This window comes from Pseudomonas sp. FBF18, assembly GCF_024261405.1.
GTDB classification, from domain to species: domain Bacteria; phylum Pseudomonadota; class Gammaproteobacteria; order Pseudomonadales; family Pseudomonadaceae; genus Aquipseudomonas; species Aquipseudomonas palmensis.
Genome location: NZ_QKRS01000001.1, coordinates 34,734 through 147,451, shown reverse-complemented (window position 1 = coordinate 147,451; position 112,718 = coordinate 34,734). Strand labels below are relative to the sequence as shown.

The 112,718-nt window shown below is 65.0% G+C and carries 111 protein-coding genes and 1 pseudogene (1 of these 112 only partly in view); 53 read left to right on the top strand and 59 right to left on the bottom strand.

Annotated elements, in window-relative coordinates; all coding sequences use genetic code 11:
• Both DN387_RS00755 and DN387_RS00750 read left to right on the top strand, forming a co-directional pair.
• Positions 1-667 carry the 3' portion of an NADP(H)-dependent aldo-keto reductase gene (locus DN387_RS00755; protein ID WP_043862044.1) on the top strand. It extends 374 nt beyond the left edge of the window, so 667 of the gene's 1,041 nt are visible here — the last part of the coding sequence; its start codon lies beyond the left edge, outside the window; the stop codon is at positions 665-667.
• Positions 668-882: 215 nt separating this feature from the next.
• On the top strand, positions 883-1,779 hold the full coding sequence (locus DN387_RS00750) for a GlxA family transcriptional regulator (protein WP_167400212.1): 897 nt from the start codon (positions 883-885) through the stop codon (positions 1,777-1,779).
• An 87-nt stretch (positions 1,780-1,866) separates the two neighbouring features.
• On the opposite strand, the gene zapE is transcribed toward DN387_RS00750, so the two are convergent.
• From zapE to DN387_RS00735, 3 genes are all read right to left on the bottom strand, one after another.
• Complete coding sequence (gene zapE / locus DN387_RS00745; RefSeq protein WP_043862043.1) at positions 1,867-2,961, bottom strand: cell division protein ZapE; 1,095 nt, start codon at positions 2,959-2,961, stop codon at positions 1,867-1,869.
• A gap of 81 nt (positions 2,962-3,042) precedes the next feature.
• Positions 3,043-4,392: a tryptophan--tRNA ligase gene (locus tag DN387_RS00740; protein ID WP_043862042.1), complete on the bottom strand. Its 1,350-nt coding sequence runs from the start codon at positions 4,390-4,392 to the stop codon at positions 3,043-3,045.
• A 24-nt stretch (positions 4,393-4,416) separates the two neighbouring features.
• Entirely contained in the window at positions 4,417-5,052 is a 636-nt protein-coding gene (locus tag DN387_RS00735) for an alpha/beta hydrolase (RefSeq protein WP_054914842.1), read from the bottom strand.
• Positions 5,053-5,189: 137 nt separating this feature from the next.
• On the opposite strand from DN387_RS00735, the gene DN387_RS00730 reads away from it, so the two are divergent.
• Positions 5,190-5,621 (top strand): YhcB family protein, encoded by a 432-nt coding sequence (locus DN387_RS00730; protein ID WP_043862040.1) that lies wholly within the window; start codon positions 5,190-5,192, stop codon positions 5,619-5,621.
• A gap of 129 nt (positions 5,622-5,750) precedes the next feature.
• Here DN387_RS00730 and mdeB read toward each other — a convergent pair whose 3' ends face one another.
• Together mdeB and DN387_RS00720 are read right to left on the bottom strand one after the other, a co-directional pair.
• A complete protein-coding gene (gene mdeB / locus DN387_RS00725; protein ID WP_054914843.1) occupies positions 5,751-8,432 on the bottom strand; it encodes an alpha-ketoglutarate dehydrogenase in 2,682 nt (893 codons plus the stop codon).
• Positions 8,433-8,457: 25 nt separating this feature from the next.
• Positions 8,458-9,654 carry a methionine gamma-lyase gene (locus DN387_RS00720; RefSeq protein WP_043861022.1) on the bottom strand — a complete coding sequence of 399 codons (1,197 nt, stop codon included), beginning with the start codon at positions 9,652-9,654 and terminating at the stop codon, positions 8,458-8,460.
• A gap of 127 nt (positions 9,655-9,781) precedes the next feature.
• On the opposite strand from DN387_RS00720, the gene DN387_RS00715 reads away from it, so the two are divergent.
• The gene (locus tag DN387_RS00715; RefSeq protein WP_043861021.1) at positions 9,782-10,261 is read left to right on the top strand and encodes an Lrp/AsnC family transcriptional regulator; all 480 of its coding nucleotides are present in this window, start codon (positions 9,782-9,784) and stop codon (positions 10,259-10,261) included.
• A gap of 155 nt (positions 10,262-10,416) precedes the next feature.
• Here DN387_RS00715 and cysN read toward each other — a convergent pair whose 3' ends face one another.
• From cysN to DN387_RS00700, 3 genes are all read right to left on the bottom strand, one after another.
• Complete coding sequence (gene cysN / locus DN387_RS00710; protein ID WP_054914844.1) at positions 10,417-12,318, bottom strand: sulfate adenylyltransferase subunit CysN; 1,902 nt, start codon at positions 12,316-12,318, stop codon at positions 10,417-10,419.
• A gap of 14 nt (positions 12,319-12,332) precedes the next feature.
• Positions 12,333-13,250: a sulfate adenylyltransferase subunit CysD gene (gene cysD, locus DN387_RS00705; protein ID WP_054914845.1), complete on the bottom strand. Its 918-nt coding sequence runs from the start codon at positions 13,248-13,250 to the stop codon at positions 12,333-12,335.
• 136 nt (positions 13,251-13,386) lie between these two features.
• A complete protein-coding gene (locus DN387_RS00700) occupies positions 13,387-14,145 on the bottom strand; it encodes a Nif3-like dinuclear metal center hexameric protein (RefSeq protein WP_043861018.1) in 759 nt (252 codons plus the stop codon).
• A 240-nt stretch (positions 14,146-14,385) separates the two neighbouring features.
• Here DN387_RS00700 and algW point away from each other — a divergent pair, with 240 nt between their 5' ends.
• The 5 genes from algW to DN387_RS00675 all read left to right on the top strand — a co-directional run bounded on the left by algW (position 14,386) and on the right by DN387_RS00675 (position 19,762).
• On the top strand, positions 14,386-15,543 hold the full coding sequence (algW, locus tag DN387_RS00695) for a Do family serine endopeptidase AlgW (protein ID WP_043861017.1): 1,158 nt from the start codon (positions 14,386-14,388) through the stop codon (positions 15,541-15,543).
• Positions 15,544-15,692: 149 nt separating this feature from the next.
• A complete protein-coding gene (locus DN387_RS00690) occupies positions 15,693-16,352 on the top strand; it encodes an alpha/beta hydrolase (protein WP_043861016.1) in 660 nt (219 codons plus the stop codon).
• Between the two features lie 123 nt (positions 16,353-16,475).
• Complete coding sequence (rhlB, locus tag DN387_RS00685) at positions 16,476-17,921, top strand: ATP-dependent RNA helicase RhlB (RefSeq protein WP_229590058.1); 1,446 nt, start codon at positions 16,476-16,478, stop codon at positions 17,919-17,921.
• 196 nt (positions 17,922-18,117) lie between these two features.
• The gene (locus tag DN387_RS00680; protein ID WP_043861015.1) at positions 18,118-19,062 is read left to right on the top strand and encodes an ornithine cyclodeaminase family protein; all 945 of its coding nucleotides are present in this window, start codon (positions 18,118-18,120) and stop codon (positions 19,060-19,062) included.
• 73 nt (positions 19,063-19,135) lie between these two features.
• Positions 19,136-19,762, top strand: a complete 627-nt coding sequence (locus DN387_RS00675; RefSeq protein WP_054914846.1) for a transcriptional regulator — start codon at positions 19,136-19,138, stop codon at positions 19,760-19,762.
• Between the two features lie 28 nt (positions 19,763-19,790).
• On the opposite strand, the gene DN387_RS00670 is transcribed toward DN387_RS00675, so the two are convergent.
• The 6 genes from DN387_RS00670 to DN387_RS00645 all read right to left on the bottom strand — a co-directional run bounded on the left by DN387_RS00670 (position 19,791) and on the right by DN387_RS00645 (position 24,859).
• Positions 19,791-20,570, bottom strand: coding sequence for an ABC transporter substrate-binding protein (locus DN387_RS00670; RefSeq protein ID WP_054914847.1), 780 nt, complete (start codon positions 20,568-20,570; stop codon positions 19,791-19,793).
• Between the two features lie 177 nt (positions 20,571-20,747).
• Complete coding sequence (gene moaE, locus DN387_RS00665) at positions 20,748-21,194, bottom strand: molybdopterin synthase catalytic subunit MoaE (protein ID WP_054914848.1); 447 nt, start codon at positions 21,192-21,194, stop codon at positions 20,748-20,750.
• 1 nt (position 21,195) lies between these two features.
• Positions 21,196-21,441 carry a MoaD/ThiS family protein gene (locus DN387_RS00660; protein ID WP_043861011.1) on the bottom strand — a complete coding sequence of 82 codons (246 nt, stop codon included), beginning with the start codon at positions 21,439-21,441 and terminating at the stop codon, positions 21,196-21,198.
• Positions 21,438-21,911 (bottom strand): cyclic pyranopterin monophosphate synthase MoaC, encoded by a 474-nt coding sequence (gene moaC / locus DN387_RS00655; RefSeq protein ID WP_043861010.1) that lies wholly within the window; start codon positions 21,909-21,911, stop codon positions 21,438-21,440. The genes DN387_RS00660 and moaC overlap by 4 nt, the downstream gene beginning before the upstream one ends.
• Before the next feature lie 97 nt (positions 21,912-22,008).
• A complete protein-coding gene (locus DN387_RS00650; protein WP_043861009.1) occupies positions 22,009-23,403 on the bottom strand; it encodes a PhoH family protein in 1,395 nt (464 codons plus the stop codon).
• A gap of 337 nt (positions 23,404-23,740) precedes the next feature.
• Positions 23,741-24,859: a polysaccharide deacetylase family protein gene (locus DN387_RS00645; protein WP_054914928.1), complete on the bottom strand. Its 1,119-nt coding sequence runs from the start codon at positions 24,857-24,859 to the stop codon at positions 23,741-23,743.
• 132 nt (positions 24,860-24,991) lie between these two features.
• Between DN387_RS00645 and yaaA the strand changes: the two genes are divergently transcribed.
• From yaaA to DN387_RS00560, 17 genes are all read left to right on the top strand, one after another.
• Positions 24,992-25,771 (top strand): peroxide stress protein YaaA, encoded by a 780-nt coding sequence (yaaA, locus tag DN387_RS00640; RefSeq protein WP_054914849.1) that lies wholly within the window; start codon positions 24,992-24,994, stop codon positions 25,769-25,771.
• A 796-nt stretch (positions 25,772-26,567) separates the two neighbouring features.
• The gene (locus DN387_RS00635) at positions 26,568-27,884 is read left to right on the top strand and encodes a nucleotide sugar dehydrogenase (protein ID WP_043861007.1); all 1,317 of its coding nucleotides are present in this window, start codon (positions 26,568-26,570) and stop codon (positions 27,882-27,884) included.
• Between the two features lie 71 nt (positions 27,885-27,955).
• Positions 27,956-29,437 (top strand): mannuronan synthase, encoded by a 1,482-nt coding sequence (alg8, locus tag DN387_RS00630; RefSeq protein ID WP_043861006.1) that lies wholly within the window; start codon positions 27,956-27,958, stop codon positions 29,435-29,437.
• Positions 29,438-29,473: 36 nt separating this feature from the next.
• The gene (locus tag DN387_RS00625) at positions 29,474-30,640 is read left to right on the top strand and encodes an alginate biosynthesis protein Alg44 (protein WP_043861005.1); all 1,167 of its coding nucleotides are present in this window, start codon (positions 29,474-29,476) and stop codon (positions 30,638-30,640) included.
• A 103-nt stretch (positions 30,641-30,743) separates the two neighbouring features.
• Positions 30,744-32,132 carry an alginate biosynthesis TPR repeat lipoprotein AlgK gene (algK, locus tag DN387_RS00620; RefSeq protein ID WP_054914850.1) on the top strand — a complete coding sequence of 463 codons (1,389 nt, stop codon included), beginning with the start codon at positions 30,744-30,746 and terminating at the stop codon, positions 32,130-32,132.
• Entirely contained in the window at positions 32,129-33,613 is a 1,485-nt protein-coding gene (locus DN387_RS00615) for an alginate export family protein (RefSeq protein WP_054914851.1), read from the top strand. Before algK ends, DN387_RS00615 begins: the two co-directional genes overlap by 4 nt.
• A gap of 18 nt (positions 33,614-33,631) precedes the next feature.
• On the top strand, positions 33,632-35,191 hold the full coding sequence (gene algG / locus DN387_RS00610) for a mannuronan 5-epimerase AlgG (RefSeq protein ID WP_043861002.1): 1,560 nt from the start codon (positions 33,632-33,634) through the stop codon (positions 35,189-35,191).
• 11 nt (positions 35,192-35,202) lie between these two features.
• Complete coding sequence (locus tag DN387_RS00605; protein WP_043861001.1) at positions 35,203-36,645, top strand: alginate O-acetyltransferase; 1,443 nt, start codon at positions 35,203-35,205, stop codon at positions 36,643-36,645.
• 7 nt (positions 36,646-36,652) lie between these two features.
• A complete protein-coding gene (locus DN387_RS00600) occupies positions 36,653-37,759 on the top strand; it encodes a mannuronate-specific alginate lyase (RefSeq protein WP_054914929.1) in 1,107 nt (368 codons plus the stop codon).
• Positions 37,760-37,886: 127 nt separating this feature from the next.
• Positions 37,887-39,344 carry an MBOAT family protein gene (locus tag DN387_RS00595; RefSeq protein ID WP_054914852.1) on the top strand — a complete coding sequence of 486 codons (1,458 nt, stop codon included), beginning with the start codon at positions 37,887-37,889 and terminating at the stop codon, positions 39,342-39,344.
• Between the two features lie 11 nt (positions 39,345-39,355).
• Positions 39,356-40,519 carry an alginate O-acetyltransferase gene (locus DN387_RS00590; RefSeq protein WP_054914853.1) on the top strand — a complete coding sequence of 388 codons (1,164 nt, stop codon included), beginning with the start codon at positions 39,356-39,358 and terminating at the stop codon, positions 40,517-40,519.
• 12 nt (positions 40,520-40,531) lie between these two features.
• Positions 40,532-41,179, top strand: a complete 648-nt coding sequence (locus DN387_RS00585) for an alginate O-acetyltransferase AlgF (RefSeq protein ID WP_043860998.1) — start codon at positions 40,532-40,534, stop codon at positions 41,177-41,179.
• A 33-nt stretch (positions 41,180-41,212) separates the two neighbouring features.
• Positions 41,213-42,664 carry a mannose-1-phosphate guanylyltransferase/mannose-6-phosphate isomerase gene (locus tag DN387_RS00580; protein WP_043860997.1) on the top strand — a complete coding sequence of 484 codons (1,452 nt, stop codon included), beginning with the start codon at positions 41,213-41,215 and terminating at the stop codon, positions 42,662-42,664.
• Between the two features lie 136 nt (positions 42,665-42,800).
• The gene (locus tag DN387_RS00575) at positions 42,801-43,265 is read left to right on the top strand and encodes a hypothetical protein (RefSeq protein ID WP_043860996.1); all 465 of its coding nucleotides are present in this window, start codon (positions 42,801-42,803) and stop codon (positions 43,263-43,265) included.
• 76 nt (positions 43,266-43,341) lie between these two features.
• Positions 43,342-43,821: a thioredoxin family protein gene (locus DN387_RS00570; protein ID WP_147303843.1), complete on the top strand. Its 480-nt coding sequence runs from the start codon at positions 43,342-43,344 to the stop codon at positions 43,819-43,821.
• The gene (locus DN387_RS00565; RefSeq protein WP_054914855.1) at positions 43,712-44,536 is read left to right on the top strand and encodes an SDR family oxidoreductase; all 825 of its coding nucleotides are present in this window, start codon (positions 43,712-43,714) and stop codon (positions 44,534-44,536) included. The genes DN387_RS00570 and DN387_RS00565 overlap by 110 nt, the downstream gene beginning before the upstream one ends.
• A 241-nt stretch (positions 44,537-44,777) precedes the next feature.
• Positions 44,778-45,446 (top strand): TetR/AcrR family transcriptional regulator, encoded by a 669-nt coding sequence (locus DN387_RS00560; RefSeq protein WP_052504232.1) that lies wholly within the window; start codon positions 44,778-44,780, stop codon positions 45,444-45,446.
• Here DN387_RS00560 and DN387_RS00555 read toward each other — a convergent pair.
• Both DN387_RS00555 and DN387_RS00550 read right to left on the bottom strand, forming a co-directional pair.
• A complete protein-coding gene (locus DN387_RS00555) occupies positions 45,435-46,340 on the bottom strand; it encodes a CoA ester lyase (RefSeq protein ID WP_043860993.1) in 906 nt (301 codons plus the stop codon). The two genes, DN387_RS00560 and DN387_RS00555, sit on opposite strands and share 12 nt — an antisense overlap.
• A gap of 45 nt (positions 46,341-46,385) precedes the next feature.
• Positions 46,386-47,126 (bottom strand): SDR family NAD(P)-dependent oxidoreductase, encoded by a 741-nt coding sequence (locus tag DN387_RS00550; RefSeq protein ID WP_054914857.1) that lies wholly within the window; start codon positions 47,124-47,126, stop codon positions 46,386-46,388.
• A gap of 465 nt (positions 47,127-47,591) precedes the next feature.
• Here DN387_RS00550 and DN387_RS00545 point away from each other — a divergent pair, with 465 nt between their 5' ends.
• From DN387_RS00545 to DN387_RS00530, 4 genes are all read left to right on the top strand, one after another.
• A complete protein-coding gene (locus tag DN387_RS00545; protein ID WP_043860990.1) occupies positions 47,592-48,005 on the top strand; it encodes a thioesterase family protein in 414 nt (137 codons plus the stop codon).
• Positions 48,006-48,076: 71 nt separating this feature from the next.
• Positions 48,077-49,219: an acyl-CoA dehydrogenase family protein gene (locus DN387_RS00540; RefSeq protein WP_054914858.1), complete on the top strand. Its 1,143-nt coding sequence runs from the start codon at positions 48,077-48,079 to the stop codon at positions 49,217-49,219.
• Positions 49,220-49,333: 114 nt separating this feature from the next.
• On the top strand, positions 49,334-50,695 hold the full coding sequence (gene paaK / locus DN387_RS00535; protein ID WP_054914859.1) for a phenylacetate--CoA ligase PaaK: 1,362 nt from the start codon (positions 49,334-49,336) through the stop codon (positions 50,693-50,695).
• Between the two features lie 40 nt (positions 50,696-50,735).
• Positions 50,736-52,427 (top strand): alpha-keto acid decarboxylase family protein, encoded by a 1,692-nt coding sequence (locus DN387_RS00530; protein ID WP_043860987.1) that lies wholly within the window; start codon positions 50,736-50,738, stop codon positions 52,425-52,427.
• Between the two features lie 45 nt (positions 52,428-52,472).
• Here the strand turns inward: DN387_RS00530 and DN387_RS00525 are convergent, their stop codons facing one another.
• The 5 genes from DN387_RS00525 to DN387_RS00505 form a co-directional block, all read right to left on the bottom strand.
• Complete coding sequence (locus tag DN387_RS00525; RefSeq protein ID WP_043860986.1) at positions 52,473-53,267, bottom strand: SDR family NAD(P)-dependent oxidoreductase; 795 nt, start codon at positions 53,265-53,267, stop codon at positions 52,473-52,475.
• A gap of 75 nt (positions 53,268-53,342) precedes the next feature.
• The gene (locus DN387_RS00520; RefSeq protein WP_054914860.1) at positions 53,343-54,833 is read right to left on the bottom strand and encodes an efflux transporter outer membrane subunit; all 1,491 of its coding nucleotides are present in this window, start codon (positions 54,831-54,833) and stop codon (positions 53,343-53,345) included.
• Entirely contained in the window at positions 54,830-55,906 is a 1,077-nt protein-coding gene (locus DN387_RS00515; protein WP_054914861.1) for an HlyD family secretion protein, read from the bottom strand. The genes DN387_RS00520 and DN387_RS00515 overlap by 4 nt, the downstream gene beginning before the upstream one ends.
• Positions 55,907-55,926: 20 nt before the next feature.
• Positions 55,927-57,480 (bottom strand): MFS transporter, encoded by a 1,554-nt coding sequence (locus DN387_RS00510; RefSeq protein WP_043860983.1) that lies wholly within the window; start codon positions 57,478-57,480, stop codon positions 55,927-55,929.
• 191 nt (positions 57,481-57,671) lie between these two features.
• Positions 57,672-58,583: a LysR family transcriptional regulator gene (locus DN387_RS00505; protein ID WP_043860982.1), complete on the bottom strand. Its 912-nt coding sequence runs from the start codon at positions 58,581-58,583 to the stop codon at positions 57,672-57,674.
• A gap of 170 nt (positions 58,584-58,753) precedes the next feature.
• On the opposite strand from DN387_RS00505, the gene DN387_RS00500 reads away from it, so the two are divergent.
• Both DN387_RS00500 and DN387_RS00495 read left to right on the top strand, forming a co-directional pair.
• The gene (locus tag DN387_RS00500; RefSeq protein ID WP_043860981.1) at positions 58,754-59,206 is read left to right on the top strand and encodes a universal stress protein; all 453 of its coding nucleotides are present in this window, start codon (positions 58,754-58,756) and stop codon (positions 59,204-59,206) included.
• Between the two features lie 38 nt (positions 59,207-59,244).
• Complete coding sequence (locus tag DN387_RS00495) at positions 59,245-60,021, top strand: enoyl-CoA hydratase (RefSeq protein ID WP_043860980.1); 777 nt, start codon at positions 59,245-59,247, stop codon at positions 60,019-60,021.
• Between the two features lie 26 nt (positions 60,022-60,047).
• On the opposite strand, the gene DN387_RS00490 is transcribed toward DN387_RS00495, so the two are convergent.
• From DN387_RS00490 to DN387_RS00475, 4 genes are read right to left on the bottom strand one after another with little or no spacing between them, the layout of a single operon-like run.
• On the bottom strand, positions 60,048-60,905 hold the full coding sequence (locus tag DN387_RS00490) for an HlyD family secretion protein (RefSeq protein WP_043860979.1): 858 nt from the start codon (positions 60,903-60,905) through the stop codon (positions 60,048-60,050).
• Between the two features lie 11 nt (positions 60,906-60,916).
• Positions 60,917-61,117: a DUF1656 domain-containing protein gene (locus tag DN387_RS00485; protein ID WP_043860978.1), complete on the bottom strand. Its 201-nt coding sequence runs from the start codon at positions 61,115-61,117 to the stop codon at positions 60,917-60,919.
• Positions 61,107-63,293 carry an FUSC family protein gene (locus tag DN387_RS00480; RefSeq protein ID WP_054914863.1) on the bottom strand — a complete coding sequence of 729 codons (2,187 nt, stop codon included), beginning with the start codon at positions 63,291-63,293 and terminating at the stop codon, positions 61,107-61,109. Before DN387_RS00480 ends, DN387_RS00485 begins: the two co-directional genes overlap by 11 nt.
• Complete coding sequence (locus tag DN387_RS00475; protein ID WP_054914864.1) at positions 63,290-64,801, bottom strand: efflux transporter outer membrane subunit; 1,512 nt, start codon at positions 64,799-64,801, stop codon at positions 63,290-63,292. The genes DN387_RS00480 and DN387_RS00475 overlap by 4 nt, the downstream gene beginning before the upstream one ends.
• A gap of 186 nt (positions 64,802-64,987) precedes the next feature.
• On the opposite strand from DN387_RS00475, the gene DN387_RS00470 reads away from it, so the two are divergent.
• Entirely contained in the window at positions 64,988-65,935 is a 948-nt protein-coding gene (locus DN387_RS00470; RefSeq protein WP_043860975.1) for a LysR family transcriptional regulator, read from the top strand.
• 73 nt (positions 65,936-66,008) lie between these two features.
• Positions 66,009-66,980: a D-glycerate dehydrogenase gene (locus DN387_RS00465; protein ID WP_054914865.1), complete on the top strand. Its 972-nt coding sequence runs from the start codon at positions 66,009-66,011 to the stop codon at positions 66,978-66,980.
• Positions 66,981-67,017: 37 nt separating this feature from the next.
• Here DN387_RS00465 and DN387_RS00460 read toward each other — a convergent pair whose 3' ends face one another.
• Positions 67,018-67,932, bottom strand: a complete 915-nt coding sequence (locus DN387_RS00460; protein ID WP_054914866.1) for a DMT family transporter — start codon at positions 67,930-67,932, stop codon at positions 67,018-67,020.
• Positions 67,933-68,067: 135 nt separating this feature from the next.
• Between DN387_RS00460 and DN387_RS00455 the strand changes: the two genes are divergently transcribed.
• A complete protein-coding gene (locus DN387_RS00455; RefSeq protein WP_043859711.1) occupies positions 68,068-68,943 on the top strand; it encodes an AraC family transcriptional regulator in 876 nt (291 codons plus the stop codon).
• A gap of 65 nt (positions 68,944-69,008) precedes the next feature.
• Here the strand turns inward: DN387_RS00455 and DN387_RS00450 are convergent, their stop codons facing one another.
• From DN387_RS00450 to DN387_RS00425, 6 genes are all read right to left on the bottom strand, one after another.
• Positions 69,009-71,423 (bottom strand): TonB-dependent receptor, encoded by a 2,415-nt coding sequence (locus DN387_RS00450; RefSeq protein WP_054914867.1) that lies wholly within the window; start codon positions 71,421-71,423, stop codon positions 69,009-69,011.
• Between the two features lie 103 nt (positions 71,424-71,526).
• A complete protein-coding gene (locus tag DN387_RS00445; protein ID WP_054914868.1) occupies positions 71,527-72,507 on the bottom strand; it encodes a FecR domain-containing protein in 981 nt (326 codons plus the stop codon).
• Positions 72,504-73,067, bottom strand: coding sequence for an RNA polymerase sigma factor (locus DN387_RS00440; protein WP_054914869.1), 564 nt, complete (start codon positions 73,065-73,067; stop codon positions 72,504-72,506). The genes DN387_RS00445 and DN387_RS00440 overlap by 4 nt, the downstream gene beginning before the upstream one ends.
• Before the next feature lie 4 nt (positions 73,068-73,071).
• The gene (locus DN387_RS00435; protein WP_043859708.1) at positions 73,072-73,398 is read right to left on the bottom strand and encodes a DUF3325 domain-containing protein; all 327 of its coding nucleotides are present in this window, start codon (positions 73,396-73,398) and stop codon (positions 73,072-73,074) included.
• On the bottom strand, positions 73,398-74,975 hold the full coding sequence (locus tag DN387_RS00430; RefSeq protein ID WP_054914871.1) for a PepSY domain-containing protein: 1,578 nt from the start codon (positions 74,973-74,975) through the stop codon (positions 73,398-73,400). The genes DN387_RS00435 and DN387_RS00430 overlap by 1 nt, the downstream gene beginning before the upstream one ends.
• Positions 74,972-75,277, bottom strand: coding sequence for a DUF3649 domain-containing protein (locus tag DN387_RS00425; protein ID WP_054914872.1), 306 nt, complete (start codon positions 75,275-75,277; stop codon positions 74,972-74,974). The genes DN387_RS00430 and DN387_RS00425 overlap by 4 nt, the downstream gene beginning before the upstream one ends.
• A gap of 201 nt (positions 75,278-75,478) precedes the next feature.
• Between DN387_RS00425 and DN387_RS00420 the strand changes: the two genes are divergently transcribed.
• The 5 genes from DN387_RS00420 (at position 75,479) to DN387_RS00400 (ending at position 80,432) form a co-directional block, all read left to right on the top strand.
• Positions 75,479-75,979 carry a sigma-70 family RNA polymerase sigma factor gene (locus tag DN387_RS00420; protein WP_054914873.1) on the top strand — a complete coding sequence of 167 codons (501 nt, stop codon included), beginning with the start codon at positions 75,479-75,481 and terminating at the stop codon, positions 75,977-75,979.
• Positions 75,976-76,905, top strand: a complete 930-nt coding sequence (locus tag DN387_RS00415) for a FecR domain-containing protein (RefSeq protein WP_054914874.1) — start codon at positions 75,976-75,978, stop codon at positions 76,903-76,905. The genes DN387_RS00420 and DN387_RS00415 overlap by 4 nt, the downstream gene beginning before the upstream one ends.
• 89 nt (positions 76,906-76,994) lie before the next feature.
• Positions 76,995-79,325, top strand: a complete 2,331-nt coding sequence (fecA, locus tag DN387_RS00410) for a TonB-dependent Fe(3+) dicitrate receptor FecA (RefSeq protein ID WP_054914875.1) — start codon at positions 76,995-76,997, stop codon at positions 79,323-79,325.
• 248 nt (positions 79,326-79,573) lie between these two features.
• A complete protein-coding gene (locus DN387_RS00405; RefSeq protein WP_043860410.1) occupies positions 79,574-79,987 on the top strand; it encodes an HPF/RaiA family ribosome-associated protein in 414 nt (137 codons plus the stop codon).
• A gap of 136 nt (positions 79,988-80,123) precedes the next feature.
• Complete coding sequence (locus tag DN387_RS00400) at positions 80,124-80,432, top strand: DUF3509 domain-containing protein (RefSeq protein WP_054914876.1); 309 nt, start codon at positions 80,124-80,126, stop codon at positions 80,430-80,432.
• A 7-nt stretch (positions 80,433-80,439) separates the two neighbouring features.
• Here DN387_RS00400 and DN387_RS00395 read toward each other — a convergent pair whose 3' ends face one another.
• Positions 80,440-80,910, bottom strand: coding sequence for a phosphate-starvation-inducible protein PsiE (locus tag DN387_RS00395; protein ID WP_043860412.1), 471 nt, complete (start codon positions 80,908-80,910; stop codon positions 80,440-80,442).
• A 255-nt stretch (positions 80,911-81,165) separates the two neighbouring features.
• Here DN387_RS00395 and DN387_RS00390 point away from each other — a divergent pair, with 255 nt between their 5' ends.
• Complete coding sequence (locus tag DN387_RS00390; protein WP_043860413.1) at positions 81,166-81,429, top strand: YebG family protein; 264 nt, start codon at positions 81,166-81,168, stop codon at positions 81,427-81,429.
• Between the two features lie 3 nt (positions 81,430-81,432).
• Here DN387_RS00390 and DN387_RS00385 read toward each other — a convergent pair whose 3' ends face one another.
• Entirely contained in the window at positions 81,433-82,455 is a 1,023-nt protein-coding gene (locus DN387_RS00385; protein ID WP_054914877.1) for a Glu/Leu/Phe/Val dehydrogenase dimerization domain-containing protein, read from the bottom strand.
• A gap of 116 nt (positions 82,456-82,571) precedes the next feature.
• On the opposite strand from DN387_RS00385, the gene DN387_RS00380 reads away from it, so the two are divergent.
• Positions 82,572-83,378: a SirB1 family protein gene (locus DN387_RS00380; protein WP_043860415.1), complete on the top strand. Its 807-nt coding sequence runs from the start codon at positions 82,572-82,574 to the stop codon at positions 83,376-83,378.
• 77 nt (positions 83,379-83,455) lie between these two features.
• Here DN387_RS00380 and maiA read toward each other — a convergent pair whose 3' ends face one another.
• Genes maiA through hmgA form a run of 3 tightly spaced genes read right to left on the bottom strand, consistent with a single transcriptional unit; the run spans position 83,456 to position 86,691 of the window.
• Entirely contained in the window at positions 83,456-84,082 is a 627-nt protein-coding gene (gene maiA / locus DN387_RS00375; RefSeq protein WP_054914878.1) for a maleylacetoacetate isomerase, read from the bottom strand.
• A 12-nt stretch (positions 84,083-84,094) separates the two neighbouring features.
• On the bottom strand, positions 84,095-85,387 hold the full coding sequence (gene fahA / locus DN387_RS00370; protein ID WP_054914879.1) for a fumarylacetoacetase: 1,293 nt from the start codon (positions 85,385-85,387) through the stop codon (positions 84,095-84,097).
• Positions 85,388-85,389: 2 nt separating this feature from the next.
• The gene (hmgA, locus tag DN387_RS00365) at positions 85,390-86,691 is read right to left on the bottom strand and encodes a homogentisate 1,2-dioxygenase (RefSeq protein WP_043860418.1); all 1,302 of its coding nucleotides are present in this window, start codon (positions 86,689-86,691) and stop codon (positions 85,390-85,392) included.
• A gap of 118 nt (positions 86,692-86,809) precedes the next feature.
• On the opposite strand from hmgA, the gene DN387_RS00360 reads away from it, so the two are divergent.
• Positions 86,810-87,589 carry an IclR family transcriptional regulator gene (locus tag DN387_RS00360; RefSeq protein ID WP_043860419.1) on the top strand — a complete coding sequence of 260 codons (780 nt, stop codon included), beginning with the start codon at positions 86,810-86,812 and terminating at the stop codon, positions 87,587-87,589.
• A 293-nt stretch (positions 87,590-87,882) separates the two neighbouring features.
• Here DN387_RS00360 and DN387_RS00355 read toward each other — a convergent pair whose 3' ends face one another.
• From DN387_RS00355 to DN387_RS00340, 4 genes are all read right to left on the bottom strand, one after another.
• Complete coding sequence (locus tag DN387_RS00355; protein WP_054914880.1) at positions 87,883-88,794, bottom strand: SDR family oxidoreductase; 912 nt, start codon at positions 88,792-88,794, stop codon at positions 87,883-87,885.
• Between the two features lie 111 nt (positions 88,795-88,905).
• The gene (locus DN387_RS00350; RefSeq protein WP_043860421.1) at positions 88,906-89,811 is read right to left on the bottom strand and encodes an alpha/beta fold hydrolase; all 906 of its coding nucleotides are present in this window, start codon (positions 89,809-89,811) and stop codon (positions 88,906-88,908) included.
• A 192-nt stretch (positions 89,812-90,003) separates the two neighbouring features.
• A complete protein-coding gene (locus DN387_RS00345) occupies positions 90,004-90,690 on the bottom strand; it encodes an LrgB family protein (RefSeq protein WP_054914881.1) in 687 nt (228 codons plus the stop codon).
• Positions 90,680-91,066 carry a CidA/LrgA family protein gene (locus DN387_RS00340; protein ID WP_054914882.1) on the bottom strand — a complete coding sequence of 129 codons (387 nt, stop codon included), beginning with the start codon at positions 91,064-91,066 and terminating at the stop codon, positions 90,680-90,682. The genes DN387_RS00345 and DN387_RS00340 overlap by 11 nt, the downstream gene beginning before the upstream one ends.
• 96 nt (positions 91,067-91,162) lie before the next feature.
• Here DN387_RS00340 and DN387_RS00335 point away from each other — a divergent pair, with 96 nt between their 5' ends.
• On the top strand, positions 91,163-92,050 hold the full coding sequence (locus DN387_RS00335; protein WP_043860424.1) for a LysR family transcriptional regulator: 888 nt from the start codon (positions 91,163-91,165) through the stop codon (positions 92,048-92,050).
• Here the strand turns inward: DN387_RS00335 and DN387_RS00330 are convergent, their stop codons facing one another.
• A complete protein-coding gene (locus tag DN387_RS00330) occupies positions 92,051-92,506 on the bottom strand; it encodes a flavodoxin (RefSeq protein ID WP_043860425.1) in 456 nt (151 codons plus the stop codon).
• Positions 92,507-92,656: 150 nt separating this feature from the next.
• Here DN387_RS00330 and DN387_RS00325 point away from each other — a divergent pair, with 150 nt between their 5' ends.
• Together DN387_RS00325 and DN387_RS00320 are read left to right on the top strand one after the other, a co-directional pair.
• Entirely contained in the window at positions 92,657-93,118 is a 462-nt protein-coding gene (locus DN387_RS00325; protein ID WP_054914883.1) for a PAS domain-containing protein, read from the top strand.
• A gap of 69 nt (positions 93,119-93,187) precedes the next feature.
• The gene (locus tag DN387_RS00320; protein ID WP_043860427.1) at positions 93,188-93,796 is read left to right on the top strand and encodes a hypothetical protein; all 609 of its coding nucleotides are present in this window, start codon (positions 93,188-93,190) and stop codon (positions 93,794-93,796) included.
• 85 nt (positions 93,797-93,881) lie between these two features.
• Here DN387_RS00320 and DN387_RS00315 read toward each other — a convergent pair whose 3' ends face one another.
• On the bottom strand, positions 93,882-94,832 hold the full coding sequence (locus tag DN387_RS00315; RefSeq protein WP_054914884.1) for a MerR family transcriptional regulator: 951 nt from the start codon (positions 94,830-94,832) through the stop codon (positions 93,882-93,884).
• A gap of 229 nt (positions 94,833-95,061) precedes the next feature.
• Between DN387_RS00315 and DN387_RS00310 the strand changes: the two genes are divergently transcribed.
• The 4 genes from DN387_RS00310 (at position 95,062) to DN387_RS00295 (ending at position 97,076) form a co-directional block, all read left to right on the top strand.
• The gene (locus tag DN387_RS00310; RefSeq protein WP_043860429.1) at positions 95,062-95,634 is read left to right on the top strand and encodes an antibiotic biosynthesis monooxygenase; all 573 of its coding nucleotides are present in this window, start codon (positions 95,062-95,064) and stop codon (positions 95,632-95,634) included.
• Positions 95,635-95,720: 86 nt separating this feature from the next.
• The gene (folM, locus tag DN387_RS00305) at positions 95,721-96,419 is read left to right on the top strand and encodes a dihydromonapterin reductase (RefSeq protein WP_054914885.1); all 699 of its coding nucleotides are present in this window, start codon (positions 95,721-95,723) and stop codon (positions 96,417-96,419) included.
• Positions 96,420-96,445: 26 nt separating this feature from the next.
• On the top strand, positions 96,446-96,742 hold the full coding sequence (locus tag DN387_RS00300) for a DUF1244 domain-containing protein (RefSeq protein ID WP_043860431.1): 297 nt from the start codon (positions 96,446-96,448) through the stop codon (positions 96,740-96,742).
• Entirely contained in the window at positions 96,735-97,076 is a 342-nt protein-coding gene (locus DN387_RS00295) for a HopJ type III effector protein (protein WP_054914886.1), read from the top strand. The genes DN387_RS00300 and DN387_RS00295 overlap by 8 nt, the downstream gene beginning before the upstream one ends.
• Before the next feature lie 42 nt (positions 97,077-97,118).
• Here the strand turns inward: DN387_RS00295 and DN387_RS00290 are convergent, their stop codons facing one another.
• The 3 genes from DN387_RS00290 to DN387_RS00280 all read right to left on the bottom strand — a co-directional run bounded on the left by DN387_RS00290 (position 97,119) and on the right by DN387_RS00280 (position 99,084).
• The gene (locus DN387_RS00290; RefSeq protein ID WP_054914887.1) at positions 97,119-98,051 is read right to left on the bottom strand and encodes an alpha/beta fold hydrolase; all 933 of its coding nucleotides are present in this window, start codon (positions 98,049-98,051) and stop codon (positions 97,119-97,121) included.
• Positions 98,052-98,065: 14 nt separating this feature from the next.
• The gene (locus tag DN387_RS00285; protein ID WP_156326212.1) at positions 98,066-98,206 is read right to left on the bottom strand and encodes a nucleotidyltransferase family protein; all 141 of its coding nucleotides are present in this window, start codon (positions 98,204-98,206) and stop codon (positions 98,066-98,068) included.
• A gap of 89 nt (positions 98,207-98,295) precedes the next feature.
• Positions 98,296-99,084 carry an SDR family oxidoreductase gene (locus tag DN387_RS00280; RefSeq protein WP_054914888.1) on the bottom strand — a complete coding sequence of 263 codons (789 nt, stop codon included), beginning with the start codon at positions 99,082-99,084 and terminating at the stop codon, positions 98,296-98,298.
• Positions 99,085-99,222: 138 nt separating this feature from the next.
• Here DN387_RS00280 and DN387_RS00275 point away from each other — a divergent pair, with 138 nt between their 5' ends.
• Both DN387_RS00275 and DN387_RS00270 read left to right on the top strand, forming a co-directional pair.
• Positions 99,223-99,792 (top strand): TetR/AcrR family transcriptional regulator, encoded by a 570-nt coding sequence (locus DN387_RS00275; RefSeq protein WP_054914889.1) that lies wholly within the window; start codon positions 99,223-99,225, stop codon positions 99,790-99,792.
• Positions 99,793-99,901: 109 nt separating this feature from the next.
• Complete coding sequence (locus DN387_RS00270; protein ID WP_054914890.1) at positions 99,902-100,675, top strand: ParA family protein; 774 nt, start codon at positions 99,902-99,904, stop codon at positions 100,673-100,675.
• A gap of 27 nt (positions 100,676-100,702) precedes the next feature.
• On the opposite strand, the gene arsH is transcribed toward DN387_RS00270, so the two are convergent.
• The 10 genes from arsH to DN387_RS00220 all read right to left on the bottom strand — a co-directional run bounded on the left by arsH (position 100,703) and on the right by DN387_RS00220 (position 108,810).
• Complete coding sequence (arsH, locus tag DN387_RS00265; protein WP_043860437.1) at positions 100,703-101,404, bottom strand: arsenical resistance protein ArsH; 702 nt, start codon at positions 101,402-101,404, stop codon at positions 100,703-100,705.
• Between the two features lie 12 nt (positions 101,405-101,416).
• Positions 101,417-101,887 carry an arsenate reductase ArsC gene (locus DN387_RS00260; protein ID WP_043860438.1) on the bottom strand — a complete coding sequence of 157 codons (471 nt, stop codon included), beginning with the start codon at positions 101,885-101,887 and terminating at the stop codon, positions 101,417-101,419.
• A 31-nt stretch (positions 101,888-101,918) separates the two neighbouring features.
• A complete protein-coding gene (locus DN387_RS00255; protein WP_054914891.1) occupies positions 101,919-103,202 on the bottom strand; it encodes an arsenic transporter in 1,284 nt (427 codons plus the stop codon).
• Positions 103,203-103,217: 15 nt separating this feature from the next.
• Entirely contained in the window at positions 103,218-103,565 is a 348-nt protein-coding gene (locus DN387_RS00250) for a metalloregulator ArsR/SmtB family transcription factor (RefSeq protein ID WP_043860440.1), read from the bottom strand.
• A 98-nt stretch (positions 103,566-103,663) separates the two neighbouring features.
• Positions 103,664-104,362, bottom strand: a complete 699-nt coding sequence (locus tag DN387_RS00245) for an epimerase (protein WP_054914892.1) — start codon at positions 104,360-104,362, stop codon at positions 103,664-103,666.
• Between the two features lie 41 nt (positions 104,363-104,403).
• The gene (locus DN387_RS00240) at positions 104,404-105,261 is read right to left on the bottom strand and encodes an SDR family NAD(P)-dependent oxidoreductase (RefSeq protein ID WP_054914930.1); all 858 of its coding nucleotides are present in this window, start codon (positions 105,259-105,261) and stop codon (positions 104,404-104,406) included.
• Between the two features lie 60 nt (positions 105,262-105,321).
• Entirely contained in the window at positions 105,322-106,167 is an 846-nt protein-coding gene (locus tag DN387_RS00235; RefSeq protein ID WP_054914893.1) for an SDR family NAD(P)-dependent oxidoreductase, read from the bottom strand.
• A 58-nt stretch (positions 106,168-106,225) separates the two neighbouring features.
• Positions 106,226-106,795, bottom strand: coding sequence for a TetR/AcrR family transcriptional regulator (locus tag DN387_RS00230; RefSeq protein WP_054914894.1), 570 nt, complete (start codon positions 106,793-106,795; stop codon positions 106,226-106,228).
• Between the two features lie 143 nt (positions 106,796-106,938).
• Positions 106,939-108,384 (bottom strand): DUF6765 family protein, encoded by a 1,446-nt coding sequence (locus tag DN387_RS00225; RefSeq protein ID WP_054914895.1) that lies wholly within the window; start codon positions 108,382-108,384, stop codon positions 106,939-106,941.
• 213 nt (positions 108,385-108,597) lie between these two features.
• Positions 108,598-108,810, bottom strand: coding sequence for a hypothetical protein (locus DN387_RS00220; protein ID WP_054914896.1), 213 nt, complete (start codon positions 108,808-108,810; stop codon positions 108,598-108,600).
• Positions 108,811-108,937: 127 nt separating this feature from the next.
• Between DN387_RS00220 and DN387_RS00215 the strand changes: the two genes are divergently transcribed.
• Positions 108,938-109,183 carry a helix-turn-helix domain-containing protein gene (locus DN387_RS00215; protein WP_054914897.1) on the top strand — a complete coding sequence of 82 codons (246 nt, stop codon included), beginning with the start codon at positions 108,938-108,940 and terminating at the stop codon, positions 109,181-109,183.
• Positions 109,184-109,288: 105 nt separating this feature from the next.
• Here the strand turns inward: DN387_RS00215 and DN387_RS00210 are convergent, their stop codons facing one another.
• The 3 genes and pseudogenes from DN387_RS00210 to DN387_RS00200 form a co-directional block, all read right to left on the bottom strand.
• Complete coding sequence (locus tag DN387_RS00210; protein WP_054914898.1) at positions 109,289-109,522, bottom strand: hypothetical protein; 234 nt, start codon at positions 109,520-109,522, stop codon at positions 109,289-109,291.
• 715 nt (positions 109,523-110,237) lie between these two features.
• A pseudogene (locus DN387_RS00205) lies at positions 110,238-111,140 on the bottom strand (IS3 family transposase); the annotation flags it as partial.
• On the bottom strand, positions 111,141-112,490 hold the full coding sequence (locus DN387_RS00200) for an IS110 family transposase (RefSeq protein WP_054914899.1): 1,350 nt from the start codon (positions 112,488-112,490) through the stop codon (positions 111,141-111,143).
• Positions 112,491-112,718: the final 228 nt, after the last annotated feature.

Below are 112,718 nucleotides of genomic sequence, written 5' to 3'. Positions count from 1 at the left end.
GATCGACCTGTACCAGCTGCACTGGCCCGAGCGCAGCACCAACTTCTTCGGCAAGCTGGGCTACCAGCACCTGCCCCAGGACCACTTCACGCCGCTGGAAGAAACCCTCGAAGTGCTCGACGAGCAGGTCAAGGCAGGCAAGATCCGCCACATCGGCCTGTCCAACGAAACCCCGTGGGGCACCATGAAGTTCCTGCAACTGGCCGAAAGCCGCGGCTGGCCCCGTGCGGTCTCGATCCAGAACCCGTACAACCTGCTCAACCGCAGCTTCGAAGTGGGCCTGGCGGAAATCGCCATCCGCGAGCAGTGCGGCCTGCTGGCCTACTCGCCGCTGGCCTTCGGCATGCTGTCGGGCAAGTACGAGAACGGCGCGCGCCCGGAAAACGGCCGCCTGACCCTGTTCAACCGCTTCTCGCGCTATTCCAACCCGCAGACCGTCGCCGCCTGCAGCCGTTATGTGGCCCTGGCCCGCGAGCACGGCCTGGACCCGGCGCAGATGGCCCTGGCCTTCGTGACCCAGCAGCCGTTCGTGACCAGCAACATCATCGGCGCCACCTCGCTGGCGCAACTGGACAGCAACCTGGCAAGCGCCAGCCTGAAGCTCGGTGACGAGCTGCTGGCCGCCATCGATGCGATCCACCAGGATCAGCCCAACCCCGCCCCGTAAAGCGCTGCAACGGTTCCCGCAGCCCGCTGCGGGAACCGAGGGTAGACACAATCGCCAAAAAATAAGACGATCCAGCCGGTGATTGACCACTCTACCCTATAAGAATAACGACAATGATGTTTACCCAACCTACCGCATCGCTGCGGCGCGTCAGCATCCTGGCCATCGACAAGGTATTCGCATCGACCCTGATGCAGGCCAAGGATTTCTTCCACCTGGCCAGCCTGCGCTATGGCAAGCAACTGGGCCTGGGCCTGCAACCGATGTTCGAAACCCGCCTCGTGAGCCCCGACGGGCTGCCCGTGCAGAGCTTCAGCGGCGTGCAGCTACCGGTGGACAGCGGCCTCGAGCAGGCCGACGTAATCATCCTGCCGGCGTTCTGGGACGACTTCGATGCCCTGTGCCAGCGCTACCCCCAGGTACTGCCCTGGCTGCGCGAGCAGCATGCCCGAGGCGCGGTGCTGTGCGGCGAGGCCAGCGGCGTGTTCTGGCTGGCCGAGGCCGGCCTGCTCGATGGCAAGGAGGCCACCACCTACTGGCGCTTCTTCGGCCAGTTCGCCGAACGCTTCCCGAAGGTGTCGCTGAACCAGGACAAACACCTCACCGATGCCGACAACCTCTATTGCGCCGGCGGCGCCACCTCGGCCTGCGACCTGTACATCTACCTGATCGAGCGCTTCTGCGGGGCCAACGTGGCCCAGGCCGTGGCCCGCGACATCCTCTACGAGGTGCAACGCAACTACACCCCGGGGCGCATGGGCTTTGGCGGACAGAAGCTGCACCAGGACCTGATCATCCTGCAGATCCAGCAGTGGCTGGAGGAACACTTCGCCGACAAGTTCCGTTTCGAGGACGTGGCACGCAACCATGGCATGAGCATCCGCAACTTCATGCGCAGGTTCCAGAGTGCGACGGGGGACAAGCCGCTGCATTATCTGCAACGGCTGCGGATCGAGACGGCGAAGGGCTTGCTGTCAGGGACGCGCAAGAGCATCAAGACCATCAGCTACGAGGTGGGCTATGACGACGCCAGCTTTTTTGCGCGATTGTTCAGGCAGCACACGGAGCTGTCGCCTAACCAGTATCGGCAGCAATTCATGCAGGAGGCCTGAGGGCCTATCGCGGGTCACGCCCGCCCCCACAGGTTCGCTGCAAACCTCTGTGGGAGCGGGCGTGAGCCGCGACAGCAGTGACGCGATTTAAGGCTTGTGTGCCCGCGACAGGAACTCGTGGGACTGCATCTCCAGCAAGCGGCTCAGGGTACGCTGGAACTCGAAGCTCAGGCGCCCGCCGGTGTACAGGTCCTTGAGCTCCACTTCAGCCGAGATGATCAGCTTGACGTTGCGGTCGTAGAACTCGTCGACCATGTTGATGAAGCGACGCGCCAGATCGTCGGTGGCCACGCCCATCTGCTCCACGCCACTGAGCAGCACCGCATGGAAGATCTTGCCCAGTTCGATGTAGTCGTTCTGGCTGCGCGGGCCGTCGCACAGTTCGCGGAAGTCGAACCAGGCCACGTCGTCGCAGGTACGCAGCGCACGGATCTCGCGGTTCTCGATCATCAGCACGTCGTTTTCCACCGCCTGGGTGCATTCCGGCGTCAATGCGCGAAAGCTCTTGCGCAGGCTTTCGTGGGCCGCTTCATTCAGCGGGAAGTGGAACAGCTCGGCCTGCTCCAGGTGACGCAGGCGATAGTCCACGCCGCTGTCGACGTTGACGATGTCGGTGTTCTGCTTGATCAGGGCAATTGCCGGCAGGAAGCGCGCACGCTGCAGGCCGTCCTTGTACAGGCCGTCCGGCACGATGTTGGAGGTGGCCACCAGGGTCACGCCGTTCTTGAACAGCTCCTCCATCAGGGTGCCAAGGATCATCGCGTCGGTGATATCGGACACGAAGAACTCGTCGAAGCAGATCACCCGCGCCTCGTCGGAGAACCGCTTGGCAATGATGGTCAGCGGGTTCTTCTCGCCCTTGAGGGTCTTCATTTCCTCGTGCACGCGCTTCATGAAGCGGTGGAAGTGCGTACGCACCTTCTGCGGGAAAGGCAGCGCCTCATAGAACGTATCGACCAGGTAGGTCTTGCCGCGCCCTACCCCACCCCAGAAATACAGGCCCTTGACGGGCGCCTGCTCTTTCCTGCCGAACAGCTTGCCGAACACACCCGGCTTGCTGTTGTGCGCCGCGACCAGGTCGTCGTACAGGCGCTGCAAGTGACGCACCGCTGTTTCCTGCGCCGCGTCATGGAAGAATTCGGGACGTTTCAGATCTGCTTGATATCGTTCTAGGGGCGTCATAATTCGTTAGCAAGGCAACAAAAGCGGGCCGTCACTGTAGCGACGGCCCCGGGTAATGGCAATCAGACTTGCGATTGACGGTCAGTCCTGCTGGGGCTGCAAGGCAGCGCGCAGGCTCTCGATGGCGGCATCGCGCGCCGTGGCATCGGCGAACTGCGGGCCGTCGGCCACGCACTCGCCTTCCAGCCACAGGCTGAAGCCCAGGCCTTCGTCACGTACATCCAGCGGCTGGCCCAGTTGCAACTGCTTGCTCACCGCGCCGGCCGCCTTGCCATCGGCAAAGCTGCGCGACAGCAGCAACTGCTCGCCGTCGGCTGCCAGGAGGCGGAAGCGGAAGCTGCCGTCCTCTTCACGGAAGCTCACGAAGCGTGCCGCCTTGACCGCCTTCTTCCTGGTTTCACCGCTGACCTGAACCGTGCTGCGGAACGAGCGCAGGCCCACTGCTTCGCGCAGTTGCTCAAGAAACGGCGTGGCGATCCTGCGGGCCTTCTGCGCGCCGGCCAGAAGAATGTCCTCCAGGTCCGCCGGGCGGGAAATCAGCTGGTGGTAATGCTCGCGCGGCGCGCTCAACTGGCCGTCGACCAGCTGGAACAGGCGCTGCTTGGCTTCGCCCCAACCCAGCCCCTGCAGCAGCTCGCTGCGGAAGGCTTCGGCTTGCTCGGCGGTGGCAAAGGCCTGGAACAGGGTGAACAGGTGCGAGTTGTCCGGGTCCTTGGCCTCGCCCGGCGCGCGCGAGTCGGTGACGATGCGCGAGATCGCGTCCTTCATCTCCTTGGCACTGGTGAACAGCGGGATGGTGTTGTCGTAGCTCTTGGACATCTTGCGACCGTCCAGGCCCGGCAAGGTGGCCACGCTTTCCTCGATCAGCGCCTCGGGCATGGCGAAGAAGTCCTTGCCCTGGCCGAACAGGTGGTTGAAGCGCTGCCCGATATCACGGGCCATTTCCACGTGCTGGATCTGGTCGCGCCCCACCGGCACCTTGTTGGCATTGAACATCAGGATGTCCGCCGCCATCAGCACCGGATAGCTGTACAGGCCCATGCTCACGCCCGCATCCGGGTCTTCGCCGCTTTCCAGGTTCTTGTCCACCGAGGCCTTGTAGGCATGCGCGCGATTGAGCAGGCCCTTGGCCGCCACGCAGGTCAGCAGCCAGGTCAGCTCGGGGATCTCGGGAATGTCGGACTGGCGGTAGAAGGTCACGCGTTCCGGGTCCAGGCCGCCGGCCAGCCAGGTGGCGGCGATTTCCAGACGCGAGCGCTGGATGCGCTGCGGGTCGTCGCACTTGATCAGCGCATGGTAGTCGGCCAGGAAGTAGAACGAGTCGACGCCCGGCTGCTGGCTGGCGAGGACCGCCGGGCGGATGGCACCGGCATAGTTGCCAAGGTGCGGCGTGCCCGTGGTGGTGATACCGGTAAGGATACGAGTGGTCATGGGTAATCGCTTATCAGGCTTGTATCAGTTCGAAAGGCGTGGCAGCACCAGATCCTTGAGGTCGGTCAGCTTGCCGTGAAAAAAGTGACCGCATTCTGCCACTTTCAGCAGCTCATGGGGGCGCGCCAGTGCATCGGACCAGGCGTAGACGATCTGCGGATCGATCACCTCGTCGGTTTCGGGCTGGATCACGCTCAAGGCACCTGCCTGCGGCAGACCGTCGGTACCGCCAAGGCGCATCACTGCCGGGGCTACCATGAACAGGTGCTTGAGCGTGACGCCCTGGGCTTCGAGCCGGCCGCCGAGGCTGGCCGCGACGAAGCCGCCGAAGGAGAAGCCCATCAGCGTCAAAGGTAATTCGGGATGTTTTTCGCGCAGCCAGGCTGCAGCGGCCTGTGCATCGTCGACTTCGCCGCTGCCCATGTCATGGCTGCCAGCGCTCTGGCCTACACCGCGGTAGTTGAAGCGCAGGGTGATGTAGCCGGCATCGCGTGCGGTGCGCTGCAGCATCGACACCACCTTGTTGGTCATGGTGCCGCCCTGCACGGGGTTGGGGTGGCACAGCAGGACGATGCCGCGCGGGTCTGCCACGTCCAGGTACAGGGCTTCCAGCTGGCCAACCGGGCCATCGATGAATACGGGGGTTTCGCGGATAAGCAAGGGTGAACTCCGTGACCTCTGGAGGGGTCGACTCGTCTAGCTGATGATTCTGTCTGAGATATTTGCGATCGCTCGCGGTATACAGCGCAGGTCCGAGCCGTTAACGTAAAGCAAAGCCGTTTATAGAGGAAGGACTCGTGGAACTCTCGCTCTTAGTTTGGTTGTTGCCGACCCTGGCCCTGGTAGTGGGTGTAGTCGTTGGTTTCCTGGTCGCCCGCCTCTTGCCCAATGCCGCCCCGAGCAGCACCCAGCGGCAGCTGGACGATATCCAGGAACGTTTTGACAGTTATCAGAGTGAAGTGGTGACCCATTTCAACAGCACCGCGGCGCTGGTCAAGAAGCTGACCCAGAGCTACCAGGAAGTGCAGGACCACCTGGCCGAAGGCGCCAACCGTCTGGCCCTGGACGAACAGACCCGTCAGCGCCTGCTGGCCGCACTGCACTCCGAGGCGCAGGGCCCGCGTGACCGTCTGACCCCGCCCAAGGACACCGAAGTGCCACGCGACTACGCGCCCAAGGCACCGAACACCCCGGGCATGCTGGATGAGCATTACGGGCTCAAGCGCTGATCGCAGCGGCCCCGTCACTGGCATGGCGCGCTCCTTCTGGAGCCGGCCTTGCCGGCGAATGCCACACCCAACCATCTGACACAAAGAAAAAAGGGGCCGATCACCGGCCCCTTTTTTCATCCCCTCACATCAACGATACCAGGGGCCCGCCGCATCCAGCGCCGGATACCTGGCCCGTGCCTGCGCCATCACATCGACGTCCAGCAGCCCGTCATCCACCAGCGCCTGCAAGCTGGCCAGCACCACACTGAAGCGGTCCACCTCGAAGAACTGGCGCAACCGCTGGCGCGTATCGCTGCGCCCGAAGCCGTCGGTGCCCAGCGTCACGTACGGCGCCGGCACGTACTCGGCAATCAGTTGTGGCCAGGCACGAACATAATCGGTCGCGGCAATCACCGGCGCATCCCCCACCAGGCATTGCGCCAGATGGCTGCTGCCGCCCAGCCCCAGACGCTGCCCGCGCTGCACATCCCGTGCATCACGCGCCAGTTCGCTGAAGCTGGTCACACTGAACACCTCGCTGGCGATGCCCCAGTCCGCCGCCAGCAGCTCGCTCGCGGCGATCACCTCGCGCAGGATCGCCCCGGAGCCCAGCAGGCGAACCCGCCCCAGTGCATGCTCCACCGGCTGTTCGGCAAACCGGTACATCCCGCGCAACACTGCCGCATGTGCTTCAGGTGGCAGGGAGGGGTGTGGATAACTTTCATTCATCACCGCCACATAGTGAAACTCGTCGCACTGCTCCACCAGCATGCGCCGCGCCGCGTGTTCCAGAAGCACCGCCAGTTCGCCGGCAAAGCACGGCTCCCAGGCGCGGCAGTTGGGCACCATGGCCGCCATCACCAGGCTCGAGCCATCCTGGTGCTGCAAGCCTTCGCCGCCCAGGGTGGTGCGCCCTGCCGTGGCCCCCAGCAGCAGACCACGTGCACGCTGGTCGGCCGCCGCCCATATCAGGTCGCCGACCCGCTGGAAGCCGAACATCGAGTAATAGATGTACACCGGCAACATCGGCTCGCCATGCACCGCATAGGAGGTGGCCGCCGCTACCCAGGACGACAGGGCCCCGGCCTCGGTGATGCCCTCCTCCAGCAACTGACCATCGCGCGACTCCCTGTAGGAAAGCAGCGAACTGGCATCTTCGGGTTCGTAGCGCTGCCCATGGGGCGAGTAGATGCCGATCTGCCGGAACAGGCTGGCCATGCCGAAGGTGCGCGCTTCATCGGCGACAATCGGCACCACCCGCGGCCCCAGTTCCGGGGCCTTGAGCCAGGCACCGAGCATGCGCACCGCAGCCATGGTGGTGGACATCTCCTTGCCCTCGGCGTGCAGCGCAAAACCGCCCATCACCTCCAGCGCCGGTACCGGCAGCGTGCGCGCCTGGGGCCGCCGCGACGGCAGGCTGCCGCCCAGGGCATTGCGCCGCTCGCGCAGGTAGCGCATCTCCCGGCTGTTTTCGTCCGGCCGGTAGAACTGCAACTGCTCCACCTGCGCATCGCTCAAGGGCAGGTGGAAGCGGTCACGGAAGGCCAGCAGCGCCTGCACGTCGAGCTTCTTGGCCTGGTGCGCGGTCATGCGCGACTCGCCGGCCGCACTCATGCCGTAGCCCTTCTTGGTCTTGGCCAGGATCACCGTCGGCCGGCCCTTGCACGCCTTGGCGGCGGCAAAGGCGGCATACAGCTTGCGAAAATCATGGCCACCGCGCTTGAGCGCGTTGATCTCGGCCGAGCTCATGTGCTCGACCAGGCGCTGCAAGGCCGGGTGCTGGTTGAAGAAGTGTTCGAGGTTGTAGGCGCCGTCATTGGCCCCCAGGGTCTGGAACTGGCCGTCGGGGGTTGCCGCCAGCTGGCGCAGCAGCACGTGCTCGCTGTCGCGGGCAAACAGCGCATCCCATTCCGAGCCCCACAACACCTTGATCACGTTCCAGCCGGCGCCGCTGAACAGCGACTCCAGCTCCTGGATGATCTGGCCATTGCCACGCACCGGACCATCCAGGCGCTGCAGGTTGCAGTTGACGATGAAGGTCAGGTTGTCGAGTTGCTCACGGGCCGCCAGCGTCAGCCCGGCGATGGATTCGGGCTCGTCCATCTCGCCATCGCCGAACACGCCCCACACATGGCGCTGGGCGGTATCGGCCAGGCCGCGGTGCTGCAGGTAGCGCATGAAGCGCGCCTGGTACACGGCGTTTAGCGGACCGATGCCCATCGACCCGGTGGGAAACTGCCAGAAGTCGGGCATCAGCCACGGGTGCGGGTAGGAGCACAGGCCATCGCCTGCGACCTCCTGCCGATAGCTGGCCAGCTGAGCCTCGCTCAGGCGCCCTTCAAGAAAGGCCCGGGCATAGATGCCGGGCGCCGAGTGTGGCTGGAAGAACACCAGGTCGGCCGTGCGCTGCTCGCCGCCCTCCTCGCCGCGAAAAAAATGCTGAAACCCCACCTCGAAGATCTCTGCGGCCGAAGCGTAACTGGCGATGTGCCCGCCCAGGTCACCGTAGGCATGGTTGGCACGCACCACCATCGCCAGGGCATTCCAGCGCAGGATGCTGGTGATGCGCTCGTCCAGTTCCAGGTCGCCCGGGTAGGCGCCCTGATGTTCGAGCGACAGGGTGTTGCGGTACGCCGAGTACGGCTGGGCACCACGCTCCAGGCCCAGTTCGCGGGCATGCGCCTCCAACTGTTCGAGCAGAAACCGCGCGCGGGCCGGGCCGCAGTGCGCCAGGGTCGACTCCAGCGCCTCCAACCACTCTGCAGTTTCGCCAGGGTCGCTGTCACCGGGCACGCCGTCGCCAGGCACAAGGTTCATCATTGCCACCATTGCATTGACCTCATCCGTGACGGGTTCAGGCACTCGCCTTGAGTGCCTGTTGCACATCGGCCAGCAGGTCGTCGATGTCTTCCAGCCCCACCGACAACCGCACCAGCCCCTCGGAGATGCCGTAATGCGCACGCTCCTCTGGGGTATAGCTGGAATGAGTCATGCTTGCCGGGTGCTGCGCCAGCGACTCGGCATCGCCCAGGCTCACCGCGCGGCTGAACAGTTGCAGGGCGTTCATGAACCGCCGCCCGGCACCGATGCCGCCCTTGAGTTCGAAGGCGATCATGCCGCCCGGCTGGCTCATCTGCTGGCGGGCCAGGGTGTACTGCGGGAAGCTCGCCAGGCCCGGGTAATGGATCAGCTCCACCTGCGGCTGCCCGGCGAGGAACTCGGCCAGCACCTGAGCGTTGGCGCAGTGGCGGTCCATGCGCAGGTTGAGGGTCTTGATGCCGCGCATCAGCAGTGCGGCGTCATGGGGCGAGAGCACCGCACCGGTCATGTCCTTGAGGCCCTGCAGACGTATACGGTCCACCAGTGCCTGGCTGCCCACCACAATGCCAGCAGTGATGTCGCCATGGCCGCTCAGGTACTTGGTGGCCGAATGCACCACCAGGTCGGCGCCCAGCTCCAGTGGCCGTTGCAGGTACGGCGTGCAGTAGGTGTTGTCGACCACCACGGTCGCGCCGTGCTTGCGTGCAATCTTCGCCACGCCGGCGATATCGGCCATGTGCATGTTGGGGTTGGCCGGCGATTCGAAATAGATCACCCGGGTGGCCGGCGTCATGGCCGCCTCCAATGCCTGCAGGTCGGCCATGTCCACATGACGCAGCTTGACCCCGAACTCGCCGATGCCGTGGTGCAGGAACGCAAAGGTGCAGCCGTACAGGGTGTTGCCCAGCAGCACCTCGTCACCGGGGCGCAGGAGCGTCCATAGCGTGGACGTGATCGCCCCCATGCCCGAGGCCAGCGCCAGCCCGGCCTCGCCGCCTTCCAGCGAGGCCATGCGTGCTTCCAGCAGGTTGAGGGTGGGGTTGGAGATGCGGCTGTAGAAATGCCCGGCCTGCTCACCGGCAAAGCACGCAGCGCCGTATTCCACGGTGGGGAAGGTGAACGTCGCGGTCTGGTAGACCGGTGGCACCAGTGCGCCGCCGTGGTCCTGGGGGTCGTAGCCATGGTGAATGGCGCGGGTGGCAAATCCTGGGAGCTTGTTGGAGCCGTGCATGGCAACCGCCTCTTGTGGTTTGTTATAAGCTTATTCCACAGACCGGCTTAAATTTTTCCAAATACGCCTACGAAAAACGCCGTTCACTGACATAAAAACAACAAGAACAGGCTATGGAGGGCAAGACATGCCTAGCGCCATCGACCGTACCGACCGCGCACTGCTGGCCGCGCTGCAAGACAACGCCCGACTGACCGTGGCCGAGCTCGCCGACAGCGTCGCCCTGACCACCTCGCCGTGCTGGCGGCGGGTCAAGCTGCTGGAGGAGTCGGGCTACATCACCGGCTATCAGGCCATCCTGTCACCCAAGGCACTGGGCTTCGGAGTGACCGCCTTCGTCAGCATCATGATGGATTCGCACAGCAAGGAGATGGCCCGGGCATTCGAGCAGCGGCTGATGGATATCCCCGAAATCGTGGCGTGCCACAACATCTCCGGGCGCTATGACTTCCTGCTGGAGATTCTGGCGCGGGATCTGGAGTCGTTCGGCGAGTTCACCCGCGAGGTACTGCAGCGGCTGCCGGGGGTGAAGGAGATCTATTCGAGCTTCTCGTTCAAGGCGGTGAAGGAGAAGCGGGTGATTCCGGTGGCACAGAAGCATATTTGAAGCGGCGTGTCCGCTGGGCACTTCCCCGGCAAGGCCTGCTCCTGCATGGCCTTGCGCTCACCGTAGGAGCCGGCCTTGCCGGCGAAGCGGCCAGCCGCCACAAAAAAGCCCGCGATGGCCTTCACCATCGCGGGCTTTTCATTCAGCAGCAGCGCTTAGATCGCGCCACGCTTGCGCAGCAGTTCCAGTACCTGCTTGACGCCCTCTTCCACGCCAACGCTCTGGGTGTCGATCACCAGGTCCGCATCCTGCGGCACGTCATACGGGAAGCTCTCGCCCGGGATGTTGTCGCCACCGGCCGAGTACAGCCCCTGCGGATCACGCTCACGGCACGCCAACGGCGAAGCTTGGACGTAAACGGTCAGCAAGCGCTCCTTGCCGATCAGCGCCTTGGCCTGTTCACGGCCTTCGGCATCCGGTGCCACGAACGCGGCCAGGGTCAGCAAGCCCGCTTCGTTGAACTGACGCGCCACATGCGCAGCACGACGCCAGTTCTCGGTACGCCCGGCACGGTCCTGCGGCAGGCCTTTGTTCAGGTCATGGCGCAGGTTCTGCCCGTCGAGCACGTACACCGCACGGCCCATGTCGAACAGCTTGCGCTCAACGGCATACGCCAGGGTGCTCTTGCCCGCGCCCGACAGGCCGCTGAACAGCACGGTGGCCGGCTGCTGGCCGAAGCGCAAGGCACGCTCCTCGGTGGTCACGTGGGCCTGGCTGCCATGCTGGCCGGTGCTGCCGTGAGGCAGTACAGGTGGCGCGATGATCATGCCTGCGCCCACGGTGCCGTTGGTCAGGCGGTCGATGATGATGAACGCGCCGGTGGTGCGGTTGCTGTCGTAGCCGTCCAGCGCGATCGGAGCGTCCAGGCTCACCTTGACCTTGCCGATCTCGTTGAGCTGCAACGCGCTCGCAGCGCCCTGTTCCAGGGTGTTCACATCGACCTTGTGGGCGATGCTGGCAATCGAGCCCGGCACGTAGCTGGTGGCGCGCTTGATGTCGTATTTCTTGCCCGGCAGCATCGGCTCTTCGGCCATCCACACCAGCATGGCGTCGAACTGGTCGGTCACCGGCGGGACGTTGTCGGCATGCACCAGCAGGTCGCCACGGGAGATGTCGATCTCGTCTTCCATGGTCAGGGTCACGGCCTGGCCCGGGCCGGCCTGCTCCAGCTCACCTTCGTAGGTGACGATGGACTTCACGCGGCTGCTCTTGCCCGACGGCAGCACCACGATTTCGTCGCCCTTGTGTACCACGCCGCTGGCCAGGGTGCCGGCAAAGCCACGGAAGTTCAGGTTGGGACGGTTGACGTACTGCACCGGAAAACGCAGGTCGGTGAAGTTGCGGTCGGCCGCCACTTCCACGGTTTCGAGGATTTCCATCAGCGCAGGGCCGGTGTACCACGGCGAACGCTCGCTGCGGTTGACCACGTTGTCGCCCTTGAGCGCCGACATCGGCACGAAGTGCAGGCTGCTGGGGGTCATGTTGATGGCTTCGGCAAACTTCAGGTAGTCGGCCTTGATGCCTTCGAACACGTCCTGGTCGAAGCCCTTGAGGTCCATCTTGTTCACGGCCACGACGATGTGCTTGATGCCCAGCAGCGAAGCGATGTAGCTGTGCCGGCGGGTCTGGGTCTGCACGCCGTAGCGCGCGTCCACCAGGATGATCGCCAGGTCGCAGGTGGACGCACCGGTGGCCATGTTGCGGGTGTACTGCTCGTGGCCCGGGGTGTCGGCGATGATGAACTTGCGCTTGGCCGTGGAGAAATAGCGGTAGGCCACATCGATGGTGATGCCCTGCTCGCGCTCGGCCTGCAGGCCGTCGACCAGCAATGCCAGGTCGATGTCGTCACCGGTGGTGCCGACTTTCTTCGAATCGCGGGTAATGGCTTCCAGATGGTCTTCGTAGATCATCTTGGAATCGTGCAGCAGGCGCCCGATCAGGGTGCTCTTGCCGTCGTCGACGTTACCGCAGGTCAAGAAGCGCAGCAGTTCCTTGCGTTCGTGCTGGGCCAGGTAGGCGAGGATGTCCTCGCTGATCAATTCGGATTGGTGCGACATGGTCTGACCCTAACTTAGAAATAGCCCTGACGTTTCTTGTCTTCCATGGAACCTGCGCCATCGTGGTCGATGACGCGGCCCTGGCGCTCGGAAGTGCGCGTCAGGAGCATTTCCTGAATGATGTCGGTCAGGCTCTGGGCCTGCGACTCCACCGCGCCCGTCAACGGGTAGCAGCCAAGGGTACGGAAACGCACTTTCTTCTTGACGATGCGAGCCTTCTCTTCATCCGAGAGGTGCTCCAGGATGCGCTCGTCATCGATCATGATCAGGGTGCCGTTCTTCTCGATCACTTCGCGCTCGGCTGCAAAGTACAGCGGCACGATCGGGATGCCTTCGAGGTAGATGTACTGCCAGATATCCAGCTCGGTCCAGTTCGACAGCGGGAACACGCGAATCGACTCGCCCTTGTTGACCTTGCCGTTGTACACGTTCCACAGCTCTGGGCGCTGGTTCTTCGGGTCCCAGCGGTGCTTGCTGTCACGGAACGAGTACACGCGCTCCTTGGCCCGCGACTTCTCTTCGTCGCGCCGCGCGCCACCGAAGGCGGCGTCGAAGCCGTGCTTGTCGAGCGCCTGCTTGAGGCCCTCGGTCTTCATGATGTCGGTGTGCTTGGCACTGCCGTGGGTGAACGGATTGATGCCCTGGGCAACGCCATCGGGGTTGACGTGGGTGATCAGCTCCAGGCCCATTTCCTCGACCATCTTGTCGCGGAAGCTGTACATCTCCTGGAATTTCCACTGGGTGTCGACGTGCATCACCGGAAACGGCAGCTTGCCCGGGAAGAAGGCCTTGCGCGCCAGGTGCAGCATCACGGCCGAATCCTTGCCGATCGAGTACAGCATCACCGGGTTGTCGAACTCGGCGGCCACCTCACGAATGATGTGGATGCTCTCCGCCTCCAACTGTTTCAAATGCGTCAGCTTGTCGACCATGGCTACTCACGGAAAATCAATCTTATGGACGGCCAGCGGGCCGTGTTCGAGCGGGCCACTTTATCACAGCACCCGATTCTATTTAGGCAGGCTACTAGAACGAAACAGTATAAGAATATGCCTTGGCGTTTTAGCCTCAGATCGGGTTCGGGCAGTCGATGAACAGGTGTTCCAGAGCGAATCGACGTGCCAGGTAATCGCCCAGCGCCTGCACCCCGTAACGCTCGGTGGCGTGGTGGCCGGCGGCGATGAAGCTGATGCCGTTCTCGCGAGCACTGTGGAAAGTCTGCTCCGACGCCTCGCCGCTCAAGTACAGGTCGACCCCTGCGGCAATCGCCTGGTCGATGTAGCCCTGGCCGCCGCCGGTGCACCAGCCCACCCGGCGAATGACCTCGTCGCCTTCGATCAGCAGCGGCTCGCGGCCCATCACGTCGCTGACCTTGCGCGCGAAATCCCGCGCCGACATCGGTTCGGCCAGCGAGCCCACCAGGCCCACCACCCGCGGGTTGGCCGGGTCCAGCGGGCCCTCGACGGTGATGTCCAGCTGGCGCGCCAGCTGCACGTTGTTGCCCACCTCGGGGTGCAGGTCCAGCGGCAGGTGGTAGGCCAGCAGGCTCAGGTCGTGTTTGAGCAGGGTCTTGAGGCGGCGCTGCTTCATGCCGGTGATGCAGGGGTTCTCACCCTTCCAGAAGTAGCCGTGGTGCACCAGCACCAGGTCGGCGCCCGCCTCGACCGCAGCGTCCAGCAATGCCTGGCTGGCGGTGACGCCGGTGACGATGCGCGACACCTGCGGGTTGCCCTCGACCTGCAGGCCGTTGGGGCAGTAGTCCTGGATTTTTGCGCTGCCAAGGTAGCGATCGGCTTCCTCGACCAGGGTGCTCAGGGCAACAGCCATGCAAAGACTCCTCAATTCAGCGGTTCAGCGTGGCACAAGGCCTCGTATAATGGCCGCCATTATGAGCCGTCGACCGTTTTTGGGGAAACCGACGGCAACTGCCCGGGGGCGCGGCGCCATGACCGTCATGGCTCGACGTGATTTAGCAGTTCCTGCACGGGCCTTGCCGCAGTATGATCGCGCGCGTTCATCTACTCCCCACTGCGGCATCGGCTCTGGCCACCTCCCAGGATTCATCTCATGTTCAAGGCTCTGCGTTACTTTGCCTGGCCACTGGTCACCGGCGTACTGATCGCCCTGCTGGTCATCCAGCAATTTCCCCAATGGGTCGGCCTGCCCAGCCAGGACGTCAACCTGCAGCAGGCGCCGCAGACCACGCGGCTGATGCAGGGCCCCGTGTCGTATGCCGATGCGGTGAGCAATGCGGCCCCCGCAGTGGCCAACCTGTACACCACCAAGGTGGTCAACAAGACCGCGCACCCGCTGTTCGAAGACCCACAGTTCCGCCGCTTCTTCGGTGACAACCTGCCCAAGCAGCGGCGCTGGGAATCGAGCCTGGGCTCGGCGGTGATCATGAGCCCGGAGGGCTACCTGCTGACCAACAACCACGTGACCTCCGGCGCCGACCAGATCGTGGTGGCGCTCAAGGACGGCCGCGAGACCCTGGCACGGGTGATCGGCAGCGACCCGGAAACCGACCTGGCCGTGCTCAAGATCGACCTCAAGAACCTGCCCTCGATCACCATCGGGCGCTCGGACAACATCCACATCGGTGATGTGGCGCTGGCCATCGGCAACCCGTTCGGCGTCGGCCAGACCGTGACCATGGGCATCATCAGCGCCACCGGGCGCAACCAGCTGGGCCTGAACAACTACGAAGACTTCATCCAGACCGACGCGGCCATCAACCCGGGCAACTCCGGTGGCGCGCTGGTGGATGCCAATGGCAACCTGACCGGCATCAACACCGCGATCTTCTCCAAGTCCGGCGGCTCGCAGGGCATCGGCTTCGCCATCCCCACCAAGCTGGCGCTGGAGGTGATGAAGTCGATCATCGAGCATGGTCAGGTGATTCGCGGTTGGCTGGGTATCGAGGTGCAACCGCTGAGCCAGGAGCTGGCCGAGTCGTTCGGCATGCAGGGCCGGCCAGGCATCGTGGTGGCGGGCATCTTCCGCGACGGGCCGGCGCAGAAGGCCGGCCTGCAGCTGGGTGACGTGATTCTGAGCATCAATGGCGAACCGGCCGGCGATGGCCGGCGCTCGATGAACCAGGTGGCGCGGATCAAGCCCAACGACAAGGTGGCCATTGAAGTGGTGCGCAACGGCAAGCCGCTGAAGCTGATCGCCGAGATCGGCCTGCGTCCACCGCCTGCACCCGCGCCCAAGGAAGAGGACTGACCGCGCCGGCCTGACGCCGCATCGGCGCAGCACTGCGTGCGGCGAGTGATTGGCACAACCGACTGTTCTGTGACAGCCTTGCACGCAACGCCAGCGATGCCTTTTTTCAAGCACGCACCCCGGCCTGCGTGCACTTTTTCGGAGCAGTCATGACCAATCCCCTGATTCTCGAACCCCAGAAAACCGCCGACGCCTGTGTCATCTGGCTGCATGGCCTGGGCGCCGACCGCTACGACTTCATGCCGGTGGCCGAAGCCCTGCAGGAAGTACTGCTGAGCACGCGCTTCGTGATGCCGCAGGCACCCACCCAGCCGGTCACCATCAACAATGGCTACGCCATGCCCAGCTGGTACGACATCAAGGCGCTGACGCCGGGTGCACGCGCCATCGACGAAGCGCAACTCGACGCCTCGGCACAGGCGGTCATCGACCTGATCAAGCAGGAACAGGCCAAGGGCGTCGCCCTGTCGCGCATCATCCTGGCCGGCTTCTCCCAGGGCGGTGCAGTGGTTCTGCACACCGCCTATGTAAAGTGGCAGGAGACGCTGGGCGGGGTAATGGCCCTTTCCACCTACGCCCCGACCTTCACCGACAGCACCGTGCTCAGCGCCAGCCAGCAGCGCATTCCGGCGCTGTGCCTGCACGGCGTGTACGACCCGGTGGTCATCCCGTCCATGGGGCGTGCCGCCTTCGAGTACCTGAACAGCTGGGGCGTCACCGTGCAGTGGAAGGAATACCCGATGGAACACGCCGTGCTGCCCGAGGAAATCCAGGACATCGGCGCCTGGCTGATCGAGCGTCTGCGCTAAAAAACGCCTTGCCTGTAGTTGTCGGAGCAATCCACTACGCCGCGCCCGAATCTTGCATTACACTGGCCGGCGTACATTCCTTAACCAATTGATGAGATGACCGTGCTCAAAGCACTCAAGAAGATGTTCGGAAAGAGCGAGGTTGAGCAACTCGCCACCGAAAGCGTTGCTACCGTGCAGCCGCCCGCAGCACCCAAGGCCCCGGCTCCCGCCGCGCCGCTCAAGGCTCAGACCGAAGCCGCCGCGCCAGCGCGCGCCGAAAAGCCGGTGGAAAAACCCCTGGAGCAACCGGCGAGCAAACCGGTCGAGGCCAAGCCGCGCCGCGAGCGCAAGCCAAAACCCCAGGCCAGCACCTGGAAACTGGAAGACTTTGTGGTGGAACCGCAAGAGGGCAAGACCCGCTTCCACGACTTCAAGCTCTCGCCCGAGCTGATGCATGCCATCCACGACCTGGGCTTCCCGTACTGCACGCCGATCCAGGCCGAAGTACTGGGCTTCACCCTGCGTGGCAAGGATGCGATCGGCCGGGCCCAGACCGGCACCGGCAAGACCGCCGCGTTCCTGATCTCGATCATCAGCCAGCTGCAACAGACCCCGCCGCCCAAAGAGCGCTACATGGGCGAGCCGCGGGCGCTGATCATTGCCCCTACCCGCGAACTGGTGGTGCAGATCGCCAAGGACGCCGCCGAGCTGACCAAGTACACCGGCCTGAACGTGATGACGTTCGTCGGTGGCATGGACTTCGACAAGCAGCTCAAGGCCCTTGAGGCACGCCACTGCGACATCCTGGTGGCCACCCCGGGTCGCCTGCTGGACTTCAACCAGCGCGGCGAAGCGCACCTGGACATGGTCGAGGTGCTGGTGCTGGACGAAGCCGACCGCATGCTCGACATGGGCTTCATCCCGCAGGTTCGCCAGATCATCCGCCAGACCCCGCCCAAGAGCGAGCGCCAGACGCTGCTGTTCTCGGCCACCTTCACCGAAGACGTGATGAACCTGGCGCAACAGTGGACCACCGACCCGGCCATCGTCGAGATCGAGCCGGAGAACGTTGCCAGCGAAACCGTCGAGCAGCATGTGTATGCGGTAGCCGGTGCCGACAAGTACAAGCTGCTGTACAACCTGGTGACCGAGAACAAGTGGGAGCGGGTCATCGTGTTCGCCAACCGCAAGGATGAGGTGCGCCGTATCGAGGAGCGCCTGGTGCGTGACGGCGTGAATGCCGCGCAATTGTCGGGCGATGTGCCGCAGCACAAGCGCATCAAGACCCTGGAGAATTTCCGCGAAGGCCGGGTCACCGTGCTGGTGGCCACCGATGTGGCCGGTCGCGGGATACACATCGACGGCATCAGCCACGTGATCAACTTCACCCTGCCCGAAGACCCGGACGACTACGTGCACCGTATCGGCCGTACCGGCCGTGCGGGTACCAGTGGCGTGTCGATCAGCTTCGCCGGTGAGGACGATTCGTACCAGTTGCCGGGTATCGAGGCATTGCTGGGGCGCAAGATCAGTTGCGAGACCCCGCCGACCGAGCTGCTCAAGCCGGTGGCGCGCAAGCATCACTGAGTCGATTGATGGACAGAAAACGCAGCCCTCGCCGGCTGCGTTTTTTTTTGCGCTGACCGGGCTGGCTCATCGCAGGTCAAGCCCGCTCCCACAGCGACAACAGTAATGATTGTGGGGGCGGGTTCGACCCGCGATAGGGTTGGCGCAATTAAACTATTTGTCCATAATAGACAAAATAGTTCAAATGGAGCGCCGCATGTCTACCCCACGCGTGATCGACCAGCCCCTGGCCCGCCAACTGCTCGCGCAGGTGGACGTGCCGCAGATCCTGCGCAAGCTGTTCCGTGACCTGGCCGCCGGCCAGGCCGTGCAGCCGCCGCAACAGCTGGTGGAGTTCCCGGCCGGCAGGGGCGACTTCATCAACTACGGCGGGGTACTCGCCGAAGACCGCGTCTACGGCGTCAAGACCTCGCCCTACATCGTGCGCGAAGGCGCGCCGCTGATCACCGCCTGGACATTGCTGATGTCCATGGACAGCGGCCAGCCACTGCTATTGTGCGACGCCGGCGAACTGACCACCGCACGCACCGCTGCCACCACCGCCGTCGCGGTCGACGCCCTGGCCCCCACCAGCGCCAGGCGCCTGACCGTGATCGGCAGCGGCCCCATCGCCCAGGCCCACCTGCACTATGTACGCGGCGTGCGCGACTGGCAGGACATCCGCCTGCACTCGCCAGGCCTCAAGGATAAAAGCGCCGAGCAGCGCGAAGCCCTCGGTGCACTCGACCCGCGCCTGAGCCTGGTGGACGACCTGCAATCAGCACTGCACGACGCCGACGTGATCATGCTGTGCACCTCGTCGGCAAAGCCTGTGATCGACCCGCGCCAGCTGAGCAAGCCGGCCCTGATCACCTCGATCAGCACCAACGCGGTACGCGCCCACGAAGTGCCGCCCGAGTGCCTGACCGACATGGACGTGTACTGCGACTACCGCCTGACCACCCCCGGCTCGGCCGGCGAGATGCGCATCGCCAGCGAGCAGCACGGCTGGCAGGCCGACGCCATCATCGGCGACCTGGCCCAGTTGCTCAGCGAGCAGGCGCCGCGCCCGACCTACCAGCGACATGCCTTCTTCCGCTCCATCGGCCTGGGCCTGGAAGACATCGCCCTGGCCAACGCCCTGTACCGCCTGCACGGGTGACGCCCGCCCGCGTTTGCGGCACACTCCCAGCGCCCTTCGCCTAGGGCGCTGACACCGCCTGGAGCCCGCCTGCATGCCGATACCGCCCCACGACCCCGCCCTGAGCAACTTTCGCGCGATTGCCGACGCCATCGCCACGCTGTTCTTCCCCCACGCCGAGGTGGTGCTGCACGACCTGCGCAGCCAGAAGATCGACTACATCGCCAATAACCTGTCCAAGCGCGAGATCGGCGACGATGCGGCCCTGGAAGACATGTTCGAGGCAGGTACCGACGAAACCAACATCGGCCCCTACGAAAAGCTCAATTGGGACGGGCAGAAGATCCGCTCGCTAAGCACCGTGCTGCGCGACGCCCAGGGCAAGCCGCAGGCCGTGCTGTGCATCAACCTGAACATCTCGATGTTCGAAAACGCCAAGGCGGCGCTGGACCTGTTTCTCTCGCCCACCCGGCTGATCGCCCAGCCCGACGCGCTGTTTCGCGATGACTGGCAGGAGCGCATCAACACGTTTCTCAACAGCTGGCTGCGCGAGCGCCAGCTGGCACTGAGCAACCTGAATCGCGACCACAAGCGCGAACTGGTGCTGGCCCTGCATGCCGAGGGTGCGTTTCGCGGCAAGAGTGCCGCCAACTACGTGGCCAACGTGCTGAACATGGGGCGGGCCACGGTGTACAAGCACCTCAAGGAACTCAAGGCCTGAACGAACTCAGGCCTCGGGCAGGCGACGGTCAGTCGCCGTAGATGTCGGACTTGAAGTACTTGGCCTGGATCTTCTGGTACTCGCCATTGGCGCGAATGGCGTCGATGGCCGCGTTCAGCTGGGCGACCAGTTCGGCGTTACCCTTGCGCACCGCGATCCCGGCGCCCTCACCCACGTACTTGGGGTCTTTCAGCTCTGGCCCGACAAACCCGTAACCCTTGCCCTTGGGCGTCTCCAGGAAGCCCTGTTCAAGCGGGATGGTGTCGGCGAACACACCGTCCAGGCGACCGGCCACCAGGTCCATGAAGATTTCCTCGTTGCTGGTGTAGCGCACGATCTCGATGCCCTTGGGCACCAGTTCCGCGGTCACATAGCGGTCGGTGGTGGTCGCGCGCTGCACGCCGATGCGCTTGCCCTTGAGGTTGGCGAAGTCGTCATCGACCTGGCTGCCGTCCTTCATGGCCAGGCGTGCGGAGGTGAAGTAGTACTTGTGGGTGAAGTCCACCGACTTCTTGCGGTCTTCAGTGATGGTGATCGACGACAGGGCGGCGTCGATCTTCTTGACCTTGAGCGACGGGATCAGGCCGTCGTATTCCTGTTCGGTCCACTGGCACTTGACCTGCATCTGCGCGCACAGGGCGTTGCCGATGTCGTAGTCGAAGCCACTGATAGCGCCGTCGGCGGTCTTGAACGCGAACGGTGGGTAGGCAGCTTCGATACCGATGCGCAGGGTCTTTTCAGCGGCGAACGACGGGGCGGCGGCAAACAGGCTCAACGCCAGCGCGGCCAACAGGGATGGGGTTTTCATCAGCGGTCTCTCTCGCTCGTTGTTGGGGTGTGTTGCAAGACAGAGGAAAAAGCGGCGGGCACAAGGCAGCCTGGAACTATTTTGTACTTATAATTCCATACTGGACTTTTGTGTATTAATTTTCAACCGATTCGCGGCACCGCACCGTTGCAGGAGCCACCCTTGCCGGCGGCGCGTCTACCAACGCCCCGCCGCGTCCGCATCACTCTGGCGCCCCTCGACCCAGCGCGGCCCCTCGCCGGTCTGCTCCTTCTTCCAGAACGGCGCGCGGGTCTTGAGATAGTCCATCACGAAGTCGCACGCCTGGAACGCCGCCTGCCGGTGCGCACTGGCTACACCCACGAACACGATCGGCTCGCCCGGCTGCAATGTGCCGATACGGTGCAGCACCTCGACCTTGAGCAACGGCCAGCGCTGCTCGGCCTCCAGCACGATCTTGGCCAGGGCCTTTTCGGTCATGCCCGGGTAATGCTCCAGGAACATCCCCGCCACCTCGCGACCGTCGTTGAAGTCGCGCACATAGCCGACAAACGACACCACCGCGCCCACCCCGACGTTGGCCGCGTGCATCGCATTGGTCTCGGCGCCGGGGTCGAACGCGGCGGCCTGCACTCGAACGCCCACCTCAGCCCCCGGTCACGGGCGGAAAGAACGCCACTTCGTCGCCGTCGGCCACCGGCTCGTCGAGCCTACACAACTCCTGGTTGCGCGCGCACATCAGGTTCTGCTCGCCCAGCATCGCGTACCCCTCCCCGCGTGCCAGCAGGGCCTTGCGCACATCGTCGACGCTGTCGAACGGCCCGTCGAGGCGTTCGCCGTCGCTGTCCAGCGCCTCGCGATACCGTGCGAAATACACCACGTCGATGTTCATGGCGCCTCCACCTGGTAGTGCCCGCTCTTGCCGCCCAGTTTTTCCAGCACACGCACGCTGTGGATGGTCATGCCCCGGTCCACCGCCTTGCACATGTCGTAGATCGTCAGCGCCGCCACACTGGCGGCCGTCAGGGCCTCCATCTCGACGCCGGTCTGCCCGGCCAGCTTGCAGCGCGCCACGATATGCACCGTGTCGTCGCCTTCGCCAACCAGCTCGAGCTTGACGCTGGTGAGCATCAACGGGTGGCACAGCGGGATCAGATCGCTGGTCTTCTTCGCCGCCTGGATGCCGGCAATGCGCGCCACGGCAAACACGTCGCCCTTGGGGTGGCCGCCAGCCACGATCATCTGCAAGGTTTGCGGGAGCATGCGCACCCGCGCTTCGGCCACCGCCTCGCGCGAGGTGACGGCTTTGTCGGTGACGTCGACCATGTTGGCCCGACCTTGGGAATCGAGATGAGTCAGCACAGGGTTACTCCTGATCAGGAGCACCGATTGTAAACCCAGGGGTCAACATTAGGCAGCGGAAAAAACCGGGCGGCACAAGGCCGCCCGGTGGCAGGGGTTACAGGTGGGATTCGGCGTATTCGGCCAGGACCGAACGCGGCACGCCCTGCAGGGTGATGTGCACGCCGTTGGGGAAGTCCTTGAAGCGCTCGGTCAGGTAGGTCAGGCCCGAGCTGGTGGCGGACAGGTAAGGGGTGTCGATCTGCGCCAGGTTGCCCAGGCAGATCACCTTGGACCCGGCCCCGGCACGGGTGATGATGGTCTTCATCTGGTGCGGGGTGAGGTTCTGGCATTCGTCGATCAGGATCAGGCTCTGCTGGAAGCTGCGACCGCGAATGTAGTTGAGCGACTTGAACTGCAACGGCACGCGCTCGAGGATGTACTCGACGCTGCCATGGGTGTTTTCGTCGTCCATGTGCAAGGCTTCGAGGTTGTCGGTGATCGCCCCCAGCCAGGGCTCCATTTTTTCCGCTTCGGTGCCCGGCAGGAAGCCGATTTCCTGGTCCAGCCCCTGCACGCTGCGGGTGGCGATGATGCGCCGATAGCGCTTGCTGACCATCGTCTGCTCGATGGCTGCGGCCAGTGCCAGGATGGTCTTGCCCGAACCTGCGGCACCGGTGAGGTTGACCAGGTGGATGTCGGGGTCGAGCAGGGCGAACAGCGCCAGGCCCTGATGGATGTCACGCGGTTTCAGGCCCCAGGCTTCCTGGTGCAGCAGTGGCTCCTGATGCAGGTCGAGCAGCAGCAACTCGCTGTCACGGATGCCCTTGACCCAGCCGACGAAGCCCTGCTCGTCGATGATGAACTCGTTGATGTGAACCGCCGGCAGGTTGTCGGCCAGCTGCACGCGGTGCCAGGTGCGCCCGCGCTCCTGGCGGGTCTCGACCTTGTTGACGCGGTCCCAGAACGAGCCGCTGACCGAATGGTAGCCCTTGGGCAGCAAGGAAACGTCGTCGACCAGCTGATCGGTACTGTAGTCCTCGGCGGCGATACCGCAGGCGCGGGCCTTGAGGCGCATGTTGATGTCTTTGGTCACCAGCACCACGTCCAGTTCCTTGCGCCGGCTACGCAGCTCGAGCAACTGGTTGATGATGATGTTGTCGTTGAGGTGTTCTGGCAGCAGCCGGTTGGGTTCGGCGCGTGGGGTCATCAGGATCGACAGGAAGCCCTTGGGGCCGCTCTTGCCGCGCTGGATCGGTACGCCCTGCTCGACATCCTCGGGCGTGGCATCGCCCAGGGTCTGGTCGATCAGACGAATGGCCTGGCGGCATTCGGCGGCGATCGTGTGTTTGCCGGTCTTGAGTTTGTCGAGCTCCTCGAGCACGGTCATCGGCAGCGCGACGTGGTGTTCCTCGAAATTCAGCAAGGCGTTCGGATCGTGAATCAGAACATTGGTATCGAGCACGTAAAGGATTGGCTGGTTGGAAGAAACGTTACGTCCTTGATCATCCATACTCGGTCACCTTTGTAGGGGCCAGACGACGCAATACCTGGGCGGTGCTGCGCCGCGAAGTGACCGCCGGTCTCCCCCTGGCCGCGTCGTTACGGTAGGGAAGCTGCGAACAAAGGAGGGGCCATTAGTACGCCACCTGTGCTGCAGGGTTCGGCGGTCTGACTTCTTGATACCGCAAAACCCGTGACGATAAAAAGCGTTTTTACGTTTTTTTGAAGTTTATTTTTCGTTGTGCGGTCAAGCCCTTGGCGTGAGCCGCAAGCACCACTACAGTTAATGATCAAACCCCGATGAACGCCTGGCGATTTTTTCCGCCGGGTGCCGCCGCGCCCAGCGATTACGGGGTTTCGGCAAATTCCCGGCAGTTGCCCCAGCCAATCCCGCTCTGGGCCGTGTGCTGCAGCAACCAGTCGATCGCCGCCTGGGCCCTGGGCTGGCCGTCATGAAACTGGATCACCCCGCGGCGCCACAGCAGCATCAGGCTCAGCACCCGCTGCGCCGACTGCTCGGCATTCAACCCGGCCTGGTCCTGGGCGTCGATATCCCACAACATCACCTGCAGCTGCTGGCCGGCAAAAAACGCCGCACTGTCGGCGCGGCGCTGCCCGTAGGGCGGGCGAAACAGCGGCACGAATGCCTCGGGCAGGCTGCTCTGTACCAATGCCCGGCTGGAGACCACCGAGTCCTGCCAGCCGGTCCACTGCGCATGCGAGCTGTACTGCCAGCCCTGCAGCCCCACGCACTGCCCGGCATACAGTTGTTGCAGCGCCGCGGCCGAGGTCTGGTCGCGGCGCGCCTGCAGGTTCTTGCCCACCACGAAGAACAGCCCGCCAAGCTTCTGCCGGCGCAGGTAGTCGGTCAGCGCCTCGGTAGCCGGCCCCGGGCCGCCATCGAAGCTGAGCACGAACAGCCGGTCGTTGAGTGCCTGGCCATCGCGCTCCTGATCGGAAAACCGCTCCACCTCGCTGGAGGTCTGGGTAAACAGCGCCGCCTTGCGCAATTGCTCGTTCAGGTAGTACTCGTGAAAACGCCGGCTTGGCTGCGCCCAACCGGCGTAGAACGAATCGTCTGCAACACTGAACTTGCCCGCCTGCTGGCGCAGGTCCGGCAGGCTGTCGATGGCGTAGCAGAACGAGGCGTCCTGCTCGCAGCTCTGCTGGGCCAGGTCATAGTTGCGCCACAGCCGCTGCCACAGGCGCTGACGCAAGGCATTCAGCGTCACCAGGTTGACCTGGCGAAGGTTCAGGCGCTCGGCCAGCTGCGCCTCGCTCAGGGCCTCGCTGTCATACAGCACGCGGGCAAAGCTGAGGATTTCGGCACGCGAGGCCACATCGAACAGGGCCGGGCTGTCGAGTTGTTCGGGCCACACGCTGCGGTCGAACCGGGCCAGCTCGACCGGGGCAGCGTGCACCAGCGTGCTCAGCAGGCCGGCCAGTAAAAGAAGGGCTATGCGCACGATCACACTCTCCATTTTCTCGCCGCGCACTATAGCGCCAAGCGCCGCCAGGGTCTTGGCTATTGGCGCGATAGCTGGAGATCGGCGCCCCCCGCCCGTAGAATCGACGCCACGATTCAAGGAGCCGACCTCATGCTGACGGTGATCTCACCCGCCAAGACCCTCGATTACGACACCCCGCCCGTTACCCAGCGGCACACCCTGCCGCAATACCTGGACGACTCCCAGGAACTGATCCTGCAACTGCGCGAACTTTCGCCGCAGCAGATCAGCGACCTGATGCACCTCTCGGACAAGCTGGCCGGCCTCAATGCCGCGCGCTTCGGCAGCTGGACCCCGAACTTCACCCCGGCCAACGCCAAGCAGGCGCTGCTGGCGTTCAAGGGCGACGTGTACACCGGCCTGGATGCACAGAGCCTGAGCGAAGACGACTTCACCTATGCCCAGCAGCACCTGCGCATGCTGTCGGGGCTGTACGGCCTGCTGCGTCCGCTGGACCTGATGCAGCCCTACCGGCTGGAGATGGGCACCAAGCTGGCCAACGCCCGCGGCAAGGACCTCTACGCCTTCTGGGGCTCGCGCATCAGCGAGTGGCTGAACCAGGCGCTGGCCGAACAAGGCGACGACCTGCTGCTGAACCTGGCCAGCAACGAGTACTTCTCGGCGGTCAAGCGCAGCGCGTTGAAGGCGCGGGTGATCAACACCGAGTTTCGCGACTTCAAGAATGGCCAGTACAAGATCATCAGCTTCTATGCCAAGAAGGCGCGGGGCATGATGACCCGGTTCGTGACCCAGGAGCGCATCAACGACCCCGAGCGGCTCAAGCAGTTCGACGTGCAGGGCTACTACTACAGTGCCGAGCAGTCCAAACCGGACAACCTGGTGTTCCTGCGCGACCACCCGGCCGAGTAGAAAGCATCGCGGGTCACCCCGCTCCCCCCGGGATCACCTGAATCCTTGCGGGCGCGGGCTTGACTCGCGATGGCGTCCTCACAGCCCGCCAGTCGCCAATCCCGTGGCGCCAAAAAACCACCCCCTCTAGCCATATCGCCAAACGTCATAAGACCGTTCGTAGTTTTCTGACGAAATATCCTGAAATTTTTTTTCATGCTGGCATAAAAACATCCCCCTCCAAGTTTGCCCTACAGACACGGGACGAAACTGCCGTGTGCTATCAAAGTGAAAGTATCGTCAACTGTTGAAATATTAAAAAATCCTTCACGGCGACTCGGGCGAGCCTGGAACTTATCCCCTTGAGGCTCGCTCATACCACCGGTACGGATTATCTCGTGATGGATGTGAGAGATGACGTACATGACAAATGGACAGTATCAGGAAGTTTTGAAAGCACTTTTTTGTCCGCGCAATTGTTCGACAAGATTACGCGTCCAAGCCAGGAGAGAGCACCCTTAAAAATCGTCCTAGTGGTTGATTTCAAAGGATTTAATCCACTTGAAATAACAAGCACAGCAGTACGCGCAGTGGGTACTGCAATAAAGACGGATACCGTCCAGGGCTCACCCCCTAATGTAAATGGCCATTAGCCGCCAACTTGAGTGCCTTTTATTTTTCGCACTCCAATTTAATTTGCCTGCCGGCAGTTAGCGGTTTAACCGTGACACTTCCGTGCACCCTGAATTTGCTGGTCAACCAACCCGGTCTGGCGCTTAGTTGTGCGCCGACATGATAAACACATGAGGTGAATGCGATGCGTATCAGCATCTTTGGTTTGGGTTATGTAGGTGCGGTCTGTGCGGGCTGCCTGTCCGCCCGGGGCCATGAAGTGATCGGCGTGGATGTATCGGCGACCAAGATCGACCTGATCAACCAGGGCAAATCCCCCATCGTGGAACCGGGCCTCGAAGCCCTGTTGCAGCAAGGCATTGCCAACCAGCGCCTGCGGGGCACCACCGATTTTGCCCAGGCCATTCGCGACAGCGACGTGTCGATGATCTGCGTCGGTACGCCGAGCAAGAAGAACGGCGACCTGGGCCTGGAATACATCGAGTCGGTGTGCCGCGAAATCGGTCTGGTACTGCGCGACAAGAGCAGCCGCCACACCATCGTGGTGCGCAGCACCGTACTGCCGGGCACCGTCAAGAACGTGGTGATCCCGATTCTCGAAGACTGCTCGGGCAAGAAGGCCGGCGTCGACTTCGGCGTGGCGGTCAACCCCGAGTTCCTGCGAGAAAGCACCGCGATCAAGGACTACGACCAGCCGCCGATGACTGTCATCGGTGAACTCGACCGCGCCAGCGGCGACGTGCTGCAGGCCCTCTACGAAGAGCTCGACGCCCCGATCATCCGCAAGGACATCGAAGTGGCCGAGATGATCAAGTACACCTGCAACGTGTGGCACGCCACCAAGGTCACCTTCGCCAACGAGATCGGCAACATCGCCAAGGCCTGCGGCGTCGATGGCCGCGAAGTGATGGAAGTGGTGTGCCAGGACAAGGCCCTGAACCTGTCGCAGTACTACATGCGCCCAGGCTTCGCCTTCGGCGGCTCGTGCCTGCCCAAGGACGTGCGCGCCCTCACCTACCGCGCCGGCAGCCTGGACGTGAAGGCGCCGCTGCTCAACTCGCTGATGACCAGCAACGAGTCCCAGGTGCAGAACGCCTTCGACATCATCGAAAGCCACGACAAGCGCAAGGTTGCCCTGCTGGGCCTGAGCTTCAAGGCCGGCACCGACGACCTGCGCGAGAGCCCGCTGGTGGAACTGGCCGAACGCCTGATCGGCAAGGGCTACGAGCTCAACATCTACGACAGCAACGTCGAGTACGCCCGCGTGCACGGCGCCAACAAGGACTACATCGAGTCGAAGATCCCCCACGTCTCGTCTCTGCTCAACGCCGACTTCGAGCAGGTGATCAACCACGCCGACGTGATCGTGCTGGGTAACCGCGACGAGAAGTTCCGTGCGCTGGCGCAACAGGCCCCGGCCGGCAAGCAGGTCATCGACCTGGTCGGCTTCATGGGCAAGCCGACCTGCCCCACGAGCCGCACCGAAGGCATCTGCTGGTAACAGCAGCCACTGCACGGGGTCGCCCCAGCCCCGTGCAGTTCCTTCCCATTCATTCGCTACGGATGCACACCATGCAAAGGCTCAAGCACGGCCTGCTACAGGTCGCCGGATGGCTGTTCTACGTGAGCCTGCTCATGCTGATCGCCCTGGCCTTGCCCAAGACCGTTTTCGACCCCGACTCCAAGGACTTCATCTTCCTCATCGGCGCTGTCGGAATCTGGCGTTATTCCATGGGTGCCACGCACTTCGTGCGGGGCATGCTGTTCCTCTACATCGTCTACCCGATGCTGCGACGCAAGGTGCGCAAACTGGGCAGCGCGGCCGACCCGTCGCACGTGTACCTGATGGTCACCAGCTTTCGCATCGACGCCCTGACCACCGCGCAGGTGTACAGCTCGGTGATCCGCGAGGCAATCGACTGCGGCTACCCCACCACCGTGGTCTGCTCGCTGGTGGAAATGAGCGACGAACTGCTGGTGAAAAGCCTGTGGGCCAAGTTCAACCCGCCCGACCGCGTGGCCCTGGACTTCGTGCGCATCGCCGGCACCGGCAAGCGTGACGGCCTGGCCTACGGCTTTCGCGCCATCTCGCGCCACCTGCCCGACGAGAACGCAGTGGTCGCGGTGATCGACGGCGACACCGTGCTCGGCGAAGGCGTGGTGGCCAAGACCGTGCCCTGGTTCAAGCTCTACCCCAATGTCGGTGGCCTGACCACCAACGAATTCTGCGAAGTGCGCGGCGGCTACATCATGAGCGAGTGGCACAAGCTGCGCTTTGCCCAGCGCCACATCAACATGTGCTCGATGGCCCTGTCCAAGCGCGTGCTGACCATGACCGGGCGCATGTCGGTATTCCGCGCCGCCGTGGTGACCAACCCCGAGTTCATCAAGGACGTCGAGAACGACTCGCTGCAGCACTGGCGCCTGGGCCGCTTCAAGTTCCTCACCGGCGACGACAAGTCCAGCTGGTTCAGCCTCATGCGCCTGGGCTACGACACGTTCTACGTGCCGGATGCGGCGATCAACACGGTCGAGCACCCGCCGGAAAAGAGCTTCATCAAGGCTAGCCGCAAGCTGATGTACCGCTGGTACGGCAACAACCTGCGCCAGAACTCCCGCGCCCTGGGCCTGGGCGTTCGCCGCCTCGGCCTGTTCACCAGCGTGGTGCTGTTCGACCAGCGCGTGTCGATGTGGACCAGCCTGCTCGGGCTCACCGTGGCGCTGATCGCCAGCCTCAAGTTCGGCCCTGCCTTCCTGCTGGTGTACCTGCTGTGGATCGGCATCACCCGCCTGATCCTGACCCTGATGCTGATGTGCTCGGGGCATGCCATCGGCCCGGCCTACCCGCTGATTCTCTATTACAACCAGATCGTCGGCGCAATCATGAAGATCTACGTGTTCTTCCGCCTCGACAAGCAGTCCTGGACCCGCCAGCCCACTGCGCTCAAACGCGACCTCGCGAGCTTTCAACAATGGTTCAACACCTGGTCTTCGCGGACCATGACCTTCTCGGCAGCCAGCATCTTCGTCGCTGTGCTGTTCATGGTCGTGTGAGCCGCCGCCCTACGGAATAAACAGGAACATATCGCCATGAATACCGCCGTGAATGCCAATGTCGTGCATGAGTCCGAAGCCCAGCGTCAGCACGCCCGGGTAAAGATCCCCGCCAAGCTGCGCTACCTGGGGGCCAACCGCGAGACCCTCGAAGTCAAGGTCGAGGACCTCTCGGCCGGTGGCCTGAGCTTCTACACCCGCCACCCGCTGAAGGTCGGCGAAGTGGTGCGCGGCCGCCTGCAGTTCGTGGTCGACAACCTGGGCCTGGCCATCGACATCGAGTTCCAGGTGCGCTCGCACAACGTCGCCGACGGTCGTACTGGCGTGCAGTTCCAGAACCTGGAACAGCGCGACATCGCCACCCTGCGCCACATCATCACCTCGCACCTGTCGGGCGAGCTGATCAGCATCGGCGACGTGCTCAGCACCCTGCAACGCGACAACTTCACCAAGGCGCGCAAGCAGAAGGACACCGGCGGCGGCCTGAGCGCTTTCGGCCGCCTGCGTGCGGTCACCTTCAGCCTCGGCGTGTTCGTGGTCGGCGTGGCCGCGTTCGGCTTCATCGCCAAGTCGGTGTACGGCCTGTACTTCGTCAGCCATGCCGAGGCCGGGGTGGTCAGCGTCCCCACCACCAACGTCACCATGCCGCGCGACGGCACCGTGCAGAGCCTGGTGAAGGCGGACGGCCCGGTGGTCAAGGGCGCGCCGCTGGCCTCGTTCAACACCAGCATGCTCGACCTGCTCAAGGGCCACCTGGACGACCAGCAACTGGAGCCGGCGCGGGTCGAGGAACTGTTCGGCAAGCAGCTCAGCGGCACCCTCACCAGCCCGTGCGACTGCGTGGTGGCCAGGCAACTGGTGGATGACGGGCAATACGCGAGCAAGGGCGCAGTGATCTTCCAGCTGATCCCGCGCACCACCAACCCGATCATCGAGGCCCGTTTCAGCTACCGCCAGTTCGACGAAGTGCAGCCCGGCACCCGCGTCAACTTCCAGGTGGCCGGCGAAGACGACGTGCGCCAGGGTCGCATCGTCAGCAGCACCAGCCAGAACAGCGACGACCTGTCTTCGGACATTCGCGTGCAGATCAAGCCGGATGCGCCGATGCCCAGCGAGCTGGCCGGGCGCCCGGTGTCGGTCAACAGCGACCGGGGTCCGTCGATGGACTGGCTGATCGACAAGGCCGTGGCCCGTGGGCTTTGAAGAGGACATGCCGGTGACTACCCAACACACCGCGATCCCTGTAGGAGCCGGCCTTGCCGGCGAATCGTGCAGCCCCCTTCGCCGGCAAGGCCGGCTCCTACCGATGGGTGCACTGGCCCTGGCCGTCAGCCTGGCCGGTTGCGCCGGCCTGCCCGACCAGCGCCTGGCCAACGAAGCCCTCAAGCGCGGCGACACCGCCCTGGCCGAGCGCAACTACCAGCAACTCGCCGACCTGGGCTACAGCGAGGCCCAGGTAGGCCTGGCCGATATCCAGGTCGAAACCGGTGACCCGGCCAAGCTCAGGCAGGCCGAGGCCACCTACCGCGCCGCCGCCCGCACCTCGCCCCGCGCCCAGGCCCGCCTCGGCCGTCTGCTGGTGGCCAAGCCCGACAGCAGCGAGGCCGAGCGCCACGAGGCCCAGGGCCTGCTCAAGCAGGCCTTCGCCGCCGGCGAAAGCAACACCCTGATCCCGCTGGCCATGCTCTACCTGCAATACCCGCAGAGTTTCCCCGACCTCGATGCCCAGCAGCAGATCGACCAATGGCGCGCCGCCGGCTACCCCGAGGCGGGCCTGGCCCAGGTGCTGCTGTACCGTACCCAGAACACCTACGACCAGCACCTGGACGAGGTGGAACGTATCTGCAAGGCCGCACTGGCCAGCACCGACATCTGCTATGTGGAACTGGCCAGCGTGTACCAGAAGCGTGCCCAGCCCGAACAACAGGCCGCGCTGATCGACCAGCTCAAGGCCGCCTATGCCCGCGGTGCGGTACCGGCCAGCCGGGTCGACAGCGTGGCCCGCGTACTGGCCGACCCCAGCCTGGGCCAGACCGACGAGAAAACCGCCCAGGCTCTGCTCGAACAGGTCGCACCGAGCAACCCCGCGTCCTGGGTCAGCCTGGCGCAACTGCTCTACAGCTTCCCCGAGCTGGGCGACAGCGACCAGTTGCTGGCCTACATCGACAAGGGCCGTGAGGCCGCACAACCGCGCGCCGAGCTGCTGCTGGGCCGCCTCTACTACGAAGGCAAGGCCGTGCCGGCCGACGCGAAAAAAGCCGAGACGCACCTGCAGTCCGCCGCCGATGCCGGCGAAATCAGCGCCCACTACTACCTCGGCCAGCTCTACCGCCGTGGCTATCTGGGCCAGGTCGAACCGCAGAAAGCCGTCGATCACCTGCTGCGCGCCGCCCGTGGCGGCCAGCTCAGCGCCGACTACGCGCTGGCCCAGCTGTTCAGCGAAGGTCGCGGCATTCGCCAGGACCTGGTCAACGCCTGGGTGTTCGCGCAACTGGCGCAGGCCAACCCCAGCGAGCAATCGACGGCAATGGCCGGCGAGCTCGACCAGCAGCTATCCGCCCCGCAGAAGGCCCAGGCCCAGCGCCTGTTGCAACAGGAGCGCCAGGCCCGTGGCGCCATGGGTCAGGGCCCCGGCGCCCAGGCCATGCAGGCCCTGCAGGACACCACCGAACAAGACGGCGAGGAATCCCTATGACACTCAACCCGTGGATGAAGGCCGGCCTGGGCCTGGGCTGTGCCCTGCTCTGGTCGTGCCCGACCCTGGCCGCGATGACCGCCGAGAAGAACTTCGGCCTGGAAGTGAAAGTCACCGGCCAGTCCGAGGATGACCGCGACCTGGGCACCCGCTCCGGCGGCGACGTCAACGGTCTGGGCCTGGACCTGCGCCCCTGGGTGTATGGCGAGCGCGGCAACTGGAGCGCCTACGCCATGGGCCAGGCGGTCACCGCCACCGACACCATCGACACCGACACCCTGCGCCAGGCCGACGACGACAGCCAGGTCGAAACCCGCCGCGCCAGCGGCCGCGAGCAGGACAAGAGCTACCTGGCCATGCGCGAGTTCTGGGTCGGCTACAGCGGCCTGACCGCCTACCCCGGCGAGCAACTGCGCCTGGGCCGCCAGCGCCTGCGCAGCGACGACGGCATGTGGCGCGACACCAACATCGAGGCGCTGAACTGGACCTTCGACACCACCCTGCTGCGCGCCAACGCCGGCGTGGCCCAGCGTTTCAGCGAGTACCGCACCGACCTCACCGACCTGGCCCCCGAAGACAAGGACCGCCTGCACGTCTACGGCGACGTGGCCGCGCAATGGACCCCAGGCCACTGGGTCGGCCTGCGCGCGCACCACACCCACGACGACGGCAAGCTGAAGAACCCGGGCGAGACCCTCGACCCGCTGGACAAGACCCGCAACGGCGACCTCACCTGGCTGGGCCTTGAGGCCAACAGCGACGCCTACAACTGGCGCAACCAGAACACCGTCAACTACTGGGGCAGCGTCACCTGGCTCACCGGCGACCGTGATCGCCTGAGCGCCACCACCCTGGCCAACGGCGACCAGCTGGCCACGCAAAAGCAGAGCGGCGATGTCAACGCCTGGGCCACTGACCTGGGCATCCGCCTGCGCCTGGACCCCAACTGGCAGGTCGGCGCGGCCTATGCCCGCGGCAGCGGCGGCGGTGGCAGCGACGGCTCGGCCAACTTCGAACAGACCGGCCTTGAGAGCAACCGCTCCAACTTCACCGGCACCCGCTCGCGTGTGCACCGCTTCGGCGAGGCCTTCCGTGGCGAGCTGGGCAACCTGCAGGCCGCCACCCTGTTCACCTCCTGGCAACTGCGCGACGACTACGACGCAAGCCTGGTGTACCACAAGTTCTGGCGCGTCGACGGCAAGCAGAACATCGGCAGCAGCGGCATCAACGCCGTGGTCGATGATGACGGCATCAACCGCCCGCTGATCCAGGGCGAAAAAGACCTCGGCCAGGAGATGGACCTGGTGGTCACCAAGTACTTCAAGCAGGGCCTGCTGCCGGCCGCGCTGAGCCAGTCGATCGACGAACCGTCGGCACTGGTGCGCTTTCGCGGTGGGGTGTTCAAGCCAGGCGACGCCTATGGCAAGGAAGCGGACTCGTACATGCACCGCGCCTTCATCGACGTGATCTGGCGTTTCTGATGCCTGGAGTGCATTGACATGAACCTTTACCCGCTCAACACGCTGATCGCCGGCAGCCTGCTGCTGGCCAGCAGCATCGCCCTGGCCAACGGCCTGCCCGTGGCCAGCCCGGCCAAAGAGCTGCAGCACGCCAAGACCTACACCGTCAGCAGCGCGCCGATCGAGCCGTTGCAGATCCCGGCGCCGACCCTGCCCGACCTCAGCGGCTACACCGCCGAAGCGGTGCAGGCCAAGATCCAGCGTGCACGCAAGGGCAAGGTCACGGTACGCCGCATGCTGCAGGAAGACGCCCTCAAGGAGTTCATCGGCGGCGACAACAAGATGGCCGAATGGGTCGCCCGCCAGCACGGCATCCCGCAGGCGATCTTCGTCGATGACGGGCATGTCGACTTCACCGAGCTGAGCAAGCACGTGCCGGCCCAGTACCTGCGTGAAACCGCGCCGGGGGTATACCTGTCGCGCCTGCCGATCGTGGTGGGGCAAAAGGGCGTGCTCGAGATCGATGCCAAGGTCAAGGAGCTGCGCCTGTCCCAGGAAGGCGGTGCGTTCATCGTCAACGACGGCAAGCTGTTCGTCAGCGACACCCGCGTCACCGGCTGGCGCGAAAAGGACAACGGCCCGGCGACCTTCCGCACACCCAAGGAATTTCGCCCGTTCCTGCTCTCGTGGGGCGGCACCGAGACCTACATCGTCAACACCCGCATGGCCAGCTTCGGCTATGCCCAGAGCAAGTCCTACGGCGTGAGCATTTCGCAGTACACGCCCAACATGGCCAAACAGATGGGCCGCCCCGAACCCACCGGCTGGATCATCGGCTCCGAGTTCAGCGACATGTGGTACGGCTTCTACTGCTACGAGACCAGCGACTTCGTGGTCAAGGACAACACCTACCGCGACAACATCGTGTACGGCATCGACCCCCACGACCGTTCGCACCGCCTGATCATCGCCGGCAACACCGTGCATGGCACCAAGAAGAAGCACGGCATCATCGTCTCGCGCGAGGTCAACGACAGCTGGATCATCAACAACAAGAGCTACGACAACAAGCTCTCGGGCGTGGTGATCGACCGCAACAGCGTCAACAACCTGATCGCCTACAACGAGATCTACCGCAACCACACCGACGGCATCACCCTGTACGAAAGCGGCGACAACCTGATCTGGGGCAACAAGGTCATCAGCAACCGTCGCCACGGCATCCGCGTGCGCAACAGCGTGAACATCCGCCTGTACGAAAACCTCGCCATGGCCAACGGCCTGGTGGGTGTGTACGGGCACATCAAGGACCTGTCCGATACCGACCGCGACATCGACCTGGACCCATTCGACACCAAGGTGTCGCTGATCGTGGTGGGCGGTGAACTGGCGGCCAACGGCAGCGGCCCGCTGTCGATCGACTCGCCCCTGAGCGTGGAGCTGTACCGGGTGTCGATGCTGGCCCCGAGCAAGTCCAGCGGCATCAGTTTCTCCGGGGTGCTGGGCGATCGCCAGGACGAGATTCTCGACCTGATGGTGCGCCAGGGCAAAGCCGTACTGATCGACCCGGTCGAACGCCAGACCGACATGGCGGATTGAGGAAACCTGACATGACCCCACACCTGATGAAACTGCTTGGCCTGAGTGCGGCGCTGCTGGCGATCAGCAACGGCGTGCGTGCCGACGAGGTGCAGGCGCCCAGCTTCACCGCCCAGCCGTGCTGCCAACTGTGCCCCGAAGCCCACGATGCCAGCCGCTACACCACCCGCTACCAGCAGAACTTCACCACCCTGGTGCAAGCCCAGGGCGACTGGCTGTTCCGTACCCGCGAAGACCTGCGCACCGAGTTCACCACCACCCCGGCCGGCTACAAACGCCTGCAGCAGGTGCACGATGCCTTCAAGGCGCGCGGCGTGGAACTGGTGGTGGTGTACCAGCCCACCCGTGGCCTGGTGAACCGCAACATGCTCAACCCGGCCGACAAGGCCGCGTTCAACTACGAGAAGGCCCTGCGCAACTACCAGGCCATGCTCAAGCGCTTCGCCCAAATGGGCTACAACGTGCCCGACCTGTCACCGCTGACCAACGAACAGTTGCCGGCCGCGCAGCAGGGCAAGGACTTCTACTTCCGCGGCGACCAGCACTGGACGCCCTATGGCGCCGAGCGTGCGGCAAAAATCGTGGCCGACACCGTGCACAGCATGCCGGCCTTCGCCGACATCCCGCGGCGTGAATTCGAAAGCCACCCGTCCGGCCGCATGGGCAAGACCGGCACCCTGCACAACGTCGCCGGCCAACTGTGCGGCACCAGCTACGCGGTGCAGTACATGGACCAGTTCGTCACCGAGCCCAAGGGCGAGAGTGGCGGCGACGACCTGTTCGGCGACTCGGGCAACCCGCAGATCACCCTGGTGGGCACCAGCCACAGCGGCAAGAACTACAACTTCTCGGGTTTTCTGCAGCAGTACATCGGCGCCGACGTGCTCAACGTCGCGTTCCCCGGTGGCGGCCTGGAAGGTTCGATGATCCAGTACCTGGGCAGCGAGGAGTTCCAGAACAACCCGCCCAAGATCCTGGTGTGGGAGTTCTCGCCGCTGTACCGCCTGGACCAGGAAACCATCTGGCGCCAGATGCTCGCCCTGCTCGACAACGGCTGCGAAGGCAAGCCTGCGCAGATGAGCGTCAGCACCTCGCTCAAGCCGGGCACCAACGAGCTGCTGGTCAATGGCAAGAACGGCGTGATCAAGAACCTGGTCAACGGCCGTCATCAACTGGACATCCAGTTCGAAGACAAGTCGGTCAAGACCTTGCAGGCCACCCTGTGGTACCTCAATGGTCGTCACGAGGACCTGAAGATCGAAAAACCCGAAACCTCCGACACCGACGGACGCTTCGCCTTCCAACTGCGCGAGGACGAGGACTGGGCCAACCAGACCTTGCTCGCGGTGGAAGTGCAGGGTCCCGAAAGCGGCAGCCAGAAGGTCCAGGCCAGGCTGTGTACACGCAACCCGATCGCCGGCGCCGGGCAGCATGCTGCCCAGGCCGGCCTGTGAGGCGCACATGACATCCATCCGCACCCTTGCCACCCCCGCCCTGCTCGCCCTGGCCCTGTTCGGCCCGGCGGTGCAGGCCGGCGGGCTGGTCCCGCCGCAGGGCTACTACGCCGGCATCGAGAAACCCAAGACCAGCCCCAACGACTTCACCTGTGAGGCCGTGCCCAAGCCCTACACCGGCGCGCTGCAGTTTCGCAGCAAGTACGAAGGCTCGGACAAGGCCCGCGCGACGCTGAACAAGGCATCCGAACAGGCCTTTCGCGACTCCACCGCCAGCATCACCACGCTGGAGCGCGGGGTCAGCAAGCAGGTGATGCAGTACATGCGCGACGGCCGCCCGCAGCAGCTGGACTGCACCCTGCAGTGGCTGGGCACCTGGGCGCAGGCCGATGCGCTGATGTCCACCGACTACAACCACACCGGCAAGTCGATGCGCAAATGGGCGCTGGGCAGCCTGAGCTCGGCATACCTGCGCCTGAAGTTCTCCAACGCACAGCCACTGGCGCCGCACCAGGCCCAGGCCGAACAGATCGAGAAATGGTTCGCGCGCCTGGCCGAGCAGACGGTCAAGGACTGGAGCGACCTGCCGCTGGAAAAGATCAACAACCACTCGTACTGGGCCGCCTGGTCGGTGATGGCCACGGCGGTGGCGACCGATCGCCGCGACCTGTTCGACTGGGCCGTGAAGGAGTACCGCGTGGGTGCCAACCAGGTCGATGCGCAGGGCTTTCTGCCCAACGAGATGAAGCGCAAGCAGCGCGCCCTGGCGTACCACAACTACGCACTGCCGCCGCTGTCGATGATCGCCAGCTTCGCCCAGGCCAACGGCGTGGACCTGCGCCCGGAAAACAACGGCGCGCTCAAGCGCCTGGGCGAGCGGGTGTTGTCCGGGGCCAGAGACCCGAGTGCATTCAAGGCGCGCAATGGCCAGAAGCAGGACATGGACGATCTGAAGATCGACAGCAAATACGCCTGGCTTGAGCCGTGGTGCAGCCTGTACCAGTGCGACGCCGATGCGCTCAAGCGCAAGCACGCGATGCAGCCGTTCAAGAGTTTCCGCCTGGGCGGCGACCTGACGCGCGTCTACGACCCGCAGGCAGAACAGAAGAAGTAGCAACGACCGCAATCCCTGTGGGAGCGGGCTTGACCCGCGATGCGTTTGATCTGGTTCCCCCGCAATTTCAGCGGGGGGTTTGGGGGGCTGCTGCCCCGATTGTGGATAACGACAAGGAGAGATCGGGATGGTGTTCTCGTCCAATGTGTTCCTGTTCCTGTTCCTGCCGATCTTTCTCGGCCTGTACTACCTGAGCGGGCAACGCTACCGCAACGCCCTGCTGCTGCTGGCCAGCTACGTGTTCTACGCCTGGTGGCGGGTGGACTTCCTGGCGCTGTTCGCCGCGGTCACCCTGTGGAACTACTGGATCGGCCTCAAGGTGGGCGCCGCCGGCGTGCGCACCAAGCCGGCCCAGCGCTGGCTGCTGCTGGGGGTGGTGGTCGACCTGGGTATCCTGGGCTACTTCAAGTACGCCAACTTCGGCGTCGACAGCATCAACGCGATCATGACCTCGTACGGCCTGGAGCCGTTCATCCTCACCCACATCCTGTTGCCCATCGGCATCTCGTTCTACATCTTCGAGTCGATCAGCTACATCATCGACGTGTACCGCGGCGACACCCCGGCCACCCGCAACCTGATCGACTTCGCCGCGTTCGTGGCGATCTTCCCGCACCTGATCGCCGGCCCCGTGCTGCGCTTTCGCGACCTGGCCGACCAGTTCAACCACCGCACCCACACCCTGGACAAGTTCTCCGAAGGGTGCACGCGGTTCATGCAGGGCTTCATCAAGAAGGTGTTCATCGCCGACACCCTGGCGGTGGTCGCCGACCACTGCTTCGCCCTGCAGAACCCGACCACCGGCGACGCCTGGCTGGGCGCACTGGCCTACACCGCGCAGCTGTACTTCGACTTCTCCGGCTACAGCGACATGGCCATCGGCCTGGGCCTGATGATGGGCTTTCGCTTCATGGAGAACTTCAAGCAGCCTTACATCAGCCAGTCGATCACCGAGTTCTGGCGGCGCTGGCACATCAGCCTGTCCACCTGGCTGCGCGACTACCTGTACATCACCCTGGGCGGCAACCGCGGCGGCACCTTCGCCACCTACCGCAACCTGTTCCTGACCATGCTGCTGGGCGGCCTGTGGCACGGCGCCAACTTCACCTACATCATCTGGGGCGCCTGGCACGGCATGTGGCTGGCGATCGAGCGCGCACTGGGCCTGGACACCAACCCGCAGCGCTTCAACCCGGTCAAGTGGGCCTTCACCTTCCTGCTGGTGGTGATGGGCTGGGTGATCTTCCGCGCCGAAAACCTGCACGTGGCCGGGCGCATGTACGGCGCCATGTTCAGCTTCGGTGAATGGCAGCTGTCGGAGCTCAACCGCGCCAGCCTCACCGGCCTGCAAGTGGCCACCCTGGTGATCGCCTACCTGAGCCTGGCGTTCTTCGGCCTGCGCGACTTCTACCGCAACGCCAAGCCCACGGCCAAGGCCAGCCCGGTGGCCGTGCATGGCGACGGCAGCGTGAGCCTGGACTGGGGCCTGTACATGACCCGCGCGCTGGTGCTGCTGCTGTTCGTGGCCTCGATCCTCAAACTCTCGGCGCAAAGCTACTCGCCGTTCCTCTACTTCCAGTTCTGAGCGAGCCGACCATGACCCGATCATTACGCAAACTCTACGCCGTGCTGTTCATGGCCCTGCTGCTGGGCCTGGGCATCTGGTCGCTGGGGGGCCTGGGCAGTTTCCAGCGTACCGCGCAGATGTCCCTGCTCGACGGCAAGCTGGCCAAGGCCGCCGAAACCCACTACGACGCGCAGTTCCCGATCAAGCGCCTGGGCACCAACCTCTGGGCGGCGCTGGACTTCAAACTGTTCAACGAAGGCCGCCCGGGTGTGGTGCTGGGCCGCGAGCAATGGCTGTTCAGCGATGAAGAGTTCAAGCCGGTGGCCGGCAGCGAACAGTTCGAGGCCGAGAACCTCGCACTGATCCGCGGCGTGCGCGACACCCTCAAACAACACGGTGTGCAACTGGTGCTGGCGATCATCCCGGCCAAGGCCCGCCTGTACCCGGAGTACATCGGTGAGCAGACGCCCGCCAGCCTGCATGCCGACCTGTACAACCAGTTCCATGCCAAGGCGCGTCAGGCCGGCGTGTTCGCCCCGGACCTGCTCGGCCCGCTGCAGGCGGCCAAGGCCCAGGGCCAGGTGTTCCTGCGCACCGACACCCACTGGACACCACTGGGCGCCGAGGTGGTGGCACGCCACCTGGCCGAAGCGGTGGCCCGCCAGACCCTGCTCAGCGGCACGCCGCAGCAGTTCGTCACCGAAGCCAAAGCCGCCACACCGTACAAGGGCGACCTCACCAACTTCCTGCCGCTGGACCCGTTGTTCAGCCACCTGCTGCCGGCCCCGGACAGCCTGCAGCAACGCACCACCCGCCCTGCCCGGGCCCAGGACCAGGCCGACAGCGACGACGCGCTGTTTGCCGACAACGAGATCCCCGTGGCGCTGATCGGCACCAGCTACAGCGCCAACCCGCACTGGAACTTCCTCGGTGCGTTGCAGCAGGCGCTGCGCAGCGACGTGGTCAATTACGCCGAGGACGGCCATGGCCCGCTGCTGCCGATGCTCAAGTACCTGCAGACCGACGCCTTCAAGACCAGCGCCCCACAGGTGCTGGTATGGGAGTTCCCGGAACGTTATCTGCCAATGAAAAACGACCTCAGCGCCTTCGATCCGCAGTGGATCGCCCAGCTGAAGCAAACCCGTACCGCCAATCAAGACATGGCCCTGTCGTCCAATCGGACGCAACACTGAGAGGAACTGCACATGACCACCAAGCACCGCATTGCCAAAGCATTCGCCCTGACCGCCGGCATGAGCCTGCTCTCGCTGCAGGCCTGGGCCGGCGCCGACGCCGCACTGTACGGCCCCAGCGCGCCCAAGGGCTCGACCTTCGTGCGCCTGTACAACGCCGGCAACCAGCCGGTGGCCGCCAGTGTCGGCAATACCCAGATCAGCGAAGTGGCCGCCCAGGGCAGCAGCGATTTCAGCTTCATGCCCCAGGGCGACTACAGCGCCAAGGTCGGCAGCCAGACCGTACCGGTCAAGCTGGCGGGCGATCACTACTACACCCTGGTCAACCACGGCAGCGGCCAGCCGCAACTGGTCGAGGAACCGCCGTTCAAGAACAAGCAGAAATCCCTGGTACGCGTGCAGAACCTGAGCGACCAGGCCCTGACCCTGAAGACCGCCGATGGCAAGACCGAAGTGGTCAAGCCGGTGGCGGCCAAGGCGCGCGGCGAGCGCGAGATCAACCCGGTCAAGGTCAGCCTGGCGCTGTATGAAGGCGACAAGAAAGTCAGCGACCTCAAGCCCGTTGCACTCGAACGTGGCGAAGCGGCCGTGCTGTATGTGACCGGCAGTGGCAGCAACCTGTCGCCGGTCTGGGTCAAGCGCCCTGTGTCCACCCGTTAATCAACTGCCCCTTTCAACGTTCGGAGATTACCCATGATTCCAGTCATCCTGTCCGGTGGTAGCGGCTCGCGTCTGTGGCCCCTGTCGCGCAAGCAATTCCCCAAGCAGTTCCTGGCCCTGACCGGTGAACACACGCTGTTCCAGCAAACCCTGTCGCGCCTGGTGTTCGACGGCATGGACGCGCCCATCGTGGTGTGCAACAAGGACCACCGCTTCATCGTCAACGAGCAGTTGGCCAACCTGAACCTGGACACCCAGGCGATCCTGATGGAGCCGTTCGGGCGCAACACCGCGCCGGCCGTGGCGCTCACGGCCATGAAACTGGTCAACGAAGGCCGCGACGAGCTGATGCTGGTGCTGCCGGCCGACCACGTGCTGGACGACCAGAAGGCCCTGCAACGCGCCCTGGCCCTGGCCACGGTGGCCGCCGAACGCGGCGAAATGGTGCTGTTCGGGGTGCCGGCGACCAAGCCGGAAACCGGCTACGGCTACATCAAGTCGAGCCAGGACGCCCTGCTGCCCGAAGGCATCAGCCGCGTGGCACAGTTCGTTGAAAAGCCGGACGAAAAACGCGCCACCGAGTTCGTCAAAAGTGGCGGCTACTACTGGAACAGCGGCATGTTCCTGTTCCGCGCCAGCCGCTTCCTCGAAGAGCTGAAAAAGCACGACCCTGACATCTACGACACCTGCCTGCTGACCCTGGAGCGCAGCCTGGAAGACGGCGACAGCATCAGCATCGACGAGGCCACCTTCGCCTGCTGCCCGGACAACTCCATCGACTACGCGGTGATGGAAAAGACCCAGCGCGCCTGCGTGGTGCCGCTGAGTGCGGGCTGGAGCGACGTGGGCTGCTGGTCGTCGCTGTGGGACGTGCACGAGAAGGACACCAACGGCAACGTGACCAAGGGCGACGTGGTGGTGCAGGACAGCCACAACTGCATGATCCACGGCAACGGCAAGCTGGTGTCGGTGATCGGCCTGGAGAACATCGTGGTGGTCGAGACCAAGGACGCCATGATGATCGCGCACAAGGACAAGGTTCAGGGGGTCAAGCAGATGGTCAACACCCTGGACGCCCAGGGCCGCAACGAAACCCAGAACCACTGCGAGGTGTACCGCCCGTGGGGCTCGTATGACTCGGTGGACATGGGCGGGCGCTTCCAGGTCAAGCACATCACGGTAAAACCCGGCGCCAGCCTGTCGCTGCAGATGCACCACCACCGTGCCGAGCACTGGATCGTGGTGTCGGGCACGGCCGAGGTGACGTGCGACGAGAACGTGTTCCTGCTGTGCGAGAACCAGTCCACGTACATCCCGATCGCCTCGGTGCACCGCCTGCGCAACCCGGGCAAGATCCCTCTGGAGATCATCGAGGTGCAGTCGGGCAGCTACCTGGGCGAGGACGACATCGAGCGTTTCGAAGACATCTACGGGCGCTCCACGCCAGTGGAGCGCGGGGTGTCGATCAAGACCATCGCGCAGTGATCTGAAGCCCGGAAGGCCCTTTCGCGGGTCAAGCCCGCTCCCACAACGGTCGCCATCGAACCTGTGGGAGCGGGCTTGACCCGCGATGCTTTTATCAGGGTAGGATGATCCTTCATCCGCACCCAAGGCGCCCTCCATGTTCATCGGTATCCTGCTCATCCTCACCTGGCTGGTCCTGCTGCTGCGCTACCCGGCCAAGGCCTTGCCGATCTCCATGGCCGCGCTGCTCGGCCTGGGCCTGGTGGGCCTGTGGGTGGTGTGGCTGGACAACCGCGAGGCCAGCCAGCTGGCCCGCCTGGAACTGCGCCTGGACTACGCCCCAGACGCCTGCCCGGCCGACCGGCCGCTGCGCGTACAGATAAAGAACGCCAACCGCGTGCCGCTGGTCGAGCTGCGCTGGCGCGTGGCCGCCTACGCCCCCGGCGACACCGTCAACCTGGCCGAGAACACCTACGCCGCACCGCGCTACCGCGGCCCCGGCGACCTGCAGCCCGAGGCCAGCTGGCACGACTGCCTGCCCCTGCCCCCCCTGCGCTCAGGCTACCGTCCGCAAACCCTGGAATTTCGTGCCGAGCACCTGCAGGGTGGCTTTGCCAACTAGTATTTTTGCCAGTTACCTGAGACACGCCAGCCGGGGTTGAATGGAGCGCACCGCAATTCTTGCAGGAGGCACCACCATGTCACTCAGGCCCGTGACCCGCCTCGACCAGCTCCAGGCGCTGCTCGACGATTGCACACGCCAACGCCCGGCCATGGTCATGGTGGGCTCGGCCAGTTGCCCGCCGTGCCGCACGATGCATCCCGGTGTTGCACGGCTTGGCAGTCAACATCCTCAGGTCGACTTCCACTATTTCAACGTCGACCTGTTCGAGGATCACCCGCAAGAACCGGCCCTGACCTGCCTGTTCCAGAGCCTGTCGCTGCACTACCTGCCTTCACATATCCTGTTGCCCGTCGCCGGCCCCAACCTCGTGGTGTGCGCCACGAGCATCACCCGGCTGATCGACGCCCTGACCGAACACCATATTCTGAGGAGAGCCCCCTTCCATGCCCGTCGTCCTGATCACCGGTTGCTCCAGCGGCATCGGCCGCGCCCTCGCCGACAGCTTCAAGTCCGCCGGCTACGACGTGTGGGCGACCGCGCGCAAGGCCGATGACGTCGCCACGCTGATCAAGGCCGGCTTCAGCAGCCGCCAGCTGGACGTCAACGACGAGGACGCCCTGGTACGCCTGGCCGACGCCATCGAAACGGCCCATGGCGGCCTCGACATCCTGATCAACAACGCCGGCTACGGCGCGATGGGGCCGCTGCTGGACGGCGGTGTCGAGGCCATGCAGCGCCAGTTCGAGACCAACGTGTTCGCACTGATCGGTGTGACCCGTGCACTGTTCCCCTTGCTGCGACGCAATCGCGGCCTGGTGGTGAACATCGGCAGCGTGTCGGGTGTGCTGGTCACCCCGTTCGCCGGCGCCTATTGCGCATCCAAGGCGGCGGTGCATGCGCTCAGCGATGCGCTGCGCCTGGAACTGGCGCCGTTCGGCATCGGCGTGATGGAAGTGCAGCCCGGCGCCATCGCCTCAAGCTTCGCCAGCAATGCCGGGCGCGAGGCCGAGCAGGTGCTGGCGCAAGACTCGCCGTGGTGGCCATTGCGCGAGCAGGTGCGCGCCCGCGCCCGCGCCTCGCAGGACAGACCGACCCCCGCCAGCGCGTTCGCCCAGGGCCTGCTCAAGGCCGTACAGCAGCGTACCCCGCCCGACCTGCTGCGCCTGGGCAACGGCAGCCGCGCCTTGCCGCTGCTGGCCGGCGTGCTGCCCAAACGGCTGCTGGAAAAGGTGCTGAAGAAACGTTTCGGCCTCGACCGCAGCCTGTGATCTGCCCGGTTTGCGGGGGCCTGCGCCGGCGATAGCTGACCCTATCGCTAACTATAAAGTGCACACCAGAGCATTTTCCAAAGCGTCTCCAAGGCCAAGAATCGCCCTCGTACTGGATCGGCTGCATTGCCACAGCGGCGGCGCGCTCCAGGCAATCAGGGAGAAATCTCCAAGGTCGGAGCACCGCTGCCTGCTGGCAGCCTTTCTCACAAATGCAATCAGGCCCTTTCTGGAGACATTCGTGAAACACCTTAACCTTCCGCGCAAGATCCCCACCCAGGCCCGCTCGCGGATGATGGTCGAAACCATCCTCACCTCCACCGCCAAGGTGGTGGTCAAGCATGGCTACCAGGGCACCAACACCAACCTGGTGGCCCAGCGCGCCGGGGTCAGCGTGGGCTCGGTCTATCAGTACTTCCCGAACAAGGATGCATTGATCGCGGCGTTGCATGAGCGCCATGCGCAGGCCATGAACCGGGTGATTCTGGAGGTCGCCGGCGCCCACGAGGTGGCCGACCTGCCGGCCCACCTCAGGCTGCTGGTGCAAGCCCTGCTGCACCTGCACCAGCAGGAACCGGAGCTGCACCGGCTGCTCGACACCGACCTGGCCAACCTGAGCCGCAGCGTCGACGACCTGCAGCACAAGGCCCGCATCACCCTGTCCATCGAGCGCCTGCTGGACCGCTGGCGGGCCACGCTGGCTCACAGCAACCTGCACCTGGCCGCCTGGCTGGCGGCGCAGGTGATCACCTCGATGGTCAAGGCCTACATCCTCGACTCGCCGCAGATGAGCCAGGCGCAGATCGAGGATGCGATCAGCAGCTCGCTGATCGGGCTGTTGTGCCTCCCGCCGGCCATGCCGCTGGCCACCGCCCGCGCCCGCGCGCAGCCGCACAGCTCAGCGGCGTAGCGCCTGGCGCGCCTGCAACTGCTCGTAACGCTCCAGCAAGCGCAGTGCCTGCAGGTAGCTGGGCACTTCCACCACCAGGCCATCGACTTCGGCACGCACGTTGCCGCCCTGGGCCGCCGCCTCGAACGCCGCCACCTGCCGGCGCGCCAGTTCGGCGTCCGCGTCAGCGGGGGTGAGGTAGCGATTGGCGACCGCCACGTGCGCCGGGTTGACCACACCCTTGGCCTGGTAGCCGATGGAGCGGGCGAACTGCATGTCGGCTTCGGCACCCTGCGCGTCGGCAAAGGTGTAGGGCGAGTCGATGGCCAGCACCCCCGCCGCCGCGCATTCGAGCAGAAAGCGCGAGCGCGGGTAATACAGCTCGGTGCCGGCGCGGCTGCGCCCGGCGCCCAGGTCGGCCACCATGTCCTCGGTGGCCACCAGCATCGCCTTGATACGCGGGCTGGCGGCGGCGATCTCGATGGCGCGCACCACGCCCAGCGCGGTCTCGATGTTCGGCACGATCAACGTGCTGCCGGCAGCGATGCCATGGCGCCCCTCAAGCTCGGTGATCAACTGGTCCAGCTCGATCATCTGCTCGCGGCGCTCGACCTTGGACATCATCACCACCTGCGGGCGGCCAGCCATCACTGCCGCCAGGTCCTCGTGGCCACAGGTTTCAAACGGGTTGATGCGCACCGCACTGACCCGCCCGCAGGCGCGCCAGCGCTGCAGGATATCCACCGCCAGTGCACGCGCCTCGGGGCGTCGCGCCGGTGGGGTGAAGTCCTCCAGCTCCTGCACCAGCACGTCGCCATCGCCGTCGAGTGCCGCCAGCAACGCGCGCTCGTCGGCGCCGGGAATGAAGAAAAAGGTGCGGCAAAGCGCCAGTGGGTTGTCCTTGGAAACTGCCATGATTGACGTCCTGTACAGAGAAGAAAAGGAAGAAAAGAAAGCGCCTCAGAGCATCGCCAGGCCGCCGTCCACGGCGATGGTGGTGCCGCTGACGAACGAGGCCTTGCCCGACAGCAGCCAGGCGATCACCTCGGCGGCCTCCTCCGCACGGCCCTCGCGGCGCAAGGCGGTCATGCCGTGCAGCTGTTCGAGCTTGCCGGCGACGCGCGTGGTGTCATCGAGCATCGGCGTGCGGATCACCGCCGGGGCGACGCAATTGACGGTCAGCCCGCGCGGGCCCAGTTCGCGCGCCAGGCCCTTGCTCAGGGTGATTACCGCGCCCTTGCTGGTGGCGTAGCCGAGCGTGCCGGCCAGGCCGCCGCCGCGAATGCCGGCGACGCTGGCCACGGTGCAGATACGCCCGCCGGCGCGCATCAAGGGCACGCTGTGCTGCACCACGCTGAAGGTGGCAAGCAGGTTGACCTCCAGCAACTGACGCAGGCGCGCCACGCTCAGGTCGTCGAATGCCGTGGTGTCGACCACCCCGGCGCAGGTGACCAGGCCATCGATGCGCCCGCGCCACCGGGCGATTTCGGCGAACACCGCGGCCACTGCCTGTTCATCGCACAGGTCCAGGGCGAACGGCCGATGGCCTGGGCCCAGCGCATGCAGGGTGCGATCCAGGCCGCCTTCGTCACGGTCCAGGCACGCCACCTGAAAACCCTCCCGTGCCAGCTGCAAGGCGGTCGCCGCGCCAATACCGCTGGCCGCACCGGTGACCACCGCCACCCTGTCTTGATTGGTCATGAACACTGCACTCCCTGAATGGCGATACAGGGCCGCTACAACAACGGCGCCTGAGTGGCGGCCATGCTAAAAGAATGCCTGCCGAACAACTACTCGCATTAAAAACCCCACACACAAGAGCCGTGCCCGTGTACCCGCCGTGGATTGCTCGCATTGCCGGGAATATTAAATATTCATGACCAAAGTTCGTTGTCGGCGGCGAAATGCGAGCAATTCAACGCCCCCTTGGAGGCCGCCCCCACAAACGAACCATGGCGTACAACCAGCAGCCAGCAACCCCACGGCAGACAAGCGCTACAGCGCGAAAGCGAATTTCACGCAAACAAACGCGAGTAGCCTTGCAAGTTCAACTTGCCTAGCATTTGAAACAACTTGAAACCCACTTTCAAGGGACCGAACAAGTTGCCGAGAAGTTTCAATAACATTTCGCCAACTTCAAACAGAACAAACAAAAGGAAGTGCAGCATGAGCCAGAAAGGCTTTGAGACCGTCATTGAAATCAAATACCGCGACACCGACTCGATGGGCCATGTAAGCAGCCCCATCTATTATGACTACATGCAACATGCCTACCTCTGCTACATGCACCACCTGCTGCAACTGCCAAAGAGCGAAAAACTGCCGCACATCATGGTGCGCAGCGAGTGCGACTACCTCAAGCAGGCCATGTACGGCGAAACCCTGGTGGTCAGCAGCGCCGTGGTGAAATTCGGCACCAAGAGTTTCGAGATCGAGCACACCATGCGCCGCCAGGACGATACCCACGAGGTGGTGGCCAGGGCCAAGTCGTACCACGTGATGTTCGACTACGACAAACAGGCCACCGTGCCTGTGCCCCAGGCATTCAAGGATCAGGTCCTGGCTTTCCAGGAAGGCTGAGCCGGCGCTCAGGGACGAACCGTTCGCCGACGCTCAGGCGCCCCGGCGAACCGACTGCAAAGGTACGCTCAATGAAACTCTCCTGGACTCCACAGCAGCTCGCGCTGCTGTCGACCTACCGCGCCATCGGCGTGGAACTGGCCGAGGCGCGGCGCAGCGCCGCCCCCGGTTTCGATCACTACGGCTGGCAGCGCCTGTGCGACGCGGGCCTGTGGAAGCTGGTCATCCCGCTCGAATACGGCGGCCTGGGTGAAGACTGGTGGGGCTTCAGTGCCGCGCTGGAAGGCCTGGCCTCGTCGATCCGCACGCCCGAGCTGCTGCTGTCGGTGATTGCCCAGGCCGGCATGGTCCGTGCCCTGATGCTCTACGGCAGCGACGCCCAGAAGGACCGCTACCTGAGCGCAATCCTGGCCGGCGCGCTGAGCGCCACCGGCATCGCCGAACCGGGCACCGGCACCGACGTGCGCAGTATCCACAGCCTGCTGACCCCGTGCGCGGACGGCTACCGGCTGACCGGCAGCAAGTTCAACATCGCCCATGCACCGGTGGCCGACTTCCTGCTGATCGTGACCCGCCTGGCCACCGACTCCAAGCACAACATCGCCCTGGTGATCATCGACAAGGACACCCCCGGCCTGACCCGTGGCGAGCCGGACGACAAGCTGGGCAACAAGCACCTGCCCACCGGCCCGCTGCACTTCGACAACCTGCCGGTGCCGGCCGAACAGGTACTGGGCGAGCCGGGCCGCGGCCTGCAGCAACTGATCAGGATCATCTCGCTGGGGCGTGCGTACTACGGCCTGGTAGCGGCCAACCTGCCCACGCCGTTCCTGGCCGAGGCCATGCACTACGCGGCCAAACGCCAGAGCTTCAACAGCGCCATCGACACCCACCAGTACGTGCAGAAGCGCCTGGTGGACATCGCCATGGGCATGGAGCGCAACCGCTGGATGGTGTACGCCGCGCTCGACCAGCTGCTGGGCAACGACCCCCAGGCGCTGATGAGCTGCTCGATCGCCAAGCTCGGCGCCGCGCAGGACTTCATCCACAGCGCCATCAGCCTGCTCAAGCTGTACGGCAGCCTGGGCTACCACGAAGGCGACATCGCCACCCTGGTCAAGGACGCGCTGGGCTTTGCCAGCGTGGGCGGCACCGAAGAGATGCACCAGAAGAACATCTTCAACCAGCTGCTGCGCCTGACCCAGGCCGGCTGACCCCGCAGCGCCCGCCCCTGCCACCTGCGCGCCCGGCCCCACCCGGCGCGCGGGCATGGCAGCGCGAGCGTGGGCGCCCTTGACCACTCCCCTTCCTGGTAGAGAACAGACCCGATGCCGATCGAATCGACTTTACTGCACGCAAGCCCTGTCGCCGCCCTGGCCCCGGTGCCCTTCGCCCAACCGTTCGATGACCACCTGGAACAGGCCGGCCTCGACGAGTTGCGCCAGCACCAATTGCTGCGCCTGCGCCAGACCCTGCTGCATGCCTACACCCATGTGGCCTGGTACCGCGAGCAGTTCCATGCACTGGACGTGCACCCCTACGACCTCAAGCACCTCGACGACCTGGCGCACTTCCCGCTGACCAGCAAGGCACAGTTGCGCGACCACTACCCCTTCGGCCTGTTCGCCGTGCCGATGGACCAGGTGCTGCGCCTGCATGCCTCCAGCGGCACCACCGGCCAGCCCACCGTGGTCGGCTATACGCGCAACGATATCGACGTGTGGGCCTCGCTGGTGGCGCGCTCGATCCGCGCTGCGGGCGGGCGGCGCGGCGACCGCATCCATATCGCCTATGGCTACGGCCTGTTCACCGGAGGCCTTGGCGCACACTACGGCGCCGAGAAACTCGGCTGCACGGTGATCCCGATGTCGGGCGGGCAGACCGCACGCCAGGTGCAGCTGCTCAAGGACTTCCAGCCGGACATCATCATGGTGACGCCGTCCTACATGCTCAACATCGCCGAAGAGATCGAACGCCAGGGCATCGACCCGCAGTCGCTGTCGCTGCGCGCCGGGATCTTCGGCGCCGAGCCGTGGGGCGGACAGATGCGCGGCGAGCTGGAACAGCGCCTGGGCATCAAGGCCCTGGACATCTACGGCCTGTCGGAAGTGATGGGCCCGGGGGTGGCCATGGAGCACCTCGACACCCAGGACGGCCCGACACTCTGGGAAGACCACTTCTACCCCGAGATCATCGACCCGGTCACCGGCGCGGTGCTGCCCGACGGGCAGTTCGGCGAACTGGTGCTGACCACCCTGAGCAAGGAAGCGCTGCCGATGGTGCGCTACCGCACCCGCGACCTCACCCGCCTGTTGCCCGGCAACGGTCGCGCCATGCGCCGCATCGACCGCATCACCGGGCGCAGCGACGACATGCTGATCATCCGCGGGGTCAACGTGTTCCCCAGCCAGATCGAGGAGCAACTGCTCAAGCTGCTGATGTTCAGCCCGGTGTACCAGCTGCATGTCAGCCGCCAGGGCAACCTCGACGTGCTGGCCGTACACGTCGAGCTGCGCCCGGAACACAGCGGCCTGAGCGCCCGGCAGCAACAGGCCGCCTGCCAGCAGCTGAGCCACCAGATCAAGGTGCACGTGGGCATCAGCACCCACATCCAGCTGCACCCGTGCCACACCCTCAAGCGTTCCGAAGGCAAGGCCGGCAACGTCATCGACCTGCGCCGCCAGCCCTAGCGGCGCACCCTCTCTCAAGGATCACGAGGCTCCCCTACTCATGGACATGACCATTGGCGATTTTCTGCTGCGCCGCCTTCAGGAATTCGGCATCCGCCACCTGTTCGGCGTGCCCGGCGACTACAACCTGACCCTGCTCGAACAGGTCGAGGCGCTGCCCACGCTCGACTTCATCGGCAACTGCAACGAACTCAACGCGGCCTACGCGGCCGACGGCTACGCCCGCACCCAGGGCTTCGGCGCGGTGCTGACCACCTACGGGGTGGGCGACCTCAGTGCACTCAACGGCATCGCCGGCGCCTATGCCGAGCGGGTGCCGGTGATCATGGTGTCGGGCATGCCGCCGCTGCACGCGATCATCGACCGGGCCCTGATGCACCACACTCTGGGCGACGGCAACTACGACAACATCATGGTGACCCTGCGCCAGTTCACTGTGGCCCAGGCGCGCATCACCGTGGAAAACGCCGCCATGGAAATCGACCGCGTATTGCAGACCTGCTACCGCGAACGCCGCCCGGTGTACCTGCAACTGCCCAGCGACCTGGCCACCTTGCCTATCGAGGTGCCCGACACGCCGCTGCAACTGAGCGAGCCGCGCAGCGAGCCGGGGCAACTGCAGGCGGTGGTACGGGCGCTGGTGGCACGCCTGGATGCCGCCAGCTCGCCGGTGCTGCTGGTGGACATGGACGTGGCGCGCTTTGGCCTGGTGCCCCAGGTGCTCGAGCTGATCGAGCGCTTCGACCTGCCCTTCGCCTGCCTGCCGCCGGCCAAGGCCATGCTGCCCGAGTCGCACCCGCTGTTCCTCGGCACCTACGCCGGTGCCGGCTCCGCGCCCGGCGTGCGTGCGGCACTGGAGCAATCCGACTGCGTGATCAGCCTTGGCGCACGCTTCACCGACACCAGCACCGCGCTGTTCTCCCACAGCTTCATGGACGGCGCGCTGATCCAGCTGCACGCCTACGCGGCCTCGATCGCCAGGCAGCACTACACCGCCGTGAGCCTGGGCCAGGTGCTCCAGGCGCTGGGCCAACAGGCGCTGGCACGCGAGCGCCGCGCCCAGCGCATCCCGCCGTTCAGTGCCAGCCCGGCGTTCGCCGCGCTGTCGGGCAAGCCGCTGAGCCAGCTGCGCTTCTGGCAGCGCATCGGCCACCTGATCGAAGCCGACGACCTGGTCATCGCCGAAAGCGGTACCTCGTCGGCGGGCATCAGCGGCCTGCGCCTGCCGACCGGGGCAACCTGCATCACCCAGCCGATCTGGGGCTCGATCGGCTACACCCTGCCCGCGCTGCTGGGCAGCCTGCTGGCCGCACCGACACGCCGCCAACTGCTGTTCATCGGCGACGGCTCGTTGCAGATGACCGTGCAGGAGCTGTCGACGATTCTGGCGCACAACCTCAAGCCGGTGATCTTCCTGATCAACAACGATGGCTACACCATCGAACGGCTGATCCTGGGCGAGCATGCCAGCTACAACGACGTGAACCCCTGGCGCTATGCGCAACTGGCCAGCGTGCTGGACACCCGCGAGCGCTCGCGCAGCTTCACCGTGCACACCGAGGACCAGCTCGAAGATGCGCTGGCCCAGGCCGCACAGGCCGACACGCTGGTGTTCATCGAAGTGGTGATGGAACGCATGGACGCGCCCGAATCGCTCAAGCGCTTTGCCCGGCTGTTCGCCGAGTTCGACTACGGGCTGCAACCGGCCAGCCTGCCGGCGATTGCCGGCTGAAGGCCGCGCCCGGGCGAGTCGCTCGCCCGGGCGCGGCAGGGTGCATCAGGCGATGGAACGAACCACGCCGCCATCCACGCGCAGGGCTGCGCCGGTGGTGGCGCTGGCCTGGCGCGAGGCCAGGTAGACCACCATGTTGGCGACCTCCTCGACCGTGGCCAGGCGCTTGATGACCGAGCTGGGGCGGTGCTCGGCAATGAACCGGGCCTCCAGCGTCTCGCTGTCCACCCCCTGCTCCCTGGCCATCTGGCTGAAGTAGCCGCCCACGCCTTCGGAGCGGGTCGGGCCCGGCAGCACCGCATTGACGGTCACGCCGGTACCGGCCAGGGTCTCGGCCAGCCCGCGGGAAATCGCCAGCAGGGCGGTCTTGGTGGTGCCGTAGTGCACCATCTCGGTCGGGATCTGCAGCGCCGATTCACTCGACAGGAACAGCACCCGGCCCCACTCGCGCGTGGCCATGCCCTTGGCGTAATGGCGCGACAGGCGCACCGCGCTCATCACGTTGACCTCGAAGAAGCGCTGCCAGTCCTCGTCGCTGATCTCGAAGAAGCCCTTGGGCTCGAAGATGCCCAGGTTGTTGACCAGGATGTCGGTTTCCGGCTCCTTGGCAAACAGGATGTCCGCCCCCTCGGCCGTGCCCAGGTCGGCCGCGATGCCCTTGACCTTGGCCCCCGGCAACTTGCGCTGGATCTGTTCGACGGCGCGCGTGACACGGGCCTTGGTGCGCCCGTTGACCACCACCTCGGCACCGGCCTCGGCCAGCCCGTGGGCAATGGCAAAGCCGATACCGGCGGTGGAGCCGCTGACGATCGCACGCTTGCCGTGCAAGGAAATATTCATACCTGCGTCCTTTTCTGGATGACATGTGAACCCCGGCACGGCGCCGGCCGTGCCGGGGCACGGCCGGCGCAGGCCTCATGGGTGCTTTGACCGCTGCCCTCGATCGAGTTCAGCGCTGGCCTGGGCCGGTGGGGCAAATGACTGCCAGCCCCCGCCCAGGGATTTGTACAGGCCGACCATGGCCAGCGACACCGCCGCCGAGCTTTCGACCCACTGCTCCTGGTTGGCCAGCAAGGCGCTCTGCACGGTCAGCACGTTGAGGAAGTCGACCGCGCCCTCCACGTACTGGTTGCGCGCGGTGTCCAGCGCCACCCGGCTCTGGCGCACCGCTTCGTCGAGCAGGTCGCGGCGCAGCTGGCTGGCGTTGTACAGGCGCAGCACATCGTCGATCTCGTGCCAGGCGCGCAGCACCACCTGCTGGTACTGCACAGCCGCTTCCTGCTGCTGCGCCTCGCGCAGCTTGAGCACGCCGGTCAGGCGCCCGCCTTCGAAGATCGGCAGGCTCAACTGCGGGCCGATGGCAAACCGGCGCGAACTCCAGTTGCCGAAGTCCGACAGTTGCAGCGACTGGAACCCCGCGCTGCCCGACAGGCGGATGCTCGGATAGAAGTTGGCCTTGGCCACCCCGATGCTGGCCGTGGCGGCGTGCAGTTGCGCCTGCGCCTGGCGGATGTCGGGGCGCCGCTCGGCCAGTTCCGAGGGCAGGCCCATGGCAAAGCGCTGCGCGGTCTGCGGCATCGGTGCCGGTTGCAGCAGTTCGTTCTGCAGGCTGCGTGGCGGTTCGGCCAGCAGCAGGCTCAGGGCGTTGATCAGTTGCGCCTGGCGGTCTTCCAGGGTGGGCAGGCGCGCCTCGATGGACGCCACCTGCGCCTTGGCCTGGGCCACGTCGAGGTTGGTCGCCACGCCATCGTTCAGGCGCATCTGCGACAGGCGCAGGCTGTGGCGCGACACGTCGAGGTTCTCGCGGATCACCGCCAGGGTGCTCTGCACCGCACGCAGCTGGATATAGTCGTGGGCGGTCTCGGCCAGCAACGACAGCAGCACGCCCTGGCGGTCGTTTTCGGCCACCTCGACGCTGGCGTCGGCGGCCTCCACCTCACGCCGCACCCGGCCCCACAGGTCCAGTTCCCAGGCAGCGGTGAAGTCGCCCTGCCACAGGTTGAAGGCCGACTTGCCGTTCTTGCCGGACGGGTCGTTGAGGCCGTCCTCGCTGTTGCGGGCGCGGCTGTAGTTGCCGTTCAGGTCGACCGACGGGTACTGCTCGGAGGCAATGCTGCTGCGCACCGCGCGGCTCTGCATCAGCCGGGCGGTGGCCACCTGCAGGTCCAGGTTGCGTTCGACCGCGCGCTGTACCAGTGACGACAGCTGCGCATCGTTGAACTGCTCCCACCAGCGCGCCTGCAGCGGTGTCGCCTCGGGCTGGCTGGGGCCGGCCTTGTCCTGCAGGGTCGGCCAGGCCGACGGCGCGGTGGAACGCGGCGCTTCGAAATCGGGGCCCAGGCTGCAGGCGCCGAGGGTCAGCGTGGCGCCCAGCAGCAAGGGCGAAGTAGCCTGTGCGAAGTTCATCGAGCGCTGACCTCGTTGCCGGCCTGGGCCCTGGCCGGGCTCTGGGTATCGATTCTGGCGATCACCGACATGCCCACGCGCAGGCGGCTGAGCAATGGCTGGTCGGCGTCGAGCACGATCTTCACCGGGATGCGCTGCACCACCTTGGTGAAGTTGCCGGTGGCGTTGTCCGGCTTGACTGCGGCAAAGGTCAGGCCGGTGGCCGGGGCCACGCTCTGCACATGGCCGCGCAGCTGTTCACCGGCAAAGGTATCCACGCTCACCAGCACTGCCTGGCCTGGCTGCACGTGGGTCAGCTGGGTTTCCTGGAAGTTGCCGACCACGTAGGCCTGCGCCAGCGGCACCACCGAGAGCAGCCGTGCGCCCGGGTTGACGTAGGCGCCCACGCGCACGGCGCGCTCGCCGACCATGCCGTCGATGGGTGCGACGATCTGCGTGTAGGACAGGTCCAGGCGGGCACGGTCCAGCGCGGCCTCGGCATGCTTGAGGCCGCCCTGGGCCGCCTCCACCTGCGCGGTGAGAATGTCCACCTGTTTGCGTGCCGCGGCCAGCGCCGCACGGGTGTTGGCCAGGCGTGCCTGGGCCTGGTCGACCCGGCTGCGCGCCTGCTGGGCGTTCTGCACGGTGCCGGCGCCCTGCTCGGCCAGGCGGGTGTGACGGGTCAGTTCATGGTTGGCGAACGCCAGCGCCGCCTCGTCGGCAGCCACCGTGGCCTGGGCCTGGGCAATCAGCGAAGCCTGGCGTTCGAGGGTGGCGCGGGCGTTCTGGTACTGCGCGCGGGACATCAGCAACTGCGCGTCGGCGGCGGCCAGCGCCGCCTGGAAGTCGCGGTCGTCGATCTGCGCCAGCACCTGGCCGGCCTTGACCTGCTGGTTGTCCTCGACGTGGACCGCCTTGATGAAGCCCGACACCTTGGGCGCCACCACGGTGTAGTCGGCCGTGACGTACGCATCGTTGGTGGACTGCGTGCCGCCGCTGCCGAACAGCGCGGGCAGCGCCACATAGGCCAGGCCGGCGACGACGATCACCGCCACGGCGATCAGGGTGAGTCTGGAAGTTTTACTTGAGGTCATGTCTTTCTCTCTCGACGGGACTAGGCCACTGCACGCGGCGGGTAGATCCGGGTAGGCACAAAGGGAATCAGCACGATCAGCGCCAGTGCCAGCAGCGCCATGCACAGGTAAAGGTCGGCCGAGGTCAGCACCACGGCCTGCTCATGGATGCGCCTGGCCAGCCCCGGCGCATCGCTGGCAGCCAGCGGCGAGTTGCCCAGGTTGTCCACCAGCATGTTGGAGTGGAAATGCCGGCGCACCGTGGTCAGGGCCTCCAGCACGCCGGCGGCCACCACCGAAGCCAGGCCCTTGATGGTGTTGAACCAGGCCGAGGCGAACGGGCCGTCCTGCGGGGTCATGCCGCCGGTGGCGAGCATCAGCAGCGGGATCACCGCCATCGGCTGGCCGAAGATCTGGAACAGTTGCAGCACATAGAAGTTTTCGCGCACCCACTGCGAGGTGATCTGCGTGCCGCCCAGGCATGACATGGCGAGCATGCCCAGGCCGATGGCCAGCACCCAGCGGCAGTCCACCGCGCGGATGTTGCACAGCGCCGCGGTCAGCGGCAGCGCCAGCAGTTGCGGCAGCGCCACCAGCAGCATCACCGGGCCGCTGTGCACGGGCCGATAGCCCTGGACCTGGGCCAGGTAGTTGGTGGGAATGATGATCACGGCCGACAGCACCACCAGCACCCCGCCCAGGGTGATCAGGGCGTGGGTCAGGTTGCGGTTGCGCAGCATCTGCAGCTTGAAGAACGGCAGCGGGTGCGACCATTCGTTGATCATGAACAGCACCAGCAGCACCACCCCGCCGCCCAGCAGCCAGCAGATCAGCGGCGAGTTGAACCAGCCCATGCGGTCGCCCTGGGACAGGCCGATCACGATCGAGCAGATGGCCGGCAGCCCCAGCAACAGGCCGCGCCAGTCGAACTGCTTGAAGCGCTCCAGGCGCAACGGGTCCTGCGGCAGTCCCCAGGCCACGCAGCCCATGGCCACCAGCGAGGGCAGGATGATCTGCCAGAACGCCCACTGCCAGCCGACATACTCGGTCCACATGCCCGCCAGCGGCAGGCCCAGGCTCGGCCCGAAGGTCGCGGTCAGGGCGTAGCCGGCCAGGCCGTAGAGCTTGATGCCGGGGGGCAGAAAGCGCAGCGCCACGCTCATCAGCATCGGCGGCAGCGCGCCCCCGGCAAGGCCTTGCAGGGTGCGCAGCAGCATCAGGCTTTCGAGGTTGGGTGCAAACGGGCAGAGCAGCCCCAGTACGGCAAAGGCGCCGATGGCACACAGGGTGAAGCGGCGCAGCGAGAAGGTCACCGAGCACCAGGGCGCAAAGGCCATGGCCGACACCGAGGTGGCCGAGTACAGCGCCACCAGCCAGGCCCCTTCGTCGGCGCCGATGTGCATCCCGCCACGGATGTCGGCCAGGGCCATCTTGGTGACCATCTCGTTGAGGCCGGCGCACAGCACCGCCAGCAGCACGCCGACCAGGCCCACCACGATACGCAGGCCGAAGGCAGCCGGGGCGGCCGGTTTGGCAGGCGCCGCAGCGGGCGCCGGGGTGGCCCCCAAGGGCGCCTGGGCCGCCAGCGACGTCATGGCCGGCCCCCGCCCACAGGCGCTGAAGCACGGCAGAAAAAAGGCACACACATGGCAGGAGGACTCCGGGTAGTTAAGTACCCGGCAAGTCTATGGAGGCCAATAGATGACGAAAACTGACATATTCGCAGTTTATTGCTGCGTCAAACGCAATCCACAAAAGCCACCGATAACGCGTGCCTGCCCCGGGCTCAGGCGTAGTGCCTGGAGCAGCACTCCTTGAGGGTCTGGCGCAACCAGCGGTGGGCGGGGTCGTTGTCGAAGCGCGGGTGCCAGGCCTGCATGATGGTTACCGCCTCCAGCGCCATCGGGATGCGGAACGAGCGCAGCGGCAGGCCGAGCCGGGCCACGCTCATCAGCACGTGCTCGGGCAGCGCCAGCAGCAACTCGGAGTCGGGCAGCGAGAACATCGCCGAATGAAAGCTCGGGGTGATCAGCGCCACGCGCCGCTGCAGGCCCATGCCGGCCAGCGCCGCATCGATCGGGCCGGCGGCGCGGCCACGGCGCGACACGCTGATCTGCTCGTAGCCGGCGAAGCGCTCGGGGGTGATCTCGTCATCGAAGATCGGGTGATCGACCCGCGCCAGGCCGACGAAGGTGGTGGAGAACAGGCTCTGCACCTTGATCTCGGGGCCGAGGTTGCGCGTGGCACTGATGTACAGGTCCAGGCGCCCGTCGCGCAGTGCGGCGTCCTCGTCGCCGCCCTCGCCTTCGGGCACGAAGCGCAGCACCGTGTGCGGCGCCTGTTCGCGCATGGTTTCCAGCAGGGGCGCGGCAAAGGGCGCGATGAACACATCGTTGGCGCGCAGGTTGAAGGCCCGCTCCAGGCTCTGCAGGTCGACCTCGTCACTGGAACTGAACACCTGGTTGGCCTGCTCCACCACGCTGCGCACCTGACTGCGCAGGGCCATGGCCTTGGGCGTGGGCACCAGGCCGCGGCCGGCGCGCACCAGAATCGGGTCACCCACCGCATGGCGAATGCGCGTCAGGGTACGGCTCATGGCCGCGGGGCTCAGGTTCATCCGCCGCGCCGCGCCGACCACACTGCCTTCATCGAGCAGCGCATCCAGCGCGACCAGCAAATTCATATCTGGAAAGTGCATGGCAAGCATCCATTCATTGCTTCGTTGAGTCCGGGGCAAAGCTTAACAGTTTCCGCCGCGCTCACAGCCCCTGCATGTGGCGCAACTAGTCATTGCACGCTGCACCATTTACCGCGCCGCATGCTTTTTTCAAGAATGCTGCTCTTTGCACAGTGAGTGGACCCTGCCCCATGTACAGCGTCGTTTTGATCGCCATCGATGGCTCGCCACGCAGCCACGGCATCCTGGAAACCGTCAGCACGTTCTGCGAGCAGACCCGTCATCGCCTGCATGTGCTGCTGGCGGTCGACCGTGCCTACGCGCTGCCCGAACAGGACGGCCACATCAGCCCGCAGGACGAAACCGAATACCCGGCGGCCAGCCATGAACAGCAGGTGGCCGACATGAGCATGCTGCAGGCGGTGACCCACCTGCGCGAACGCGGCTTCCAGACCGAAGGCAACCTGGTCAATGGCGACCCGGTGTCGAGCATCGTCGCCGAGGCCAAGCGCCTGGGCAGCGACCTGATCGTGATGGGCCACCGCCACCTGTCGCGGCTGGACCGCATGTTCGACCCCTCGATCAGCAGCAAAGTCATCGACAAGGCCGGTTGCCCGGTACTGGTCGATGCGCGTCATCTCTGACGCCCCCTTGCCCTCACCCCTTGAACGAGACTACACGGATGAAACTCGATTACCTGCTGCTGGAACAGATTGACGCGGTAGCGCTGATTCGCCTCAACCGGCCGCTGTCGCTCAATGCCCTGTGCGCCGAACTGGCGGCGGAGCTGGCCGGCGTGCTCGACCGCCTGGAACAGGACCGCAGCGTGCGCGCCGTGGTGCTGACCGGCACCGACACGGTGTTCGCCGCCGGGGCCGACATCATGGCCATGCGCAACCGCAACTACATCGACGTGTACACCAGCGACTTCGTGACCGTGGACTGGGAGCGCCTGGCCAGCTTTCGCAAGCCGGTGATCGCCGCGGTGGCCGGCTACGCACTGGGCGGTGGCTGCGAGATGGCGCTGATGTGCGACTTCATCATCGCCGCCGAGAGCGCGCGCTTCGGCCAGCCGGAAATCAAGCTGGGGACCATCCCCGGTGCCGGCGGCAGCCAGCGCCTGGCGCACTTCATCGGCAAGGCCAAGGCCATGGACATGGTGCTCACCGGGCGCACCCTGGACGCCCACGAAGCCGAGCGCTGCGGCCTGGTGAGCCGGGTGGTGAGCGATGCGGCGCTGCTCAACGAAGCCTTGCGTGTCGCGGCGCGGATCGCCGGCTACTCCGGGCCGGTAGCGATGATGGCCAAGGAGGCGGTGAACGGCGCCTTCGAAACCACCTTGAGCGAAGGCGTACGCCAGGAGCGCCGGCTGTTTCATTCCACCTTCGCCATCGAAGACCAGAAGGAAGGCATGGCCGCCTTCGCCGAGAAGCGCGAGCCGCAGTTCATGCACCGCTGAACGTTCGCCATGGCAGCGGCACGCGCTCAATCGCGCGGCTTGACCACCACCGTGCAGGTGGTGCCCGCTGCCAGCAGGAAGCCTTCGGGCACCTCGTCGATGTGAATGCGCACCGGTACCCGCTGGGCCAGGCGCACCCAGTTGAAGGTGGGGTTGACGTCGGCGATCAGCTCGCGGCTTTCAGGGTTGTCGCGGTCATAGATGCCGCGCGAGATGCTCTCCACATGCCCCTTGAGCACCTCGCCGCTCATCATCTGCAGGTCGGCCTGATCGCCCACCTTCACGTGCGGCAGCTTGGTCTCCTCGAAGAAGCCGTAGACCCAGAACGAGTCCTTGTCGACCACCGCCATCTTCGGCTCACCGGTGCGCGCATAGTCGCCGCGGTGCACGTTGAGGTTGGTCACGTAGCCGTCCACCGTGGCCAGGATGCGTGTGCGCTTGAGGTCCAGCTCTGCCGCCGCCAGCTGCGCCTGGGCCTGCTGGTAGTCGGCCAGGGCCGAGTTGGCGATGTTGCTGGCGTCGTCGCGGTTCTCCCGCGAGATCACCAGGTTGTCCATGTCGGCACGCCGGTGCGCATTGACCTTGCGCATCTCCCAGGTGGCCTTGCGCGAGGCTACCAGCGCCTGCGCCTGTCTGACCGCCACCTCGTAGTGCTCGGGGTCGATCTGGATCAGCAGGTCGCCCTTCTTCACCAGCTGGTTGTCGCGCACCGGCACGTCCACCACATAGCCGGGCACGTCGGCGGCCACGTTGATGATGTCGGCGCGTACCCGCCCGTCACGGGTCCAGGGCGTGTTCATGTACTGCACCCACAATTGCCGGCCGATCGCCACGGCAGCTGCCAGTACCAGCAAGGTGGCGATCAGGCTGAAAAACTTTTTCATCGACTAGGGTCTCAACGGTAGACGGTCAGCGCCATGGCGCCAAAGAGGCAAATGAACAGGCACAGGCGCAGCAGCGCCGGGTGCCAGAAAAAACGGTAGCCGTCATGCCCGGCAATGAACCGGTCCAGCCCCCAGGCAAGCCCTGCGGCGAACAGGAACATCAAGGTCATGGTCGGCATGTACAGGCCGTGGAAGGCGATTTCACGGGGCATCGGGCAGTCCTTGCGTCGCGGGCAGGTGGGCCAGCGGCGATTGTGGGTCGAGCAGCGAGGTACGGATGAAGTGCAGGTAGCTCTGCACCCGGCGCAGGGCCGAGGTGTCGAAGTGCCGGGCGAAAGGTTCGTCGGTGGCCTGCACGCGGCTGATCGCATGGTCCACTGCCACCAGCGCACGCTCGTGATTGCTGGCGGTGGGCTGCAGGAACAGCCGCGCCAGCGCCCGGCCCATCACGCGGATCGCCTGGCGCCAGGGCTGGGACTCGGCATAGCACGGGTGCACCGGGAGTATCGCCTGTTCCTTGCGCAGCTCGATGATCGCGTGGCCCACCTCCAGCACCACGAACATCCAGCGCAGCAGCTTGCTCTGCACCTGGGGCTGGCCCACGGCCAGGCCATAGGCCTGGTGCAGCAGGTCACGGGTGCGGCTCTCGAACGCCGAGCCCAGCCCGCGCAGGCGCCCGCTGATGGCGAACAGCACCTGGCCGCGCAGGTCCTGCTCCAGGCGACTCCACAGCCAGCGGCTGTTGGGCGGCAGGATGATCGCCCCGGCCGCCGCGCACACCAGCATGCCGATGACCATGGCGATGTAGTCGTTGACGAAGGTGTAGGGGTTGTACACGGTGAGGTTGTCGGGCACCGAGCCGGTCGAGAAGAAGATCAACAGGCCCAGGCCATAACCGGCGTAGGCCGGGCGCGAGGCCAGGAACGCGCCCACCACGAACACCGGCGCCAGCACCATGCACAGCAGCGGGAAGCCGTCGATCCAGGGGAACACGAAGAAGGTTTCGAAGAACCCCACCAGCGCGCCGAATAGGGTGCCGCAGGCCATCTGGAACGACATGCGCTTGGGGTTGGGGGTGGCCGCCGACAGGCCCACGGTGGCCGCCGCGATCAGGGTCATCATGGCCCCGCTGGGCCACGCCGTGGCCAGCCAGAAGCTGCCCAGCACCAGCAGGATGAACGCGGCCCGCACGCCGGCAGCCAGCGACACCAGCCAGTTGGTCTGGGCCACGTAGGGTTCGTCCCATTGCTCACGGGCGTGGCTGTGCTCGGCCAGCGAGGCGTGGGTCTGGGCATAGCTGTGCAGGTCGTCGACGAAGCGGTACAGCAGTTCGTAGGCGGTGTGAAAGTCGAGCAGGTCGGCGTCGCTGGGCGCGGTGTCGAGGTAGGCGGCGCGCAGGCTGCGTACCCGCTCGGGCAGGTCGTCCTTGTAGGCGGCCAGTTGCTCGGCCAGGCGCGCGGCATCGGCGTGGGTCAGCGAGCGCCCGGCATAGCCGTCGAGCAGGTTGGCCAGGGCATCGAGGCCCGGTTCGATGGCCGTGACGATCTGCAGCGGGCCGCGCTGGCGCAGGCGCTCGAGCAGTTGGTGCAGGGCGTTGAAGCGCGTGGTGATGGCCATGAACTCGCTGTTCATGCGGCCCAGGCGGCCGTTGCGCCGGCGCATGTGCGGGTCTTCGAAGGCGGTCACGCTGCGCAGGCTTTCCAGGCCCACCGCCTCGGCGATGAAGCGCACGTTGCTGCTTTCGAAACGGTCGCGCTGGCTGTCGCCGCGCAGGCCTTCGGCGACGAAGCCGGCGAACACGCCAAAGCGCTGGTACAGGGCGTTGCGCATCGAGGCACTGGCCGACTGCGGCAGGATCGCGGCGCTGACCAGGGTCGACACCAGGATGCCCAGGGAGATCTCCAGCACCCGCCACACTGCCGCCATGAATGCACCGTCGGGGTGCTGCAGGGCCGGCAGGCCGACCATGGCCGCGGTGTAGCCGGCCAGCACGAAGCCATAGGCGCGAAAGTTGCGGTAGCGCATCGCCCCCGCCGAGCAGATGCCCACCCAGATCGCCAGGCTGGGCAGGAACAGCTCGGTGTTCTGCGGGAAGATCGCGATCAGCGCGACCATCACCGACGAACCGGCCAGGGTGCCGAGCAGGCGGTAGAAGCTCTTGGCGAACACGTGGCCGCTCTGCAGCTGCATCACGATGAACACGGTGATCATCGCGGTGCGCGGCTGCGGCAGCTCCAGGCGCATGGCCAGCCACAGGGTGAGAAACGCCGCGCTCAGCACCTTGAAGATGTACACCCAGGTGACGCCGTCGCTGCGCGCCCATTCGAAGAAGCCGCGACGCCATTCAAGTGATGCCAGCCAGCGAAACGGCAGGGTCATGGCGCTCATTTGTCGAACACCGCCAGGGTGCGCGGGGTGGCCGGTGCGGCCTGCTTATCCGGCGTCGGCACATCGTTGCCGGCGCCCAGCCCACCGCCCAGGGCGGTGACCAGTTCGGCATGCGCGGTCAGGCGCGCGGCCTGCACCTGCTGCTGGATCTGCTGCTGGCGAAACAGCAGGGTCTGCGCATTGAGCACGTTGAGGTAGTCGGTGAGGCCGCGCTGGAACGCGATCATGGCGATGTCGTAGGTCTTCTGCGCCGAGGCCACCGACTCGGCGGCAAAGTGCTGCTGCTCGTCCATCGAGTGGCGGCGGATCAACTGGTCGGACACCCCCTTGAGGGCCTCGACCACGGTCTGGTTGTAGCGCGCCACGGCGATGTCGTAGCCGGCCGAGGCCACGCCCAGTTGCGAGCGCAGGCGGCCACCGTCGAACACCGGCAGGCTGATGGCCGGACCGACGTTGTAGTTGAACTTGCGCCCGGTGAGAAACTCCAGCGCACCGCCGCCGGTGGCCATGAAGCCGAGCCCGCCGACCAGGTCGACGTTGGGGAAGAAGCCGGCATGCGCCACATCGATACCGCGCGCCTGGGCCGCCACCTGCCAGCGGCTGGCAACCACGTCGGGACGCTGCCCCACCAGCTCGGCAGGCAGCGCCGACGGCAGCTTGAGCGCGGTGGCCAACGAGAGATTCGGCCGCTGCAACTGCGCCCCCTCGCCCGGGCCCTTGCCGGCCAGCGCGGCCAGCTGGTTGCGCGCCAGGGCGATTTCTTCATCGAGGCTGTCGAGCTGGCGATGGGTTTCGGGCAGCGGCGTCTGCGCCTGGCTGACTTCGAAATGGGTGCCGATGCCGCCGGCCAGGCGCCGTTCGGCCAGGGCCAGGATCTGCTCCTGCTGGGCCAGCTCGGCCTTGACGATGTCGCGCTGGGCAAAGTGCAGCGACAGCTGGATGTACACCTTGACGATGTTGTTCTGCAGTTCGAGCTGCGCCTGTCGCGCCTGGGCCACGCTCATGTGGGCCATGTCCACGGCCTGCTCGCTGGCATTGCGCTCGCGGCCCCACAGGTCCAGCGCATAGCTCAGGCCCAGGGTGGCATTGTTGTCCCAGGTGTTGGCACCGGACAGCGCGCCGGGGCCATAGAACTGGTCTTCGGGCCAGTTGTGGCGCTTGAGGCTGGACTGGCCGTTGACCTGCAGTTTTTCGTCGGCCTCGATCACCCCGGCCATGGCCCTGGCTTCACGCACGCGGGCAGCGGCCATGGCCATGGTCGGGCTGCCCCGGAGCGCCAGGGCGATCCAGCGCGCCAGTTGCGGGTCGCCATAGGCTTGCCACCATTGCTGGTCGGGCCAGTGGGCATCCTGCGCGGCTGCTCGGATGGCCGCGTCGGTGGTCAGGGTATTGGCTTGCAGCGTCTTGCTTTGCGGGGCGATGCCCCAGGTTCCGATACAGCCGCTCAAGGTCAAGCTAAAGGCACAGACACTGAGCGCATTCAGCGCTCTGATGATGCGACGCGGCACAGCTGCGAGTTCCCGACTAGAAGGTGGATGACGCTAGGTGACGCAATTCTAGGGGGCCGCCGCACTGGCGATAAGCGTGCTTTACTGCGAATCTTTGTTACGAAAACCGCGATAATCCGGCTTTAGTCTGAAGACTGCTTTGGTTACTTCATGTCACAATTCTGTCGTCTTCCTTGAGAGCGCCCCATGGACACCCTGCAAAACATGCGTGCTTTCAGTTGCGTCGCGCAAGTCGGCAGTTTCACCGCCGCTGCCGTGCAACTGGATACGACCACCGCGAACGTGTCGCGGGCGGTTTCCAATCTTGAAGCGCACCTGCAAACCCGCCTGCTCAACCGCACCACCCGGCGCATCGCACTGACCGAAGCGGGCAAGCGCTACCTGATGCGCTGCGAGCAGATCCTCACCTATGTGGAGGAAGCCGAGGCCGAGGCCAGCGACGCGCATGCGCGCCCGGCCGGGCAACTGAAGGTGCACTCGATGACCGGCGTGGGCCAGCATTTCGTCATCGACGCCATCGCCCGCTACCGCGAAACCCACCCCGACGTGACTTTCGACCTGACCATGGCCAACCGCGTGCCCGACCTGCTGGACGAGGGCTACGACGTGTCCATCGTGCTCGCCAGCGAGCTGCCGGACTCGGGTTTTGTGTCGCAGCGCCTGGGCATCACCTACAGCATCGTGTGCGCCTCGCCCGAATACGTGAAGCGCCACGGCGTGGCGCACAAGCCGGCCGACCTGCTCAAGCACGCCTGCCTGCGCATGGTGAGCCCGGTGATCCCGCTGGAAAAATGGCTGTTCGACGGCCCCGAGGGCCAGGAGGTGGTGAACATCACCCAGGCGCCCTTCCAGGTGAACTCGGCCGATGCCATGAAGGCGGCGATCCGCAGCGGCATGGGCGTGGGCGTGCTGCCGATCTACTCGGCCATCGACGGCCTGCGCGACGGAAGCCTGGTACGGGTGATGCCCGAGTACCGCCTGCAGGAGCTGAACCTGTACGCGATCTACCCCTCGCGCCAGTACCTGGATGCGAAGATCAAGACCTGGGTCGAGTACCTGCGCAACTCGCTGCCGGAGATCCTCGCGGCCCACGAGGCCGACCTCAAGACCCACGAGCTGCTCATCGCCACCTGAAATCTTGCTGCACAGGGGCGGCGGAGAATGATAGCGTGCTACCCATTCTCCCCTGCCCGCAGCGAGTTCGCCGATGAAAAAGACCGTACTGGCCTTCAGCCGCATCACCGCCCCGATGGTCGAGCGTCTGCAGCAAGACTTCAACGTGATCGTGCCCAACCCCAAGCTGGGCGACATCAATGCCCAGTTCAACGAAGCGCTGCCCCAGGCCCACGGCCTGATCGGGGTGGGGCGCAAGCTGGGCGAAGCGCAGCTGCACAACGCTGAGCAGCTGCAGGTGGTGTCGAGCGTGTCGGTGGGTTACGACAACTACGACCTGGCCTACTTCAACCAGCGCGGCATCGCCCTGACCAACACCCCTGACGTCCTCACCGAAAGCACCGCCGACCTCGGCTTTGCGCTGATCATGAGCGCGGCGCGGCGGGTGGCCGAGCTGGACGCCTGGACCAAGGCCGGCGAATGGAAAGCCACCGTGGGCCCGGCACACTTTGGCAGCGACGTGCATGGCAAGACGCTGGGCATCGTCGGGCTGGGCAACATCGGCGCGGCGATTGCGCGGCGTGGCCGGTTCGGCTTCAACATGCCGGTGATCTACAGCGGCAACAGCCGCAAGACCGCGCTGGAGCAGGAACTGGGCGCGCAGTACCGCAGCCTGGATCAACTGCTGGCCGAAGCCGACTTCGTGTGCCTGGTGGTGCCGCTGGGGGCCAACACCAGGCACCTGATTGGCGAGCGCGAACTGAAGCTGATGAAGCCCAGTGCGTTTCTGGTCAACGTGTCGCGCGGGCCGGTGGTGGATGAGGCGGCGCTGGTGGCGGCGTTGCAGCAGGGCACGATTCGCGGTGCAGGGCTGGATGTGTACGAGAAGGAGCCGCTGAGCGATTCGCCGCTGTTCCAGCTGGCCAATGCGGTGACCTTGCCGCATGTGGGCTCGGCCACGGCCGAAACCCGCGAGGCGATGGCCAACCGTGCCATCGACAACCTGCGCGCGGCACTGCTGGGCGAGCGCCCGCGCGACCTGGTGAACCCGCAGGTGTGGAAGTAAGGCTGCCATTCGCCAGCAAGGCGGGCTCCTGCAAGGGTTACGCGGCCCTGGTAGGCGCCGGCCTTGCCGGCGAAGGCGTCACCACCCGCCCCTTCCTGAACACCAGCACATTGCCCAGCATCACCAGCACCAGCCCGCCCAGCGCCGGCGCTGTCCACTGGTACCCCTCGTAGAACGCCGACACGTTCAGCGCCACCAGCGGGAACAGCACCGTGCAGTACGCCGCACGCTCCGGCCCCATGCGCCCCACCAGCGTCAGGTACGCGGTAAAGCCGATCACCGACCCCGGGATCACCAGGTACAGCAGCGACCCCACATACCGCACATTCCATTCCATCGCGAACGGTATGCCGCTGACCACGCAGTACAGCGCCAGCATTCCGGCCCCGTAGAGCATGCCCCAGGCATTGGTGGTCATCGGCCGCAAGCCGGCCTTCTGCTGCAGGCTCGAGAGCATGTTGCCCGCCGAGAAACACAGCGTACCCAGCAACGCCAGGCCCAGGCCGATCAGGGTTTCGCGGCTGGCCGCATGCCCGGCCAGCTCCGGCCAGAACAGCAGCCCCAACCCGCCCAGCCCCAGCGCCCCACCCGCCAGCACGTTGGCCGCCACCTGCTGCCCGAAGAACACCCGCGCATTGAGTGCGTTCCACAGCGTGGCGGTGGAGAACACCACCGCGATCAGGCCGCTGGGGATCCACTGGCTGGCCGTCAGAAAGCACATGAAGTTCACGCAGAACAGGCACAGCCCCTGCGCCAGGCAGATCAGGTGCCCGCGCCGGTTCATCACTTGCAGGCGCCGCCCGATCAACAGCACGGCAAACAGCACCAGCGCCGCCAGGGCAAAGCGATAGACGATGGACACCGGGATGGCCACCACCCCCAGTTGCAGTTTCAGGGCGATCCAGGTGGTGCCCCAGATCAGCACGGTCAGCAGGTACAACGACAGGTTCATGGCATGCACTCCTCACGACAGCCTGCAGTGTCCGGCGCGGGCCGCCCGTGCGCTTGCACAAACTTGCGGTTTTTTGCTGGGCGGGGCTGTCAGGCCCGGTGGCCGCGAGTAGGATGGCCGACAGAGGTAGACCCCATGACGCCGCTGGACCAGTTGCAAGTCTTTCAAGCCATGCACGCCTCGCCCAATGCCCGCCTGGAACACAGTGCGCAGCTCGGCGACGAGCTGGTCGCAGCCCTGTGGAACAACCGCCACGACGCCCGCGACTACGAAGCGCCCAGCCACCACACGCTGTCGTGCTATATCGCCGGCGGCACCGGCACCTTTCGCCGGGATCGCCCCGCCGCCAAGGGCGGGCCCGGCAAGCTGTGCATCCTGCCGGCCGAGCACGCCTCGAACTGGGTGATCAACGGCAGCATCCGCCTGGCGCACCTGTACATCAGCCAGGCGCAGTTCGCCCTGGCCTGCACCCGCCTGCTGGACCGCGAACCGCGCGAGGTGCAACTGCACGAAGCGACCTTCATAGACGACCCGGAGCAGGCGCTGCGCTTTGGCCGGCTGATCGAGCTGAACTGGGACGAGCCGGGCGAGCGCCTGCTGACCAGCAGCCTGGCCCACGAGATTCTCGACCATGCCGTGCTCAACCAGGTGGGGCTGCGTCGGGGGCTGCGCCTGAAGGGCGGGTTGGCGACGCATCAGCGCCGGCACCTGGCCGACTACATCGAGGCGCACCTGGAGCAGGCGATCAGCCTGGGTGAGCTGGCGTTGCTGTGCAACCTGTCGCACTACCACTTTGCACGGATGTTCCGCGCAAGCTTCGGCCTGCCGCCGCACCAGTACCTGCTGGCGCGGCGCCTGGCCCGGGCACGCCAGCTGCTGCGCTGTGGCGACGGGGCGTTGGGCGAGGTGGCATTGGCGTGCGGGTTTGCCAGTGCCAGCCATTTCAGCAATCGCTTCAGGCAGGTGGTGGGGGCCACGCCGGGGGATTATCGGTTGGCCATGCGCCGCTGATCGCGGGTCAAGCCCGCTCCCACAGGGCCCCCACCGCCCTCACGGTGGGTGTTCTTCCTGTGCTCTCAGAACTCCAGGGTGCTCGACAGGCTCACCTGCCGCGAATCCCCCACTGCCACGAAGTAACGGTTTACCGCCGAGCTGTAGTAGGTCTTGTCGAACAGGTTCTTCACGTTCAGCTGAAAGCGCACCTTGTGCTCATCCAGCCGGGTTTCATAACTGGCGAACGCATCCGCCACGGTGTACGCCGGCAGGTCGAAATCGTTCTCCGCGTTGCCGGCCCGCTCGCCCACATAGCGCGCCCCGGCGCCGACCCGCAGGCGATCACCACCGAACAGGCTGCCCACGTCATACACCGCCGACAACGACCCGGTATGCCGCGCCACGTTCTGTAGGCGGTTGCCCTTGAGCTTGGGGTCCTGGGACACTTGGGCGTCGGTGAAGGCATAGCTGCCGATCAGGCTCCAGCGCTCGCTCACCTGCCCGGTGAGGTCCATCTCCAGGCCGCGCGACTTCACTTCGCCGGCGCTGCTGTACAGGGTGTCGCCGGTGGCCGTGTCGAAATTGGCCACCAGCACGTTCTGCTTGGTGATGTCGAACAACGCCACGCTGCCGGTGATCGCCCCCGGCAGGTCGAGCTTGGCCCCCAGCTCCCACGACTTGCCCTCTTCGGGGGCAATCGAGGAATCCAGCACCAGGCCACCGGTCATCGGCGCGATGCTGGAGTTGGGCTTGAACGACTCGGTGTAGCTGCCATAGAACGACAGCGTGTCGTCGACCTTGTACACCAGCCCCGCACGCGGCACCCAGGCCTGGCCGCTGTTGTCGGTGTTGGCCTTGAACGGCCGGCCGCGACCGGCGTACTGGTCGAACTGCTGATAGCGCGCACCGGCCACCAGAATCCAGTGCTCGTCGAGGTGGATCGAGTCCTGGAAGAACAACGCGTTGCTACGCAGCTTGTCGGTCTGGTCGCTGTCGCTGTCGCGCACGGCGGTGCCGGGCTGGACCTGGCCGTACACCGGGTCCAGGTAATCGAAGGTGTTGCGGGCGCCGCGAATCAGGTCGGCACGAAACACCTTGCGGTACTCGTCATCCACCCCCACCAGCACGTCGTGCTGCATGCCTGCCAGTTGCAGCTTGCCGTCCAGGCTGACAGTGGCGAAGCGGTCGCTGCTCAGGGCGCCACGGGTGCCGTCCAGGTTGCGCGTGAGGGTGCCCTTGGCAGGGTCAACCGCGGTGACGCGCACCTGGCTGGCATCGTAGGTTTCGCGGTTGAAGCTGTAGCCGAAGTGGAGTTTCCAGTCATCGGCAAGCTGATGGTCGACCTCCAGGCGGTACAGGTCCGAGCGCCCTTCCATGTTGTTGAAGGGCTCGTCCAGCCGACGTGTGCTGGGGATGTTCAGCGGGTGGTTGGTGCGCGGGTCGATGGCCGTGCCGCGGTCGAACGGGTACAGGAACTCGCGGTGCTCATAGGCCAGCTGCACCTGGGTGTCTTCACCGAACCAGGCCAGCGACGGCGCCACCAGCGTCTCGCGGTGGGTGCCGAAGTTGCGCCAGTAGTCTTCGTCCTCGTGGTCGAGCACCAGGCGGTAGGCGAAGTTGCTGTCGCCCAGCGCGCCGGTACTGTCGAGCCCGCCGCCGCTGCCGTTCTTGCCGCTGCCATAGCTGGAGCCGCGCAGGTTCAGGGCGTTGTAGCGCTGCAGTTGCGGGCGCTTGCTGACCACGTTGATCACCCCGCCCGGGTCCTGGATGCCGTACAGCAGCGAGGCCGGGCCCTTGAGCACTTCGACCCGCTCGGTGCTGGCATTGAGGCTGCGCCCCTGCACCAGCGGCATGCCGTCACGCATGATCGAGCCGTCGCGGTTATCGCCGAAGCCGCGCTTCATCACGGTGTCGGCGGTGGCGCCGAAGTTGTTGCCCTGGGTGATGCCGCTGACGTTGCTCAGCGCATCGTCGAGGTTGCGCGGCGCCTGGTCGGCGAGCACCTGGGCCGGCACCACGTTGATGGCCTGGGGGATCTCCAGGTTCGGCACCTGGCTGCGCATGATCGCGCTGGTGGCCGGCGGCTGGTAGCTGCCGACGCTGTCCTGCTGGGACGAGACCGTGGTGGGCTCGAGGTTGAGTGCACCGGCCTGGGCCAGCGGTTCAACGGTAAGGGTGCGCGCATTCACGCGGCGGTAGGTGAAGCCGCTGTTGCCCAGCAGGCGCTGCAGGGCCTGCTCGGCACTGAACGTGCCCGTCAGGGCCGGCGCGGCAAGGCCGGGCAGCTCGACGGTGTAGACCACGCTCAACCCGGTGACCCGGCTGAAGTCGTTGAGCGCCTGGGGCAAGGGTTTGCTGGGCTGGGCAAAGCGGTACACCTGCTCGACCTGCTGCGCCGCCACCGCCTGGCTCACGCCCGCCCCCAGCGGCAGCCACGCTGCCGCCCCAAGCCCGATTGAAACGCAACGCACCAACGATGATTTTGCCCTGAACTTCATGCCGTCGACCTGTGAGTGAACCTATTTCATGCGAATGAATCGCACTTTCAATCACTACACGGTTGCCGCACGTACTTACCTCACCGGGCCGTGAAAATATTTTTCAGCGCAGAAGCGTGACCCGCCCGAGCAGGGTCTTGCGCTGGAAGCCGGCCACCGCCCCCAGGGCGTCCAGCGCCGCCAGCGGGTCGGCGGCGGGGAAGCTGCCGCTTACCTTGCGCGCCGCCAGGGCGTCGTCCAGCAGCACGATGCGCCCGGGGTAATGCCGGACCAGGTCGTCGACTACCTGCGCCAGCGGCGCCTGGTAGTAGTTGAGCCAGCCCTGGCGCCAGGCCAGGCGGTTCTCGCTGTCCACGCCCTGCACTGCACCGGCCAGGCCCTGGGCGTACTCCACCTGCTGGCCGGCCGTGAGCACCTGCTGCGACTGCCCCGGCGCCGGCGTGACCCCGACCTTGCCCGATAGCACGGTAACGGTGGTGCCCTGGGGCTGGCGACGCACCTCGAACCGGGTACCCATCACCCGCACCTCGCCGCCATCGGCCTGCACGGTGAACGGCGCACCGGTATGCGTGACCTCGAAGAACACCGCGCCGCGCCGCACCTGCACGCGACGCTGCCCACCGCTGAAGTCCACGTCGATGGCGCTGTCGGCATCCAGCAGCAGGTGTGACTGGTCGGCCAGGGTCACGGCCTTGAGCTCGCCCACCGCGGCCACGTAATCGGCGCCCAGGTCATCGACCCAGTTGGCCGGGTGCCAGCCCGCCCCCATCGCCACGCCCAGTACCACGCTGGCAGCCAGTGCCAACCCGGCCACACGGGCCGGCCAACGGCGCCGAGGCCGGTCCATCGCGCGCAGGTAGGCGTCCAGTGCCGGGGCGTCTTCGGCGGCCAGGCGTGCTGCAGGCGCGGCGGTCTGCTGCCACAGCGCCTGGGCCTGGCGCCAGGCCTGCGGGTGCGCAGGGTCGGCCAGCAACCAGCGCTTGAACGCGGCGCCCTCGGCACGCGCGGGCTGCTGGTTGATCTGGCCGAGCCAGGCGAGCGCGGCCTGCTGCTGTTCGGCGGTAGGTGGGGCTGGAGCGTTCATCGCGGGGCATTCCCTGGCTTGCGGGGCACGGCAGGCTCGGCGGCGATACTCGCCTTGCAGGCCTCGAGGGCACGCATCATATGTTTTTCCACGGCGCTTTGGGACAGGCCCATGGCCCGCGCAATGTCGGCATAGGTGCGGCCGTGAACACGGTTGAGCAGGAAGATCTGGCGGGTGCGCTCGGGCAGCTCGCGCAGGGCAGCCTCGATCCGACGCAGGTCGCTGCCGGCCTCCAGCGCGGCCTCGGGCTCGCTGGCATGGTTGTCTTGATGCGGCGCCAGCAGGCTGTCGTTGATCCGCTCGCGGGCGCCTTGGCTGCGCAGGTGGTCGATGGCGATATTGCCGGCGCAGCGCAGCAGGTAGGTGTCCAGCGCCTCGACCTCGACCTGCGGGCGACGCCAGAAGCGCAGGAACAGTTCCTGCACCAGGTCGGCGGCGGTGGCCCGACAGCCCACGCGGCGGCTGACCAGGCGCTCCATGCGCGCACGCTGGGCCACGAACACCTGCACGAAACGTGCGCGGCCCGGGGCGTCGTCGTGGCTGTCGAGCGGCTCGCTCATCGTTTCAGTACGGCGCCAGCAGTGCCAGCGGCGCCAGCACCAGGCTGGCCGCGGCCAGGCCCAGCAGCAGGCGCGGGGCGTAGGGAAGGACGAACACCCACGCGCACAAGCCGCCCATCACTACCGCGCTCAGCTCCACCAGGCCCATGGCCCAGCCGCTGTGACGCACCGCCAGCCCCAGTGCCACGGCGATCAGCAACCAGCCGCCCATGCGCAGGCCACGCAGGCGGCGGGGCGTAGGCTTGTGCCCCAGCAGGTCGGTGTAATGGCGCTCCATGGCCAGGCACAACGCCGCCACTGCGGCAAAGCCGAACAACGCGATGGCCAGCATCACTGCACCTCGCTTTCGATCAGCGGTGCGGCCCTGGGCGTGCGTGCCGCGCGCTTGGGCGCCAACACCTGCGGGCGCAGCATCTTGCGCGCCATCCAGGCCAGCAGCAGGCCACAGCCCAGCGCCGTGAGGTCGAACCCGGCAATCATCCAGTCGCCCTGGGCGATCGCAGGCAGCAGGCCGGTGCCGGTGGTCAGGGCGTTGAGCACCGGCAAGGCGGCGAACAGTACCGCGCCCAGCAGCAGTTGCTCGCCCCAGGCGCGGCGCCCGGGGCGCAACAGTGCGTGCAGCAGGGCCAGGCCCCAGACGGCAAAGAAGCTGTCGACCTCAAGATCGGCACGTCTTTCAAGGGCCACCGGCAACAGGCGGTTGGCCCAGAAGAACGCCGCCACGGCGAGGATCAGCCCGCTCATGCTGGCGATGTTGAGCACCTCGACCAGACGCAGCTCGAAGGGCTGGTTGCCACTCTTGGCGTGCTTGAGCTGGCGCTTGCCCAGCCACATCACCAGCCCCGTGCCGATCACGGCAGTGCCGGCCAGGCCGAACACGAAGTAAAGCCAGCGCAGCGTCGGGCCGGCGAAGTGGCCCATGTGCAGGCCGTACATGCCGGCGGCAATCACCAACGGCGTGCTCTGCTCGCCCGGGGCCTTGAGCGGGGTGCCCTGCACGCCGTCGAACAGCCAGCCGGCGCCGCGGTTCTGGGCGATACCCTCGTTGCTGGCACGCACCAGGCGCACCCGTGCGTTGAGGTCACCGGGGTTCTGCACCTCGACCCAGCTGATCTCGCTGCCGGGCGCCTGCTGGCGCGCCTGGGCATACAGCTGCGCCAGCGGCACCAGCGGTGCCGGGGTGCCCGCCGGCTTGACCGGCTCATCGCGCGAAAACAGCTCGTTGTAATAGGCCTGGAGGTTGTCGCCATACATCGTGCTGATGCTGGCCGGCATCACCATGGCCATGAAGATCACCAGGCTGCTGTAGCTGATCATCAGGTGGAACGGCAGCACCAGCACGCCGATCGCGTTGTGGCCGTCGAGCCAGGAACGCTGGCCCTTGCCGGGGCGGAAGGTGAAGAACTCCTTGAAGATCTTCTTGTGGGTGATGATGCCGGTGACCAGCCCCACCAGCATCATCAGCGCGCAGAAGGTCGACAGCCAGCGGCCCCACGGGTAGGGCATCTGCAACTGGAAGTGGAAGCGGTAGAAGAACTCGCCGCCGCTGCTGTCGCGCGGGTGCAGTTGATTGCCGGTGGCGGGGTCGAGGATCTTTTCGTTGAAATCGCGCCGGCCAGCGCCGGGTGCACGCCAGCCCACGCGCAGGGTCGGGTCGCGCGCTTCGGGCAACTGGATGAACCAACTGCCGGCATCGGCGGCGTTGGTTTGCAGGTAGCGCTGCGCCAGGCTCAGGCTGGCGGTGGTGTCGAGGGTGCGGTACGGGATCTCCGGCTGGGTCCAGTGGCTGATTTCGCTCTTGAAGTACGACAGCGTGCCGGTGAGGAAGATCGCGAACAGCAGCCAGCCGAAGATCAGCCCGGCCCAGGTGTGCAGCCAGGCCATGGCCTGGCGAAAGCCTTCTTTCATGGGGTTTGCATCCAGTAGGCCAGGCCGTTGATGGCGGCCAGCGCGGCGCCGGGCAGCAGCACCCCGAGCCAGGCATGCCAGGCGCTGCGACAGGCGAAGCACCAGAGGATCGCCACCAGGTAGAACAGAAACGACAGCATCATGCCGGTGACGACCGCGTCGGCCTTGGGCATGGGCACCAACAGGGTGATGCACACGCTGGCCATGGCCGCCAGCAGGTAACCGCCGAGCAGCGCCGCGAGGCTGCGCGAGGTCACGGCCAGGCGATAACTGAAGGGCAGCCCGGCGGCTTTGCTTTTCATGACAGCGGGTCCAGTGTGAGGAGGGGCGTAATATTAATGATTAATATTCGCAGATGCAAAGACACCGCTTCAACCGGCCATGAAGAAGCAGATCGGTGGTATGGCCGCTTGCAGCGGGTGGCTTGAAGCCTGTGGCTTCAAATCCTACAATGCGAACAATTCTTATTCTTTTGCGCACCCCCCGGCGCCGGAGTTGTCACGGTGCCCAGTGCCCAGCCCGCCCCTGCTTCGCTCGAAGGCCTCTACAGCGCCCATCACAACTGGCTCACCGGCTGGCTGCGACAGCGCCTGGGCTGCCCGCACAGCGCCGCCGACCTGGCCCAGGACACCTTCATGCGCCTGCTGCAGGCGCGCGAAACACCAACGCTCAACGAACCTCGCGCCTTCCTCACCACGGTGGCCAAGCGCGTGCTGTTCAACCACTACCGCCGCCAGGACCTGGAACGCGCCTACTACCAGGCACTGGCCCAGCTACCCGAAGCGGTGGCGCCTTGCGAAGAACATCGCGCGATCATTCTGGAAACCCTGATCGAACTCGACCGGCTGCTCGACGGCCTGCCCGTGGTGGTCAAGCGCGCCTTCCTGATGGCCCAGGTCGACGGCCTGGGCTACGCCGACATCGCCCGGCAGCTGGGCATTTCGCTGGCCACCGTGAAGCGCCATCTGAACAAGGCGGCCATGCGCTGCTACTTCGCCCTGTGAACGCCCAGGAATTCTCGCCAAAGGTGGCAGAACAGGCGGTGCACTGGCTGATCGAACTGCAGGGCGGTGCCCTCGACAGCCGCCAGCAACTGGCCATGGAGCACTGGCTGCAGGCCAGCGAAGAACACCGTCGCGCCTGGGAACACATACAGCGGGTCAATCAGCGCCTGCGCGGGCTGTCTTCGCCACTGGCGCACGCCGCCCTGCAGGCGCCACGCTCGGCCAGCCGGCGGCGCGCGCTCAAGGCGCTGTTGCTGCTCGGGGTGGGCGGCGCCTGCGGGCTGGCCCTGCAGCAGCACAACCCGCTGCCGCCCCTGCTGGCCGACTACCGCAGCCCGCTGGGCCAGCGCCGCCAGATGCGCCTGGACGACGGCACGCACCTGCACCTGAACACCGCCAGCGCCGCCGACGTGCGTCTGGACCGCGAACAGCGGCTGATCCACCTGCTCGAAGGCGAACTGCTGCTCAATGTGGCCGACGACCCCCGCCCCCTGCGCGTGGTGACCGGCAACGGCCTGCTGCAGCTGTCGAGCGGGCGCTTCAACGTGCGCCAGTGGGCCGACCACAGCCAGGTGGCGGTGCTGCAGGGCCGGGCGATGCTTGCCGGGCATGCGCTTGAAGCCGGGCAGCAGGCGCGTTTCGACGGGCCACGCTGGGGCGCCACCGATGCGGTGGATGCCAACACCGGCGCCTGGGTCGACGGCATGCTGGTGGCTGCGCATACGCGCCTGGGGGACTTCATCGACGACCTGGCCCGCTACCGTCGCGGCCAGCTCACGTGCGATCCGGCGGTGGCCGACCTGCTGCTGTCGGGCAGCTACCCGCTGGCCGACAGCGAACGCATCCTGGACCTGCTGGAGGTGTCGCTGCCGGTGCGCGTGCGGCGCTTCACCCGCTACTGGGTCACGGTAGAAGCCCGCGCCTGAGATTATTTTCAGAACCTTGAGCCGTTTTTTCATCTCGCGTGACAGAGAAGGCAGAACCCTTTGCCCCGACCTTCTCAAGGACCCTTTGCATGCCGCTTCGCCTAAGCCCCCTCGCCCATGCCCTGCTGCTGGGCGCCAGCCTCACCTTCGGCGCCGTTGCGCCCCTGCACGCCGCCCAGGCACGCACCTACCACATCGCCCCGATGTCGCTGGAAGACGCCCTGAACCAGTTCGGGCGTGAAAGCGGCGTGCTGATCTCGTTCGGCTCGCAGGTGACCCAGGGCGTGAAAAGCCGTGGCCTGGAAGGCGAGTATTCCACTGCACAGGGCCTGGCCGCGCTGCTTGAAGGCACCGGCCTGCAGGCCCGCGCCGAAGGCGACAACGCCTACAGCCTGCAACCGCTGGCCCCGGCCGCCGGCGCGCCGCTGGAGCTGGGCAGTTCCAGCGTGGTCGGCGACTGGCTGGGTGAAGCCACCCAGGACAACGTGTTCGAACACCCCGGCGCACGGGACGTGATCCGCCGTGAAGAGTTCGAACGCACCGGCGCCAGCAGCGCACGGGAAGTGCTCAACCGCATACCCGGGGTGAATGCGCCGGAAAACAACGGCACCGGCAGCCACGACATGGCGCTGAACTTCGGCATTCGCGGGCTCAACCCGCGCCTGGCCTCGCGCTCAACGGTGCTGATGGACGGCATTCCGGTGCCGTTTGCGCCCTATGGCCAGCCACAGCTGTCGTTCGCGCCGATCAGCCTGGGCAACATGGACGCGGTGGACGTGGTACGCGGCGGCGGCGCCGTGCGCTACGGGCCGCAGAACGTGGGCGGCATCGTCAACTTCGTGACCCGCGCGATCCCCGACGAACCCACGCTGAAGGCCGGCCTGCAGACCCAGACCAGCCCCTCCTCCAGCCATGACGGTTTCAAGAGCAGCGCCAACCTGCTGGCCGGCGGCACCGCCGACAACGGCCTGGGCGGCGCGATCCTGTATTCGGGCACCCGCGGTGGCGACTGGCGCGAGCACAGCGACACGCAGATCGACGACCTGATCCTCAAGGGCAAGCTGCAACTGGACGAGGCCAACAGCCTGCATGCCATGGCGCAGTATTACGAGGGCGAGGCGCAGATGCCCGGCGGCCTCAACGTGGCCGACTACGACGCCGACCCGTACCAGTCGACCCGCCTGCAGGACAAGTTCTGGGGCCGGCGCACGATGTTCAACGCCGGTTACGACTACAAGGAAGGCGAGCGCCAGTTCAGCGTCAACAGCTTCTTCACCAAGACCCTGCGCAGTGGCTACCTGGTGCAGAACAGGTCGATCTCGCTGTCGCCGCGCGAGTACTGGGTGCGCGGCATCGAAACCCGTTTCACCCAGGGCTTTGCGCTGGGCGACAGCCACCACGAGGTGGGCCTGGGCTACCGCTACATCAACGAGGCCGGGCACGAGCTGCGCTACATGGAGAGCGTCAGCGCCGGCCAGTTGCCAACCACCTCCAGCCCCAACGACCGCGACACCCGTGGCGGCACCGATGCCCATGCGCTGTTTCTGGATGACCGCATCGACATCGGCCAGTGGACCATCACCCCGGGTATCCGCTACGAGATGATCAAGTCGCAGCAGAGCAACAAGCTCAAGGGCCTGGAATACAAGGGCGACTACAACACCGCGTTGCCGGCGCTGAACGTGATGTACCACCTGAGCGACAGCTGGAACCTCTACGCCAACACCGAGGGTTCGTTCGGCAGCGTGCAGTACAGCCAGATGCCCAACCGCGTGAACCAGGGTGAAGTGAAGCCCGAGAAGGCCCGCACCTGGGAGCTGGGCACGCGCTACGACAACGGCAACCTGCAGGCCGAGGCCGGGCTGTTCCTGATCAATTTCGACAACCAGTACGAAAGCAACCAGACCACCGACGACGTGATCGCCCGTGGTGAAACCCGCCACCAGGGCCTGGAAACGAGCGTGAAGTACGCGCTGGACGGCCTCACGCCGGCGCTGGCCGGGTTCGATGTGTACGCCAGCTATGCCTTCGTTGACGCGACCATCCGCGAAGATGGGCCGAACAAGGGCAATCGTGTGCCGTTCTCCTCCAGGCACAAGGGCACGCTGGGGCTGGGTTACACCGACGGACCGTGGAAGCTGAACCTGGACAGCACCTACCAGAGCAGCCAGTTCGCCGACAACGCCAACACCTCGGCCCAAAGCGCAGACGGCGCGGCCGGGCGCATCCCGGGCTACATGCTGTTCAGCAGCCGCGCCGGCTATGACTTCGGGCCGCAGCTGTCGAACCTGAACGTGGCGGTGGGGGTGAAGAACATCTTCAACCACCAGTACTTCACGCGCTCGTTCGACGACAACAACAAGGGCAAGTATGTGGGTGAGCCACGGACGGTCTATCTGCAGACATCGGTCGCTTTCTGATCGGTAGCGCCTGCTTCGCCGGCAAGGCCGGCTCCTACAGGAGCGCACCTTGCCGGGGGGTCGCGCATTGACTCAGGACACCCCCAGACAACCTTTCACGTGTTTAATTGCCACAAAATATTTTTCTTCTTCAAGCACTTGAAAAGTTCTGCCAACTGCCTGACCTTGTAGTCAAGAGGCGATGATTTCCACAGGCCGCAATGGCCCGCATCGTTCTCTTGCGAGCTAGCTGAATAAGGGATTGAACTATGCAAATCCAAGTCAACAGCGACAACCATATCCAAAGCAGTGCCCGTCTCGAAGAGTGGGTACGCACTACGGTAGAAAGCACGCTCGAACGCTACGAAGAAGACCTCACCCGCATCGAAGTCCACCTGCGCGATGAGAACGGCGACAAGCCAGGCCCCCACGACATGCGCTGCCAGATGGAGGCACGCCCCAAAGGCCATCAACCGATTTCCGTCAGCCACAAGGCCGATAGCCTGGAGCAGGCCATCGAAGGCGCCGCGACCAAACTCGAGCATTCCCTCGAGCACCTGTTCGGCAAACTGCGCGGCAAACGCGGCGTGACCCAGAAGGTCGCAACCGCCCCGGCAGCCGATGCCCTGCTGCAGGAAGAATTCCTGGAGAACGAGCAAGCCCTGCAGGCCCGTCAGGCCTGACAGCCAAGGCAATGAAAGAAGGCGAGCCACGGCTCGCCTTTTTTATTGACCACTCGGCACCTGCCCCGCAACGCCACCTGAACCAACCTGGCCAGGGCCCGGTCAATCAGAACATGTCTTTGCCAGGTACAGCCCCATGGTCAACCCCTTCCAACAGATCAACGCTGCATTTGCCGACACCTACCGGGTCAACCTGAGTATCGAGCGGCTCGATGGCAGCATCATGCTGACCCTGTCCGACGATCAGGGCGTGGTGGCCAAGCGCCTGATCAGCCCGGCCCAGCGCAATGACCCCAAGCGCCTGGCGCGCCTGATCGAGAGCGTGCGCTTTGGCATTGCCATCGAGCAGGGCCACAGCGCCATGGAGATTCTGGCCAGCATGACCCGCGACGGTGCACGCACCCCGGGCCTGCGCGCCGCCAGCGAGCGCCGCGCGGGGGCGTGAGCCAAGGCTACTTGGCCTCTTCGATTTCCTTGCCGCTGGCGTCGATGGCCTTGGTGGAGGGGTAGCGCGACGAGGCGTAGCGCACCACCAGGATCGAGAACGACAGCAGCAGGATCCCGCCGCACACATACAGCAGGCCCACGTCGGGGGCCTTGTGGTGCGACACATCGCCGATCAGCAGGCGCGTGAGCGCGGTGATCGCCACGTACAGCAGGAAGCGGATGGGCATGTGGTTGGTCTTGAAGTAGATCCCCACCATCGCCCCCAGCTCCAGGTAGATGAACAGCAGCAGGATGTCATCGACGCTCACCCCACCCTTGCCGATCATCTCGATGAATGCCGACACCGCCGCATAGGCGGTGATGGCACCGATGCCGAACAGTGCCAGGTAATGAAAGGCCTCCACGCACAGGTTGCCCAGCGAATCCGCCGAGCCATGCAGGCCCTTGCGCACTTTTTCAGCCCATTTGATGTTCACGATGCGAATTCCTTGGAAACGACGAAGGGAGGATGCGCCACCCAGGTGACGCTTTGCCTGCATGCAGTAAAAAGGCCAGCGGCACAGCTTGAGAAGGCGACCGATTGCCGCAAGACACCCGCCACCCCACCATTGCGAGCAAATTGAGCTATAAAAATGCCACTACCCAAACGTGGTGGTTTGCCTTATGCTTTTACCTGTATAAAAACACAGTACTCGTACACATCAATTATCGAAAGGCATGTGAGGTGATGAATGGCCGTCGAAGTGGTATACCGCAGCAGCCGCGATCTGGAGCGCTTGTTCATGGATAAAGCTGAAGCAGACCGTCACGACAAGATGCTCGAGCTGGCCGAACTGCTCGCCGAGGTGCTGCAGAAGGCCGTGCCGTCGCTGAGCGAACAGCAGGTCGAGGAAGCGGGTATCTACATGGCGAAGAACCGCGATGTGTTCGCCAAGGCCTTCAAGAGCCAGCCCGACGCGTTGTCCGAGCTGCTTGCCGAGCAGCCCGCCGAGTAGGCATCAGGCGTTGTACACCAGCTTCTCGGCCAGTTGCTGGGCCACGCGGGCCGGCGAACTCTTCTCGGCCTGGGCGTGGGCGAAGACCTCGGTCAGCCGCGTGGGGATGCGCGCCAGGTGCGCGGTGATGGTGCCAAGGTCCTGGCCCTGGTGGGTCAGCGCCACGTAGATCAGCCCGCCGGAATTGATGATGTAGTCCGGGGCATACAGAATGCCGCGGGTTTCGAGCTGGTCGGCGACCTGAAGGTGGGTCAGCTGGTTGTTCGCCGAGCCGGCCACCGCGGCACAGCGCAGCTGCATGACGCTCTGGCTGTTGAGCACCGGGCCCAGCCCGCACGGCGCGAAGATGTCGCAAGGCGTGCTGACCAGCGCTTCGCTGGCCACCGGCAGCGCATTCAACTGCTCCATGGCCAGTTGCACCCGCCCCGGGTCATGGTCGCTGACCAGCAGTACCGCCCCCGCCGCATGCAACTGCTCGGCCAGGGCAAACCCGACATTCCCCAACCCCTGCACAGCCACGCGCAACCCTTCCAGGTTGTCGGTGCCCAGGCGCGCCATCGCCGTGGCGCGGATGCCGGCGAACACGCCCATGGCCGAATGCGGCGAAGGGTCGCCGGCGGTGGTGGTACTGGTGACGTGCCGGGTGCTCTGGGCGATGCAGTCCATGTCCAGGGTCGAGGTGCCGCTATCGGTCGCGGTGATGTAGCGCCCCTCCAGGCTGTCGACGAAGCGCCCGAAGGCCTCGAACAGCGCAGCGCGGTTTTCCACATGGGGGTTGCGGATGATCACCGCTTTGCCACCGCCCAGCGGCAGGCCCGCCAGGGCAGCCTTGTAGCTCATGCCCTGGGCCAGGCGAATGGCATCGGTCATTGCGGTGTCGTCGTCCGGGTAAGGCAGATAGCGACAACCGCCCATGGCCGGGCCCAGCCGCTGGTTGTGAATGGCGATCACCGCCTTGAGGCCCGTGGCCGGGTCGACGCACAGGTGCAGTGAGTGGGTGCGCGTGCTTTGCATGAGAGCGAACATTGCCCAGCCCTCGTGAGTCAGTGCTCCCACCAGTATAGGCGGCGCGAAGGCACACGTTGCGGCACTGGACGAACGCCCCTGCCGGCGCTACAACAGAAGCTTGAGCGGAGACTGCCATGACCCCACGCCAAGCCTGCCTGGCCTGCCTGGAACGCAACCCCGCCGCCCTGTTCGAGGCGGCGCTGTGGATCGCTGCCGAACATGATGCCAGCGTGCAGCCGGCCCAGGTGCTGGGCGAGTTGCAGCTCGTGCAGCAGCAGGTCAGCCAGAGCCTGCCCATGCTGCCGGTGAGCGAACTGGCGCAGCCGTTGCTGCGGGCGCTCAGCGCGGCGGGCTTCCAGCAGGACGAGTACCACCCGTTGCGCCCACAGGCGGCGCTGCTGAACAAGGTGCTGCAACGTCGTCGCGGGCAACCGCTGGCACTGGCGATCCTCACGCTGGAGCTGGCCCGCGGGCTGTCGATACCACTGGAGGGGGTGAATTTTCCGGGGCATTTCCTGTTGCGCGTGCCGGGGGCCGATCACCTGCTGGACCCCTGCGGCGGGCGCCGGTTGTACCCGGCCGATTGTCGCGAGTTGCTCAGCCGCCAGTTCGGCCCGCAGTTGCCGTTGAGCGCCGAGCATCTGGTGACGGCCAGCGCACAGCAGATGCTGCAACGACTGTCGCGCAACCTGCGTCAGTTGCATGCGAGCAATGATGATGACCTTGCGGCGCTGAAGGATGCCGAGCGGGTGTTGTTGCTGGGCTCGGCCAGCGCCAGCGACTACCTGGCGCGGGCGACCCTGTATCAGCGGCTGGATTGCCCGCAGGCAGAGCGGTTTGACCTGGAGCATGCGCTGATGCTGACGGATGACCCGATCCAGCGGTTGCGCCTGACCGAGCGGCTGAGCCACCTGCCGCCGCCGACGCCTTCGGTGCACTGAAAGCTTCGCCGGCCAGGCCGGCTCCTACACGGGCCGCGCAGCGCCTGCAGGAGCCGGCCTGGCCGGCGAATGGGCCATCAGGGGGTATCCGGCTGACGCGAAGGATGCGCCTGCACGAACGCATCATGCTCACCGGCCAGCGCCACCACCCGGCGAATCCGTGGCCAGCCCGACAGGTCCACATTGAACCGTTCGGCCGCATACACCTGCGGGATCAGGTACACATCCGCCAGCCCCGGCTCATCGCCGAAACAGAACCCCGCATCGCCGATCATCTGCTCCACCGCCGCCAGCCCCTGGGTGATCCAGTGGCCGATCCAGGCGTTCACCTGGGTGTCGTCATGCCCCAACTCACGCAGCTGGTTGAGCACGCTGACATTGTGCAGCGGGTGGATGTCGCAACCGATCAGCGCCGCCACGGCGCGCGCCTGCGCCCGCGCCACCGGCGACTGCGGCAACAGCGCAGGCTGTGGATAAACCTCCTCCAGGTACTCGATGATCGCCGGCGACTGCACCAGCAGCTCGCCCGAGTCGATACGCAGCGCCGGGATGCGCCCCTGGGGGTTCAGCCCCAGGAACTCGGTCTCGCGCTGCACGCCCTTGAGCAGGTTGACCGGCAGCGACTGGTAATCCAGCTGCTTGAGCGCCAGCGCAATGCGCACGCGGTACGACGAGGTAGAACGGTAGTAGGTATACAGTTCCATGCTCGTACCCTCTCAATGTGCCGGCAGGATCTTGCCGCGGCACTCGCCAAAACCGATCGACGCCACGCCATCACGCTTGCAGCGCGCGCGCAGGATGATCTCGTCGCCGTCTTCAAGGAACCTGCGCACCTCGCCACTGGCCAGTTCGATCGGCACCTTGCCGCCCTCGGTAATCTCCAGCAGGCTGCCGAACTGGCCAGGCTTGGCGCCCGACAGGGTGCCCGAACCGAACAGGTCGCCTGGCTGCAACTGGCAGCCGTTGACACTGTGGTGCGCAACCATCTGCGCCACGGTCCAGTACATGCTCAGGGTGTTGCTCAGGGTCAGGCGATGCGCCGGCAGGTTCTGCTCGCGCATGCGCTCGGTCAGCAGCAGCACTTCCAGCTCGATGTCGAACGCGCCACCCGCCTGGTCACGCGGGTCGAGCAGGTACGCCAGCGGCTGCGGATCGCCTTCGGGGCGTGCCGGCTGGGCACAGCGGAACGGCTCCAGCGCCTCGGCGGTGACCACCCAGGGCGACACGGTGGAGATGAAGCTCTTGGACAGGAACGGGCCCAGCGGCTGGTATTCCCAGGCCTGGATGTCGCGGGCCGACCAGTCGTTGAGCAGGCAGTAGCCGGCAACGTGTTCGCCTGCCTGCGCTACCGGGATGGCATCGCCCATGGCATTGCCCTGGCCGATCCAGATGCCCAGCTCCAGTTCGTAGTCCAGCCGCGCGCACGGGCCGAAGCTCGGCTCGGTTTGCCCGGCAGGCAGAGTCTGGCCGTTGGGCCGACGGACATCGGTGCCCGACGGGCGAATGGTCGACGCACGGCCGTGGTAGCCGATCGGCACGTACTTGTAGTTGGGCAGCAGCGGGTTGTCGGGGCGGAACAGCTTGCCGACGTTCTTGGCGTGCTCGATGCCTACGTAGAAGTCGGTGTAGTCGCCGATGCGCGCCGGCAGGTGCAACTGGCACTCGGCGGCCGGGTACAGGGCCGGCTTCAGCGCAACCTGGTGCGGGCTGTCGGCACCCAGCAGTTCGAGCAGGCGCTCGCGCAGGGCCACGCGGGCCTCACGGCCCAGGGCGAAATAGGCGTTCAGCGCACCACCGCGGGTGGCCTGCACCGCATTGCGGGCCTGGCCGTCGAACAGCCCGGCGGCCAGCACCGCGTCGAGGTCCAGAATCGCGTCACCGATGGCCACACCGCAGCGACGCTCGTCGCTGCCACGGCTGAAGATACCCAGCGGCAGGTTCTGCAGCGGGAAATCGCTATGCCCGTTGGCGTGCTCGACCCAACTGCGGGCAATGGCGGACTGGTTCATGGTTATCTCCGATTCGGGGTGAAGGTACTCGGCAAGGTGGCCCAGCACGTGTCGTAGTCGGCCTGCAGTTGCGGGCATTCAAGCGCATGGCGGGTCGGGCGCAGCACCTGGCTGGTCTCGAACATGAACGCCATGGTGTTGTCGATCTTGCTCGGTGCAAGGTCGGCGGCAATCGCCCTGGCGCAGGTTTCGGCATCCGGGCCGTGGGCGCTCATGCAGCTGTGCAGCGAGGCGCCGCCGGGCAGGAAGCCTTCGGCCTTGGCGTCGTACTCGCCCTTGATCAACCCCATGAACTCGTTCATCAGGTTGCGGTGGAACCACGGTGGACGGAAGGTGTTCTCGGCCACCATCCAGCGCGGCGGGAAAATCACGAAATCGATGTTGGCCATGCCCGGTACGCTGGTAGGCGAAGTGAGCACGGTGAAGATCGACGGGTCGGGATGATCGAAGCTGACCGTGCCGATGGTGTTGAAACGGCGCAGGTCGTATTTGTACGGCACGTTGTTGCCGTGCCAGGCCACCACGTCCAGCGGCGAGTGCTGCAGTTCGCAGCCCCACAGCTCGCCGAGGAACTTCTGTACCAGCGGCACCGGGCCCTGCTGCTCTTCGTAGTGGGCCACCGGCGCGAGGAAGTCGCGCGGGTTGGCCAGGCCGTTGCTGCCCAGCGGGCCCAGGTCCGGAATGCGCAGCGGCGCGCCGTGGTTTTCGGCAATGTAGCCACGCGCCTGACTGTCGAGCAGCTCGACGCGAAACTTCAGGCCACGGGGCAGCACGGCGATTTCCAGCGGCTCCACGTCCAGCACGCCCAGCTCGGTGACGAGGCGCAGGCGGCCCTGCTCGGGGACCAGCAGCAGTTCGCCATCGGCGTTGAAGAACACCCGCTCCATGGAACGGTTGGCGCGGTAGTTGTAGATGCTGATGCCGGCCGGCTTTTGCGCCGCCGAGTTGGCCGCCATGGCTACCCAGCCGTCGATGAAGTCGGTGGGCTCGGCCGGGATGTCCAGCGGGCTCCAGCGCAGCCGGTTGGGGGTTACCGGGCCCAGCGGGCCGCCGCTCAACTGGCGCTCGAGGCGTTCGAATGCCGGGTGCAGTGCCGATGGCCGGATACGGTACAGCCAGGTACGCCGCTGCTCGCTGCGCGCCATGGTGAATGCGGTGCCGGAAAAAAGCTCGGCATACAGGCCATACGGGGCTTTTTGCGGGGAGTTCTGGCCAACCGGCAGGGCGCCGGGCAATGCCTCGCTGGCAAATTCGTTGCCGAAGCCGCTCTGGTAAGCGAGGGCGGGAGTGGAATCGACGTTCATCGAGCCTCCAGTCAGGTAGCGTTATCATTATCGTAAACTGATTACGCATAACGTAATTTGATACCTGTAACCCGTCAAGCTATAAAGACGCCCACCTGTCAACACGGACCCCTTTCCCATGAGCAAAACCAGCACCGCCGACAGCAACGGCAAACAGAAGGTCCGCTCGGCGGAGGTCGGTACCGACATTCTCAAGGCGCTGGCCCAGCTCTCGCCGGCCACCTCGCTGTCGCGCCTGGCCGAGCATGTGCAGATGCCCGCGAGCAAGGTGCATCGCTATCTGCAAGCCCTGATCGCCAGCGGCTTTGCCGAGCAGAACCCGGCCACCAACCACTACGGGCTGGGCCGTGAAGCCCTGCGCGTGGGCCTGGCCGCGCTGGGCGGGATGGACGTGCTCAAAGTGGCGGCCATGCCGTTGTCACAGCTGCGTGACGCACTCAATGAAAGCTGCTTTATCGCGGTGTGGGGCAACCAGGGCGCAACGGTGGTGAACATCGAACCTGCGGTGCGCGCCGTGACGGTGGTGACGCAGATCGGCTCGGTGCTGCCGTTGCTCAGTTCGTCCACCGGGCTGGTGTTCGGGGCCTACCTGCCCCAGCGCGAGACCATCGAGTTGCGCGACCAGGAACTGCTTGCCCTGGGCCAGGACGCCGCAGACTACGAAGCGCTGTTTGCGCAGATCCGCGCACGCGGCCTGCACCATGTGCATGGCCTGCTGATGCCGGGGGTGGATGCGCTGTCGGCACCGGTGTTCAACGCCATGGGCAATATCGCTGCCGTGCTGACCGTGGTGGGCCCGACCTCGATTTTCCATGCCGATGAACAGGGCCCGGCGGCGCAGCAGCTGCAGGCGGCGGCGCAGGCAATCAGCTGGCGCATGGGCTATGAACCACAGTGACCTGTTTTGGTGCACTGTTACCCACTTTGCAACAGTGAATGTCCGAAACGTCTATTTTTTTCGGTAGGGGGGCTGGCTATGCTGGCCGGGCTTGCAGCGAAACGCGGTTTCGCCAGGCGCTGGGCCGATGGTTTGGCGGTTAATGTCAGGTTAATCCTCTCCCCCTAGAGTAACCACCTGACACGTTGAACCCTCCCCCTTCAGGTTCACCGACGTTGATTTTGAAGCTCCTTGATCTACGTCTTGCTTGGCCGCTGCTTTTGCAGCGGCCTTTTTTATTTGTGCTGCCCGGTTCAGCCTGCGTGCCTGTGCAGATTGGCCATCATCTGCTGCAACGCCTCGAGGCTGTCCTGCGGGTGCACCGCGCCCTCGAAATCGCCGATGGCATCCCAACTTGCGGCGATGTCTTCCACGCTCATGCCCTGGCGCGGGTCGAAGCCCACCCCCAGGCTGCGTTCCCAGCGCACCTTGCCCACCCAGCCGCCACCGACCTCGTACAGCCCGCCGGTGTCCTGGCAGCGATCACTGCCCAGGTACACCACCAGCGGGCTGATCAGCTCGGGCTTGAGCTGTTCGAACACCTGCGGCGGAATCAGCCCCTCGGTCATGCGCGTGCCACCGGTGGGGGCGATGGCATTGACCAGGATGCCGTGCTTGCGCCCCTCGAGCGCCAGGGTGCGGGTCAGCCCGTACAGGCCCAGCTTGGCCATGCCGTAGTTGGCCTGGCCGAAATTGCCATAGATGCCCGAGGTGGACGAGGTGAAGATCACCCGCCCCGCGTTCTGCTCGCGCAGGTGCGGCCAGGCGGCGCGGGTGAGCTTGTAGGCACCCTCCACATGCACGCGGTACACCTGGTCCCAGTCGCTGTCCTCCATCTTGTGAAAGGTCTTGTCCCGCAGGATGCCGGCGTTGTTGACCAGCACATCCACGCGGCCGAAGGTGTCCAGCGCCTGCTGGACGATACGCTCGCCATCGGTGACCGAGTCATGGCTGGCCACCGCCGTGCCGCCCGCCTCGCGAATCTCGGCCACCACGCGGTCGGCCGCCGATGCGCTGGCGCCCTCACCATGGGTGGAGCCTCCCAGGTCGTTGACCACCACGTGGGCACCATGACGGGCGAACAGCAGCGCATGGGCACGCCCGAGGCCCCCGCCAGCGCCGGTCACAATCACTACTTTTTCATCCAGGCGAATCGACTCGGTCATCTCGGCACTCCGTTAACTGCAAGGAATATGGCAGCCAGTGTCAGCCAGCGCCCGGCCCCGGACAATCAACCGGGCGGACGCTGAATGGCAGGCGATAAGGCAGCGGGATGATCAGGACCAGGCGACCTTGTGCGCCAGGCTTGGCAGAGGTTGCTGCCGAAATGCCAGGTAGTGGCGCAGCACCTGTACCGGTGCCTCGGTGTGCGGATAATGGCCGATGCCCTGCAGGGTCACGGTGTCGGGTTGGGGCACCAGTTCGCAGTAGCGCGCCACCACATGCGCGCCCGATACCGGGTCGGCGGCTCCATTGATAAGGCGCAGCGGTACGCCTGACTGCTGCAAGGCCGCCACCCAGCGCTCGCGCCAGGTGACGCGCTCGGGTACATAGGCTGCCAGCTTGTGCAGGATGCGATTGCCACGGTTGGAGGCGATCAGGCTCCAGCAGTCATCCAGCACGCTTTCACTGGGGCGTGTGCTGCGGCCATAGAGGTGGGTGACATTCCTGACCAGGTCGTCGCGCCCGAACGAGCGCGCCACCAGCCAGCCAAGCCGGCTGAGCAGGAGCTTGTGCACCAGCAACGCACGGTGGCACTCCGGGAACAGGCCGGCGTTGAGAAACGCGCAACTGGCCACCTGGGCCGCCCCCTCGTGGTGACGGGCCAGCAGTTCCTGGGCCACCGTGGCGCCATAGTCATGGGCCAGCAGGTGCACCGGCTCCTGAACCTGCAGGTGTTCGAGCAGGGCCTGCTGTACGTCGGCCTGCTCCAGCAGGCTGTAGGTGTGGTGCAACGGCTTGGACGAGTCACCGAAGCCGAGCATGTCGCAGGCGATCACGCGAAAGCGCTGGGCCAGGGGTTGCCACAGGTAGTGCCAGTCCCAGCTGGCAGTGGGGAAGCCGTGCAGCAGAAGCAGGGGCTCGCCCTGCCCTGCGCTCCAGTAGCGAATCGATTGCTGGCGAAACGTGAAACTGCGACCACGGGTACGCCAGACACTCAAGGGAATCTCGGCGAGGGGCATCACGCAGGTCCTGGTTCGGGGCTGCAACTTCCTGGGGGCAGCGCGTTGTCGGGCAAAGGGTTGGCGGCGGTCATTGCAATCACCTCGGCACATGGGTGTGCTCTGCTGCCGGTCAGTCTAGAGGCGCGATTCGATGGCGGGTGTTGCATTGCCAGCCAGCTTATTGGCCCATCGGGTCAGGGCAGTAAATAGTTACAGCAGGTAACGTAACAGTGGCGCCATGAACAGGTTGAAAATGCCCGTCAGCACCATCACCAGCCCCGCCACAGAGCCCTCTTCGCCGCCCACCTCATGGGCTCGGCTGACCCCGGCACCATGCGCCCCCACCCCGAACAGCGCCCCGCGTGCCAGCGGCGTGCGCAAGGGCAGGTACTTGAGCAGTACCCCGCCCATCAGGGCACCGAGCACCCCGGTGAACATCACGAACACCGCGGTGAGTTCCGGCACACCGCCCAGGTCGTGGGCCAGCGGCATGGCAAAGGGTGTGGTGATCGAGCGTGGCAGCAGCGACAGGCTCACCTGATTGTCCAGCGACAACGCATGGGCCAGGGCCCACGAACTGCCGATGGACGCCGCGCTGCCCACCAGCATGCCCAGCGACAGGGCCGGCCAGTGGCGTGCCAGCAGCGCCCGCTGCTGCCAGATCGGCACCGCAAAGGCCACGGTGACCGGGCCCAGCACCGACATCAGCCAGTGGGTGTTGCGCGCATACTCGGCGTAACCGGTGTGCAACGGCACCGCCACCGCCAGCAGCACCACCGGGACCAGGATCAGCGGCGACAGCAGGTAGCGCCCGGTACGTCGGTACAGCCAGCGGCTGCCCAGGTAGGCCAGCAGGGTCAGCGCCAGCCAGAACAGCGACATCGGCTCAAGCGTCATGGCGCAGCCTCCAGCGGCACGCCCACTCCACCGTGAAGGCAGTGGCGAGCATCACCAGCAGCGTGCTTGCACTGATCACCAGCAGAATGCGCCAGCCTTCGCTGCGCAGCAGCGGGCCGTAGTCGAGCAGGCTCATCAGCGCCGGAATGAAGAACAGCAGCATCTCTGCCATCAGCAGGGTGGCGCCGGTCTGCAGGGTGGCCGGCTTGACCCGCCCGGTGGCGAATACCAGCAGCAACAGCGCCATGCCCACCACACCGCCCGGGATCGGCCAGTGCAGCCAGGCCGACAGCTGGCAACCGAGCAGGTACAGCACCAGCAGCACGCCCAGTTCAGCGAGCAAGCGCGAAAATTTCTTGAATGAAACGGCAGTCATCGAAGGGGTCCTCTGAGGTCTGCAGTTTAAAATCCCGCTGCCCATGCAAAAAGCGAATTGTTAGACTGGCCTCCATTCCATAATGGAATTCAGGCAATGGAATTCAAGCAGCTACGCAGTTTTGTCGAAGTGGTTCATCGCGGCGGCTTCACCCAGGCCGCTCAGACCCTGCATATCAGCCAGTCAGCCGTGAGCAAGCAGGTGGCGCAGCTGGAGCACGACCTGGGCATGGCCCTGCTCGACCGCCATGGCTCGCAGTTGCACCTGACCGACGCCGGCAAGATCGTGCTGGCCCGCGGCGAGGCCATGCTGCGGCTGCGCCAGGAACTGCACAACGAACTCGACGACCTTGGCCAACTGGCGCGGGGCGAGTTGCGCCTGGGGCTGCCGCTGCTGGGCAGCGACGCGCTGTTTGCCGGGTTGTTCGCCGAGTACCGGCGGCGCTACCCGAACATCACCGTGCAACTGCTCGAAGGCGGCAGCCTGAACGTGGAGCACGCCGTGCGCAGCGGCGAGCTGGAGCTGGGCGGCAGCCTCACGCCCACCACGCCGGGCTTCGAGTGCCAGCCCTTCTGCAACGAACCGTTGGATGCACTGCTGCCGGTAGCCCACCCACTGGCCACTGCCGGCAGCATCAACCTGGGGCAACTGGCCGACACGCCGTTTCTGCTGTACCAGCGCAGCTTCGTGCTCAATGATCGCCTGCTGGCGGCCTGCCAGGCCTATGGCTTTACCCCGAAGGAAGGCGGACGCAGCGGCCAGGCGGATTTTCTGGCGGCACTGGTGGCGGCAGGCCAAGGCGTGGTGTTGCTGCCACGGGTGGTGGCACGGGGCCTGGAACGGCCGGGGGTGGTGCGTGTGACCTTGAGCGAGCCCAGCGACCTGCGCTGGGACATCGCCTTCATCTGGCGCCAGGGCGCCTACCTGTCACGGGCGGCGCAGGCCTGGCTGGCGCTGCTGCGCGAGCGCCCGCAACCGCTGTGATCAGCCGCGCAGCCTGGCGATGAACTCGGCCAGCCAGGGCTCGGCGTCGGTTTCGGGGGTGACGGTTTCACTGGCGTCCAGACGCAGCATCGGCTGCACTTCGTCGAGGCCCAGTTCGGCGAACAGCTCGCGCAATTGCTCGCCGCCGCCGCAGTAGGTGTCGCCATAGCAGGAGTCGCCCAGGCCGATCACCGCACCGGGCAAGCCGCGCCAGGCACCTGGCAGCACATCGCGGATCTCGCTGTACAGCGGCACCAGGTTGTCGGGCAGCTCGCCCATGCCGGTGGTGGACGTGATCGCCAGAAAGGCCTGCGGGGCAAAGCCCTGAACGTCCTGCAGGTTGGCACGGTTGGCCAGCAGGGTCTCGAAACCCGCCGCCTGGAGCAGCGAGGCGGCATGGCGTGCAACTTCCTCGGCAGTGCCGTAGACCGAGCCGGAAAGAATGGCAACTTTCATAACTAATCCCGAAGCTGAGTAAAAGCGTAGGATACTACCACCTGATGCGGGTACCGGACGCTGGCAATTGGCCCGCATGCAGATGCCGACCGCTCGGCAATCCACTAGAATCCTTCGCCTGGGTGCCCCTTTCACATTCGGTTCGACACGATGATCAACGCCAAGCTGCTGCAACGCATGATTGATGCCTCCAACGACGGGATCGTGGTAGCCGAACAGGAAGGCGACGACGACACCATCCTGATCTATGTGAACCCGGCCTTCGAACGCCTGACCGGCTACGCGGCCAACGACATTCTGTACCGCGACTGCCGCTTCCTGCAGGGCGAGCCGCGCGACGATGCGGCCCGGGCACGCATCCGCGACGCCATCCGCAGCGGCCAGCCATGCCGGGAAGTGCTGCTCAACTACCGCAAGGACGGCACGCCGTTCTGGAACGAGCTGTCGATCACCCCGGTGTTCAACGAGGCCGACCAGCTCAAGTACTTCATCGGCATCCAGAAGGACGTGAGCCGCCAGGTGGCCGCCGAGCAGCGGGTGCTGGAACTGGAGCAGGAACTGGCCCGGGCGTACGCCAAGCTCCACGCGCAGAAACCCGACGGACGGTCTTAACAAAGCCAGCGAATCGTTGTCCATCACCCACGAAGAAATGATTCCCGATTGAAATTGCCGAGTTCGCCCATGCAATCAGATGCCCTCCTGACCCAGGATGAGCTGGATTTCATTCAGACCATGCACCGTTCGCCACAGCTGAACCTGACGGACGTCACCTCCAGCCTGCGCCTTGATGGCGGCAGCGAGGTGCAGCAACTGTTGACCCGGCTGGTGGCCCAGGAGCAGGTGACCCTGCAGGCGAATTTCGAGAACCAGCAGATGAGCTTTCCACTGCAGCTGGTGGAAGACGAGTTCCATGCGGTGAGCCTGCAACTGGGCGCACCGAGCATCTATGAAGACGGGCCGATGATGCGCCCCTGGCGCCTCACGCTGGAGCCGCCGGTTGCGCTGGACGACGAGCTGGGCCTGAGCACCGACCTCAAGGTGTGCGAGATGTCGTTTCGCGGTGTGCTGGTGCAGGTACCGCGCAATCGCAAGCCGCCCAAGACCTTCAACCTGTGGTTCAGCCCCGAGGCCGACGCGCCGATCAACCTGCAGGGCACCTTGCAGCGCAAGACGGCCGACGGGCTGGCAGCGTATCGGCTGAGCCAGCACCAACCCCAAGAGATCGAGCGGTTGCGCCAGTACATCCTGCGCCAGCACCGGTTGGCGCATCCCGAATTGCATCCGGATTAACATCGCAGCACGGCTTTCGCCGGCAACGCCGGCCCCTGCAGGGTTGCAACTGCCTGCAGGAGCCGGCCTTGCCGGCGAAGGGGTTTCAGGTATCCAGGTGCTCTGCCAGGTACTGCTGCAGGCGCCGACGCATCAAGCGCCCCTCACTGCCCAGGCACGCCACCTGCGAGCGCATCAGCGCATCCTGGGCCAGCTCCGCCGCCTCCCCCGCGAACAGCAACGGGCAATCCAGGCCCTGGGCCAGGCGCATCAAGCGCTTGGGCAGCTCGGCCGTCGGTGAATGGTTGGAGAACAGCACCAGTGCCTGCGGCGCCATGCGCTCGCACACCAGGCTCAGTTCCTCCAGCGGCTGCCCCACGGCCAACACCCTGATCACCACCTCGCTGCTGCCCAGCATCAGGGCCGCCACCAGCAACTCAAGCTCGCGGCAATGCCCTGGCATCGCCGCCAGCACCACGCTTACCTCCTGCTGCTCGCGGGTAAGCTGCAGGCGCTGCAAGGCCCGGGCACGCAGGAAGCCATCGAGAAACAGCCACTCGCTCTGCGCACCGAATGCCTCGCCGGCCGCGCACAGGTCGTGCCATACCGGCATCAGGATGTCCTGGAACACCACCACCAGCGGATAGCTGGCGAAGACCTGCCCGTACACCTGCTCCAGGCGCCTCTCGTCGAATGCCTTGACGGCCTGGCGCAGCTGCACCTGCCACTGCTTCCAGTCCGCCTGGGTGCCGGGCGCCTGGGCCGAGGGGGCCTGCTGCTGGGTCGCCTGGTTGCGCGCAAGGATCTTGCCGACCTTGCTCACCGCCACGCCGCGCTCGATCCAGCCCAGAATGCTGCGCACGTCATCGATGTCGGCCTGGGAATACAGGCGGTGCCCACTTTCGGTGCGCACCGGCTGGATCAGCCCATAACGGCGCTCCCAGGCACGCAGGGTGACCGGGTTGATGCCGGTCAGGCGCGCCACTTCACGGATGGGGAAAAGCTCCTCCTGGCGGTGGGGAGCATCAGGGAGGGAAGCCGAATCAGGCTCGATCATCGCCGTAAAGACCGTGATTGCGTAGTGAAAGGCAATTCTACTCCCCTTGTACCAGCCCGCCGCAAGCACCATGCGCCGGGCAGCCGACACATCAGCACTGACGAGTCAGCTTATTTGCGGAATAATCCTTGCTCGTTCCCACACGAACACTCGAACGCCACCCACCACCCCGGGCAGCGTTGCATGGCCGTGGCTACCCGCCGCGCCGGTTTTTACCAGGAGATACACGATGTCTACCCCTCCGGTTACCTTGATGGTGGCGCGCCGCGTTGCCGAGGGTCGCTACGAAGACCTGATCGCCTGGCTGCGCGAAGGCGAACAGCTGGCTACCGACTTTCCCGGCTACCTGGGTTCCGGCGTACTGGCCCCGCCGCCCAACGACGACGAATTCCAGATCATCTTCCGCTTCGCCGACGAGAAAACCCTGCATGCCTGGGAGTTTTCTGCCTCGCGCAGCGCCTGGCTGGCCCGCGGTAACGGCCTGTTCCAGCAGCCCCACGAACACCGGGTCAGCGGCATCGACGGCTGGTTCGGCCCGGCCCTGGCACAACGTCCACCGCGCTGGAAACAGGCCGTGGCCATCTGGCTGGCGTTCTTTCCGGTGTCGCTGGCCTTCAACCTGCTGTTCGGCCACTGGCTGGGCGAGCTCGGCCTGGTGCCACGGGTACTGCTGAGCACCCTGGCCCTGACCCCGCTGATGGTCTACCTGTTCATCCCGCTGTCGACCCACCTGCTGGCCAGCTGGCTGCACCCCAAGCCTGCCCCGCAGAGCGTTGCCGCGCCGCCCGTGGGCACCCGCTGACGCAGCGCCCCGGGGCGTGCAACGGCGGCGAGTTCGGGTATGCTGGGGCCTACCCAAGCGAATATCTGAAGTTGACCGCCCATTACATGAACAGCCCAATTCTTGTTACCGGGGCCAGCCAGCGAGTCGGGCTCGCGCTGGCCATCAAACTGGCGCAGGCCGGCCACACGGTCGTCAGCGCCAGCCGCAGCATCAGCGCGCAGGCGCCCCACCCGAACATCGTGCAGTTCCAGGCCGACCTGTGCCTGGAGCAGGACCGCCTGGCCCTGATCGACCACCTGCGCAGCCGCTATGACGGCCTGCGGGCGATCATCCACAACGCCTCCCTGTGGCTCGACGATGACCTGGCCAACCTGAACACCATGTTCAAGTTGCACGTGGAAGCGCCGTACCACCTGAACCTGGCACTGGGTGAGCAACTGCTCAAGCTGGACAAGTCGGACATCATCCACATCTGCGACGAAACCTCCTCGCGCGGCAGCAAGAGCCATATCGGCTATGCCGCCACCAAGGCGGCGTTGCAGAACATGGTGCTGTCGTTCGCCGAGAAGTACGCCCCCAGCGTGCGCGTCAACGCCATCCTGCCCGGCCTGCTGATCTTCAAGGAAGACGGCGACGAGCAGTACCGCCAGCAGGCGCTGAAGAAGGCCCTGCTTGAATTCGAACCCGGTGCCCAGCCGCTGATCGAGGCCGTGATGTTCCTGCTCGACAGCCAGTACAGCACCGGCAGCAACGTGGTCATCAACGGTGGCCGCCATTTGAAGAACCGTATCGCGGCCGGATGAGCCGCTGCACCGTGAAGGGAACCCCCATGGACCCGCAACAGCAACTCGAACTCGAAGCGGCGGCCTTTCGCCGCCTGGTAGCGCACCTGCGCGAGCGCACCGATGTGCAGAACATCGACCTGATGAACCTGTCCGGCTTCTGCCGCAACTGCCTGTCCAAGTGGTACAAGGCCGCCGCCGACGAGCGCCAGATCGACCTTAGCCTGGATGACGCACGCGAAGTGGTCTACGGCATGCCCTACGCCGAGTGGAAAACCCAATACCAGAAAGAAGCCAGCGCCGAACAGCAAGCGGCGTTCGCCAAAGGAAAACCCCATGACTGACCTGAACACCCTGCGCAGCCAACTCGACAGTGGCGAACATGTATTCGCCGACACGCTGGCGTTCATCGCCCAGGGCTACACCTACCAGCCACAGGCCTTCACCAATGGCGGTGTGGAAAACGCCGCCGGGCAGAACGAAGGGTCGTGCAAGACCCTGGGCCTGGCACTGCTCGAAGGCCTGAGCGACCAGCACGCGCTGCTGGCGTTCGGCGAGCACTACCGCTCGGTGCTGGCCACCCCCAAGGGCAGCGACCACGCCAATATCCGTGCGCTGATGCAGCACGGCCTGGCCGGCGTGACGTTCGCCGGCACGCCGCTGCAACGCAAGGGCTGACACCACACCGCTGCACAAGAACGGCCCGCCTGGGCCGTTTTTTCATGCCTGGGGTTCAATCACCTGCCCGGGCACCTGCGCCGGCAGTTGTGCACTGCGCAGCCAGCCCAGGGCTATGGGCCACAGCTGCGCCTGAAAGCGGCTGTGAAAGAACGCGAAATGACCGACCCCCTTGGCATCGACCTGCTGTGCGGCGATACGCAGGTGCGTGCACGCGCTGGCGGTAAAGTAGCCCAGCAGGCGCTCGATGGCCGGCACCGTACCGAACGGGTCGTCGGTCAGGCTGATCGCCAGGATACTGGCCTGCACCTGGCCAAAGCCCAACGCCCCCAGCGCGCGACCGCTGGGCCGCTGTTCATAGGTAGCAGCGGGTGTCACCCAGTCGCGCACCACGCCGGCCGGGGTGTCTTCCATCCAGCCCAGGCGCTTGCCGGGAAAGTAGCCGAACACGCGGGTCAGCAGCGGCATTGCCAGGTGCCATTTGCACAGCAGCTGCCAGCGGCTGCCCGGGGCATAGTCACGCCAGTAGGCGAACTGCGCGCCCACCGTGACCACCCGCCGGATGCTCGCCGCCGACGCCGCCAGGCCCAGCGCGCAACCGCCGAAACTGTGCCCGACCACATCGATGGGCTGCCCGGGAAACTCGCGCCGGGCGCGCTGGAGCATCGCCTCGAAATCCAGCCGGCCCCAGTCCGACCAGCTGGCCTGAAAACCCCGCAAGGCGGCAGGGCGCGATTCGCCGATGCCGCGGTAGTCGTAGGTGATCACGTCGGCGCCATGGGCGAACAGGTAGTCGGCAAAACGCGAATAGAAACGGCAGCGCACCGAGGTGGCGGCGTTGATGATGACCACCGCCCGCGTGGGGTCCGCCGCGCCGTGGCGCCAGGTGAAGCCGCCCAGGCTGAAGCCGTCTGCCGCCTCTTCGCGAAACGGCTGGGCAACGCTGGGCGCCTGGGTGGTGAGGGGTTGATTCATCGGTGCCGGCTCCTTCAGGGCCCTTCGCAGCGCAGCATCGGCCAGCAGGTGGGCCAGCCCTTGTGGGTGATGCGCGAGGCGTAGACCGTCTGTTTCTGGCTAACGTAACGCGCGGTGCGGCGCAGTACCAGCCCGAACAGGTCATCCAGCCCCAGGGGCGCAGCGACTTATCATTGTGGGTTCGGCCACCGGCAGGTTGCGCGGGCACCGGCGCCGATCATCGGCGCGCCGGCCCGCGCCCGCCTCAGGCAAGCTCGGTGTAGCGCGCCGCCACCTCGGCCTGGCGGATGTCCGAGATCAGGGTGTGACGCGCCGCCTGGAAGGCCGTCCAGCGGGCGTCGTCATGCAACGGCGGGATGGTCACCCCCTCACGACGATCGAACCCCACCAGCGCCGCATCCACCAGGTGGTCCACCTCCATCACCTGCGTCAGGGTGTTGATGTCGATGCCCGAGCGCTCCCAGATCTCGGTACGCGTGGCCGCAGGCAGCACCGCTTGCACGTATACGCCGCTGGGCGAGAGCTCCAGGCTCAGCCCCTGCGACAGGAACTGCACGAACGCCTTGGTGGCGCCATACACCGTCATGCCCAGCTCCGGTGCCAGCCCTACCACCGAGCCGATATTGACGATGGCCCCCTCCCCGGCCTGCGCCAACCGTGGCGCGATGGCATGGGCCAGGCGCGCCAGCGCGAGGGTGTTGAGCGTGATGATGCGCGTGACGCTGTCGGCGCTCTGCTCGACGAAGGCCCCCGACTGCGCCGCCCCGGCGTTGTTGATGAGGACGCCGATGCGGGCATCTTCGCGCAGGCGGGTTTCGACCCTGGCAAGGTCTTGGGCCAGGGTGAGATCGGCCTGCAACACCTCGACGGCCACGCCGTGAGCCTGGGCCAGGCGGCTGGCCAGCCCGTCAAGGCGAGGCCTGTCGCGGGCTACCAGCACCAGGTCATGGCCACGACGGGCAAAACGCTCGGCGTAGGTAGCGCCGATACCGGAAGAAGCACCAGTGATGAGAACAGTGGCAAGGGTAGTCATGGGGTTGCGCTCTCGATGGGTGGGTAACGAGCCGCTATGATGATGACCATAATCTTAATCGTCAACGGTTTTGATGATGGTTGACATCAATGTATAGTGGGCCCCTGATTGACGGCACACGCAGCGAGGAATCTGCACATGAGGGTCACCAAGGCACAGGCGCAAGCCAATCGCACGCACATCGTCGAAACCGCGTCCGAACTGTTTCGCGAGCGCGGCTATGACGGGGTGGGCGTGGCAGACCTGATGGCGGCGGCAGGGTTTACCCACGGCGGCTTCTACAAGCACTTCGGCTCCAAGGCAGACCTGATGGCCGAGGCTGCTGCCTGCGGGCTGGCCAAGACTGCCAGCGCCGAAGAAGCGCTGGACGTGGCGCAATTTTTCCAGCGTTACCTGTCGCGCGAACACCGCGATGCACGCAGCACCGGCTGCACCATGGCCGCCCTGTGTGGCGACGCGGCGCGCCAGCCGGCCGCAATCAAGGCGACCTTTGCCGACGGCCTGGAGGGCCTGCTCAAGCGGGCCGAGCACGCAGGTGCCGAAAACGGCGATCAAGACCCGCACACCGCACGCGCCAGGATGATCGAGCGCTTTGCCCAGGCGGTGGGCGCGATCATGCTGTCGCGCGCCTGCCCGGACGATGCGCCATTGGCCGACGAAATCATCGAGGTGTGCCGCAAGGCCATCGTTGCCCCGCTCGCCGACTGAGGTGCCCGCCCCGCAGTTGTCTTAAAACTGCAACCTTATGGTCATAGTATGGATGCTGTTCCCGCTGCAGCCCTGTTGCAGCGGGCCTTTGACAAGGACTCGAAACTCAATGCGCCGTGTCGTATTCAATCAGAAAGGGGGCGTGGGCAAGACCAGCATCGCCTGCAACCTTGCCGCCGTCAGCGCCGCCGAAGGGTATCGGACGCTGCTGGTGGACCTCGACCCCCAGGCCAACACCACCCACTACCTCACCGGCCTGCTCGGCGACGACATCCCGGCCGGCATCAGCGACTTCTTCAAGCAGACCCTCTCCAGCGCACCGGGCAGCAAGCGCGGGCGCGTGTGCATCACCCCCACCCGCTACGACAACCTCGACCTGGTGACCGCCAGCCCCGACCTGGCCGACCTGCAGCCCAAGCTGGAGAGCAAGTTCAAGATCAACAAGCTGCGCAAGCTGCTGGTTGAACTGTCCGAAGACTACGAGCGCATCTACATCGACACCCCGCCGTCGCTGAACTTCTACACCTTCAGCGCGCTGGTGGCCGCCGACCGCCTGCTGATTCCGTTCGATTGCGACAGCTTTTCGCGCCAGGCGCTGTACAGCGTGATCGAGCAGGTGGAAGAACTGCGCCAGGACCACAACGAGTCGCTGCAGGTGGAAGGCGTGGTGGCCAACCAGTTCGTCGCGCGCACCGCGCTGCACCAGAGCCTGGTGGACGAACTGCTGGCCGAGGGGCTGCCGGTGCTGCCGGTGTACCTGAGCAGCTCGGTGAAGATGCGCGAATCCCACGAGCTGTCGGTACCGCTGGTGCACATGGCACCGCGGCACAAGCTGTCGCGCGAATTCGTCGACCTGCTGGGGGCGCTGGAGCGGGCTGCCTGAGGGCTGCCCGCCGGTTGCGCCCTGGCGTCAGATCGACGCCTGGCGCATGCGATCGGACAACGCCTGCGCCGTTTCCTTGCGCTCGGAGTAGCGGTCCACCAGGTGCGCCTGGCTGTCGCGCAGCAGCAGCGTGAACTTGACCAGTTCTTCCATCACATCCACCACCCGGTCGTAATACGGCGAGGGCTTCATGCGGCCCTGCTCGTCGAACTCCATGTACGCCTTGGGCACGGACGACTGGTTGGGGATGGTGAACATGCGCATCCAGCGCCCCAGCACGCGCAGCTGATTGACCACGTTGAACGACTGCGAGCCGCCACACACCTGCATCACGGCCAGGGTCTTGCCCTGGGTGGGGCGAATGGCGCCGAGGGCCAGCGGCACCCAGTCGATCTGCGCCTTGAACACCGCCGACATCGCGCCGTGCCGTTCAGGCGAACACCACACCTGGCCTTCGGACCACAGCACCAGCTCGCGCAGTTCCTGAACCTTGGGGTGCTCCACCGGTACGTCGTCCGGCAGTGGCAGGCCGCTGGGGTCGAAGATGCGCGTCTGGGCGCCAAAATGCTGGAGCAGGCGCGCGGCCTCCTCGGTCAGCAACCGGCTGAAGGAACGCTCGCGGGTGGAGCCGTACAGCAACAGAATGCGCGGCTTTCGCTCGCCGGCCTGCAGGGCGGTAGGCAGGCCTTCGAACAGGCTCGGGTCGAGGTTGGGCAGGTCGTGGTGCATGGGGCCTCCGGGTCAGAGCGTGGCAATGCGGTCGAGTTCACGCTTGAGCGCGTGGGCATCGAGCTGGCTGAATGGCAGCGCGAAAAACGCCCGGCAGCGACGCTCGATACGCGCCAGCGCATGGTGAAAGTTCGCCTCCACCTCGTCGTCGGTGCCGGGTTGTTCGGAAGGGTCGGCCAGACCCCAGTGGGCCTTGAGCGCCGGGCCGAAAAACACCGGGCACGCCTCGCCTGCGGCCTTGTCGCACACGGTGATGACGATATCCGGCGGGTTGGCCGCGAAGGCCTCGTTGCCCTTGCTGCTCAGGCCCGCGGTGCTGATGCCGGCCTGCTGCAGGGTCAGCAGGCTGCGCGGCAACACCTGCCCCCTGGGGAAGCTGCCGGCGCTCAGCGCCTCGAAGCCCGCCGGGGCGAGGTGATTGAACATCGCTTCGCAGAGGATGCTGCGACAGCTGTTGGCCGTGCACATGAACAGAACTCGCATGGTGGTGTACTCCCCTTGGCAGGCAGAATGGTCAAAGGCTCAGGCGCAGGGCCAGGGCCGAAAGCGTGATCAACAGCACCGGCACCGTCAGCAGCAGGCCGACCTTGAAGTAGTAGCCCCAGGTGATGCGCGTGCCCTTGCGCGCCAGCACATGCAGCCAGAGCAATGTGGCCAGGCTGCCGATGGGGGTGATCTTGGGGCCCAGGTCGCAGCCGATGACGTTGGCGTAGACCATCGCCTCGCGCACCACACCCTGGGCTTCGCTGGCGTGGATCGAAAGCGCGCCGATCAGCACGCTGGGCAGGTTGTTCATCACCGAAGACAGCACCGCGGCAAGCAGCCCGGTGCCCAGCGATGCGCCCCACACGCCATAGGCGGCAAGACGGTCCAGCAACTGGGTGAGCAGGTCGGTAAGGCCGGCGTTCTTCAGGCCGTACACCACCAGGTACATGCCCAGCGAGAACACCACGATCTGCCAGGGCGCATCGCGCAGCACGCGCCGGGTGGAGATCACATGCCCGCGCGCAGCGACGATGAACAGCACCACTGCACAGGCCGCCGCCACGGCGCTGATCGGGATGCCCAGCGGCTCGAGCAGGAACAGGCCCACCAGCAGCGCCACCAGCACGCCCCCGCCCACGCGGAAGGTGGCGCGGTCGCGGATCGCCAGCACCGGCGCCTTCAGTGCCTGTATCTCGTACACCGCCGGTATGTCGCGGCGAAAGTACAGAAACAGCACCAGCAAGGTGGCCGCCACACTCACCAGGTTCACCGGCACCATCACCGCTGCGTATTCGCCAAAGCCCAGGCCGAAGTAATCGGCCGAGACGATGTTCACCAGGTTGGAGACCACCAGCGGCAGGCTGGCAGTGTCGGCAATGAAGCCTGCGGCCATGACGAACGCCAGGGTCGCAGCCGGGGAGAAACGCAGCGCCAGCAGCATCGACATGACGATAGGGGTAAGGATCAGCGCCGCGCCATCGTTGGCGAACAGCGCCGAGACCGCAGCGCCCAGCAGCACGATGAAGGCGAACAGCCGGCGCCCGTTGCCGCGCGCCCAGCGGGCCACGTGCAGGGCTGCCCATTCGAAGAAGCCGGCCTCGTCGAGCAGCAGGCTGATGACGATGATCGCGATGAAGGTGGCGGTGGCGTTCCACACAATCGCCCACACCGTGGGGATGTCGTGCAGCGACACCGCGCCCAGCGCCAGGGCCAGCAGTGCGCCGAGGCTGGCGCTCCAGCCGACGCCCAGGCCGCGGGGTTGCCAGATGACCAGGGTCAGGGTGAGCAGGAAAACAGCGATGGCAGTCAGCATCGGGGGGCTCCTGGCTCAGCAGCAGGCAGCAGCACGAACGGGGCGACCGTCCATGTTGTGCAAGCGTGTGGTGTTGTCCTTGAGCCAGTCGGCATTGGCGCGCAGCGTCACCTGCAGCAGGTCGTGCACCCAGCCGGGCAGTTGCGGGTTGAGACGGTAGTACACCCACTGCCCCTGGCGACGGTCGAGCAGCAGGCCGCTGGTACGCAGCTGCGCCAGGTGGCGGCTGATCTTGGGCTGGCTGTCGCCCAGGGCGCACATCAGCTCGCACACGCACAGCTCGCCCTGCTCTGCGATCAGCAGCGCAGCGCGAGCGCGGGTTTCGTCGGCCAGGCTCTTGAACAGCTCGGGTGGGGTAATCATTGTGGGCGGCCCTTACATATGGATAACCGAATATACGGATATCCATATGTTATCTGCAACCGGATTTTTCAGCGCCTGCCATCAACCTCCCCAGCGCGTCACCCGCCGTTGGGGGCCGGTTTTTCGCGCAAGGCCGTGTGGTAGATCTGCGCCGAATCGAGCACGGGCTGGGTGGCACCATGGCGGGCGATCGACAGCATTGCCTGGCCGATGACCTCGGTGCTCAGCACCTTTTCGGGCAACAGCGCACGCGCCAGGCTCAGCAGCGGGCCGGTGAACCGGTAGAACACACGGTACGCGCGGGTTCTGGAGGTGGCCCCATGCAACGGTTGAATCACCGCCGGGCGCAGGATGTGCACGCGCCTGAACGGCAGGCGCAGCAGGCTGTTCTCCGTCATGCCGCGCACCCGCGCCCACATCGTCGAGCTGGTTTCGCTGCTGTCGGCGCCCGCCCCGGAGACGTAGATGAAGGTGGCATGCGGGTTGAGCTCGCACACGCGCTGGGCCACCGCCAGGGTCAGGCGGTAGGTCATGTGGGTGTACTGCGCCTGGGTCATGCCCGCCGCCGAAACGCCCAGGCAGAAGAAACACGCATCCACATCGCGCAGGTCGTCGTCGAGCAGCGTGGACGGGTTATCGGCGAAGGCCGGCCTGACCACCTGCCGGAGCTTGGGGTGCTGGGCGTTCAGGCGTGAGCGCCCGATCAAGCGAACGGACTCCACATCCTGCGCCGCCAGGCATTCGCGCAGCACCCCGCTGCCGATCATGCCGGATGCACCAAAGATCACTATGTTCATGGCGTAGGCTGGCCTCGCTCAGTTTGAAGGGTGCGCCGGCTTCATGCCGACGGCCATTGCGGCGGTGCCGTGCCGAAATCGGCCGCGAGGCTGACCGGCTTCCAGCGCTGCATCGCTTCGCTGCGGGCGGCCTCTTCCACCTCCACCACATACAAGGCGTCCGACCCCAACAGTAGACGCGACGGCAGCCCTTCACGAGCGGCCAGCGCCACGATCAGCTGTGCAATGCGCTCGGGGTCGCCCACTTCGTTGCCCACGTAGGACTCGATCAAGGCCTTGAACGCGGCCATCGACGCCATGTAGTCCGGGGCCAGCTCGGTGAGCGTGCTGCGGGCCTGGTGGCCCCAGTCGGTACGCATGCCGCCGGGCTCCAGGGTGCACACCTGGATGCCGAACGGCGCGACCTCTTTGCCGACCACGTCACTGAACCCGCCCACGGCCCATTTGGCCGCCTGATAGGCCGACAGGCCCGGGCTTGCGATGCGACCGCCGGCCGATGACACCTGAAAGATATGGCCGCGGCCCTGGGCGCGCATCACCGGGATGGCCGCACGGGTGAGGTTGACCACGCCGAACAGATTGGTCTCGACCTCGGCGCGAAAATCATCGGTGGGGATGTGCTCGAACGGCTGGATATGGCCGAAGCCGGCGTTGTTGACCAGCACATCCAGCCGGCCAAAACGGCGCACGACCTCGGCCACGGCGTGCCTGGCCTGCTGTTCGTCGGTCACGTCCAGTTCGAACGTGGCCAGGTTGGCGCCGTACTGCGCCTGCAGCTCGACGAAGCGTGTGATGTCGCGTGCAGTGGCCAGCACCTTGGCGCCGCTGTGCAGCGCCGCCTCCAGAATGGCGCGCCCCAGGCCTCGGGACGCACCGGTAATCAACCAGACTTCAGACATGATCATTCAACCTTTTCAAAGCGCCGACGCGGCGCATGGGCAACGTAAAAGAGGGGCTGCTCACTCGGGCCGAAAGCCGGCCTTGCCTTCCAGCATCACAGACTCGGCAAGCGCCTTCTGTGCCTGAATGTCCGCCAGGCTGCGGGCATAGCCGGCCTCCAGCGCCGCATAGGCATCCCCGCCGAGCACGGTGCGCAGCGGCGGTGTCTGCAGCTGGCTGAGGGTGTAGATGGCGTCGGCCATTTTCAGCGGGTCGCCCGAGGCGGTGTCTTCGCCATGCTGTTCGATCCACCCGCGCAGGTTGCCGACCGCACTGCCCTTGTAGGCGTCGAGCTGCTCGGTCCAGCGGATGTTGGCCACGAAGCCGGTCTTGATCGAGCCTGGCTCGATGATCAGGGTGTTGATGCCGAACTCGGCCAGCTCTTGCGCCACCGCTTCGGCGAAGCCTTCCAGCCCGTACTTGGCCGCGTGGTACAGCGAGCCGCCCGGGTAGGCGGTACGGCCGCCGACGCTGCTGACATGGATGAAGGTACCGCGCTGCTGTGCGCGCATCGCCGCCATGAAGGCGCGGGTGACCTGTATCGGCGCCATCAGGTTGAGCGCGATCTGCTGCTCGACTTCGGCGTCGGTCATCTCTTCCATCGCACCGATCACCGCCCCGCCCGCGTTGTTGACCACCACCTCCACATCGGGATGGCGGGCGGCAACGGCGCGTACCTGCTCGCGGTCGGTCACGTCGAGCGCTTCCATATGAAGGCGCTTTGGATACGCCTGTTGCAACGCCTGCATCGCCTCCACACGGCGCACTGCGGCGACCACGGTATGCCCCTGGGCCAGCGCCTTTTCGGTAAGGGCCAGGCCCAGGCCACCCGAAGCACCGGTAATGAACCACTTTTGAACAGCCATGAAGATACTCCTGTTACAAATTGTGAGTGATTAATCACTCAGTTAAAAGGCAAGGCTTTTACGCCGTAATGGCGCGCCACAGCATATGGAAGCCCAGCTGGCGGTGGCCGTCGGCCTCCTCCGGGGACTTCTCGATGTGTTCGATGGTGGTGGTGGCGATACTCTCGATCACGGAAGAAATGAAGCTGATCGGGGCGTCGATCAGCACACCGTCCTCTACCCCGCCCTCCATCGTCCTGGACACGGCCTGGAACGGCTGCGCGCCCAGTGCGCGGGTTTCTGCGGTCACCTGCCCCGACGCCGACAGCCGTGCCAGCACCACGCGCTCCAGGGCATTGTTCAGGCCCCAGCTGACATAGCGATTGAAGATGTACTCCATGCGCTGGCGGTAGTCGGCCTGGGCCGGGAAGTCCGACATCATGGCCGTCACCAGGCTTTGCTTGAGGTGCAGGTAGAGCTCCTGGAACAGCACCTCCTTGCTGCTGAAGTAGGTGAACAAGGTGCCGTCGGCAACCCCGGCGCGCCGCGCGATGCTCGACGTGCTGGCCATCACGCCCAGCTCGGCGACTGCCTGCATCGCAGACAACAGCAAGGCTTCACGTTTTTCGGGGCTGAGGGGACGTGCCATGGAGGGAGGTTCGCTTAAGAAGACTGAGTAATCAGTCAACTATATTCCTGACCCTTGGGCGAATGCAAGGGGTGGATGGCGCGACGGTGCCGAACGGCAAACCCCCGGCATCGCGCCGGGGGGTTGATAGCCGTTATCCGGCGCTACTCGAACAGGTTCACGATGGCGTCCGACAACGTACTCCGCTGCCGCGACCACGAGCTTGTGAAGTGATAGATATCGTTGGCCTGAACGTAGTGCTTCACGAACTGGAAGTGATAGTCGGCGGCAATCTGGAACAGATACAGATCGCTTTGGATATTCACGTAGTTGGTGCCGAAGCGATGGATCTCGGTACTGATCTGGACCATGCCCTCCAGAACCGCATGGGTGTCGGGCTCCAGGTCCACATTGATTTCCGAAGTTGGCTTTTCGGTAAGAATGCGCTTCCAGGCGAGCTCCGAACTCTTTCTTCCCGAAGTGCCCTTGGTAAGGTCGCAGGGGGCCTCGATGGCCTGGCGGGCTTTGCTCATTTCGTCTTTGATGCGGTCATCCAACTGCAACTTCCTGCCTGTTTTTACCTGGCAAAACAAACTGGTCAACTCGAGCCAGGCGGATTCATATTCCTTGGGGTTATCGCGCTCGACCATCTGCTTGGGGTTGGACCAGCAAGGCTTGTACCTGAACTTGGCGAAACTGTAGTCGGGGAAGTGCCCGAGCCAGCCGTGGCCCAGATAACTGGTACCGCTGGGGGCCGCTTCGAAGTTGGGGTTCGCGAACGGCACGCCCTTGGTGTCCGATGACTTCAGGACTTTCCTGTTCCAGTTTTTCGACGAGCCGTCCATGTAATAGATGGCCTGTGGGCCGTAGCCCATCTTGGACCATTCCCAGGAGTCCGGGTCGTAGTCCGCATCCCAGTAGGTGTTCATCACGTTGTCGAGGCCGCAGTGGTCCTGGTGGGCCCAGGTGTCGGCGATCACATGCGCCCTGACCCCCAGCAGGATCAGCCTGAACCTGCGCAGCACGTCTGCGCGATTGTCCTTCAGCACCTCTGCCCCGCCGATGGCCAGGCTGATGATCTTCTCCAGCCGGTCGTCATCGGTGGCGCAGAGCACGGCATCTTGAACAAGCCTGCGCGAGAGTGCGCTTTGCGGCCGGTTGAGCATCTTGCCGTATTGCAGATCCTTCACCTTGCTGGCGTTGTACTTTCTCAGTATCTGCTCGCCGCCGAAGGTGTCGCGCTTGATGAACTTGGGCAGGTAGTTGGCCACTTCGGCGCCATGGGTTTCTTCTCGGCTGGGCGTGCCGGCAGGGTCGTTGTAGTTGCCGGGGATGAAGTGGTACGAGCACCACAGGCCATCTTCAGGCTCCCCCATCGTGCCCAGCAACCCGCCCTGGTAGGTGTAGCGAGGGTTGTCCATCTTGGCGACGACGTTGTACTTGGCAGATTTTTGGGTGTCGCTGACCAGGCTCCAGTAAGAGGCATAGGTGCTCTCGCTGAAGAAGTCGATGAAGTTGGCTGCCTTGGCAATAAGGGTTGCATCGTCCTTGTTGAAGCCGCCGCACAGTGCTGAGTGGTAAGTACCGTAGAAGTGAAAATCCTGATCCATGCCGCTTTCCCCTAAACAGTTTTTGTTTAACAAAAAAAGACCGCAAGGGTTTATAGGCACAGCTTTAAATAGTGTCAAATGGCCATTAGTCAATGATAATTGTTATTTTTATTTCGTGTATTAACGTTGGGAAAGTGCGGTTTGATGGGCATGGCGATATAGAGCGGTTCTATTTAAATTCATGGCCAAATGGAGACAGTCTGCGCTCAGTAATCAGCCGTCAGACTTGAGCAACTTTCCACACTGCTCACTGGCCAACTGGCTGATGATCCGGATGGCCTGATGAATACCCGCCGTGTTGCGAAAGCTCAGCTGCGGGTTGTGCTCGCACTCCAGCACCTCGTCATGCTGGACGAGCGCTTCACCGAGTAGTTCGAGGGTCCAGGCGTAGCGTTGGATGGTGGACAAGCGTTCTTGGTCGGTCATAGGGATACCTGCTTCACAGCTTGCTGGATAGAGAGGGGGAAGAAGCTCGATATAGGCCACCAGGCAATGCGCGAATGGGGCGTAAATACCGTGGTCATATAGGCATCATAACGGGACGATTCTTTCCATGGCAAGAATCTCCGCAACCCTCGATACCGATGGCAGTCTGAAAAAGCTCGGCGCAGCGATCCGGGCTCGACGCCTGGCGCTTGCGCTGTCCCAGGAAGCGCTGGCCGACGCGGCAGGCGTGGACCGTTCGCACATGGGGAAAATCGAGCGAGGGGAAAGGAACGTCACATTCCTCAACATCTTGCGGATTGCAGTTGCGGTGGGGTGCAAGCCTTCTGAGCTGTTGGTTGATGCGAGTCTTTAGAAGTGTGCTTTTTGGAATTGATCAAAGGTTCGATTGATAGGACTTTGATAAGCCGCGCCTAATCTGTGCGCGCGGCATATTCAATGGCGTTCAACCAAACTGTTCTCAGCCGCCCTCACCCGAAATTGGATCTTCATGTTCAAGCAACTTGCCACACTGCTCACTGGCAAGCCGGCTGATGATCCGGATGGCCTGATGAATACCTGCTGTGTTGCGGAAACTCAGTTGCGGGTTGTGCTCACACTCCAGCACTTCGTCATGTTGAACGAGCGCTTCACCGAGCAATTCAAGGGTCCAGGCGTAGCGCTGGAGGATAGACAGGCGCTCAAGGTCAATCATGAGGATACCCGCCCTGTGACTTGCAGGTGGCCTGCGTGAAGATGGAGTAGAAATGGTGCGTGGAAAACGCCGCCGGCGTACCGAGGCGGAGAGCGGATGCGAGGATCCTGCTCAGAATGCGAATAGGCATGCATGAGACTCCAAGTTTGATTTTGGAGCTACCACGATCCTTCCTACGGGATTGGGTGGCAGCTGTGCATGGGGTAGGAATACCGGGAAACTTGGAACCCGGCCAGGCCGAAGCCTGCCCACGCACAGCCGCCATGACACGTCACAGCAAGCGAAAAAAAACGCCAGCCGTTGTGATGGGGGCGCCTAGTGCATGCGCCAAGTTTACCAGCAGGTTCCTACACCTGATCGCAGATTTTTCTGCGACTGGAGGAATTTATGCCTCGTGGGATCGATTCGCAAGCGCTGGGGCGGGCGGAAATTTCCTAGATTTTTGAAGGAAGGGGGATCAAAAAACTGATTTCCTACAACCTGGATGTACGGTGTCTTCTTGCGGCCAATTTACTTTCCGAACTCCAACATTAAATAGACAAAACGAGACAGGCAGAACAAGAAAGCCCGCACTAGGCGGGCTTTGTGAGGTGGTGCGGAGACGGTCATAGACTTCTGGAAACTGGCCTCTGGTGCGGAGACAGGAATCGAATGAGGGCCACTATACCCCGTAAATATTGAACTTCGAACTTTCATAAAAGAAAAAGTGTAGTGGTCAACTAATCCCGGACACTGCGTTAAGTTTTTCTTCAACCACGGCGGGCGCTAGTCCGCCGTTGAATTGGTGTGGCCGTTGCCAGTTGTACCGCTGCATCAAAAACCGACCAATATCCTGCTGTGCCAGGGAAGCACTCATGTATCCCACTGTTGGCACCCATTCTGTTTTCAAACTGCGAAACAACCGCTCCATCGGCGCGTTGTCGTGGCAGTTTCCCCGTCGACTCATGCTCTGTTTGAACCGATAGCGCCACAGCCGCTGACGGAAGCTTCGGCTGCCGTATTTGCTGCCTTGGTCGCTGTGAAACAGCACGCTCTGTGGCCGACCACGCTGTTCATAGGCCATGTCCAATGCCTTGAGCACCAGGTCGGAATCGGGCCTCGCTGAAAGTGCCCAGCCCACCACGCGGCGGGCGAATAGATCGATGACGGCAGCCAAACAGTGCCAGCGACCTTGAGCCCAGACATAAGTGATGTCACCGCACCAAACTTCGTTTGGTGCCGATACGGTGAACGCTCGATCCAGCACGTTCGGGATATCTGGTCGCTCGACCGTCGCTTTTTTGTAGGCATGTGAACCGGGTTGCTTACTGATTAGCTTCATTTCGCTCATCAGCTTACGCACCTTGAAGCGCCCAATTTCTATGCCGTCCTCGCGCATCATGAACATGATGCTTCGGCTGCCCGCCGCGCTGCGGCTTTGGGTGAACAGTTCGTCCACTCGGCTGCGTAAAACCAGCCGCTCAACGTCGGAAATTCGACGTTTTCGGCAGTGCGCGTAGTAGCAAGATCGGGTGACTTCAAATACCGAGCACAACAGATCAACAGGCTCTTGAGCGCGGAGCTGATCAATTAACGCGAACGCTCGTGTTCCTCGGCCATCAAGAGCGCGGTGGCCTTCCTAAGAAACACCATCTGCCGGTTGTAGCGTAAAACCAAACTCGGCCGCGCGCCGATGCAATCCTTTCACCACTCGCTCCCGATATTTTTGCTCGTAATGATCGGCTCCCGGGTCTTGATAATTCATGCCGAAACGCATGGCGTTGTAGAACAGGATGGCGATCTTTCGCGCAGTGGCCGTGACGGCTTTGGCTTTACCGATTCGAGCCGCGAGACGTCGATAGAACGCCCCCAATGCCGTATTGGTTCTGCCGACGGTTACTGCTGCAAGCCGTAAGTGGGCGGTCACTCGATTTTTGGTTTTCCGGGTATGCGCCGAAAGTACCTTGCCACCACTGATGCGGCAGCCGGGGGCGAGCGTCAACCAAGAGGTAAAGTGGTGGCAGGTGCGCCATCGGCTTAAATCCGTGCCGCACTCGGCGACCAGTCGTAGCGCCAGATAGGGGCCGATGCCGTGGATCTGCGTCAGATCGACTCCGACCAATTGATAGAGCAAGGTACGGACATCGAAGTTGAGCGCATTGGGTTGCCGTGTGTTGTGGCGTGGTTTTGGCAACGGCTCGGCGGGAGCTACCTTTTGCTGAGAGAGTGCCATCAATGTTTGCGCAATCTGCTGATCACAAACAACGACTTGCGCCTGATAGGCGTCATACATGGACAGCGCCTGCGTCAAAGCGAAAACGTGCTCGGGCTGGTAGTTGCCGACCAATGACGCTTCAATTACATCAATACCAGCCTTGCAACGCTTGTCGCTCATCGCTGCTAGTGAAGAAGGATTACGCTCGCCTGCGACAATAGCCCGGATTATCCGCATGCCTGTCAATCCGGTGATATCGGCTACGACGTGATGCAATTGCAGGTTCATGTGCGTGAGAGCTTTTTGCATGTGCTGGATATGTGCTGCGGCATAGTCGAGATGACGCTCGCGCAGCCTCAAGTAACTGCGTAAGGCCGAAATCTCTTGGGTTGGATGAAAGCTAGCGCGCAGCAAACCGCAAGCATGGAGTCGTTGTATCCACTGTGCATCATTCACATCGGTTTTACGCCCTGGCATGGCGCGAGCCTCACGGGCGTTGGCCAGTACCACCCGGAGACCATGCGTTTCCAGTATTTCGTAGACGGGAATCCAGTAAACGCCGGTCGACTCCATCGCAACGGTGGTGATGCCGAGATTCACCAGCCAGTTGGCCATGCGCTCCAAGTCAGCCGTGAACGCCTGGTAGGTTTGAACAGATTCTTTGGCCAGATCGGCGGGAACGGCCACAACATGGAAGCGTGAGCCAATATCAATGCCGGCTGCGCGATCATGAATAACCGGTAGCCCACGCTGCTTGAGATCGTGCTTTTTCATGAGCACCTCCAGTCAAGTTGACTGGACGGGGACTCGGATCAAATCACCTTCCTAAACGGGGTCACGAAACGCGCCACCACTAACGGGTCCGCAGCTTCCCCTGGGTCAAGTTTTTTGACGGGGACTTAGCCTCCAAAAAGCCAGCGACCACTGTCCAGTGGGGTAAGTGTAGAGCACGGTGTTTCTAGTCCAGTGGGCCACGGAGTGCCGGGGAGGCGGTTTTTTAGG

Coding starts and splice junctions, on each gene's coding strand:
- zapE (WP_043862043.1), bottom strand. CDS start 2,961: ATGACGCCCCTAGAACGATATCAAGCAGATCTGAAACGTCCCGAATTC.
- DN387_RS00740 (WP_043862042.1), bottom strand. CDS start 4,392: ATGACCACTCGTATCCTTACCGGTATCACCACCACGGGCACGCCGCAC.
- mdeB (WP_054914843.1), bottom strand. CDS start 8,432: ATGGTGGCAATGATGAACCTTGTGCCTGGCGACGGCGTGCCCGGTGAC.
- DN387_RS00720 (WP_043861022.1), bottom strand. CDS start 9,654: ATGCACGGCTCCAACAAGCTCCCAGGATTTGCCACCCGCGCCATTCAC.
- DN387_RS00715 (WP_043861021.1), top strand. CDS start 9,782: ATGCCTAGCGCCATCGACCGTACCGACCGCGCACTGCTGGCCGCGCTG.
- cysN (WP_054914844.1), bottom strand. CDS start 12,318: ATGTCGCACCAATCCGAATTGATCAGCGAGGACATCCTCGCCTACCTG.
- cysD (WP_054914845.1), bottom strand. CDS start 13,250: ATGGTCGACAAGCTGACGCATTTGAAACAGTTGGAGGCGGAGAGCATC.
- DN387_RS00700 (WP_043861018.1), bottom strand. CDS start 14,145: ATGGCTGTTGCCCTGAGCACCCTGGTCGAGGAAGCCGATCGCTACCTT.
- algW (WP_043861017.1), top strand. CDS start 14,386: ATGTTCAAGGCTCTGCGTTACTTTGCCTGGCCACTGGTCACCGGCGTA.
- DN387_RS00690 (WP_043861016.1), top strand. CDS start 15,693: ATGACCAATCCCCTGATTCTCGAACCCCAGAAAACCGCCGACGCCTGT.
- rhlB (WP_229590058.1), top strand. CDS start 16,476: ATGTTCGGAAAGAGCGAGGTTGAGCAACTCGCCACCGAAAGCGTTGCT.
- DN387_RS00680 (WP_043861015.1), top strand. CDS start 18,118: ATGTCTACCCCACGCGTGATCGACCAGCCCCTGGCCCGCCAACTGCTC.
- DN387_RS00675 (WP_054914846.1), top strand. CDS start 19,136: ATGCCGATACCGCCCCACGACCCCGCCCTGAGCAACTTTCGCGCGATT.
- DN387_RS00670 (WP_054914847.1), bottom strand. CDS start 20,570: ATGAAAACCCCATCCCTGTTGGCCGCGCTGGCGTTGAGCCTGTTTGCC.
- DN387_RS00660 (WP_043861011.1), bottom strand. CDS start 21,441: ATGAACATCGACGTGGTGTATTTCGCACGGTATCGCGAGGCGCTGGAC.
- DN387_RS00650 (WP_043861009.1), bottom strand. CDS start 23,403: ATGGATGATCAAGGACGTAACGTTTCTTCCAACCAGCCAATCCTTTAC.
- yaaA (WP_054914849.1), top strand. CDS start 24,992: ATGCTGACGGTGATCTCACCCGCCAAGACCCTCGATTACGACACCCCG.
- DN387_RS00635 (WP_043861007.1), top strand. CDS start 26,568: ATGCGTATCAGCATCTTTGGTTTGGGTTATGTAGGTGCGGTCTGTGCG.
- alg8 (WP_043861006.1), top strand. CDS start 27,956: ATGCAAAGGCTCAAGCACGGCCTGCTACAGGTCGCCGGATGGCTGTTC.
- DN387_RS00625 (WP_043861005.1), top strand. CDS start 29,474: ATGAATACCGCCGTGAATGCCAATGTCGTGCATGAGTCCGAAGCCCAG.
- algK (WP_054914850.1), top strand. CDS start 30,744: ATGGGTGCACTGGCCCTGGCCGTCAGCCTGGCCGGTTGCGCCGGCCTG.
- DN387_RS00615 (WP_054914851.1), top strand. CDS start 32,129: ATGACACTCAACCCGTGGATGAAGGCCGGCCTGGGCCTGGGCTGTGCC.
- algG (WP_043861002.1), top strand. CDS start 33,632: ATGAACCTTTACCCGCTCAACACGCTGATCGCCGGCAGCCTGCTGCTG.
- DN387_RS00605 (WP_043861001.1), top strand. CDS start 35,203: ATGACCCCACACCTGATGAAACTGCTTGGCCTGAGTGCGGCGCTGCTG.
- DN387_RS00600 (WP_054914929.1), top strand. CDS start 36,653: ATGACATCCATCCGCACCCTTGCCACCCCCGCCCTGCTCGCCCTGGCC.
- DN387_RS00595 (WP_054914852.1), top strand. CDS start 37,887: ATGGTGTTCTCGTCCAATGTGTTCCTGTTCCTGTTCCTGCCGATCTTT.
- DN387_RS00590 (WP_054914853.1), top strand. CDS start 39,356: ATGACCCGATCATTACGCAAACTCTACGCCGTGCTGTTCATGGCCCTG.
- DN387_RS00585 (WP_043860998.1), top strand. CDS start 40,532: ATGACCACCAAGCACCGCATTGCCAAAGCATTCGCCCTGACCGCCGGC.
- DN387_RS00580 (WP_043860997.1), top strand. CDS start 41,213: ATGATTCCAGTCATCCTGTCCGGTGGTAGCGGCTCGCGTCTGTGGCCC.
- DN387_RS00575 (WP_043860996.1), top strand. CDS start 42,801: ATGTTCATCGGTATCCTGCTCATCCTCACCTGGCTGGTCCTGCTGCTG.
- DN387_RS00570 (WP_147303843.1), top strand. CDS start 43,342: ATGTCACTCAGGCCCGTGACCCGCCTCGACCAGCTCCAGGCGCTGCTC.
- DN387_RS00565 (WP_054914855.1), top strand. CDS start 43,712: ATGCCCGTCGTCCTGATCACCGGTTGCTCCAGCGGCATCGGCCGCGCC.
- DN387_RS00555 (WP_043860993.1), bottom strand. CDS start 46,340: ATGGCAGTTTCCAAGGACAACCCACTGGCGCTTTGCCGCACCTTTTTC.
- DN387_RS00550 (WP_054914857.1), bottom strand. CDS start 47,126: ATGACCAATCAAGACAGGGTGGCGGTGGTCACCGGTGCGGCCAGCGGT.
- DN387_RS00545 (WP_043860990.1), top strand. CDS start 47,592: ATGAGCCAGAAAGGCTTTGAGACCGTCATTGAAATCAAATACCGCGAC.
- DN387_RS00540 (WP_054914858.1), top strand. CDS start 48,077: ATGAAACTCTCCTGGACTCCACAGCAGCTCGCGCTGCTGTCGACCTAC.
- paaK (WP_054914859.1), top strand. CDS start 49,334: ATGCCGATCGAATCGACTTTACTGCACGCAAGCCCTGTCGCCGCCCTG.
- DN387_RS00530 (WP_043860987.1), top strand. CDS start 50,736: ATGGACATGACCATTGGCGATTTTCTGCTGCGCCGCCTTCAGGAATTC.
- DN387_RS00525 (WP_043860986.1), bottom strand. CDS start 53,267: ATGAATATTTCCTTGCACGGCAAGCGTGCGATCGTCAGCGGCTCCACC.
- DN387_RS00520 (WP_054914860.1), bottom strand. CDS start 54,833: ATGAACTTCGCACAGGCTACTTCGCCCTTGCTGCTGGGCGCCACGCTG.
- DN387_RS00515 (WP_054914861.1), bottom strand. CDS start 55,906: ATGACCTCAAGTAAAACTTCCAGACTCACCCTGATCGCCGTGGCGGTG.
- DN387_RS00510 (WP_043860983.1), bottom strand. CDS start 57,480: ATGACGTCGCTGGCGGCCCAGGCGCCCTTGGGGGCCACCCCGGCGCCC.
- DN387_RS00505 (WP_043860982.1), bottom strand. CDS start 58,583: ATGCACTTTCCAGATATGAATTTGCTGGTCGCGCTGGATGCGCTGCTC.
- DN387_RS00500 (WP_043860981.1), top strand. CDS start 58,754: ATGTACAGCGTCGTTTTGATCGCCATCGATGGCTCGCCACGCAGCCAC.
- DN387_RS00495 (WP_043860980.1), top strand. CDS start 59,245: ATGAAACTCGATTACCTGCTGCTGGAACAGATTGACGCGGTAGCGCTG.
- DN387_RS00490 (WP_043860979.1), bottom strand. CDS start 60,905: ATGAAAAAGTTTTTCAGCCTGATCGCCACCTTGCTGGTACTGGCAGCT.
- DN387_RS00485 (WP_043860978.1), bottom strand. CDS start 61,117: ATGCCCCGTGAAATCGCCTTCCACGGCCTGTACATGCCGACCATGACC.
- DN387_RS00480 (WP_054914863.1), bottom strand. CDS start 63,293: ATGAGCGCCATGACCCTGCCGTTTCGCTGGCTGGCATCACTTGAATGG.
- DN387_RS00470 (WP_043860975.1), top strand. CDS start 64,988: ATGGACACCCTGCAAAACATGCGTGCTTTCAGTTGCGTCGCGCAAGTC.
- DN387_RS00465 (WP_054914865.1), top strand. CDS start 66,009: ATGAAAAAGACCGTACTGGCCTTCAGCCGCATCACCGCCCCGATGGTC.
- DN387_RS00460 (WP_054914866.1), bottom strand. CDS start 67,932: ATGAACCTGTCGTTGTACCTGCTGACCGTGCTGATCTGGGGCACCACC.
- DN387_RS00455 (WP_043859711.1), top strand. CDS start 68,068: ATGACGCCGCTGGACCAGTTGCAAGTCTTTCAAGCCATGCACGCCTCG.
- DN387_RS00450 (WP_054914867.1), bottom strand. CDS start 71,423: ATGAAGTTCAGGGCAAAATCATCGTTGGTGCGTTGCGTTTCAATCGGG.
- DN387_RS00445 (WP_054914868.1), bottom strand. CDS start 72,507: ATGAACGCTCCAGCCCCACCTACCGCCGAACAGCAGCAGGCCGCGCTC.
- DN387_RS00440 (WP_054914869.1), bottom strand. CDS start 73,067: ATGAGCGAGCCGCTCGACAGCCACGACGACGCCCCGGGCCGCGCACGT.
- DN387_RS00435 (WP_043859708.1), bottom strand. CDS start 73,398: ATGCTGGCCATCGCGTTGTTCGGCTTTGCCGCAGTGGCGGCGTTGTGC.
- DN387_RS00430 (WP_054914871.1), bottom strand. CDS start 74,975: ATGAAAGAAGGCTTTCGCCAGGCCATGGCCTGGCTGCACACCTGGGCC.
- DN387_RS00425 (WP_054914872.1), bottom strand. CDS start 75,277: ATGAAAAGCAAAGCCGCCGGGCTGCCCTTCAGTTATCGCCTGGCCGTG.
- fecA (WP_054914875.1), top strand. CDS start 76,995: ATGCCGCTTCGCCTAAGCCCCCTCGCCCATGCCCTGCTGCTGGGCGCC.
- DN387_RS00405 (WP_043860410.1), top strand. CDS start 79,574: ATGCAAATCCAAGTCAACAGCGACAACCATATCCAAAGCAGTGCCCGT.
- DN387_RS00400 (WP_054914876.1), top strand. CDS start 80,124: ATGGTCAACCCCTTCCAACAGATCAACGCTGCATTTGCCGACACCTAC.
- DN387_RS00390 (WP_043860413.1), top strand. CDS start 81,166: ATGGCCGTCGAAGTGGTATACCGCAGCAGCCGCGATCTGGAGCGCTTG.
- DN387_RS00385 (WP_054914877.1), bottom strand. CDS start 82,455: ATGTTCGCTCTCATGCAAAGCACGCGCACCCACTCACTGCACCTGTGC.
- DN387_RS00380 (WP_043860415.1), top strand. CDS start 82,572: ATGACCCCACGCCAAGCCTGCCTGGCCTGCCTGGAACGCAACCCCGCC.
- maiA (WP_054914878.1), bottom strand. CDS start 84,082: ATGGAACTGTATACCTACTACCGTTCTACCTCGTCGTACCGCGTGCGC.
- fahA (WP_054914879.1), bottom strand. CDS start 85,387: ATGAACCAGTCCGCCATTGCCCGCAGTTGGGTCGAGCACGCCAACGGG.
- hmgA (WP_043860418.1), bottom strand. CDS start 86,691: ATGAACGTCGATTCCACTCCCGCCCTCGCTTACCAGAGCGGCTTCGGC.
- DN387_RS00360 (WP_043860419.1), top strand. CDS start 86,810: ATGAGCAAAACCAGCACCGCCGACAGCAACGGCAAACAGAAGGTCCGC.
- DN387_RS00355 (WP_054914880.1), bottom strand. CDS start 88,794: ATGACCGAGTCGATTCGCCTGGATGAAAAAGTAGTGATTGTGACCGGC.
- DN387_RS00350 (WP_043860421.1), bottom strand. CDS start 89,811: ATGCCCCTCGCCGAGATTCCCTTGAGTGTCTGGCGTACCCGTGGTCGC.
- DN387_RS00345 (WP_054914881.1), bottom strand. CDS start 90,690: ATGACGCTTGAGCCGATGTCGCTGTTCTGGCTGGCGCTGACCCTGCTG.
- DN387_RS00340 (WP_054914882.1), bottom strand. CDS start 91,066: ATGACTGCCGTTTCATTCAAGAAATTTTCGCGCTTGCTCGCTGAACTG.
- DN387_RS00335 (WP_043860424.1), top strand. CDS start 91,163: ATGGAATTCAAGCAGCTACGCAGTTTTGTCGAAGTGGTTCATCGCGGC.
- DN387_RS00330 (WP_043860425.1), bottom strand. CDS start 92,506: ATGAAAGTTGCCATTCTTTCCGGCTCGGTCTACGGCACTGCCGAGGAA.
- DN387_RS00325 (WP_054914883.1), top strand. CDS start 92,657: ATGATCAACGCCAAGCTGCTGCAACGCATGATTGATGCCTCCAACGAC.
- DN387_RS00320 (WP_043860427.1), top strand. CDS start 93,188: ATGCAATCAGATGCCCTCCTGACCCAGGATGAGCTGGATTTCATTCAG.
- DN387_RS00315 (WP_054914884.1), bottom strand. CDS start 94,832: ATGATCGAGCCTGATTCGGCTTCCCTCCCTGATGCTCCCCACCGCCAG.
- DN387_RS00310 (WP_043860429.1), top strand. CDS start 95,062: ATGTCTACCCCTCCGGTTACCTTGATGGTGGCGCGCCGCGTTGCCGAG.
- folM (WP_054914885.1), top strand. CDS start 95,721: ATGAACAGCCCAATTCTTGTTACCGGGGCCAGCCAGCGAGTCGGGCTC.
- DN387_RS00300 (WP_043860431.1), top strand. CDS start 96,446: ATGGACCCGCAACAGCAACTCGAACTCGAAGCGGCGGCCTTTCGCCGC.
- DN387_RS00295 (WP_054914886.1), top strand. CDS start 96,735: ATGACTGACCTGAACACCCTGCGCAGCCAACTCGACAGTGGCGAACAT.
- DN387_RS00290 (WP_054914887.1), bottom strand. CDS start 98,051: ATGAATCAACCCCTCACCACCCAGGCGCCCAGCGTTGCCCAGCCGTTT.
- DN387_RS00280 (WP_054914888.1), bottom strand. CDS start 99,084: ATGACTACCCTTGCCACTGTTCTCATCACTGGTGCTTCTTCCGGTATC.
- DN387_RS00275 (WP_054914889.1), top strand. CDS start 99,223: ATGAGGGTCACCAAGGCACAGGCGCAAGCCAATCGCACGCACATCGTC.
- DN387_RS00270 (WP_054914890.1), top strand. CDS start 99,902: ATGCGCCGTGTCGTATTCAATCAGAAAGGGGGCGTGGGCAAGACCAGC.
- arsH (WP_043860437.1), bottom strand. CDS start 101,404: ATGCACCACGACCTGCCCAACCTCGACCCGAGCCTGTTCGAAGGCCTG.
- DN387_RS00260 (WP_043860438.1), bottom strand. CDS start 101,887: ATGCGAGTTCTGTTCATGTGCACGGCCAACAGCTGTCGCAGCATCCTC.
- DN387_RS00255 (WP_054914891.1), bottom strand. CDS start 103,202: ATGCTGACTGCCATCGCTGTTTTCCTGCTCACCCTGACCCTGGTCATC.
- DN387_RS00250 (WP_043860440.1), bottom strand. CDS start 103,565: ATGATTACCCCACCCGAGCTGTTCAAGAGCCTGGCCGACGAAACCCGC.
- DN387_RS00245 (WP_054914892.1), bottom strand. CDS start 104,362: ATGAACATAGTGATCTTTGGTGCATCCGGCATGATCGGCAGCGGGGTG.
- DN387_RS00240 (WP_054914930.1), bottom strand. CDS start 105,261: ATGTCTGAAGTCTGGTTGATTACCGGTGCGTCCCGAGGCCTGGGGCGC.
- DN387_RS00235 (WP_054914893.1), bottom strand. CDS start 106,167: ATGGCTGTTCAAAAGTGGTTCATTACCGGTGCTTCGGGTGGCCTGGGC.
- DN387_RS00230 (WP_054914894.1), bottom strand. CDS start 106,795: ATGGCACGTCCCCTCAGCCCCGAAAAACGTGAAGCCTTGCTGTTGTCT.
- DN387_RS00225 (WP_054914895.1), bottom strand. CDS start 108,384: ATGGATCAGGATTTTCACTTCTACGGTACTTACCACTCAGCACTGTGC.
- DN387_RS00220 (WP_054914896.1), bottom strand. CDS start 108,810: ATGACCGACCAAGAACGCTTGTCCACCATCCAACGCTACGCCTGGACC.
- DN387_RS00215 (WP_054914897.1), top strand. CDS start 108,938: ATGGCAAGAATCTCCGCAACCCTCGATACCGATGGCAGTCTGAAAAAG.
- DN387_RS00210 (WP_054914898.1), bottom strand. CDS start 109,522: ATGATTGACCTTGAGCGCCTGTCTATCCTCCAGCGCTACGCCTGGACC.
- DN387_RS00200 (WP_054914899.1), bottom strand. CDS start 112,490: ATGAAAAAGCACGATCTCAAGCAGCGTGGGCTACCGGTTATTCATGAT.